This is a genomic window from Acinetobacter sp. YH01025 (genome assembly GCF_013420185.1).
Lineage (GTDB): Bacteria > Pseudomonadota > Gammaproteobacteria > Pseudomonadales > Moraxellaceae > Acinetobacter > Acinetobacter indicus.
In genome coordinates this window covers 1-96,387 of record NZ_VOYR01000013.1, presented here as the reverse complement: position 1 = coordinate 96,387, position 96,387 = coordinate 1, and the positions used below count along the sequence as shown (strand labels likewise).

At 46.8% G+C, this 96,387-nt stretch carries 98 protein-coding genes and 1 rRNA gene; 39 read left to right on the top strand and 60 right to left on the bottom strand.

The genetic code is table 11. The features are described 5' to 3' along the window. The 7 genes from FTT89_RS12805 to FTT89_RS12775 all read right to left on the bottom strand — a co-directional run. The coding region (locus tag FTT89_RS12805) for a BapA prefix-like domain-containing protein (protein WP_180061713.1) at positions 1-1,546 on the bottom strand (1,546 nt) is incomplete at its 3' end. A gap of 437 nt (positions 1,547-1,983) precedes the next feature. Next, positions 1,984-2,460 carry a peptidoglycan-binding protein LysM gene (gene lysM / locus FTT89_RS12800; protein ID WP_005175989.1) on the bottom strand — a complete coding sequence of 159 codons (477 nt, stop codon included), beginning with the start codon at positions 2,458-2,460 and terminating at the stop codon, positions 1,984-1,986. A gap of 197 nt (positions 2,461-2,657) precedes the next feature. Further along, a complete protein-coding gene (acpP, locus tag FTT89_RS12795) occupies positions 2,658-2,894 on the bottom strand; it encodes an acyl carrier protein (RefSeq protein ID WP_001279871.1) in 237 nt (78 codons plus the stop codon). 83 nt (positions 2,895-2,977) lie between these two features. Next, positions 2,978-3,712 carry a 3-oxoacyl-ACP reductase FabG gene (gene fabG / locus FTT89_RS12790; protein ID WP_045796367.1) on the bottom strand — a complete coding sequence of 245 codons (735 nt, stop codon included), beginning with the start codon at positions 3,710-3,712 and terminating at the stop codon, positions 2,978-2,980. Further along, positions 3,709-4,686, bottom strand: a complete 978-nt coding sequence (fabD, locus tag FTT89_RS12785) for an ACP S-malonyltransferase (RefSeq protein WP_180057494.1) — start codon at positions 4,684-4,686, stop codon at positions 3,709-3,711. The genes fabG and fabD overlap by 4 nt, the downstream gene beginning before the upstream one ends. Positions 4,687-4,878: 192 nt before the next feature. Beyond that, positions 4,879-5,064, bottom strand: coding sequence for a 50S ribosomal protein L32 (rpmF, locus tag FTT89_RS12780; protein ID WP_005175977.1), 186 nt, complete (start codon positions 5,062-5,064; stop codon positions 4,879-4,881). A 76-nt stretch (positions 5,065-5,140) separates the two neighbouring features. Further along, positions 5,141-5,698: a DUF177 domain-containing protein gene (locus FTT89_RS12775; RefSeq protein WP_005175975.1), complete on the bottom strand. Its 558-nt coding sequence runs from the start codon at positions 5,696-5,698 to the stop codon at positions 5,141-5,143. Positions 5,699-5,795: 97 nt separating this feature from the next. Here FTT89_RS12775 and FTT89_RS12770 point away from each other — a divergent pair, with 97 nt between their 5' ends. From FTT89_RS12770 to rluB, 6 genes are all read left to right on the top strand, one after another. Beyond that, the gene (locus FTT89_RS12770; protein ID WP_180057496.1) at positions 5,796-6,458 is read left to right on the top strand and encodes an elongation factor P hydroxylase; all 663 of its coding nucleotides are present in this window, start codon (positions 5,796-5,798) and stop codon (positions 6,456-6,458) included. A gap of 84 nt (positions 6,459-6,542) precedes the next feature. Beyond that, positions 6,543-7,160, top strand: coding sequence for an L-threonylcarbamoyladenylate synthase (locus FTT89_RS12765; protein WP_180057499.1), 618 nt, complete (start codon positions 6,543-6,545; stop codon positions 7,158-7,160). Positions 7,161-7,192: 32 nt separating this feature from the next. Beyond that, positions 7,193-7,474 (top strand): hypothetical protein, encoded by a 282-nt coding sequence (locus FTT89_RS12760; RefSeq protein ID WP_160241554.1) that lies wholly within the window; start codon positions 7,193-7,195, stop codon positions 7,472-7,474. A 268-nt stretch (positions 7,475-7,742) separates the two neighbouring features. After that, positions 7,743-8,537, top strand: a complete 795-nt coding sequence (locus FTT89_RS12755) for a ScpA family protein (RefSeq protein ID WP_016659867.1) — start codon at positions 7,743-7,745, stop codon at positions 8,535-8,537. 20 nt (positions 8,538-8,557) lie between these two features. Then, a complete protein-coding gene (scpB, locus tag FTT89_RS12750; protein WP_370459243.1) occupies positions 8,558-9,124 on the top strand; it encodes an SMC-Scp complex subunit ScpB in 567 nt (188 codons plus the stop codon). Between the two features lie 41 nt (positions 9,125-9,165). After that, on the top strand, positions 9,166-10,206 hold the full coding sequence (gene rluB / locus FTT89_RS12745) for a 23S rRNA pseudouridine(2605) synthase RluB (protein WP_005175954.1): 1,041 nt from the start codon (positions 9,166-9,168) through the stop codon (positions 10,204-10,206). A 49-nt stretch (positions 10,207-10,255) separates the two neighbouring features. Here rluB and bioD read toward each other — a convergent pair whose 3' ends face one another. The 11 genes from bioD to FTT89_RS12690 form a co-directional block, all read right to left on the bottom strand. Beyond that, entirely contained in the window at positions 10,256-10,897 is a 642-nt protein-coding gene (bioD, locus tag FTT89_RS12740) for a dethiobiotin synthase (RefSeq protein WP_168381615.1), read from the bottom strand. Then, positions 10,897-11,700 carry a malonyl-ACP O-methyltransferase BioC gene (gene bioC, locus FTT89_RS12735; RefSeq protein ID WP_225876406.1) on the bottom strand — a complete coding sequence of 268 codons (804 nt, stop codon included), beginning with the start codon at positions 11,698-11,700 and terminating at the stop codon, positions 10,897-10,899. The genes bioD and bioC overlap by 1 nt, the downstream gene beginning before the upstream one ends. Beyond that, positions 11,682-12,836: an 8-amino-7-oxononanoate synthase gene (locus tag FTT89_RS12730; RefSeq protein WP_180172871.1), complete on the bottom strand. Its 1,155-nt coding sequence runs from the start codon at positions 12,834-12,836 to the stop codon at positions 11,682-11,684. The genes bioC and FTT89_RS12730 overlap by 19 nt, the downstream gene beginning before the upstream one ends. Then, positions 12,833-14,116 (bottom strand): adenosylmethionine--8-amino-7-oxononanoate transaminase, encoded by a 1,284-nt coding sequence (bioA, locus tag FTT89_RS12725; RefSeq protein WP_180172870.1) that lies wholly within the window; start codon positions 14,114-14,116, stop codon positions 12,833-12,835. The genes FTT89_RS12730 and bioA overlap by 4 nt, the downstream gene beginning before the upstream one ends. Positions 14,117-14,222: 106 nt before the next feature. Then, complete coding sequence (locus tag FTT89_RS12720) at positions 14,223-14,933, bottom strand: alpha/beta fold hydrolase (RefSeq protein WP_180172869.1); 711 nt, start codon at positions 14,931-14,933, stop codon at positions 14,223-14,225. Between the two features lie 123 nt (positions 14,934-15,056). Continuing rightward, positions 15,057-15,521, bottom strand: a complete 465-nt coding sequence (bfr, locus tag FTT89_RS12715) for a bacterioferritin (protein ID WP_005175934.1) — start codon at positions 15,519-15,521, stop codon at positions 15,057-15,059. Between the two features lie 346 nt (positions 15,522-15,867). After that, positions 15,868-17,907: an NAD-dependent DNA ligase LigA gene (gene ligA, locus FTT89_RS12710; RefSeq protein ID WP_180172868.1), complete on the bottom strand. Its 2,040-nt coding sequence runs from the start codon at positions 17,905-17,907 to the stop codon at positions 15,868-15,870. A gap of 93 nt (positions 17,908-18,000) precedes the next feature. Continuing rightward, positions 18,001-19,089 carry a cell division protein ZipA C-terminal FtsZ-binding domain-containing protein gene (locus FTT89_RS12705; protein ID WP_180172867.1) on the bottom strand — a complete coding sequence of 363 codons (1,089 nt, stop codon included), beginning with the start codon at positions 19,087-19,089 and terminating at the stop codon, positions 18,001-18,003. Between the two features lies 1 nt (position 19,090). Then, on the bottom strand, positions 19,091-22,543 hold the full coding sequence (gene smc / locus FTT89_RS12700; protein ID WP_180172866.1) for a chromosome segregation protein SMC: 3,453 nt from the start codon (positions 22,541-22,543) through the stop codon (positions 19,091-19,093). A 10-nt stretch (positions 22,544-22,553) separates the two neighbouring features. After that, positions 22,554-23,249 (bottom strand): GntR family transcriptional regulator, encoded by a 696-nt coding sequence (locus FTT89_RS12695; RefSeq protein ID WP_005175922.1) that lies wholly within the window; start codon positions 23,247-23,249, stop codon positions 22,554-22,556. Positions 23,250-23,397: 148 nt separating this feature from the next. Next, positions 23,398-24,207 carry a sulfite exporter TauE/SafE family protein gene (locus FTT89_RS12690; protein WP_075167580.1) on the bottom strand — a complete coding sequence of 270 codons (810 nt, stop codon included), beginning with the start codon at positions 24,205-24,207 and terminating at the stop codon, positions 23,398-23,400. 29 nt (positions 24,208-24,236) lie between these two features. Here FTT89_RS12690 and FTT89_RS12685 point away from each other — a divergent pair, with 29 nt between their 5' ends. Both FTT89_RS12685 and FTT89_RS12680 read left to right on the top strand, forming a co-directional pair. Next, entirely contained in the window at positions 24,237-24,995 is a 759-nt protein-coding gene (locus tag FTT89_RS12685) for a biotin--[acetyl-CoA-carboxylase] ligase (protein ID WP_180006850.1), read from the top strand. A gap of 9 nt (positions 24,996-25,004) precedes the next feature. Then, positions 25,005-25,763 carry a type III pantothenate kinase gene (locus FTT89_RS12680; RefSeq protein ID WP_016659855.1) on the top strand — a complete coding sequence of 253 codons (759 nt, stop codon included), beginning with the start codon at positions 25,005-25,007 and terminating at the stop codon, positions 25,761-25,763. On the opposite strand, the gene FTT89_RS12675 is transcribed toward FTT89_RS12680, so the two are convergent. Next, positions 25,750-26,316, bottom strand: coding sequence for an alpha/beta hydrolase (locus tag FTT89_RS12675; protein ID WP_005175903.1), 567 nt, complete (start codon positions 26,314-26,316; stop codon positions 25,750-25,752). The two genes, FTT89_RS12680 and FTT89_RS12675, sit on opposite strands and share 14 nt — an antisense overlap. A gap of 171 nt (positions 26,317-26,487) precedes the next feature. Next, positions 26,488-27,897 carry a signal recognition particle protein gene (gene ffh / locus FTT89_RS12670; protein WP_005175901.1) on the bottom strand — a complete coding sequence of 470 codons (1,410 nt, stop codon included), beginning with the start codon at positions 27,895-27,897 and terminating at the stop codon, positions 26,488-26,490. A 138-nt stretch (positions 27,898-28,035) separates the two neighbouring features. On the opposite strand from ffh, the gene FTT89_RS12665 reads away from it, so the two are divergent. The 3 genes from FTT89_RS12665 (at position 28,036) to FTT89_RS12655 (ending at position 30,936) form a co-directional block, all read left to right on the top strand. Next, on the top strand, positions 28,036-28,845 hold the full coding sequence (locus FTT89_RS12665; RefSeq protein WP_016659852.1) for an inner membrane protein YpjD: 810 nt from the start codon (positions 28,036-28,038) through the stop codon (positions 28,843-28,845). Between the two features lie 213 nt (positions 28,846-29,058). Continuing rightward, on the top strand, positions 29,059-29,850 hold the full coding sequence (locus FTT89_RS12660) for a hypothetical protein (RefSeq protein ID WP_180006851.1): 792 nt from the start codon (positions 29,059-29,061) through the stop codon (positions 29,848-29,850). Between the two features lie 141 nt (positions 29,851-29,991). Continuing rightward, positions 29,992-30,936 carry a tRNA-dihydrouridine synthase gene (locus FTT89_RS12655; protein WP_180006852.1) on the top strand — a complete coding sequence of 315 codons (945 nt, stop codon included), beginning with the start codon at positions 29,992-29,994 and terminating at the stop codon, positions 30,934-30,936. 82 nt (positions 30,937-31,018) lie between these two features. Here FTT89_RS12655 and FTT89_RS12650 read toward each other — a convergent pair whose 3' ends face one another. From FTT89_RS12650 to acnD, 15 genes are all read right to left on the bottom strand, one after another. Next, positions 31,019-31,423 carry an NUDIX hydrolase gene (locus tag FTT89_RS12650; RefSeq protein WP_180006853.1) on the bottom strand — a complete coding sequence of 135 codons (405 nt, stop codon included), beginning with the start codon at positions 31,421-31,423 and terminating at the stop codon, positions 31,019-31,021. Positions 31,424-31,501: 78 nt separating this feature from the next. Next, entirely contained in the window at positions 31,502-33,967 is a 2,466-nt protein-coding gene (locus FTT89_RS12645; protein ID WP_180057510.1) for an AI-2E family transporter, read from the bottom strand. 180 nt (positions 33,968-34,147) lie between these two features. After that, a complete protein-coding gene (locus FTT89_RS12640; protein WP_016659848.1) occupies positions 34,148-34,513 on the bottom strand; it encodes a 5-carboxymethyl-2-hydroxymuconate Delta-isomerase in 366 nt (121 codons plus the stop codon). A gap of 93 nt (positions 34,514-34,606) precedes the next feature. Continuing rightward, positions 34,607-34,951: a zinc ribbon domain-containing protein YjdM gene (locus tag FTT89_RS12635; RefSeq protein WP_016659847.1), complete on the bottom strand. Its 345-nt coding sequence runs from the start codon at positions 34,949-34,951 to the stop codon at positions 34,607-34,609. Positions 34,952-35,061: 110 nt separating this feature from the next. Further along, positions 35,062-35,418 (bottom strand): DUF488 domain-containing protein, encoded by a 357-nt coding sequence (locus FTT89_RS12630; protein ID WP_005175875.1) that lies wholly within the window; start codon positions 35,416-35,418, stop codon positions 35,062-35,064. A gap of 4 nt (positions 35,419-35,422) precedes the next feature. Beyond that, positions 35,423-35,869, bottom strand: a complete 447-nt coding sequence (locus tag FTT89_RS12625) for an SRPBCC family protein (RefSeq protein WP_045796392.1) — start codon at positions 35,867-35,869, stop codon at positions 35,423-35,425. 133 nt (positions 35,870-36,002) lie between these two features. Further along, the gene (locus FTT89_RS12620) at positions 36,003-36,383 is read right to left on the bottom strand and encodes a ribonuclease E inhibitor RraB (protein ID WP_016659844.1); all 381 of its coding nucleotides are present in this window, start codon (positions 36,381-36,383) and stop codon (positions 36,003-36,005) included. A gap of 164 nt (positions 36,384-36,547) precedes the next feature. Then, entirely contained in the window at positions 36,548-37,213 is a 666-nt protein-coding gene (locus FTT89_RS12615; protein WP_168391100.1) for a pseudouridine synthase, read from the bottom strand. A gap of 533 nt (positions 37,214-37,746) precedes the next feature. After that, positions 37,747-38,052 carry a VOC family protein gene (locus tag FTT89_RS12610; protein WP_278251963.1) on the bottom strand — a complete coding sequence of 102 codons (306 nt, stop codon included), beginning with the start codon at positions 38,050-38,052 and terminating at the stop codon, positions 37,747-37,749. Further along, entirely contained in the window at positions 38,039-38,119 is an 81-nt protein-coding gene (locus tag FTT89_RS14625; protein WP_278252568.1) for a VOC family protein, read from the bottom strand. Before FTT89_RS14625 ends, FTT89_RS12610 begins: the two co-directional genes overlap by 14 nt. A 600-nt stretch (positions 38,120-38,719) precedes the next feature. Beyond that, complete coding sequence (locus FTT89_RS12605) at positions 38,720-38,980, bottom strand: hypothetical protein (RefSeq protein WP_160243497.1); 261 nt, start codon at positions 38,978-38,980, stop codon at positions 38,720-38,722. Positions 38,981-39,075: 95 nt separating this feature from the next. Continuing rightward, a complete protein-coding gene (locus tag FTT89_RS12600; protein WP_005175863.1) occupies positions 39,076-39,297 on the bottom strand; it encodes a hypothetical protein in 222 nt (73 codons plus the stop codon). A 286-nt stretch (positions 39,298-39,583) separates the two neighbouring features. Further along, the gene (locus tag FTT89_RS12595; protein WP_075167893.1) at positions 39,584-39,727 is read right to left on the bottom strand and encodes a zinc ribbon-containing protein; all 144 of its coding nucleotides are present in this window, start codon (positions 39,725-39,727) and stop codon (positions 39,584-39,586) included. A gap of 125 nt (positions 39,728-39,852) precedes the next feature. Further along, entirely contained in the window at positions 39,853-41,007 is a 1,155-nt protein-coding gene (locus tag FTT89_RS12590) for a DUF3800 domain-containing protein (RefSeq protein ID WP_104490811.1), read from the bottom strand. 168 nt (positions 41,008-41,175) lie between these two features. After that, a complete protein-coding gene (gene acnD, locus FTT89_RS12585) occupies positions 41,176-43,782 on the bottom strand; it encodes a Fe/S-dependent 2-methylisocitrate dehydratase AcnD (RefSeq protein WP_127800825.1) in 2,607 nt (868 codons plus the stop codon). A gap of 254 nt (positions 43,783-44,036) precedes the next feature. On the opposite strand from acnD, the gene FTT89_RS12580 reads away from it, so the two are divergent. After that, on the top strand, positions 44,037-44,762 hold the full coding sequence (locus tag FTT89_RS12580; protein WP_160241570.1) for a folate-binding protein YgfZ: 726 nt from the start codon (positions 44,037-44,039) through the stop codon (positions 44,760-44,762). Between the two features lie 316 nt (positions 44,763-45,078). Then, positions 45,079-45,891: a tetratricopeptide repeat protein gene (locus tag FTT89_RS12575; protein WP_005175859.1), complete on the top strand. Its 813-nt coding sequence runs from the start codon at positions 45,079-45,081 to the stop codon at positions 45,889-45,891. Positions 45,892-45,949: 58 nt separating this feature from the next. On the opposite strand, the gene FTT89_RS12570 is transcribed toward FTT89_RS12575, so the two are convergent. The 8 genes from FTT89_RS12570 to otsB form a co-directional block, all read right to left on the bottom strand. Then, positions 45,950-46,885: an AEC family transporter gene (locus tag FTT89_RS12570; RefSeq protein WP_016659830.1), complete on the bottom strand. Its 936-nt coding sequence runs from the start codon at positions 46,883-46,885 to the stop codon at positions 45,950-45,952. A gap of 59 nt (positions 46,886-46,944) precedes the next feature. Continuing rightward, positions 46,945-48,069, bottom strand: coding sequence for an NADH:flavin oxidoreductase/NADH oxidase (locus FTT89_RS12565; RefSeq protein WP_016659829.1), 1,125 nt, complete (start codon positions 48,067-48,069; stop codon positions 46,945-46,947). Positions 48,070-48,242: 173 nt separating this feature from the next. Then, positions 48,243-48,923, bottom strand: coding sequence for a glycosyltransferase family 2 protein (locus FTT89_RS12560; RefSeq protein WP_180172865.1), 681 nt, complete (start codon positions 48,921-48,923; stop codon positions 48,243-48,245). After that, positions 48,920-49,534 (bottom strand): SAM-dependent methyltransferase, encoded by a 615-nt coding sequence (locus FTT89_RS12555; protein WP_087662250.1) that lies wholly within the window; start codon positions 49,532-49,534, stop codon positions 48,920-48,922. Before FTT89_RS12555 ends, FTT89_RS12560 begins: the two co-directional genes overlap by 4 nt. Further along, positions 49,515-50,309, bottom strand: coding sequence for a PIG-L deacetylase family protein (locus tag FTT89_RS12550; protein ID WP_005175842.1), 795 nt, complete (start codon positions 50,307-50,309; stop codon positions 49,515-49,517). The genes FTT89_RS12555 and FTT89_RS12550 overlap by 20 nt, the downstream gene beginning before the upstream one ends. Beyond that, on the bottom strand, positions 50,297-51,274 hold the full coding sequence (locus FTT89_RS12545) for a hypothetical protein (RefSeq protein ID WP_016659825.1): 978 nt from the start codon (positions 51,272-51,274) through the stop codon (positions 50,297-50,299). Before FTT89_RS12545 ends, FTT89_RS12550 begins: the two co-directional genes overlap by 13 nt. A gap of 193 nt (positions 51,275-51,467) precedes the next feature. Then, positions 51,468-52,898 carry a trehalose-6-phosphate synthase gene (locus FTT89_RS12540; protein WP_180006859.1) on the bottom strand — a complete coding sequence of 477 codons (1,431 nt, stop codon included), beginning with the start codon at positions 52,896-52,898 and terminating at the stop codon, positions 51,468-51,470. After that, a complete protein-coding gene (otsB, locus tag FTT89_RS12535) occupies positions 52,849-53,688 on the bottom strand; it encodes a trehalose-phosphatase (protein WP_168398938.1) in 840 nt (279 codons plus the stop codon). The genes FTT89_RS12540 and otsB overlap by 50 nt, the downstream gene beginning before the upstream one ends. 274 nt (positions 53,689-53,962) lie before the next feature. Here otsB and mutM point away from each other — a divergent pair, with 274 nt between their 5' ends. After that, entirely contained in the window at positions 53,963-54,823 is an 861-nt protein-coding gene (gene mutM / locus FTT89_RS12530) for a bifunctional DNA-formamidopyrimidine glycosylase/DNA-(apurinic or apyrimidinic site) lyase (RefSeq protein ID WP_160241577.1), read from the top strand. A 5-nt stretch (positions 54,824-54,828) separates the two neighbouring features. Continuing rightward, on the top strand, positions 54,829-55,113 hold the full coding sequence (locus tag FTT89_RS12525; RefSeq protein ID WP_005175832.1) for a peptidylprolyl isomerase: 285 nt from the start codon (positions 54,829-54,831) through the stop codon (positions 55,111-55,113). 113 nt (positions 55,114-55,226) lie between these two features. Here the strand turns inward: FTT89_RS12525 and mscL are convergent, their stop codons facing one another. Together mscL and typA are read right to left on the bottom strand one after the other, a co-directional pair. Beyond that, positions 55,227-55,664 carry a large conductance mechanosensitive channel protein MscL gene (gene mscL / locus FTT89_RS12520; RefSeq protein ID WP_005175830.1) on the bottom strand — a complete coding sequence of 146 codons (438 nt, stop codon included), beginning with the start codon at positions 55,662-55,664 and terminating at the stop codon, positions 55,227-55,229. A 174-nt stretch (positions 55,665-55,838) separates the two neighbouring features. Further along, positions 55,839-57,671: a translational GTPase TypA gene (typA, locus tag FTT89_RS12515; protein WP_180006860.1), complete on the bottom strand. Its 1,833-nt coding sequence runs from the start codon at positions 57,669-57,671 to the stop codon at positions 55,839-55,841. Between the two features lie 173 nt (positions 57,672-57,844). Here typA and FTT89_RS12510 point away from each other — a divergent pair, with 173 nt between their 5' ends. The 3 genes from FTT89_RS12510 to FTT89_RS12500 all read left to right on the top strand — a co-directional run bounded on the left by FTT89_RS12510 (position 57,845) and on the right by FTT89_RS12500 (position 61,778). Then, the gene (locus FTT89_RS12510) at positions 57,845-59,215 is read left to right on the top strand and encodes a uracil-xanthine permease family protein (RefSeq protein WP_016659820.1); all 1,371 of its coding nucleotides are present in this window, start codon (positions 57,845-57,847) and stop codon (positions 59,213-59,215) included. Between the two features lie 65 nt (positions 59,216-59,280). Continuing rightward, entirely contained in the window at positions 59,281-60,315 is a 1,035-nt protein-coding gene (locus FTT89_RS12505; RefSeq protein WP_016659819.1) for a class I SAM-dependent methyltransferase, read from the top strand. Next, positions 60,315-61,778 carry an amino acid permease gene (locus FTT89_RS12500; RefSeq protein ID WP_005175817.1) on the top strand — a complete coding sequence of 488 codons (1,464 nt, stop codon included), beginning with the start codon at positions 60,315-60,317 and terminating at the stop codon, positions 61,776-61,778. The genes FTT89_RS12505 and FTT89_RS12500 overlap by 1 nt, the downstream gene beginning before the upstream one ends. An 80-nt stretch (positions 61,779-61,858) precedes the next feature. Here FTT89_RS12500 and FTT89_RS12495 read toward each other — a convergent pair whose 3' ends face one another. Next, entirely contained in the window at positions 61,859-62,389 is a 531-nt protein-coding gene (locus FTT89_RS12495) for a peptidase C39 (protein WP_180006861.1), read from the bottom strand. Positions 62,390-62,487: 98 nt separating this feature from the next. Next, positions 62,488-63,534 (bottom strand): outer membrane protein Omp38, encoded by a 1,047-nt coding sequence (omp38, locus tag FTT89_RS12490; RefSeq protein ID WP_005175810.1) that lies wholly within the window; start codon positions 63,532-63,534, stop codon positions 62,488-62,490. 377 nt (positions 63,535-63,911) lie between these two features. Between omp38 and FTT89_RS12485 the strand changes: the two genes are divergently transcribed. Together FTT89_RS12485 and FTT89_RS12480 are read left to right on the top strand one after the other, a co-directional pair. Beyond that, positions 63,912-64,436 (top strand): GspH/FimT family protein, encoded by a 525-nt coding sequence (locus tag FTT89_RS12485; protein ID WP_016659816.1) that lies wholly within the window; start codon positions 63,912-63,914, stop codon positions 64,434-64,436. Between the two features lie 122 nt (positions 64,437-64,558). Beyond that, complete coding sequence (locus FTT89_RS12480) at positions 64,559-65,734, top strand: acetyl-CoA C-acyltransferase (RefSeq protein ID WP_104470652.1); 1,176 nt, start codon at positions 64,559-64,561, stop codon at positions 65,732-65,734. Positions 65,735-65,943: 209 nt separating this feature from the next. Here the strand turns inward: FTT89_RS12480 and FTT89_RS12475 are convergent, their stop codons facing one another. The 4 genes from FTT89_RS12475 to FTT89_RS12460 all read right to left on the bottom strand — a co-directional run bounded on the left by FTT89_RS12475 (position 65,944) and on the right by FTT89_RS12460 (position 70,689). Next, complete coding sequence (locus tag FTT89_RS12475; RefSeq protein ID WP_005175800.1) at positions 65,944-66,930, bottom strand: diaminopimelate dehydrogenase; 987 nt, start codon at positions 66,928-66,930, stop codon at positions 65,944-65,946. Positions 66,931-67,171: 241 nt separating this feature from the next. After that, positions 67,172-67,657: a DUF934 domain-containing protein gene (locus tag FTT89_RS12470; protein ID WP_075167910.1), complete on the bottom strand. Its 486-nt coding sequence runs from the start codon at positions 67,655-67,657 to the stop codon at positions 67,172-67,174. Then, a complete protein-coding gene (locus FTT89_RS12465; protein ID WP_016659814.1) occupies positions 67,650-69,293 on the bottom strand; it encodes a nitrite/sulfite reductase in 1,644 nt (547 codons plus the stop codon). The genes FTT89_RS12470 and FTT89_RS12465 overlap by 8 nt, the downstream gene beginning before the upstream one ends. Positions 69,294-69,570: 277 nt before the next feature. Next, positions 69,571-70,689: a CaiB/BaiF CoA-transferase family protein gene (locus FTT89_RS12460; protein WP_180006862.1), complete on the bottom strand. Its 1,119-nt coding sequence runs from the start codon at positions 70,687-70,689 to the stop codon at positions 69,571-69,573. A gap of 217 nt (positions 70,690-70,906) precedes the next feature. On the opposite strand from FTT89_RS12460, the gene FTT89_RS12455 reads away from it, so the two are divergent. The 4 genes from FTT89_RS12455 to FTT89_RS12440 all read left to right on the top strand — a co-directional run bounded on the left by FTT89_RS12455 (position 70,907) and on the right by FTT89_RS12440 (position 75,957). Next, the gene (locus FTT89_RS12455) at positions 70,907-71,917 is read left to right on the top strand and encodes an AraC family transcriptional regulator (protein WP_034597576.1); all 1,011 of its coding nucleotides are present in this window, start codon (positions 70,907-70,909) and stop codon (positions 71,915-71,917) included. A 181-nt stretch (positions 71,918-72,098) separates the two neighbouring features. Next, positions 72,099-73,304, top strand: a complete 1,206-nt coding sequence (locus tag FTT89_RS12450) for an acetyl-CoA C-acetyltransferase (RefSeq protein WP_180006863.1) — start codon at positions 72,099-72,101, stop codon at positions 73,302-73,304. A gap of 11 nt (positions 73,305-73,315) precedes the next feature. After that, on the top strand, positions 73,316-75,448 hold the full coding sequence (locus tag FTT89_RS12445; protein ID WP_180006864.1) for a 3-hydroxyacyl-CoA dehydrogenase NAD-binding domain-containing protein: 2,133 nt from the start codon (positions 73,316-73,318) through the stop codon (positions 75,446-75,448). 176 nt (positions 75,449-75,624) lie between these two features. After that, entirely contained in the window at positions 75,625-75,957 is a 333-nt protein-coding gene (locus tag FTT89_RS12440) for a hypothetical protein (RefSeq protein ID WP_016659810.1), read from the top strand. A gap of 37 nt (positions 75,958-75,994) precedes the next feature. Here FTT89_RS12440 and FTT89_RS12435 read toward each other — a convergent pair whose 3' ends face one another. The 3 genes from FTT89_RS12435 to FTT89_RS12425 are packed head-to-tail and all read right to left on the bottom strand — an operon-like array spanning position 75,995 to position 78,389. Continuing rightward, entirely contained in the window at positions 75,995-76,711 is a 717-nt protein-coding gene (locus tag FTT89_RS12435; protein ID WP_180057406.1) for an endonuclease/exonuclease/phosphatase family protein, read from the bottom strand. A gap of 5 nt (positions 76,712-76,716) precedes the next feature. Next, positions 76,717-77,145, bottom strand: a complete 429-nt coding sequence (locus FTT89_RS12430) for a GNAT family N-acetyltransferase (RefSeq protein WP_180057403.1) — start codon at positions 77,143-77,145, stop codon at positions 76,717-76,719. A 23-nt stretch (positions 77,146-77,168) separates the two neighbouring features. Further along, on the bottom strand, positions 77,169-78,389 hold the full coding sequence (locus FTT89_RS12425; RefSeq protein ID WP_180057400.1) for an SAM-dependent methyltransferase: 1,221 nt from the start codon (positions 78,387-78,389) through the stop codon (positions 77,169-77,171). A gap of 107 nt (positions 78,390-78,496) precedes the next feature. Between FTT89_RS12425 and FTT89_RS12420 the strand changes: the two genes are divergently transcribed. The 3 genes from FTT89_RS12420 to FTT89_RS12410 all read left to right on the top strand — a co-directional run bounded on the left by FTT89_RS12420 (position 78,497) and on the right by FTT89_RS12410 (position 81,144). Then, positions 78,497-79,138 carry a hemolysin III family protein gene (locus FTT89_RS12420; RefSeq protein ID WP_160241586.1) on the top strand — a complete coding sequence of 214 codons (642 nt, stop codon included), beginning with the start codon at positions 78,497-78,499 and terminating at the stop codon, positions 79,136-79,138. A 141-nt stretch (positions 79,139-79,279) separates the two neighbouring features. Next, complete coding sequence (locus FTT89_RS12415) at positions 79,280-80,599, top strand: MFS transporter (RefSeq protein ID WP_075167916.1); 1,320 nt, start codon at positions 79,280-79,282, stop codon at positions 80,597-80,599. Between the two features lie 140 nt (positions 80,600-80,739). Beyond that, positions 80,740-81,144 carry a hypothetical protein gene (locus tag FTT89_RS12410; RefSeq protein WP_005175774.1) on the top strand — a complete coding sequence of 135 codons (405 nt, stop codon included), beginning with the start codon at positions 80,740-80,742 and terminating at the stop codon, positions 81,142-81,144. Positions 81,145-81,161: 17 nt separating this feature from the next. Here FTT89_RS12410 and FTT89_RS12405 read toward each other — a convergent pair whose 3' ends face one another. Beyond that, positions 81,162-82,172, bottom strand: coding sequence for a metallophosphoesterase (locus tag FTT89_RS12405; RefSeq protein WP_104470660.1), 1,011 nt, complete (start codon positions 82,170-82,172; stop codon positions 81,162-81,164). Between the two features lie 161 nt (positions 82,173-82,333). Here FTT89_RS12405 and FTT89_RS12400 point away from each other — a divergent pair, with 161 nt between their 5' ends. Next, positions 82,334-83,914 carry a phospholipase D family protein gene (locus FTT89_RS12400; protein ID WP_168382188.1) on the top strand — a complete coding sequence of 527 codons (1,581 nt, stop codon included), beginning with the start codon at positions 82,334-82,336 and terminating at the stop codon, positions 83,912-83,914. A gap of 21 nt (positions 83,915-83,935) precedes the next feature. Here FTT89_RS12400 and FTT89_RS12395 read toward each other — a convergent pair whose 3' ends face one another. After that, positions 83,936-84,751, bottom strand: a complete 816-nt coding sequence (locus FTT89_RS12395) for a 1-acyl-sn-glycerol-3-phosphate acyltransferase (RefSeq protein WP_034597361.1) — start codon at positions 84,749-84,751, stop codon at positions 83,936-83,938. Between the two features lie 367 nt (positions 84,752-85,118). Here FTT89_RS12395 and hflX point away from each other — a divergent pair, with 367 nt between their 5' ends. The 6 genes from hflX (at position 85,119) to FTT89_RS12365 (ending at position 89,305) form a co-directional block, all read left to right on the top strand. Beyond that, positions 85,119-86,477, top strand: coding sequence for a ribosome rescue GTPase HflX (hflX, locus tag FTT89_RS12390; protein ID WP_034597358.1), 1,359 nt, complete (start codon positions 85,119-85,121; stop codon positions 86,475-86,477). Between the two features lie 35 nt (positions 86,478-86,512). Beyond that, a complete protein-coding gene (locus FTT89_RS12385; protein ID WP_045794996.1) occupies positions 86,513-86,884 on the top strand; it encodes a hypothetical protein in 372 nt (123 codons plus the stop codon). 11 nt (positions 86,885-86,895) lie between these two features. Then, complete coding sequence (locus FTT89_RS12380; RefSeq protein WP_016659801.1) at positions 86,896-87,570, top strand: LrgB family protein; 675 nt, start codon at positions 86,896-86,898, stop codon at positions 87,568-87,570. A gap of 91 nt (positions 87,571-87,661) precedes the next feature. Continuing rightward, positions 87,662-88,108 (top strand): DUF2147 domain-containing protein, encoded by a 447-nt coding sequence (locus FTT89_RS12375; RefSeq protein ID WP_075167922.1) that lies wholly within the window; start codon positions 87,662-87,664, stop codon positions 88,106-88,108. A 153-nt stretch (positions 88,109-88,261) separates the two neighbouring features. Further along, positions 88,262-88,711 (top strand): DUF2147 domain-containing protein, encoded by a 450-nt coding sequence (locus FTT89_RS12370; protein ID WP_016659799.1) that lies wholly within the window; start codon positions 88,262-88,264, stop codon positions 88,709-88,711. Between the two features lie 144 nt (positions 88,712-88,855). Further along, positions 88,856-89,305, top strand: a complete 450-nt coding sequence (locus tag FTT89_RS12365) for a DUF2147 domain-containing protein (RefSeq protein ID WP_160243507.1) — start codon at positions 88,856-88,858, stop codon at positions 89,303-89,305. A 97-nt stretch (positions 89,306-89,402) separates the two neighbouring features. Here FTT89_RS12365 and FTT89_RS12360 read toward each other — a convergent pair whose 3' ends face one another. Genes FTT89_RS12360 through pdxA form a run of 3 tightly spaced genes read right to left on the bottom strand, consistent with a single transcriptional unit; the run spans position 89,403 to position 92,064 of the window. Then, entirely contained in the window at positions 89,403-90,245 is an 843-nt protein-coding gene (locus tag FTT89_RS12360) for a symmetrical bis(5'-nucleosyl)-tetraphosphatase (RefSeq protein WP_160243508.1), read from the bottom strand. A gap of 7 nt (positions 90,246-90,252) precedes the next feature. Continuing rightward, positions 90,253-91,065, bottom strand: coding sequence for a 16S rRNA (adenine(1518)-N(6)/adenine(1519)-N(6))-dimethyltransferase RsmA (gene rsmA / locus FTT89_RS12355; protein ID WP_180006868.1), 813 nt, complete (start codon positions 91,063-91,065; stop codon positions 90,253-90,255). Positions 91,066-91,095: 30 nt separating this feature from the next. After that, on the bottom strand, positions 91,096-92,064 hold the full coding sequence (gene pdxA, locus FTT89_RS12350) for a 4-hydroxythreonine-4-phosphate dehydrogenase PdxA (RefSeq protein ID WP_180006869.1): 969 nt from the start codon (positions 92,062-92,064) through the stop codon (positions 91,096-91,098). A gap of 330 nt (positions 92,065-92,394) precedes the next feature. Between pdxA and rplM the strand changes: the two genes are divergently transcribed. The 5 genes from rplM (at position 92,395) to FTT89_RS12325 (ending at position 95,312) form a co-directional block, all read left to right on the top strand. Then, on the top strand, positions 92,395-92,823 hold the full coding sequence (gene rplM / locus FTT89_RS12345) for a 50S ribosomal protein L13 (RefSeq protein ID WP_004857442.1): 429 nt from the start codon (positions 92,395-92,397) through the stop codon (positions 92,821-92,823). A 12-nt stretch (positions 92,824-92,835) separates the two neighbouring features. Then, complete coding sequence (gene rpsI, locus FTT89_RS12340) at positions 92,836-93,222, top strand: 30S ribosomal protein S9 (RefSeq protein ID WP_004785251.1); 387 nt, start codon at positions 92,836-92,838, stop codon at positions 93,220-93,222. Positions 93,223-93,545: 323 nt separating this feature from the next. Further along, positions 93,546-94,199 carry a glutathione S-transferase N-terminal domain-containing protein gene (locus FTT89_RS12335; RefSeq protein WP_168384832.1) on the top strand — a complete coding sequence of 218 codons (654 nt, stop codon included), beginning with the start codon at positions 93,546-93,548 and terminating at the stop codon, positions 94,197-94,199. A 9-nt stretch (positions 94,200-94,208) separates the two neighbouring features. Beyond that, positions 94,209-94,637: a ClpXP protease specificity-enhancing factor gene (locus FTT89_RS12330; protein WP_005175725.1), complete on the top strand. Its 429-nt coding sequence runs from the start codon at positions 94,209-94,211 to the stop codon at positions 94,635-94,637. 21 nt (positions 94,638-94,658) lie between these two features. Further along, the gene (locus tag FTT89_RS12325; protein WP_005175723.1) at positions 94,659-95,312 is read left to right on the top strand and encodes a hypothetical protein; all 654 of its coding nucleotides are present in this window, start codon (positions 94,659-94,661) and stop codon (positions 95,310-95,312) included. A gap of 976 nt (positions 95,313-96,288) precedes the next feature. On the opposite strand, the gene rrf is transcribed toward FTT89_RS12325, so the two are convergent. Beyond that, positions 96,289-96,387 (bottom strand): 5S ribosomal RNA (gene rrf, locus FTT89_RS12320); the annotation flags it as partial.

Sequence of the window (96,387 nt, the reverse complement as noted above, 5' to 3'; positions counted from 1 at the left end):
CTTGTACTTCTGCCGGTAAGGCATTTACTGCATTTTGTGCGATGGCTTTTAGTTCGGCAGCTTCATCAATCGCAGCCTGGGCAACTGCCTGCTCTGCTGGTGTGATGAGACCATTGCCATCTGTATCTGCATCAGCAATCGCTTGCTCGGCCTCGGCATAAGCCGTTTCCGCTGCTGCTACTGCAGCTTCTGCACTGGCAATTAATCCGTTTAAGTCATCAATTACACCATCACCATCTGCATCCGTGACCACAGGGGCAAGCAATTCAGTCAAGGCATCTACGCGTTCTTGTAGCCCGTCTTTCTCAGCTTGTACTTCTGCCGGTAAGGCATTTACTGCATTTTGGGCGATGGCTTTTAGTTCGGCAGCTTCATCAATCGCAGCCTGGGCAACTGCCTGCTCTGCTGGTGTGATGAGACCATTGCCATCTGTATCTGCATCGGCAATCGCTTGCTCGGCCTCGGCATAAGCCGCTTCCGCTGCTGCTACCGCCGCTTCTGCATCTGCAACTGCCTGCTCAACCGCATCATCAATCCCATTGCCGTCTTGGTCATTCACCGCTGGAACTTCAAGATCCGTCAAGGCATCCAGACGATCTTGCAGACCATCTTTGTCTGTACTTTCTGGTAACGCAGTCACCGCGTCTTGTGCCGTTTGTTCAGCTTCAGTTGCTGCATCCACCGCATCTTGAATCGCTTGCTGTTCTGCTGGGCTGATCAGGCCATCTTCTTGAGCACCTGCAATTACATCTTCTGCTGCCTGGTGTGCATTTTCAGCATCAGTCACCAGGGCTTCCGCTGCTTCGAATGCGTCATCGATACCGTTACCATCTGCATCATTCACTGGCGGTACTGTGATTGGATCATTGATGGCATCGAGACGATCTTGCAACTCTTCTTTATCTGCACTTTCAGGCAAGGCTGTGACTGCATCTTGCGCAGTATCTTTGGCTTCTGCTGCTGCATCTGCCGCATCTTGAAGCTGCGCTTGCTCTTCTGAGGTAATCAAGCCATCTTCTTGCGCCTGATTTAATAGATCTTCTGCAGCCTGTTGAGCCTCTTCTGCTGCAATCACTAATTGTTCTGCAGCTGTAGAATCTACTGGTGTATTTGATGATGCACTATCAGAATCTGAACCTACCGCAGCAATAGTCGCTCCTGCAGCTACAGCTCCAGTGACCCAAGGCATCAGGGCAGCAAGTGTATCAGCGTATAACAGTGGACTAATCGTTTCGATAAAATGATATTTAATTGTAGGAAGGATCTCGCCAGCAGCATTTGCGAACTCTGCCCAATACAGCTGCTCTCCATTATCAAAAACAATATGATGGCTATCTAATGGGTCATCAAAATAGCTTTCGATCACTACCTTTTCGCCATTTTTCAGGTTCACTATTGCTGCATTTCCCTCTCGAGTAATACTCGCCACATCCTCAATTGCTGTATCAATCTTGACAACAGAGTTTTCAGATAAAGTAACCGTATTCGTATCAGCAGACAGCAATAACTGCTGTGTCTCTTTCGAAGTAACCGCTATATTTGGCATACCCTCTTCCTTTTTATGATCGTATCTTTATGTAAAGTTAGGTTTTGAAATTATTCTTCTTAGCAAGAGTTGGCATTTTTATCGAGTTTATACTCAGAACATACTGATTAATATTTCTTATCAAAATACTCGGATTTAAAAACTAAAATTTAGAATGTGATAAGCATTTGTTTTAATTATTTTTTTAAAATGAGATATAATTATCAATTAAATCAAACAAATGCAAAATTATCATTACTTTTATTTATTTATTTTAATCACATCACATAAATTAACTTATTGTATTGAAAATGTTGAAAATTACACAGCAAATACACACAATTACAAACAAGATAAATATAAATAAAAAAAGTTACATTAATTCTTTTTAAGTATTTGAAGATTATTAAAAAACAAAAAAGACGCGATACGCGTCTTTTTATAAAAATTCTGAATCTTTAAGCCGGAATACGTAACACCTGTCCAGGGAAAATATCATCCGCATCTTTTAACAAAGGACGGTTGGCTTCAAAGATTTTATTGTACTGATTGGCATCACCATAAAATTCTTTTGAGATTTTAGACAGGGTATCGCCTGATTTAACTGTATAGAATTTACTTTCTGGTTCAGGTGTTGCCACAGTCATCTGATCATCCACTTGCGCGACATGATCAATATTTCCCACCGCCAGTACAATTTTTTCACGATCAGCCTGGCTTTGTACCTGCCCTTTAATCGTGGCTAAATCGGTCTTGCCATTGTAGTTCACAGAAAGGCCCGTAATTGGTAAGCCTAAAGATTTAATATGTCCTAATAATTTATTGGCCATTTCCTGTGCAGACGGTTCTGCTGGGGCCGCTGGTGCAGCCGGTTGTTGCTCTGCCGGGGCAGTGTTTTTCTTACCAATACCTTTTACAAAATCAAAAAGTCCCATTGTTATTCTCCAGCTTTTATTTGATGCAATTGATTTTTATCAATCATTTGGAATTGCGTGCTTTCTTTTTATAACGAAAAAATACACAGGAGAGCGTTGCGCTTGGTTAGATAAAAGTAAGCTTATGTAATTTCGGCCGGCCATAAAAAAACCACCCAAAAGGGTGGCTTTTCTTAGCATCTGCTAAAAATCTTTAATTAACCAAGTTTTTTAGTCACATAGTCAATTGCAGATTGAACAGTTGTAATTTCGTTTGAATCTTCATCAGGAATTGTGATGTCGAAATCATTTTCGAAAGACATTACAAGTTCAACCAGGTCCAGAGAGTCTGCACCTAAGTCATCCATGAAAGATGCTTCGTTTTTAATCTCTTCAGCTTTAAGACCAAGTTGTTCAGCAACCGCTTGTTTAACGCGTTGTTCGATATCGCTCACAGGAATTCTCCTCATTGCTTGTGGCGTTTTTAATGCCGTTAGTTTAATTGAATCTATAAGTTTTTGAAAGTTTATACATGAGCTTAATTCATGTATAAACCACCATTTACATGTAACACTGTACCAGTGATGTAACTTGCTTTGTCAGAAGCCAAGAAACTCACTGCATTGGCGATATCTTGTGGATCACCTAAACGGTTTAATGCCACTTGCTCACTCATTTTTTTGCGAATTTCTTCACTTAACTGTTCGGTCATTTCTGTTGCAATAAAACCGGGTGCAACAGAGTTGACTGTAATTTGACGGCTGCCCATTTCCTTGGCCAGGCTGCGGCTAAATGCCTCAATCCCTGCTTTGGCCGCAGAGTAGTTGGCCTGTCCCGGATTGGCAAAGTGTGCCACCACTGAACTAATATTAATAATGCGACCGAAACGCGCTTTGGTCATGCCTTTCAGTACACGTTTAGACAAACGGTAAACGGCTTTCAGATGGATGTTGAGGATATCATCCCAGTCATCTTCAGACATACGCAGTAACAAATTATCTTTGGTAATACCAGCGTTGTTCACCAAGACCAGTACCGGACCATAGTTTTGTTCGATGTCCGAAATGAGCGCATCAATTGCCTCGCCATTACGAACATCCAGGACTTTACCCGCACCCTGTTCACCAAAGCCTGTGCTCAGTTTTTCTGCACCTGCTTCAGAAGTTGCTGTCCCAACCACAAAATAACCGTCTTGAATAAGCTGCTGAGCGATGGCTGCACCAATCCCTCGGCTTGCACCTGTCACCAATGCGACTTTGCGTTCTTGTGTCATGCAATTTTCCCTTCAGCCACTAAAATGGCATTTAAGGCATCCTCCAGACGACTATTGTTGTCAATCGGGAATGCTTTTTCTATGTGAGGTAAGCGTTTTGCAAGGTTCGCCAATACATTCCCTGGACCACATTCAACAATGTACTGAATGCCCTGGTCTTGCAGGTACTGCATGGTGTTTGTCCATTGCACAGACTGATACAATTGAGCAGTCAAAGCCTGACGCAATTGAGCAACATCAGTTGCTACAGCTGCGCCCACATTTTGTATTACAGGAATGCTTGGTAGCTCAATGGCAGTTTGTTCCAAAGCTTGTGCGAACTGTTCTGCAGCCGGTTTCATCAGTGAACAGTGCGATGGCACTGACACCGGAAGCGCAATAGCTTTGGCTGAATTTTCTTTGGCTAGTGCGATGACTGCATCTACCGCTGCTTTATCACCAGCAACTACCACCTGACCTTGGGCATTGTAGTTGGCTGCTTCAACTGAACCGGTGCCTTGTGCGGTAGCTTGCGCACACAGTTCAATCACTTTGGCATCTCCCAGACCCAAAATGGCCGCCATAGCGCCCTGGCCTTGTGGCACAGCCGACTGCATGAGTTTGCCACGCAGATTGACCAGCTTCACGGCATCACCCAGTGATAACGCACCAGCCGCTACCAGCGCGCTGTATTCGCCCAGAGAGTGGCCAGCCAGATATTTGGGTGCTACACCACCCAGCTCCAGCCAGACACGCCACAATGCAATACTGGCGGTCAATAAAACCGGCTGGGTAAATTCTGTTTGATCTAAACCTTCACCACTTTGCGCAATGTGCCATAAATCAAAACCGATTGCGGCCGATGCTTCCGCAAAAGTTTCACGCACACCAGCAAACTGTTCTGCAAGTTCTGCCAGCATGCCGACTTTTTGTGAACCTTGTCCAGGAAACACAAATGCAGTTTTTGTCGCTTGCTCGAATCGTGTAGCAGACATATAAAAATCCTTTCGTGTAGAGCTGTTTTAAACAGGGTACGCCCCTTCAACAGTTCTTTTTTATGTAAGCTGATCGTTGGTGCGAAAATTTAACACTATTTTTCGGGTGAAGTAATTGCGAAAAACAACAAAAAAAGGGAGCTTACGCTCCCATTTTTTCCACTAAGCTTGACGCTTAATGCTTGTCAACAATTATTCAGCATCAGCTGCTTTAGCGAATAATTGACGACCACGGTAGATACCATCTTTAGATACGTGGTGACGACGATGAGTTTCACCAGTAGCTTGGTCTACAGTTAATGCATTCTCGGTTAAAGCGTCATGTGAACGGCGCATGTCACGGCGAGAGCGACTTTTACGGTTTTGCTGAACGGCCATGATGGCTCCTTACAAAGATCGAAAAAATGGATCAGAACAAATTCAGTTGTCTTAACGCAAAATTATAACATAATTTTTAGTTAAGTTTACCCTTCAAACTTGCCAAAACATCAAACGGATTATCCCGTTTTTCTTCGACATCGTTCTGAACGGCAGGTTGATGCTTGTGTTCGCAAGCGTCATGCTTAGGCGACAAAGGCAGCAACAATAACAGTTCATCTTCTATAAGTGCGAGTAAATCAGCCGTCGCCGGTGAATCATAATCACCTTTGCTGGTTGCTTCACTTTCACCCAGAACAATGAAATCAGCATCCTCATCCAAGCGCTCTATCAGTGACTCATCATCTACAAGCGCTAAATGGAAGTCTAAAACAAGGTCAATTTCCACAGTATCCAGACAGCGCTGGCATTCCATTGGAACTTGTGTTTCAACGTGACCATCTAGCCATGCAATGCGATGATAGGCATCCATTGATAGCTTACAGTCTATGTTAATCAATTGATCATCAATTGATCCAACAGCTTCACGAGCAATACGAGCAAAGCGAGACAATGGCAGGGTACCTGACCATGTAAAGCCCTGTTCAGCCCATTTAAACGGCTCAATCTGTGCCGGAAAGGTATTTGCTGACATAATTAAGGCGGCAATTCTACAAATTCATCAGTACTCTGTCAAAGATTAAGATACAATTTTGTACTTATTTAGACAGACCAATTGGGTAAATTAAGTCATGCATCTGTTGCAGCCGCAAACAGAAGTGAATGTTTCATCACTCGTTAGCACACTTTCAACGCTCGATTCTGACATTTCACCTGACCAAGTGCAACTCTCGGACTGGTTGAAATTATCAACAGAATCAGAATACGTCGATTGGCTCATCTTACACTTTAATCACTGGTTTTCCCACCACAATGTCAACCTGGTGCGTGGTGATTTTGAACCGGAGTATTTTCCCGCCACCGCAGACACCCCTGCCCGCATCCAGTTTGCGCATGGTTTCTTTAACAGTGCCCTGCATGAAATCAGTCACTGGACCATTGCCGGTGAGGAACGCCGTAAACAGCCCGATTTAGGCTACTGGTATGCTCCGGATGGCCGCACGGCTGAGCAGCAGGCCCTGTTTGAGCAGGTCGAAATCAGGCCGCAAGCGATTGAATGGATGTTTGCCACTGCATTTGGACGCAAATTCCGGGTTTCTTTAGATAACCTGACCGGTGAAGGCGGCGATGGTGCCTGCTTTAAAGACAATGTTTATGCCCAGGTACAGCGTTATTTTCGTGGTGAAGCCAAACTGCCACGCGATGCCAAACGCTTTATTGACTGTATCTGTTTATGTACCCGGCATGGCAAAAGCTTACATAGCGATGAATTTGCAAGAGAAATGCTTGATTAAATTACATAAATCAACGCTCTGGATACACAGAGCTTTGTACAATGGTCTGAAAAGCGAATCATCATCAGATCAGGAGAAAAGAATATGCTGCATTTAAGAGTTCATCCTGAAAATCCTCAGCCCCGTTTAATTAGTCAGGCAGTAGAACGGATTCGTGCCGGCGATGTGGTGGTCTATCCTACCGATGCAGCCTATGCCATTGGCTGCCAGATCGGGAATAAAGCGGCTATGGAACGGATTGCCCAGATTCGTGGTCTTGGCCCTAAACATCAATATGCAATTTTATGTTGTGACCTGTCCGATATTGCCACTTATGCCAAGGTCGATAATGCCATGTATCGCCTGCTAAAAAACAATACCCCGGCAGTAACCACTTTTATTTTACCGGCCACCAGTGAAGTGCCGCGCCGTCTGATGCACCCGAAAAAGAAAACCATTGGCCTGCGTATTCCGAGCAATCCGGTTTGCCAAATGTTACTGAAAGAGCTGGATGAACCGCTCTTGACCTCCACCCTGATTTTACCGGGGCAGGATGATCCACTGGATGATCCTTATGATATTGAAATGCAGCTTGGTAAACGAATTGATGTGTTTATTAATAGTGGCCTGGGGACTTTAGCCACCACCAGTATTGTCGATTTATCTGGTGACCAGCCGGAAATTATCCGTCGTGGTATTGGTGATGTGAGTGCGTTTGAATAACGGCGCTCAGCGCCACCTCAGGAGGAAACGGTATGGATTTATTTTATCTGTTGCTGAATCTGCGCGAGTTTCCAAAAAGCCAGCTAATCTATGCGACCCAACCCTGGTCTCTGGAAGCTGAGGTTCTACTGCTGGATGCAATACCCAACCCGGCTGCCGTGCTCTCTATCGGACAGCAGGTGTATCATCTGCTGTCGAGTGTTGAAGAGGCCTATATCCTGTCCTTAAGATTAGGCCACCAAAACCTGTGCAGCCGTGAAATGTGTCAGCAACTGCTGGAACAGCTTGAGCAGTCCGCTTTATCACGTGTTTGATCTGAGGTGAGTTTTTCTTGCTAAAACCCTTATCTGTATGCGCTTTTAGGCCATATCTTCTACTGTATTGAACGTGATTTTTCCTGCTTTTTCGCTGCAGAATTGCCATCTACTTTTGCTTTTTTTCGCTTTTAGTCATTTGGGTAATTTATTTCATGGTCAATTTCCATTAAACTACGCGCAATTAACCCCATGCTTTCTTTTCGATGTGAGATCGAATGTAAAGCTCTTTTCATGCCTTTGAAAATTCGCGTGGCCTAAAACTGTAATGAATCAATCTGTGCATCCTGCTATGGACCAAGTCCCGCACATCCGCGTTTTGGATGAGTGGCAAGAGACGATTCCTGAGGATTTATATATTCCTCCTGCAGCATTTGAAATTCTGTTAGAGCATTTCGAAGGCCCGCTCGACTTTCTGATTTACCTGATTCAAAAAAACGGCTTTGACCTGCTACAGGTTGATATCGCACCGATTGCCTCTCAGTATTTGGCTTATATGGATGCGATGAAATCCCTGAATATTGAGCTGACCGCAGATTATATGGTGATGGCTGCCCTGCTGGCCGATTTAAAATCGCGTTTGCTGCTGCCGAAACCCAAAGCCATCAGCGAGCTGGAAAAAGATCCGAAGCAGGAACTGATTGACCGGCTGGAAAATTATTTACGTATTAAACAGGCGGCTGAACGTCTGGGGCAAATGCCGGTGTTAGAGCGTGATACCTTTAATACCCATGTCAGCCTGGGCCAAGTGGCGTATAGTAATGAGGGTCATGAGGCCAGCCTGTTACGTGATGCGCTATTTTGTGTATTTAATCGCCCTGAACCGGTGATTCACCAAATTCAGCAGGAACCGGTGTTACTGGAAGAACGGATTGCCTATATTGAAGCAAAGCTGCAAAGCGGTGAAGTGCTAGCGTTTGCCGAGCTGCTCAAGCCGAGTCAGGGCCGTATGGGCATGGTGGTAACGTTTATGGCGATTCTGGAACTGACCCGCCAGCAAAAAGTGGCAATTGTTGCCAGTGGTGTCGAAGCACCGCTGGCCATTCAGGGAGCACAGGCCTAATGTCAGAGCAAACCCTTAACATGTCCAGTGATGAACAGCATCATGAAGTGCTGATGCAGCTAGAAGCCATTATTTTTGCCAGTGATGCACCGGTATCGCTGGCACGTCTGAAAGAAGCATTTCAGGCACGCTATAGTAAGGCAGAATTAAAAGTCTTTTTACAACAACTGGCCATGCTGCAACATGGCCGGTCTATTGAACTGGTTGAAACTGCGCAAGGTTTCCGTTTTCAGGTACGGGCCAAATATCGTACCCTGATTGCACAGGCCTGGCCGGAACGACCAACCCGTTTATCCCCGTCTTTACTCGAAACACTGGCTGTGATTGCTTACCATCAACCGGTGACCCGAGCAGATATTGAACAGATTCGCGGAGTATCAAACAACAGTCAGATTCTCAGAACGTTGTTTGACTGGAACTGGATTAAGGAATCCGGTTTCCGGGAACTCCCTGGAAGACCCGCGTTGTTAGTCACAACGCCACAATTTTTAAATGCATTTGGCCTGACCTCTGTCGGTCAATTGCCTCCCCTGCAGGATGCCAAGGAAGCTTTCATGCACCTCGATGCCCAGGCACCGAGATCGTGAATAGGTGAACTGTTGATGATAATTTCTAAGGTTATGCTGTCATGAGTGAAAAATTGCAAAAGGTACTGGCACGCGTTGGTTTGGGTTCTCGCCGTTATATGGAAGAAGTCATTGCCGCTGGTCGTGTAAGTGTCAATGGCCAAGTGGCCCAGGTGGGTGAGCGTATTGAACCAGGCGATGAGCTTCGTATCGATGGTCGTAAAGTCAGCTTCCAGATTGAAGATGAAATCCGTCGCCGTGTGCTGATTTACTACAAACCGGAAGGTGAAATCTGTTCACGTAACGATCCGGAACAACGCCCGACCGTATTTGATCATTTACCATCAATCGCCAATGATCGCTGGGTCATGGTCGGCCGTCTGGATATCAACTCGACCGGTCTGTTACTGTTCACCAATGATGGCGAACTGGCAAACCGCCTGATGCATCCATCCAATGAAATTGAGCGTGAATATGCGGTCCGTGTAATGGGTGAAGTCACGCCACAAATCCGTAACAACATGCTGCGTGGTGTGGTACTGGATGATGGCCCGGCCAAGTTTGAATCCTTCTCTGAAATTGGTGGTGATGGTATCAACCGCTGGTATCAGGTGGTGGTAAAAGAAGGTCGTAACCGCGAAGTACGTCGTATTTTCGAATCTCAGGGCTTAAAAGTTAGCCGCCTGCTACGTACCCGTTATGGTACCGTGATTCTGCCACGTGAACTGCGTACTGGCCGCTGGATGGAACTGGACAAGAATGACATCGACAACCTGACCAAAGCGGTTGAGCTGAAACCACGTCAGGGAACCGGTCTGTACGGTATGGCTAAACGCCGTAATGAACGTATGCAGGAAAAACCGATGGCAGCGCGTCGCGGTGGTTTCTTGCGTCAGCAGCGCCGTGACAATGAAGCAGCGCCAACGTCTTCAACCCGCGGCCCGCGTGATGATAACTTTGGCAATCGTGAACGTCGTGAAAACCAGAATGGCACACACTTTGCCCGCCGTGATAACCCAAATGGCAACAGCTTTGGCCGTCAAGAGCGTGATGAACATGCGCCACGCAAACCATTTGGCAACAAAAGCTTTAGAAAGTTTTAAGCTGCCTAGCAAAAAGCCACTCAATTGAGTGGCTTTTTTTATCACAGTTTTAATCCAAAACTGGAATCTCAATCCATTTTGCCTCTGGAAAATGCCGAGCCAAATAGGTTTTTAAATACTCAGCGGTATCTTTAGAAATCAGCGGATCTTGTGATTCATCTTTCAGGTTATAGGCCAGCGCATACAGCGACAGCCCTCGCGCCATCAACGCTTCCAGACTTAATAAGGTATGGTTAATGCTACCCAGACGTCCTGAACTGACCAGAATCACCGGATACTGCTGCTCGGCAATATAATCAATCGTTAACATTTCCGTGGTGAGCGGCACCATCAGGCCACCAGCGCCTTCCAGTAGTACCACATCAAAACGCGCTGCCAGTTGCTCTGTCGCCTGGCGGATGTTATTGAAATCAATCTCACGGCCATCAATTTTGGTGGCCAGATGCGGCGATGCCGGATAAGTGAAAATTTCGGGCATGGTCAGTTTGCTGTCATCTTCAGGCAACCAGCCACAGCCCATAATCTCCCGATGCTGCTGGATATCTTCCGAAATATCAGTATTGCCAGTCTGAATCAGCTTTTGGGTAATGGTTCGCTGCCCTTCAGCATTCCATGCCTTGGCCAGATAACCGGTGGTATAGGTTTTGCCAATTCCAGTATCAATTCCACTGACAAAATAGATCTGTGCCATTAGCCTGTGCTCCGTGCAATACAATAAATCGGATGATAACTGAGCAGATATTCCTGCTGGCCGGCCACATTCAGCCGGGAAAACTGCCGATAGGCCTGATAAAACTGCTGCAAACTGTGTTTGGTCCAGCGGTGCCCCGAAGCGGTACCCGTGACCCCGGTGGCTTTTAAATGCTGCAACACCTGGCGAGGATGTTCAAAAGCCAGGGTTTTGACAGTTTCAGACAAATACACAATTTCGAAGCCTTGTGACTCCAGACAGCGGCGCAGTTCCGGCAGGCTGAAATAATCCAGCCCCTGCCCGGTCAGGGCTTTAATTTCCTTGAGATTGTCCGGACCAAAACTAGAAAAACATAAATAACCCGAAGGCTTTAAAGCATGGGCGATTTTGGCAAACAGCTGCTGCAGATTCTGCATCCATTGCAAGGCTGAACTCGAAATCAGCACATCCAGCTGTTCTGGAAAAGCGATCTGCTCGGCATCGCCAATCCACCATTCGGTTCGGGAAGTAGAAAACGGTTGCTGCTGGACTTCCGGATACAGGTCATTGAGCAGCAACTGCTGCACCTGAAAGTGCTGCTCCAGCGCACGGGTTAAAGCCCCCGTACCACAGCCAATTTCAAACACCCGTCCCAGTTTTCGACTGGTTAGATGTGACTGCATCAGCCGAACCAGTTGCTGGCAAATCTGCTGCTGAATCACCGCATGCTGCAAATAGCTGTGATGCGCCTGGGCAAAACGCCGTGCCACTTGCGATTTATTTACAGACATCGCTGACTTGTCCATCATAACAGCGCCACGCATTGCGCCAGCTCACTGGACTGAATCTGCGCGGTCAGGCAAATCCTCAGCCGTGAACTGTTTTGCGGTACGGTCGGCGGACGTACCGGCATGATATAAAACCCAGCCTGCTGTAGCTGCTGTGCCTTTTGTACGGCTTTTTCCGATTCGCCCAGAATTACCGGCACAATCTGCGAGGTCGATGGACAGGCATAGCCTTTGGCTTCAACCTGCACTTTTAATTCCTGGCTGATCTGCTGTAAATGCTGGCGCTGGGCTTGCATCTGCAACATCTTCTGGAACATAAACCGGGTCCAGGCCATATTCAGCGGCGGCTGCGCGGTACTGAAAATCAACGGGCGCATGCGGTTAATTAAATAGTCACGGATCAACGGATGGCTAATCAGATATCCACCGACTGATGCCAAGGTCTTGCCAAAAGTCCCCACCAGAAAATCAATCTGCTCCAGCACCGCATACTGCTCTGCACAGCCCAGCCCCCGCTCTCCACGTACGCCAATGGCATGTGCTTCATCAACATACAGCATCACTTTCGGATAACGCTGCTTTAACTGCACCAGTGCCGCCAGATCGGTTTCATCACCATCCATACTAAAAATGGATTCGGTCACGACTATAATCCGTTCAATTTTCGCATCGTCATGATACTGTTCCAGCAGCCGGGCCAGATGCGCCAGATCATTATGCCGGTAGCGCACCGCCTTGGCAGAAGATAAACGGATACCATCAATCATGCTAGCATGGACCAGCTTGTCGGCCAGAATCAGGGTTTTACTGTCGGCCAGTGCCGGTAAAATCCCGATATTCATATGGTAGCCACTGTTAAACAGCAAGGCGGCACGGCCAAAGGCCTGACTCAGACTCGTTTCCAGCTGCTCATATTCCGGGAAGTTCCCGGTCAGCAAACGCGACGATGAGGCGCTCATACGGCGCTCGGTGACAGGAGTTAAATCAAAAAATTCTTCACGCAAGCTGACATCGCTGGCCAGCCCCAGATAATCATTACTGGACAGATTCAGCATGCGCTGCCCGTGAATCTGAATCGTGCGGCCATGTTGCAGATTGGACTGAAACTGACGCAAATTGGCAGTGCTTTTTAACTGCTCCAGCTGCTGGGCATAATGGTCGAGCAAACTCATGCGGCATTCTCCTGCATCTGGCGGACCACCTCGGTCAACTGGGTCAGCAAGTAGTGCAGTTCATCTGCTGAAATCACATACGGCGGCATCACATAAACCAGTTTGCCAAATGGCCGCACCCAAATGCCCCGCTGTACAAACTGCTGCTGCAGGCTTTGCATATCGACTGGCGTAGTCAGTTCAACCACCCCAATTGCGCCCAGCACCCGCACATCCTGTACATGGCTCAGCTGAGCCAGTGGCGTTAAAGCCTGTTTCAATTGCTGTTCAATCTGCTGAATCTTGGCCTGCCAGTCCTGTGCCAGCAAGACTTGAGTACTTTTCAGTGCCACCGCACAAGCCAGCGGATTGGCCATAAAAGTCGGGCCATGCATAAACACGCCAGCTTCCCCCTGACTGATGGTGTCTGCCACCTGCTTGCTGGTTAAAGTTGCCGACAGGGTCATATAACCACCCGTCAGTCCTTTGCCAATACACATGATATCCGGCTCGACTCCGGCATGTTCCCAAGCAAATAACTTGCCGGTACGACCAAAGCCGGTGGCAATTTCATCAAAAATCAGCAGCAGACCATACTGCTCGCATAAACGCTTGGCCTGACGCAAATATTCAGGATGATAAAAGCGCATACCGCCCGCGCCCTGTACAATCGGCTCTAGAATCAGTGCGGCCAGTGTATGCTGATGCTGGGCCAAAGCCTGTTCCAGATCGGCAATATCATCTGGGTTCCAGTCTTCATCAAAGCGGGTTTGTGGTGCCTGTACAAATAAGCGATTCGGCAGACTTGAACCAAAAATCTGATGCATGCCAGTGACCGGATCGCAGACCGACATCGCATTCCAGGTATCGCCATGGTAGCCGGAACGCGGAGTAATAAAATTGGTTTTTTGTGGCTGGCCTTGCGCAGTCCAGCACTGCACCGCCATTTTTAACGCGACTTCAACCGCCACTGAACCGGAATCGGCATAGAAAATCTTATCCAGACTCGGTGGAGTAATTTGCAGCAGTAATTTGCCCAGCTCAATGGCCGGATCATGGGTCAGACCGCCAAACATGATATGTGACATCTGCTGTAACTGGTCGGTCACAGCCTGATTCAGTTCAGGATGGTTATAGCCATGAATAGCACACCACCACGATGACATGCCATCAATCAGACAGCGGCCATCTGCGAGTTCAATGGTCGCACCATAAGCCCGCTTTACCTTGAAGGTCGGCAGCGGCTGGGTCATGGAAGTATAAGGATGCCAAAGATGTTGCTGGTCAAATAAATCGGTCATCCCGGACTCCCTGTCTGGTTTAAAATCTGCATGAGCTCGATCTTACTCCCGCCACACAGAAAAAGAAATTGCGGGAATTATCATTTCCGCTGAAGGGTCAGGAGAGTTACTCTAAATAATCAATAATTTTCTGTGTAACCACATCTGTTTCAAACAACGGGATGCCATGCGAGCCAGAAATCACTTCCACCTGAAGATTTGTTGCAGCTAAATTCTGTAAATCTTCTGCAACTTGGCAAGGAACCAGCTGATCTTCATGTGCCAGCAAATGATATTGTGGAGCCGGATAATTTTTTAAGATGGTCACCAGATTAAGCTGTTCCAGCAAAGCTAATCCCTGTTTTAACAAGGTTAGAGATTGCGGCTGGATTAAACTTTGTAATTTCTGTAAATCCTGCCGGCTCTGGGCACTACCCTGACAGACCAGATAACCAAAACGTTTTAAGGTCGCGGCCGCATCTTTGGCAAAGCCCTGTTTAAACTGCTGAAAAGTCTCGGGAACCATCCCGTGGGGCCACGCGTCTTGCGCAACAAAACACGGATTCGAAGCCAAAGTAATGAGCGCTTGCGGCGCCTGTCCGGATTGCGCCAGTGCATCGGCCAGTAAGGTTGCCAGCTGCCCACCCAGAGACCAGCCCATCAGCACGCTATAGCCTTTGGCCCGTTCCAGCTGCTGCTGGAACTGTACCGGATCCGCCGCATTAAAAATGTTCAGGACATCGACCTGAATGCCGTGTTGCATTAGGCTATGTTGTACAGGCTGTAACAGGCCGGTTCCTCCGCCCCATCCGGTGATCAAAAGTATACGCTGCTGCATTGTGCTGTCCTTGTTTCCATCTAGTCGCAGTATAGTAAAAATAGCGACGCCTGCACTGCATCAAAATCGCCAAATCTCGACCATAAAAAACCCGGCCAGTGCCGGGTCAATGTTGGGTTGGGCTTACATTTGCGATTGAATGTAGTTCTGCAAACCAATGAGTTCAATTAAACGCAACTGTTTTTCCAGCCAGTAAGTATGGTCTTCTTCGGTATCTGACATTTGCTGACGCAGCATGTCACGGGTGATGTAATCGCCCTTGTCTTCTGCCAGCTTAACACCTTGGGCCAGTTTTTCACGTACCTCATACTCTAGCTTTAAATCGGCTTTTAAGCAGGATAGTACGTCGGTACCGACGTCAATATCATCACGTTGCATATTCGGAGTGCCTTCAAGGAACAGAACCCGGCGAATCAAGGCATCGGCATGTTGTGATTCTTCCTGCATCTCATGGTCGATGCGTTCATAAATCTTGCTCAGGCCCCAATCTTCATACATACGCGAGTGAATCAGGTATTGATCACGAGCAGCCAGTTCGCCACCGATCAACATATTTAAATAGTCTACGACTTCTGGATTGCCACGCATTTTCATTACTCCCTTACGAATACGCTCATTATGGCGAAAGCCAAGCCAAGTTGCAAAAGATAATTTGTGTAAATATATGATTTTTATATAATTAAAATGAGAAGCATGTGCATTTACAGTTCTGGATTCAAACTTTTCCACATAAAAAAGAATTGCTTGCGCACATTTGTCTGATTTTTCTGCAACCCAAACACACAAAGCGGCAAATTTAGAATTTTGTAACTATCAAAAACGGTTCTTATTTCTGCGGTTTTTACGATTTTACTGCTGTGCTTTCTCTGTTTTGACCTATCACCAGATTCAGGCAGCAACCACTCAATCTAGAGAGCGGTTGCCTGCTGTTCTGTTAGCCCTGGGTCTGGCCATATTCAGCCATCAGGCTCAGAAACTGATCTTCATTCATGACCGGAATACCAAGTTTCTCCGCCTTCTCCAGTTTGGAACCGGCTTTTTCACCCGCCACCAGACACTTGGTTTTACTGGAGACACTGCCACTTACCCGGGCGCCGAGCGCCTGTAGCATTTGAGTGGCTTCATCACGGCCCATTTTGCTTAAAGTACCGGTAATGACCCAGCTTTCACCATTTAACGGCTGACGGGTCGGCGCCAGCGGTGCATCCCAGTGAATACCGGCCGCCAGTAAACGGTCCAGCACTTCCAGGTTATGCGGTGCCTGGAAAAAGTCCAGAATCCATTCTGCGGTAATATCGCCGACATCCGGGGTTTTCTTGAGCGCCTCCAGATTGGCAACACGTAAGGCATCCAGCGTCTGGAAGGTATTGGCCAGCATCCGCGCGGTGGTTTCGCCGACACCTCGAATCCCCAAGGCATAAATAAAAGCGCCCAGCGTGGTTTTTTTACTGCGTTCAATTGCATCGAGCAGGTTTTGTACCGACTTTTCGCCCATTTTTTCAATCTTGAGCAAGGCCTCACGATGTTCATGCAGATGGTAAATGTCCGAAACATCCTTGAGCAGATTCAGATGCAGTAATGATTCTACCCAGCGATCACCCAGACCTTCAATATCCATGGCCTTACGCGAAACAAAGTGACGGATGGCCTCAATCCGCTGCGCTGCACAGTACAGACCACCGGAACAGCGTGCCAACGCTTCGCCTTCCGGCATCACCACCGGCGAATCACACACCGGACAGCAGGCAGGTAGCTGTACGGTTTCAGCCTCCGCCGGACGAAATTCCGGCCAGACTTTTTCAACTTTCGGAATCACATCACCGCTGCGATAGACACTGACCGTATCGCCAATCCGCACATCTAGACGATGGATTTCACCAATATTGTGCAAGGTGACATTAGATACCGTCACACCACCCACTGCCACCGGATTCAGGCGTGCCACCGGGGTCAAAGTACCGGTACGGCCCACCTGCCAATGAATATTTTCAACTGTTGTCAGCGCGGCGACTGCCGGGAATTTATAAGCAGTGGCCCAGCGCGGTTCGCGGCTTAAAAAGCCAAGCTGCTGCTGCTGTTTCAGGTCATTGACTTTAATTACCATGCCGTCAATTTCGACACTCAGCTGCGAGCGTTCCTGATTGATCTGCTCATAGACTTCTTGCACGGCCTGAATGCTGTCACAAACAAAATGACGCTCACCCACAGCAAAACCAAGCTGATGTAACCAGTCCAGGCTTTCGGACATGGTGTTCAGGCCATGATGCGGCACGCACTGGGCAATGCCATAGGCATAAAACGCCAGTGGACGTGAGGCCACAATTTTCGGATCCAGCTGGCGCAAGCTGCCGGCCGCAGCATTACGCGGATTGGCAAAGGTCTTTTCGCCTTTGGCCAGATTAGCGGCATTGAGTTTTTCAAAACCCGATTTGGGCATCAGCACTTCACCGCGCACTTCCAGAAACTCCGGAATGCTGTACTCCGCTGAAGATAAGATTTTCGGCAGGTTGCGAATGGTTTTAACATTGTGAGTAATATCTTCACCGGTTTCGCCATCGCCGCGGGTCACGCCGCGCACCAGCACGCCATTGGCATACCACAAGGAAATCGCCAGCCCATCAAATTTCAGCTCGACATCATATTGAATGGTCTGGTTGGGTAAACGCTCTTCGGCGCGGCGGGCAAAGGCAAACAGTTCATCCTGGTTAAATACGTTGCCCAGAGACAGCATTGGTACCGCATGGGTGACGCTTTCAAATTTGCTTAAAGGCTGTCCACCGACTTTATTGGTGGGGGTATCGGCCTGAATCAGATCGGGATATTGTTGTTCTAAGGCTTTAAGTTGATGAAACAGCTGATCATACTCACTGTCTGCAATAACAGGCTGATCCAAGACATAATAGGCATGATTATGCTGGGCTAAAATCTGGATCAATTGGCGCATTTGCGCCACCACATCTGCATGTTGAGTCATACGTTCACCATAAAAAAGGGCGGTGATCCCGCCCTTAAAAAATTTTGTCGCTTGGCCGTATTATAGAAACCGGAGGCTGTGGTTTCAATTCAGTTATGCCAGCGAAGCCTGACCTGCGCGATAATCAATCGCCTGATGACGCCAGTGTTCGCGTAATTGCGGGGTTAATTCCAGATGGTTCTGGTCATACACGGTGCCATCAATTTCACGGGCAATCAGACCGGAAATGCTGATCATGGTATCAAAGGCATTTTGCACATCGCTATGTGGCAGGGCCAAGAAAAAGGCCAGACCTTTGACCTGTTCATTCGACAGGGTTTCCAGATCAAAACCGTCGGCGCCGTTGTCGGTAATTTGCAGCACTGAGAACAGCAGTTTGGAACCATCTTCGTTATAACGGTGGAAGCAGGACATTTCACCAAAGCGCAGACCATATTTAAGCAGCACTTTCAGGGTTTTCTCCCCCGATAAAATCCGGCGTTCCGGGAAAATATTCAGGGCAATAAATGATTCTGCAGTGGCCAAAGCGCTTTCATCATCTACCAGTTGCTGTTCATGCAGATGCGCATCCAGAATACTGCTTTCTTCTTCAAATTCACGAATATCGGCTTTTTCAATCTGGCTGTTGAGGCTAAATTCAGCTGGCACAGTTTCCGTTTTTTCGGTATCTACCCCAGCTTGAGTCTGTTCAGTCAATGCTGATTCAGGTGCAGATTCAGCAGCATGGGCTACAGCAGTCGCGGCAGCGGTAGTAGATGCATCAGTCTGGGTGGTTTCGGTAGAAGCCTGTTCTGCCAGATTTTCTGCCTTTGCTTCTACCTCATTTTTGGCTGCAGGTTCAGCATCTACAGATGCTACGGCCTGCGCTTCAGTTTTCGCCTGCGCTGTTTCGTTCGGCTCAGTCAGCTGCGTTTCAGTCATGGCCTGTGGCTCAATTTTGCTGTTTGGCTCGACGGCAGCAAGATCGGCATCGCCTAACGTCGGTTCTACGCGCTGGGCCGGTTCAGTCTGCAACTGATGACGGACATGACGCGGAATGATCGGCTGCTGGCTATCGGCATTGACCTGCAACTCGGAATCCAGCGAAGGTGCTGCATCGGCCGGTTTTTTCAGGATCATTCTTAAACCGAAACCCATAATAATGAGCGCGATAATAATCCCAATGATTGTGGTGATTTCCATGTTATGCCTCCGCGACTAGACCGTATTCTGTAGCATCTTCTAGATTTACGCTGACTAATTTTGATGTTCCCGGTTCAGGCATAGTAACACCTAATAAATCGGTTGCCATCGTCATTGCCAGCTTGTTATGTGTGATATATATAAATTGCACCTGTTCGGACAGTTCCTGGACCAGGTTACAGAAACGTCCGACATTGGCATCATCCAGCGGTGCATCGACTTCATCCAGCACACAAAACGGCGCCGGATTTAAACGGAAAATGGCAAAGACCAGTGCCAGTGCGGTCAGTGCTTTTTCTCCACCCGACAACAGCGCCAGTGAGCTGTTGCGTTTACCCGGTGGTCTTGCCATTAGTTTTACACCCGATTGCCAGTCATCTTCAAGACTTAAACTGGCTTCACCACCATTAAACACTTTGGGAAACAGCGCCTGCAGTTCGGTATTAATCTGGTCAAAGGTGGTCATAAACAGCTTGCGCGTTTCCTGATCAATACTTTTCATGGCCGCCTGTAACTGGGCCACGGTTTTTTCGAGATCTTCAATCTGATGGCTCAGTTCGGCATAACGGGCTGAAACTTCTTCATATTCTTCTGAAGCCGCCAGATTCACCGCACCCAATTTATCAAACTGCGCCTGGGCTTTTTCCAGCTGCTGCTGATGGGCCGTTACATCAATGTTCAGCCCCGGAATCAGCTCGCTGTTTAAGGCTTTCAGCTGTTCGGAATAATGCTGCAAGTCAGATTTGGCCGCTTGCCAAGCCAGACGTTTTTCTTCCAGCTGGCTACGCAGTTTTTCATCCTGCTGCTGCTGTTGATGGCGCTGCTCGGTCAGCTGCTGCTGTTTGCTCTGAATCTGGTTCAGTTCCAGCTGCCATTCATTCCAGGTCTGTTGCAGTTTTTCAGTCTGCTGCTGCTGTTCGGCAAACTGGCTGGCCAGCGCCGGCAATTCCAGCTGCACCGGATCGACAAACTTTTTCGCCTGCTCCATTTGTGCTGCAATCTGCTGATGCTGGGTCTTTAAAAAACCACCATCTTTTTCCAGCAATTCCAGCTGCTGTGTGGCCTGCACCGACTGGCGTCTTAACAGTTCCAGTTCCTGTTGCTGTTGCTGATATAGCTGCTGCGCCTGCTCCAGTTGTGCCGTTAATTCTTCCAGCTGGAATTGCAGGGTTTTATAGTTTGGCAGCGCCTGTTCCAACTTGAGACTCAGCGCATGCAGATCAATTTCCAGATCATCTTTTTGCATGGCATCTTCTTCCAGCTGCTCCTCCAGTTGCTGCAGCTGATGCTGTAATTGCTGCTTCTGCACGGCAAAGGCCTGCGCGGCGCTCTGGATTTTGGCAATCTGCAGATCCAGTGCCTGCAATGCCTGCTGCTGCTGTTTCAGCTGCGCCTGTTGTTCATGAAGCTGTTGCTGCAGCTGCTGGCACTGCTGTTGGCTGATGTTAAAGTCCTGTTCGGCCTGTTGCAACTCGGCCTGTTTCTGACTCAGTAGCCCATCAATTTCTTCCAGACGGATGCGATGGCTTAAAGCCCCCTGCGCCGATAGTGAGGCTTCATCAAACAGTAAACCAATGACCCAGTCCGGCCCGACCTGATAGCCATCTAGGGTTAGAATGCTCTGCCCAGCCTGTAACTTGGGCTGTAATTGCAATGCCTGCGCCAAATCCTCAGCCAGTGCCACCTGTTGCCATAAAGAAGAAGATGGCGACTCAATCCAGTCCGCCAGACAGCTTAAATTCGCCAGCTGAATCGGTGCGTGCTGGGCAGCAGGTTTTAACTGACGTGCCAGACTGTCCTGAAAGTTATCTTCTGTGTCAAGCATCTGCGCATTCAACCATTTGGCCAGAAACTTCTCAATTAATGCCGCATGCGGTTTGGCAGCATCGTTCAGGGTTAGCACCTGCATTAAGGCGGTGTGCTGTAACTGCTGTTTGGGGCTGTTTTTAATCAGTAGCTGATTCAGGTTTTTCTGCTCGGCCTGGAGCACCTGAATTTCCGATTTCAGTTCAGTACTGCTATTTTTATGCTGATTCAGCAGGCTGTGTGCCTGTTGCAGCTGCTGCTGTTGCGCCTGAATCTGCTGCTCCAGTTCGGCCAGCTGCTGGCTTAACTGAGCTTTGTCCTGGTTCAGCTGTTCGATTTCATCTTGCTGGGCCTGACTTTGCAGCGAGCTGCTCTGCTGCTGCAAGGTGTCTTTTTGCTGTTCAATCCGGCTGATATTTTTTAGCAACTGTTCGCTCTGGGCCAGCATTTGCAGTTTTTGCTGCTGCTGTTTTTCCACCTGCGCCTTAATCTGCTCAAACTGCTGCTGCACCTGTTGCTGCTGGGCTTTGAGCTGCTGCACAGCCTGTGCCTGCTCTTGCGTGCTTTGCTCGGCCTGTTGCAGCTGCTCGGTATACTGTTCCTGCTGGCTGAGTACTGTTTCTAGCTGCAGATCAATCAGCTGCAGACGTTCTTTGGTCTGGGCTTTCTGTTCCTGCAACTGAGCCAGCGTACTGCTGTTTTGCTGGACCAGCGACTGTTTCTGCTCCAGGGTCATTTTCAGCTCAGCCAGTTTCTTTTCAGCCTGCTGCCATTCATTCTGTAATGGTGTCGACTGCTGAATCAGACGCTGGAACAGCTCACTGGTATTGCCCAAATCATGTTCCAGCGTGCTTAGCTCGGAACGGGTCAGCTTGAACTGTTCGCCCAGTTCGGTCATCTGCACAGTATATTCCTGCTGCAAACGGCTGCTCTGCTCGCACTGGAACGATAAAATTTCAATTTTGATGCTGCGAATCTGGCTTTCTAAAGTCTTGTACTGCAGCGCAGTTTCCGACTGGCGTTTTAGGGTTTTGAGCTGGCCTTTCAGTTCACTGGCAATATCTTCCAGCCGCGATAAATTCTGGCTGGTATGGTCCAGATGCAGCATGGTTTCACGGCGACGGGCCTGATAACGCGATACCCCGGCCGCTTCTTCAATAAATACCCGCATCTCTTCCGGTTTGGCATCGACCAGACGGTTAATCATGCCCTGTTCGATAATGGCATAGGAGCGCGGCCCCAGACCGGTGCCAAGGAAAATATCGGTAATATCACGGCGCCGGCATTTGGTGCCATTTAAAAAATATTCCGACTTGCCATCGCGGTTAACCTGACGGCGCACCGCCAGTTCGGTATAGGCGTTATAAGCGCCACCCAGCTTGCCATAGGTATTGTCAAAGCGCAGTTCGACACTGGCCATGCCCACCGGTTTACGCTTGGCGGTCCCGGTAAAAATCACATCCTGCATGCTGCCGCCACGCAGCTGACGCGCGCTGGATTCACCCATGACCCAGCGAATGGCATCAATCACATTAGACTTGCCACAGCCATTGGGGCCGACCACGGCCGTCCGGTTGGCTTTAAAATGTAAGGTGGTACTATCGGCAAAAGATTTAAAGCCGGAAAGTTTTAAGCTGCTTAAACGCATAATGTCCCGATCAACGGCGTGAGCGGCGTGCCCAGGCCAGTTCAATTTGTTTCATACGGGTCAGAGATTCCAACACCAGATTGCGCAAGTGTCGACAAAAATCATCCATAAATAAAGAGGCTTGTTGTGATTTTCGGATTAAAATTGCATCAATTACCAGTTTAAATAGATCAAACGATTCCTGTAACTCCCGACGTGACGTATTCAGGGTTAAAAAATAGCTGCGCCGTAACGACGGCAGCAACTCTTGATAGAATTTCATCAGGTACAGATTGGCCACCATATCCTGCTGCTGGGCCAGGGTTTGGAAAATTAGGTCATAAAATTTTTCGGTATGACCCTGCCGGTATTCGGCCTCAATCTGCTCCATCAGCTTTTGCAGCTGTTCAATTTCATGATGACGCCAGGTTTCCGCAATGCGCTGTACAATCTGCCCCAGCAGCAGACTGCAGGTATCAAACAGGGCGCGCACCTGCTGGGCCGACATTTCCGATACAATCGCGCCGCGCCGCGGAAAAATTTCAATCAGATGGGTACGTTCCAACAGCAGCAGTGCCTCACGCACCGAACCGCGACTGACATCCAGCTCTTTGGCAATACGCAGTTCCTGAATGCGCTCGCCCTCTACCAGCTCGCCACTAATAATCTGCTCGCCGATATGTTTTGCAATCTGTTCAGATAGACTGTCTGTTTCTTGTTGTTGCATACTGTTCCTGTGTTATTTTTATACCATGCGCGCAGTTGCAGCGGGTCTTTCTTATTGTCTTTTTTACTGGCTTAGCGACCAAATTTCCATGACATTGTCCGACAATTTTCTGTCGCTATAGCCAATTTTCAACCACACCATCAAGCGCTTAAAAATAAGCGCTAAAGCCCTGGTAAATAAAATACAGACCGACGGTGGTCAACAAACCTGAAAAACATTTTTTTAGCATGGCCGGTGACAAAATATGTGCAACTTTTGCGCCAAGCTTGGCGGTAATAAAGCTCATCACGCTAATGCCAATAAAGGCATATAAATGTACATAGCCCCAGGTATTCGGCACGCTCACCTCAGACTGCTGGCCAAACCAGACAAAACCCAGAGCGCCGGCAATAGCAATCGGCAAGCCACAGGCTGCAGAAGTGGCAACTGCTTTTTGCATCACCACACCACAACGGTTCAGGAACGGTACGGTTAAGCTGCCGCCGCCAATCCCGAAAATGGCCGAGGCAATCCCAATTCCGCCACCGGCCAGCATTTGCGCACCGGTTGAAGGCAACTGACGTGAAGGATCAACCGGGGTATTTGAACCGCGGAACATGCGATAGGCCACCCACACCGCAAAGAACCCGATTACCAGCTGCAAGCCCTGCCCCGACATTAAATCGGCAATCCCGGCGCCAAAAAATGCACCCAGAATTAGGCCGGGTGCCAAATTGCGAAACACATTCCACATCACCGCACCTTTTTTATGGTGCGCCGTGACCGAACTGATGGAAGTTACGATAATGGTCGCCAGTGAAGTCCCGACCGCCATATGCATAATCACGCTAGGATCATAATTCAGCTGGGTAAATACAATGTACAAAATTGGCACAATAATTAAGCCACCGCCCACCCCGAACAGACCTGCAGCAAATCCGGCAATTGCGCCAATCAGTAAATATATGATTAACTCCATAAATTATATTCCACTATTCTCAGATTCATATGGATGTAGAGACTCGACAGTTACAACAACAGCTCAGCGAAGCCGGACAGCTTCCTGAAGTCCTTATTTTAAAACCTGTGACTACATCAACCAATGATGATGTACGCGAGATTGCTCAAAAAGGAATACAGAGCGTTCTGGTCTGTAGCGCCCGACAAACACAAGGCAGAGGACAACGCCAACGGCAATGGGTGTCCCCAGAAGGAAACGTCTATTTAAGCACATTGCTAAATTTACGAACACCCGTAGATGGCCGTTTAGCCCTGGAAATTGCCTTAAATATTTTGCAGATGCCAAGCCTGCGCCAGCTGAACCTGCAGGTGAAGTGGCCGAATGATTTATATAGCCCGCAAGGCAAATGGGGCGGTATTCTGATTGAGCCCCTGTCGACCCAGCAGGTCATTGTCGGGGTGGGGATTAATCTGGCGCCAATTCCGGCCGAGCAGATTGATCAGCACGCCACTTCCCTGGCCGAATTGGGCCTAAATGATATTTCCCGGATTCAGCTGATTGCCGAGCTGTATCTGGCCATTCAGCAGGCACAAGAATGGTTTAACCATAACAGCTATCAACTGGCTTCACGTTTTAATCATCATGCCGCTTTTCAGCAACAGCTGGTAGAATTTGAACATCATGGCGGAGTGGCCCAGGGGCTGTTTTTAGGCATTCAGGATGATGGTGCGATTCAGATTGAAACCGCCTCTGGCGTTGAAGTGTTTTATCAGGGCCGTTTACGCCCGCAGATGCCGGGACAGTGAGCGCAGCACATGAAAAATTTATGGTTAGATATTGGCAATACCCGGCTCAAATACTGGATTACCGAACATCAGCAGATTGTAGAACATGCCGCTGAACTGCATCTGCAATCTCCGGCCGATTTACTGCTGGGCCTGATCCAGCATTTTAAAAGCCTGAACCTGACCCATGTCGGGGTATCTTCGGTACAGGACCAGAAAAACAATGAACGGATTCAGCAGATTTTAAAATTCCTGAATATTCCCGTGATTTTTGCGCGGGTACAGGCCGAATATGCCGGTCTGAGCTGCGGCTATGATATTCAGCAGCTGGGGATTGACCGCTGGCTGCAGGTACTGGCCGTAGCTGAAGCCGATAAAGATTTATGCGTGATTAGCTGCGGCACCGCGCTGACCATTGACCTGACCCAAGGCCATCAGCATCTGGGGGGTTATATTCTGCCCAACCTATATTTGCAGCGTGATTCGTTAATTCAGCACACCAAAGGCATTCGGATTCCAGAAGCAGCCTTTGATGACCTAAGCCCCGGCACCAATACCCTGGATGCCGTGCATCATGGCATTTTACTGGGGCTGCTCAGCAGTATTGAATATGTCATGCAGCAATCCCCGCGGCAACTGGTGCTGACTGGGGGGGATGCGCCGCTGTTTGCCAAATTCCTGCAGCATTACCAGCCCTTAGTCGAACAGGACTTATTGCTGAAAGGTTTGCAGCGCTATATCCAGCATTACTCCACAGCAAACGAGTCTACACCGCTTATTCCACAATAATATGAGGCAGTATCGCCTGCCAGACTTCCACCAGTTCGGTACAGCCTTGAGAGTCAATAAAATGGCCTTGATGCTGTGCCTCAATGGCTTTGGCATCCAGACTGCGCGCCTGCTCCAGACTAAATTTTGGCAGCACCCGGTCATCGCCAGCTGAGTAAATCACCACCCGATGCGCAATCTGGCGTTTTAGCAAGTCAAAATCAATTTTACAGGCATCAATAAAAGGATTGACCTCGTCCAGCCGGCCCAAACGGCCATTAAAGCCGGCCACCAGCACCACCTGTTTAATTTTCTGGGTTTTCAGTTTCTTGGTCAGAAAGTGCAAAGTGGCAATACAGCCCAGACTATGGGCAATGAAAATGGTATTTTCGTCAATCTCATCGATCTGCTCATCCATTTGCCGCTTCCACACTTCCAGAGTTGGCGTTGGCGATGGATCGAGTCTTAACACTTTCAGACTGGCTTTTTGCTGGTCGGCATATTCCTGAATCCAGGGAAACCAGTTTTCATCCGGACTGGCGGTATAACCATGTACCACATAAATTTGTGCCATTGTTGTGCTCGCTGTTCGTTCCTGATGCACATCAGTGTGCCCGAAACAGCGCGGCTTTCGGGTAAGCGTCTGTTGGGTTTTCTTAAAGATCACCGCAGCACGTTCGCTTGAATCGCTTAAAAATGGAGAGCAACAAAAAGGCGCACCCGGCGCCTTGTTGTTTTGAATCCCTTATTTTTTCGGTTCTTTACCACCGAACAGCGGGCCCATACCGCCGCCACCACCAAACTGCTTTTGCAGATTGCCCAATGATTTCATCATTTTTGCCATACCTGATGGATTGGCAAATTTCTTCATCATTTTGGCCATTTGCGCATGCTGTTTAATCAGTTTATTGACTTCAGACACATCCATACCACAACCGGCCGCAATACGTTTTTTACGGCTTGGGTTCATCAGGTCCGGATTACGGCGTTCTTTGACGGTCATCGACTGGATGATGGCCTCCATCTTTTTCACCTGCTTCTCTGGGTTTGCCTGTGCAATCGCATCCTGAATACCAGAGTTGCTCATGCCCGGCAGCTTGTCCAGGAAGCCCATCATACCGCCCATTTTGTTCATCTGTTCAAACTGCATCAGCATGTCTTCAAAGTTGAAGCTGCCGCCTTTTTGCAGTTTTTTCGCCATTTTTTCGGCTTTTTCTTTGTCGATTTTGCGTTCAACTTCTTCGACCAGAGAAAGCACGTCACCCATGCCCAGAATACGCTGTGCCACACGTTCCGGATGGAATGGCTCCAGGGCATCGAGTTTTTCACCCATCCCCAGGAATTTGATTGGCTTGCCGGTAATGGCACGCACCGACAGCGCCGCACCACCACGGGCATCACCATCGGTTTTGGTGAGGATGACGCCGGTTAATGGCAAGGCATCATTAAAGGCTTTGGCAGTATTGGCCGCATCCTGACCGGTCATGGCATCAACCACGAACAGGGTTTCAGTCGGGTTAATTGCCGCATGCAGCGCTTTAATTTCGTCCATCATGTCGTCATCGACATGCAGACGACCGGCGGTATCGACAATTAACACATCGGCAAACTGGATTTTTGCCTGCTCAATGGCACGATTGGCAATATCAATCGGGCGTTCATTGGCATTCGATTCCAGGAAAATCGCACCGACATCGCCTGCTACTGTTTGTAGCTGTTTGATCGCTGCTGGACGATAAACGTCGGCAGACACCATCGCCACTTTTTTCTTTTGACGTTCCTGTAAGAAACGTGCCAGCTTGGCTGCCGTGGTGGTTTTACCCGCACCCTGCAAACCGGCCAGAAGCACCACCACTGGTGGTTTTGCTGCAAGGTCAAGGCTCTCGTTGGCCTCGCCCATCATTTTGGTTAATTCGTCATAAACGATTTTAACGAATGCCTGACCCGGTGATAACTGTGTCATCACTTCCTGACCTAATGCCTCTTCCTTAACTTTCGCGATGAATTCACGAGTTACAGGTAACGCCACATCGGCTTCAAGAAGTGCCATACGTACTTCACGTAACGTATCTTTAATATTGTCTTCGGTTAGCTGCCCTGAGCCAGTAACATTTCTTAAACTCTGCGTGAGTCGTTCTGTTAAGGTATCAAACATTGCAAAATCCGCTTAAAATAGCCATCAGCAAAAAAATGTTTCTTAAAATAGAAAATTTATGCATAAGATGCTATAGGATACTGTAGTTCGCATCGAATTTATATAAATGAATATTCATCATCCTGAAAAAGGTTTGACATGAGCAGTCTCCCCTTGGTTTACACGATTCTGGCATTAATCGCTTATACCACTTCGTTCTGGTATTTATTTATGCATTTAATGTCCAAGCGTGCTCCAAACCATTGGTTTATTGGTATTGTGCTGGGCTTGGGTTTATGTTTGCACGCCGCTGTGCTGTATAACGACATGCTGCTGCCGATGGGCATTAACTATAACGTGTTTAACCTGATGTCCTTTACCTCAGGCTTAATGCTGTTATTAAGTGTGCTGTTTAGTACTTACCGGCCGGTGATTGCGCTAAACCTGATTGGGATTCCAGTGGCCGCAACCGGCCTGATTCTGGGGCATTCCTTTAGCGGTTTAAACCTGTTTGTCGAAAACAATTCTTTAGGTCTGGATATTCATATCCTACTGTCGTTATCGGCCTATGCGGTCTTGCTGATGGCCACCATTCATGCGGTCTTGCTCTGGTTTCAGAACCGGGAGCTGAAAAACAAACAGAAACGCCGGATTTGGGTGAATTTGCTGCCACCGTTTCAAGCCATGGAAGAGCTGCTGTTTGATATGCTGATTGCCGGCTTTATCCTGCTGACGCTGGCATTGGGTTTTGGTTTCCTAACCATTGATAACTTCTTTGCCCAGCACTTAGCGCATAAGACTGCCTTTAGTATTATTTCCTGGTTTATCTATGGCGCGCTGCTGTTGGGCCGTTATAAATTTGGCTGGCGTGGCCAGAAAGCCATTCGCTTTACCATTATTGGCTTCTTCTTGCTGGCGCTTGGCTTTATTGGTTCCAAGTTTGTGTTACAGATGATTTTGGGCAAGTAAGATTCTTTTGTTCAGTTTGCCACATTAAAAGCGTGGAACATGATAAATTATTAAAAAAGCCCAAGTAGCCGTACCTGAGCTTTTCACCATACAATAAGACTATGATTTATATGGAATAAAAAATAGTATTTCGTATAATCCGTATTATGTTAATTTTAGAGAAACTAAACTGATTCAGATTTAAAAAATAAACTCTATTAAAGAGAAAAAATAATGCAGCACAAAGTAATGGTCTCTATATGTTTGGTTTTTCTTATAGGATGTACACCTAAAGAAAAATCATATATTCCTCAGGAAGGAGATCTAGTGACATGGAAACAAAATCCACAACTCATTGTTAAAGCAAAACTTGGTCCGCGACGTGAACATATTCCAGATCGATTTGATTATGAATTCTATCGACCTGCACGTGAACATTACCTGGGACAATTTCCAATCGACTATGTTCCAGAAAAATTTGCACCGATTACACAAGAACAAGCTGACAGCTTGCCGATGCCTGATTCGAATCGACAATTACAGTTTGATTTAAAATTAAGCAATTTAGATTTTCAAGCAACAGATGGCTATTTACCTGATCATGATGACCAAGTGAGAGTCAGGATCGAAGGTCTTACCATAGATATGCGAGCTGAGAAATTAGACACATATAAGACATTTTTACAAAGGAAAGAATTTTTTAAGAAAAATTCAAAATTTGAAAAATATGGTCTGACTTGTTACCCAAAAAAAGTGGCTGATAATTTCTATGGTTGTTATGGGAAATCCAAAGAACAGGATGTAGCTGGTGTTTTATTGGATGTAGTTGCTTTAGAAAATACGGTAGATAATCGATTTGTTCAAATTAGAGGAGATAGTTATGAACCCAATAAATATGGAGGGATATGGGTAAAATGGGAAACAAATTTAAATAATTGGGACAAATGGCAAGAGATTGATAGCGCAATTTGGCGCTTATTAGGTACATGGAACTCTGCTCCATCACCTCAAAAACTAACTAAATAGTTCCCCATTTAACATAATGGCGATTATGCGAAATATAAAGGCTAAGCCTTAGCTCACTCCACAATACTTCAAAGACCTTTTCCTAGACATCTCGGTAAAAAAAACGTATAACACCGTTTTTCAAATTAACAGGTGAACGCGTTGAAACTTGTGCTTGCACCCATGGAAGGCTTAACCGATCCGATCATGCGTGATGTCCTCACGTCTGTCGGCAGCTTCGACTGGTGTGTGACTGAGTTTATTCGGGTCACCGACTCAATCCTGCCCGATCATATCTATCACAGCTATTGCCCGGAATTATTGCACGGCGGTAAAACTGTGGCTGGCACTCCGGTACATGTGCAGTTTCTGGGCAACAATCCGGACATGCTGGCCGCCAATGCGGTCAAAGTTGCAGCCATGGGCGCACCAGCCATTGACCTGAACTTTGGTTGTCCGGCCAAAACCGTAAACCGTCATCGTGGCGGTTCGGTTCTGCTAGATGAACCGGAAGTGGTACATGAACTGGTCAAAGCCGTGCGCGATGCCGTGCCGGCACATATTCCGGTTTCTGCCAAAATGCGCTTAGGCTATATGGATCGCAACTTCATGCTGGACAATGCCCATGCCCTTGAAGATGCAGGCGCCTCCTGGGTCACGGTCCATGCGCGCACCAAAGCCGATGGTTATACCCCACCAGCCTTTTGGGATCAGCTGGCCCCGATTCGTGAAGCCTTGAAGATTAATGTGATTGCCAATGGGGAAATCTGGACCAATGCCGATGCCAAACAATGCCAGTTAGAATCGGGCTGTGAAGATTTAATGATTGGTCGTGGTGCCGTCACCACCCCTGACCTCACCCAATGTATCCGCCAGAACTCTGATGCACCCTTACTGAGCTGGCAAGATCTGCTTGATTTGCAAATCCGCTTTATTCACGGTCCGGCCAAAACCGAAATTGGTATGCTGGGGCGTTATAAACAATGGCTGGGCATGATGTCAAAACATTATCCAGAAGCCAAAGCGCTGTGGGATGAGGTTAAACGCATCAAAAAGCTGGATGAAATTATTGCCACCCTGCAAGCCTCGCAACACACAGCACTCTAAACCAAACATTGTCGCGGCTGTTTACAGGGCTTGTCTAACAACTGTTTGATCACTTTTGTGTAATCATCTTGCAAGCCGCAGTTTAAAAACTCCGGCTGATGACATTGCCCTGAAAATTCAGACAATCTTCTACCCGAGTCCGCTGAACCGGCGCCAGTTGCGCCAGATCAAACCAGCGATATTCGGCATGTTCATCGCTTAGCTGAATCTGTGCATCCTCGGGCAAATGACAGCGAAAAATAAAAGCATGGGATTGCACCGCTGCATGAAAATACACACCCGACAAATACCCCACCTGCACCTGACAGCCAATTTCTTCCTGACATTCCCGAATTAAGGCCTCGTGGATGGTTTCCCCCATATCCAGCGCGCCGCCCGGTAAGCCCCAGTCCTGATCGGCATAGGTAGCTTTAAGTAACAGCACCTGCTGCTGGGCATTACAAATTACCGCATGCGAACTTAAGCGATAAAAATCATGAAAGGCCAACGAACTGCTCTCCCCTAGTTTTAAACGATAACCTAACGGCCAGATGCAAACGGCCGTATGTGGACAAGGATGCAATCATTAGGAATCTGTCACCACGGCCTGACTTAAATCGGCCTGGCCCAAACGCTGGATTTCCTCCAGCTTCTGTTTGCGTAATCGCTCACTGCTTAAGGTCTCCTGTAAATCCAGCGCCAGTGCTTTCAGCAAATCCAGATCTTCTTCAGACATCTGCCGCACCTGCTTGTCCAGAATACATAAGCTGCCTATGGCCAAGCCCTGTTTACTTTGAATTGGCACCCCGGCATAAAAACGGATTTTCTGTCTGGCCAGATGAGGATACTGCCGGAAGCGTGGATCACGCTGAATATCTTCAATAACCAGCGCTTCATTCTGATAAACCAGATGGGTACAAATCGACTCCTCACGGCGCTGCGCTGCGTGGATCGGCGACTCCACCGCTTCTGCCAGCGGACTGGCCGGAGTATGCACCTGCCCGGCATCGACCAGCGAAATCTGAGCATATTTCACATCAAAGGCCTGCCGTGCTTCTTCAATATACTGGCTGTAAATTGGCAGTAGTTCCGGCTGCAATAAATCCAGTTCATGCAAGGCCTGCAAGCGTTCAGGCTCATTCTCATGCAGCAGTGCCGCCGCCGGATTTTCCCCTTGTGCCATCAGCAGCATATCCATACTCAGCATCAGTTCATTCACACTATTTACCACCGCTTCCGGCTGAAACAGACGCTCAATCTCATCACGCAAATGCGTCGAGTGATTGCCCAGCAAGGCAAACACCAGTTTGATCTGCGGTTTTAGCGTGCGTATCCGGTGGTTCAACAGGCGGATTTGCGCCATCGGTTGCTGGTGGAAAATAGCGATACAGATGATGTCGGTCGATTCCGGCACGGCACTCAACACATCCGAGCGCGATTGAATCAAGGCATCGGCATGGCTACAGGCGGCAATCTTTTTCAGGTTCAGACCATGGGCCAGCATGGCAGAGGCCAGCACATCCACCTCCCAACGTGCCCCCAGACACATGACTTTGGGGTTGTTCAGTTCGGTCTGTAGCGGATATTGCTGCTGAAATTCATGATTAAACCGTTTTAAACCCTGATGCATGCGCAAACTGTGTTCGGCGCTGGCCTCGGTATTATGGACCTGCGAAAACAGGCAAATCGCAGGAATCGCCACTTCATCATAGAAATTATTGATTTTCCGGACCAGCGCTTCTTCATTCGTTTTTTTCGGCAGCTCCTGCTGGATATATGCATTAGCCACATCCAGCGCATCATGTACTTCATCGGCCACCAAACGCTGATAAAAACGTTCGGGCGGTGACAGCACCGGGGCACTGCCAATTAACACTTTGACAAAGCCCAACGCCGGAATATAGTGCGACAGCACCAGCAAACAGGCCGTTAACGGTGTTGATAAAATCAGACCAATTGGTCCCCAGATTAAGGTCCAGAAGGTGGCAGCCAGAATAATCGACAAGGTAGTCAGGCCGGTACTTTCGCCATATAACCACGGCTCAATGATGTTATTACTGATCAGCTCCAGCAGCAGAATCAGGCCCAGCGTCCAGAGGAACATATTCCAGCCTGGATCCACCGCAAAAGCCAGCGTTAACGGGAACGCCGCAGAAATGATCGGGCCGACATAAGGCACAAAGCGCAGCACCACCGCCAGCATGCCCCACATGATGGCCGCAGGCACGCCAATAAACCACAGTCCGGCTGCCATCGGAATGCCATAGGTGACATTGACCAGCAATTGCATGCGCAAATAGGTACCAATGCGCTGGCCGGCTTCATCTAGCACATCGGTACCAATATTCAAATTACCGCCAAGCAGACGCAACAAGCGGTCATGCAGATCTTTACGGCTAATTAAAATCAGCACCACAAATAAAAATACGATACCAATGGTGGCAATCGGGCTTAAAATCTTGCTGCCCCACTCCATGGCGGCATCGGAAGGACTTTGCTCCAGTCCGACCACCTTGACATTCTGCACACCCTTTTCCTGCTCGACCTGATTGATGCCTTCAAACGAGCTTTCCACCGTATCGAAAGTGGTTTTGGCCCCATCCCAGGCACTAGGGCCAGAGGTTAGCGATTTCACCGTATTCAGTTTTTGCTGAATGGTGTCCTGATATTGCGGTAATTCTTGACTTAAATCTTTGAGCTGAAAACCCAGATAACTGCCCAGTCCAGCCAGCACACTAATGGTGAAAATCATAACAATGGCAATCGACGGCAGCTGTGGCAGTCCCCATTTTTTTAACCGTGACACCAGCGGTTCCAGCAAAAATGCCAGCAAAATAGCCAGTGCCAGCGGAATCAGCACATCCTGACCAAAATACAGCGCCGCAATAATCACCGCGCTAATCACAAAACCGGCCATCACCCGGACAATATTCTGGGTTTCAATATCCCGCTTGACCCAACTGGCGGCAGATTTTTCCGGCTTCCAGTGATGGGGACGCGGCGGCTTCGCTTCGGGCTGGAGCAGACCCGGTTTATTGTTCTGTTTTCGCATGGCTGGGCACATCCTGTTGCTCTTTATTTATTATTTACGAGCTTCGGCTCTTTATTTCAAATAGATTCCTGTAAAAAAACGCCTAATTTCAGCAAGAAACAGCACAGAAGATGAAGATGGGAAAGTATTGAAAGCAGCAAAATGCCACATACACAACTGTGCCATTGCAAGGGAAAAATATTAAGGATGAATGATGGCTTTGCTGTAAATATCCGGGTCCATTTCCAGAATTTCGACACACAGTTGCAACGTCAATTCATTCTGTGGCGGTAGATAATCCTGCAACACCTCCAGCACGGTCCGGGAAATTTCCTGCTTTAGGGCGGTACTACGGCCTTTTAAAATCGAGATTTTGGCATGCACATAGGCCTGTGCGCTTTCATCCAGTCCAATCACATAGTCCTGCTGGCAGATGGCGCGGCTTTTAATATCAGAGGCATTACCAAACAGGCCATTCTCGACCAGCGTCCGGTTGATGCGACTGAGCAAGGGCTTCATTTCAAGCGCCTGCAGCTGATCTGAATATTCAAGATGGATATGTGGCATCAGCCTTCTCCCGACATGGTGCAGATGTGATCTTAAAAATTCAGGGTTTTACCCTGCTTCAAAGCAAGATAAAACCCAAGAGAAACAGTGCGATTATGCTTTTTTCACATATTCCGATTTCAGTTTAATTGCGCCAATACCATCCACTTTACAGTCAATATCATGACCATCTGATGCTTCTGGCAATAGGCGGATATTTTTCACTTTGGTACCCACTTTCACCACAGAAGATGAACCTTTAATTTTCAGGTCTTTAATCACCGTCACGGTATCGCCATCGGCCAGTACATTACCATTGGCATCTTTAATGATGGCGCCGGCCTCGGCTTCTGCCTGCTCCCCTTCTTTCCATTCATGTGCGCATTCAGGACAAATCAGCAAGTCACCATCTTGATAGGTATATTCGGACTGGCATTTTGGGCAATTCGGTAAAGACATAAAAACCTCGAAACGAGCAAAATAAAAAATATAAAGGTCTACTATAACATTTATATTTTTCATCACGTTAAAATCCCTAACCGGTTTAGGGATTAATAACAATATTTGTGTTATTTGCCCGGGTGTTCCAGCAGCTGTTTAAACACCTGCAGATGATTATGCTGTTCGTTTTCTGCTGCGGTTAACAGGGTAATTGGTCCCTTCTGCGCCAGTTGCCGGATTTCCTCCACCGCGTCCAAATGCTGCTGCAACTCTTGCCGATAACGCTGCTGAAACTCGGGCCAGTGCCGCTCAGTATCTTCATGGAACCATTTACGCAGTTCGGTCGAGGGGGTTAAATCCTTCGGCCACAGGTCAATCTGGGCATCGGCTTTTTTGATCCCGCGCGGCCAGATCCGGTCCAGCAGAATCCGGGTACCGTCCTGCTTGCTTACAGCCTGATAAATACGTTTGGTAGCAATGGGCATGGTTTTACTCATCCGGAATGTCAGGGGTCACCAGCAGGCTGAGTAAATCCAGACATTCCTGCCAGCCCAAATAACAGCCATCGACGGGAATGGCATCGGGCAGATTGTCCTGCTGAATCCAGACTTCGGTTCCGACCGATACCGCCTTAAACTCAATCGTGACCTGAATCAGTCCGGGTAAATCTGGGCTATCAAACTCATCCTGATAACGCAGTCGCTGCTCGGGAATCACTTCCAGATACTGCCCGTGAAAACCGTGGCATTTGCCCGTGCTCAAATTACAAAAGGCAATTTTATATTGACCGTTGACCACGGGTTCAAACTGTTCAATCTGCACGGTAAAGCCATGTGGTGCCATCCATTTGACCAGGGCATGCGGATCGACAAAGGCCCGATATACCCGCGATAACGGCGCCTGAAATATACGGTGTAACTGTACGCTGTGTTGCATGACATCACCTGTTTACAGCGAATAATTTTCAGTCTACGCCTTCTGCCTTGGGCCTGTGTATGACTTTGGTTGAAGCGAGCGTAAAGCAAAAAAGCATGCGCTCCGGCATGCTTTTTTGTACTAGAAAATGGGGTTAAACTGGATAGTTTTCTTCTTCGTCTTCATCATCATAGACATAGGCCATGCAGCCCCAGCCATCATATTCACCCTGGAACTGGTTGGCGATTTTGGTGAACCATTCTTCTAAATCAACAATATCGGCATAGGCCGGTTCCATATAAACATAAATGGTAATAATCCATTCGGTCACACCAGAATCATCATCCTGAAATAAAGAGATTTTTTGTTCTTCATTTAACAGAAATAAGGCACAACGTTCAGCCTGTTCCTGGTCGGTAAAGGCAATTGAATATTCAATTTCATGTGCCTCGTCCAGATCATCACCATCTTCATGCATTTGCCAAAGTACGTTGCCGTTGTCGTCATCTGGAAATTGTTCATAATCGCGTGACATCGTTTTGTCCTTGTTCTGTGTTGTTGTTCTAATGGTCAGCTTACCCTAATTTTGTTGCAGTTCCGAGATAGAGCGCTTAATTTTTTTCTGTTCTATCATCCTGATCTCTATCCGGATCGGCAATCCCCTGTTTTGGGGAGAGCACTCCAAATCGGATCAACTGCTTAAAACGGTACCTGTCCACGAATTTCAACCGCGGTACCGCTTAAAGGCTGAGTAAAAGCCAGATAACTGGCATGCAAGGCCATGCGTTTTAGGGGACTGCGTGCAGGTTCTGGATGATACAGCTTATCGCCGGTAATTGGATGGCCGATATACTGCATATGCACGCGCAGCTGGTGTGAACGTCCGGTAATTGGGGTCAGCAATACCCGGCTGATGTCCATCTCGGCATTATAGTCCAGTCCCTGATATAAAGTTTGTGCCGGCTTGCCCAGTTCAAAATGCACCATCTGACGCGGCCGGTTTTCCCAGTCGGTAATTAATGGCACCTCAACTTTGCCATCTCCGTCGAGTTTGCCCTGTACCAGGGCAATATAGTGCTTGGTCACGGTGCGCGCCTGAAACATTTTACTCACCGCTACTTCTGCATCACGATGTTTGGCAAACATCAGAATACCCGAGGTGGCCATATCTAAACGATGGGTAATTTTGGCCTGTGGATAGCGCGCCAATACGCGTAAATAGGCACTGTCCTGATGCTCCGGCAACCGCCCCGGCACCGACAGCAAACCTGCTGGCTTTTCAATCACCACCAGATCATCATCTTCATAGAGCAGGACTAGTGGCTCTTGCGGCGGGCAATATACAAAGTTGTCGTTTAAAGGCATGGCGGTACGGCTTGGGAGTCAAAAGGGGGCAAAATATCAAGCGGCCAATCTGCTGTCAATCTATTGAGAAGATAGATATTTAATCTGGAAGCTACTGGAGAGAAATAGTTTTTATTCTCTGGTTTTTCGAGTTTGATTTTTATAGTTTGTTGTTCTGGTCATGCACGGAATTTTTAGGGTGTCAGGGAAAACTTGCTGTTTACTTCAACTATCATCACGTTGTACGTCATGATCTTATAGCCTATAAACTTCTGATCTATAGCGTCCTAAGCCGAATCGAGACCTTTTGGGTGAGTACTGCACTCGCGTTTTGCGCCGCTGACAGCATGCTACTCTTTTCGATCCCGTCACACCCTTGAGAGATATAGTAGTCAAAGCCTGCCGAAATTGTTTTCCGAAGATCAGTCAATTTAAAATATTTTCAGGAAATTTTCCCAAATAAAGCACACTCACAAGAAATTTTTATACACTAGGTTAAATTCTTCATTTTATTTTGCAGAAAATGGCGATTTTAAGAGAATTTATCTAAGTGATTATGATGACTCAGGCAGCGGCTGCATCAGTTGAATTAAATTACCGCAGCCATCTTCCAGCACGGCAATTTTCACATTGCCAGCCAGCATCGGTGCTTGAGTAAAAACCACACCTAGCGCGAGTAAACGCTGATATTCTGCCTCAAGATCGTTGACCTGAAATGAGGTATAAGCAATACCATCTGCCTTAATCGCGGCTTTAAAGGCTTTCGCTGCGGGATGTACATCTGGTTCTAGCGACAGTTCTACACCATCTGGCTGCTCGGGAGAAACCAGCGTCAGCCAGCGATACTCACACCGGCACATCCTGTTTTAGCCGAAAACCAAGTATCTGAGTATAAAACTGCAAGGCTTTTTCCTGATCATCGAGCATAAGACTGGTGACATAAATTTTCATTGTTCTGCTCGGTAGTTTTTATTTTTTATAGCATAGCTGCTTTCAGTACCCTGTAGGATTCTGGCAAATAAGTTTGCGATAACTGAAAGGAAAATGAAGGTGATTTAAACGAATATAGTGAAATAGGAATAACAAAAAGATAAAGAAGAATAGAGATGTTGAAATTTTTATTTTTAAGGGAGCGGGAAATACTTCAACCATTAAAACTTGGTAAGTTCTAACTTTTTGCCTATAAACTTCTGATCTATAGCGTCCTAAGCCGAATCGAGACCTTGTGGGTAAGTACTACACGCACGTGATACGTTACTGGTAGCAATCTACTCTTTTCGATCCCCTTTCACCCTTGAGCAATAGAATAGTCAAAAGCGGATGGGATTGTTTTCCTAAGCTTCGGCGTTTTTTCATCTTTTTGATAATTTTTCTCACATCAAACGGTTTAGATAGAATTTTTTATTTTCAAGCTGCCATAATCATGATTCTTTTTCATGATTCCGTATTTTTCTGGAATATTCAGGCATAGATTATTCTGCCCGGTTCAGGACATTGCAGATCTTTAATCGTGAGGTATCGAGCTGTTTAAAATAACTGTCCTTGAATGAGCTGGGCGCTAAACCACCAGCCACTTAAGGCCGACATGCTACAGAGCAAATTGGCCAAGACTTTATTCAGTTTAGATAAGGTCGATTGATAAATTTTGATATTCAGCATGTAAGCCAGCACGGCATAAACCACCCCAATGGCACCACCAAACAGCACCAGCAGTAACGGCCAACCCGCCAGCAGATGCGCCTTGACCGGCAGTTGAGTATAAGAATCGGCAGCTTGAGAGTTTGACATAACTTTGCTCCTGATGATTTTTCTTTAAAACCAGCATCCACCCGAAAGTGGATGTGGCGCTCCTAGGAAGCATCATGAAGCAAAAAACAGGCCAGTTATTTTAAATACAGCCAGCGGGTATAACGGTTGATATAGGCATTCAGCCCATCGCCATATTGGGCCAGCTGTTTCATATTCTCGACATGCTGCACACCGGCGCTGGCATAGCTATAAGTATAGACCCTGCTATTTTTACGGAACTGAACCCGAATAAACTCTTGACCAATTTCATAATTGGCCACACCAGAGTCATGGTTAAGATCAAGATAATGTTGCAAAGACTGCACCTGAAATATGCTATATGTCTTATTCAACATGGGGATTAATGGCTAATTTTTAAACAGATTCAAGTAATAAACACCTTAATTTTTATTATTCATTTTCAATAAGATAGAGCCTTAAATCCAACCAATTTGTATCTCGATTTTGTGCTTTCTTTTTGTAGGGCTTCAACTGTTCTAACACCCTGAAAATTCAGCATATTTTTATTGATCCCATTAAAAAGCCCTATCGTGTGATAGGGCTTTCATTCAAAACAGAGGGTAACTGTTTGAGTGCTGTTGCTTAGGCATTCTTATTGTTAAATTGATTGCCTTGGCATTTGGTACACGGGGGTAAACGGTCTGTACCAATTTCTAAGTAAACGCGATGTCCGCATTGGACACAAAAATAGAAGCCTGTTCCTGGCTTGTCGCCTGCAGTTACCATCTTTGTTCTCCGTATGATTTAGAAATGGTCTATTCAGTATAACCAATCTGTGATGATTGTCTATTGTCCATTTCGACGAGTGATGATGGCGTTTGGGCGAAGAGTACTAATTTATAACCAATACTTTAATTTAAATCATTAATAGGTAATGATTTATAATATTCTTCAACATGTTTTTTCCTCATCAACTCTTCTTTTTGTTTCATTTGCTTTGCCATCAACTCTTGCTCGTATGTAATATTAGGCAACTCTTGCATCCAAGTAGCAAAACGCTCTGTAGTAGCCTCAATAGATACTTCATCACAATAAACTTTATTTGCCTGAGATTTTACAAAATCAATTAGCAAAGAGTTAGATAAGTTACCTTCCAAATATCTTTTAAATAGCCATAAATAAATATCAACTATTTCTAAACCAACCGATTTTTTTGAGCTTTGAAATTTTGGGATAATCGTAGGTATATCTCTAAAATCCATACCACCTAAACCGAAATCATGTTTATAGTAAAAACCTTCAGCATTTCTATAAATCTGCAATAAATAATCTTGTGTGGTATTAAACTGATCTTGTTGATCTACGATTATTCCCAATACTTTTTTATTTTTCTTCTTTGCCCTCTTAGTTATTCCCCAATAAACGGATTGAAATCCAATAAGATTAGGAGAAATAAATTTTTTATCCCTTTTTGATTTAGCATTAAAAATTAACTGTCTCACATTATTTTTAGCCCAAACCAAAACATCTAAAAATAACTCTCGTGATCTAGAGTCATCTAACCGTCCCAAACGAGTTATTAACTGCTCACAAATATATATAACTTTTGTATCAGCCTCCTTATCCCTTGAACACAACCTAGCTTCCCACGCTAATTTTTTTAGTTCCCTACTAAAAAGGAAATTCAATTTTGCCAATAGTACATATCTTAATGGCGTCCAATATCCAGACCATGTCATCGCTGGATTTATTCCTTGATCAAATACTTGATCAAAAAAACATATAACAGGATAGTCGTCTTTTTTTACTCGATAAAAGTCAAAAGTTAAAGAAAATTTCTTTGATAATTTTTTAAAATCTGCAACTAAATCAATTAACTTGTATTCTCCCAATTCTGCTGCATGCAAGCGATCAACATCAAAAATTTTTCTTATTTTTGAAATCTCTTCTTTAGCTAAAATATCCAAATTAACTGTAGAACCAATAACACCATAATACAAATATGGCTGGGTTATATCGAATAAGTTATTACCCGTATGACCACTTTCATCAACATAAAAGAACATTAAATATCCAAAACAAAAACACCCTACTTCACAGTAGGGTGTTTTTTAAACAATATCAATAACTTTAATCCCCCTTACGAAGCAATGCTTCTCACCTTTAAAAAAGGAGGGAGTTCCCCTCTTTTCTAAAGAGGGGCTAGGGGATATTTATACGAGCAACTAGAAAAGTTAAGCCACATTCCCTTCCAAGAAGTCCTGCGCAAAGCGTTGTAATACCCCACCCGCTTCATACACAGAAACTTCTTCTTCAGTATCCAGTCGGCAGGTTACTGGCACTTCCAGAATCTGGTTTTTACCATCAGCCGTGGAACGCTCAATCACAAGTGTTAAAGTCGAACGAGGTGCAATATTACCAATCACGCTATAAAGTTCAGTACCATCCAAACCTAGAGTTTTACGGTCTGTGCCCGGCTTAAACTCAAGCGGCAATACACCCATCCCAACCAGGTTAGTCCGGTGAATACGCTCAAAACCTTCTGCCACAATCGCTTCAACACCAGCAAGGCGTACACCTTTAGCCGCCCAGTCACGGCTTGAGCCTTGGCCGTAGTCTTTACCGGCAACAATAATCAGCGGCTGTTTACGATTCATGTAGGTTTCAATCGCTTCCCACATCCGCATTACTTCGCCTTCAGGCTCGACACGCGCTTTGGAACCTTGCTTAATGGTACCGTCAGAACGTACCACCATTTCATTAAACAATTTCGGGTTGGCCAGCGTTGCACGTTGTGCCGTCAAGTGATCACCCCGGTGGGTGGCATAGGAGTTGAAATCTTCCTCAGGCAAGCCCATTTTCGCCAGATATTCACCTGCCGCCGAATCCAGAATAATTGCATTCGATGGTGATAAATGGTCAGTGGTAATGTTATCGCCCAAAATTGCCAGCGGACGCATATTGGCTAATGTACGCGGTGCAGCCAGCGCGCCTTCCCAATATGGTGGACGGCGAATATAAGTACTTTGCGGACGCCAGTCATATAGCGGACTTGCCGCCTGCTCCACTTCGCCCAAGTCAAACATTGGAATATAGACTTTCTGGAACTGCTCAGGCTTCACCGAGGTTTTCACTAATGCATCAATTTCTTCATCCGACGGCCAAATGTCTTTCAGATAAATTGGATTACCGTTCTGGTCGGTGCCCAACGCATCTTTTTCGATGTCAAAACGGATGGTACCGGCAATTGCATAGGCAACCACGAGTGGCGGAGATGCCAGGAAAGCCTGTTTTGCATACGGATGGATACGACCATCGAAGTTACGGTTGCCCGACAGCACCGCAGTCGCATACAGGTCACGGTCAATAATTTCCTGCTGAATCTTTGGATCAAGCGCGCCTGACATCCCGTTACAAGTCGTACATGCATAAGCGACGATGCCAAAACCGAGTTTTTCTAAGTCTTTCAGTACACCCGCTTCTTCCAAATACAGCGCAGCTGCTTTAGACCCCGGTGCAAATGACGATTTCACCCAAGGTTTACGCACAAGACCGAGCTCATTGGCTTTACGTGCCAGCAAACCTGCCGCAACGGTATTACGTGGGTTTGAGGTATTGGTACATGAGGTAATCGCGGCAATGATGATGGCACCATCTGGCATCAAACCATCGGTACGCTGTTCAACAATACCGGCAATGCCTTTTTCTTTTAAGTCACTTGTGGATACACGTGCATGTGGGTTCGACGGCCCTGCAATATTACGGGTTACCGTTGATAAGTCGAAACGCAGCACACGTGGATATTCCGCCTGTGTCATGTCAGATGCCCAAAGCCCAATTTCTTTGGCATAGGTTTCAACCAGTTTGACTTGTTCAGGCTCACGACCGGTCAGGGTTAAATAGTCGATGGTGTTCTGATCAATATAGAACATCGCAGCGGTTGCACCATATTCAGGGGTCATATTGGAGATGGTGGCACGATCACCCACTGACATGCTGTCCGCACCTTCACCAAAGAACTCTAAATAGGCACCGACCACACGCTCTTTACGCAGGAATTCAGTTAACGCCAAGACGATGTCCGTCGCAGTAATGCCCGGCTGACGCTGACCAACCAATTCTACCCCAATAATGTCCGGCAGACGCATCCAAGATGCACGACCCAGCATCACATTTTCAGCTTCAAGACCACCCACACCGACTGAAATCACGCCTAGCGCATCGGTATGCGGGGTATGCGAGTCTGTACCCACGCAGGTATCTGGGAATGCTACGCCATCACGGTTTTGAATTACCGGTGACATTTTTTCCAGGTTAATTTGATGCATGATGCCGTTGCCTGCCGGAATTACATCGACATTTTTAAAGGCTGTTTTGGTCCATTCAATAAAATGGAAACGGTCTTCATTACGACGGTCTTCGACTGCACGGTTTTTCTCAAATGCATCCGGATCAAATCCACCGTATTCCACCGCCAGTGAGTGATCGACAATCAGCTGGGTTGGCACCACCGGATTGACTTTGGATGGATCACCGCCCTGATCGGCAATGGCATCACGCAGACCGGCAAGATCGACCAGTGCCGTTTGCCCCAAAATATCATGACAGACTACACGTGCTGGATACCATGGAAAATCATGCTCCTGCTTGCGTTCAATCAGCTGGCGTAAGGACTGCTCTAAAATGGCTGGATCACAACGACGCACCAACTGCTCGGCCAGCACTTTGGAGGTATAAGGAAGTTTGGCATATGCGCCTGGCTGAATATCTTCAACGGCTTGTCGCACATCATAATATTCTAGCGGGGTGCCTTGCAGCGGTTTACGGTAGTTGTTATTCATAGCGTACCTGCCTTGTTCTGACTTCTTCTTTCAAAGTTTTGTTGTTTAACATTCATGCTGCTTGGCATTGTACGCTGCCCGAAGCCTATTTCCCAAATTTCATATATTTCATAAACTTAAGTTTAAAATAATACATTTTTGAAAAATTTGGTTACATCTAATAGAAAATTCTGGCCAGAAATATGATTTTTTATGAAAAATAGCGCAAAATTAACCTCATTCTTTAGTATTAGATACGGTTTCGAGATTAGAACATGAGTAATCTGACTTTCTCTGCATTCACTTTAAACGGTGTAGATGCGCAAAAATTCTTACAAGGTCAAGTCACGGTAGATGTCGAAAAACTGCCGCAAACCGAAACCCGTTATACTGCAATTTGTAGCCTGAAAGGCCGTATTCTGTTTGGTTTATGGCTGACCAAACAGAATGCTGAACAGTTTGAAATTGTAGTAACGGCCGATCAAGCTGAAGACTTTGCCAAACACATTAAAAAGTTTGGTGCTTTCTCGAAAATGAAACTGGAAGAAGCCGGTCAGGTTTATCCGGTCGTAAACGGTCTAAACACCCAGTTCACAAGTACTGAACAGGATATTCAAGCATGGCAATTAAAGGCGCTTGAAAGTGGTCAGGCCTGGATTCAGGCCAGCACCGCGGAACTGTTCCAGCCACAGGAACTGCGCCTGCATCAGCGTGAAGGCATTCATTATGACAAAGGCTGTTATTTGGGTCAGGAAGTGATTGCCCGTTTATGGTTTAAAGCCAAGCCAAAACACTGGCTGCATCTGATTCAGGGTACAGGCGATGCTCCGGCTATCGCCAGCAAACTGAACAATGATGTAGAAGTAGTGAATAGCCTGGCTATTGATAGCGGTTATCAAGCTTTGGTGGTAGCAAAACCGGATGCCTTAGCCGAGATGGATGTAACGGTTCTGGATTTACCTGAAGCTTTAAGCGGTGATGTGGCGCGGCCGCAAAATTAAGCGTGTCACTAGCAGATCTATGAAAAACAGCCCAAGTGACACGTGTAACTTGGGTTGTTTTTTTATCCGTCAAAAAAACCACCTTAGAGTGAAGATTTTCATCTAAATACGCAAAAAACGAGACTGATTTACAAATTGAAGCAATCCTTAAATTCAGGATTTTTTTATTATTGTTCCTACGTGGTTTGAAAAAATTACCGGATTCCGATACATCTATATTTACATTCTTTGATTTCATCTTATGATGATGAGTGACAATTTATTCCCCACACATAAATGGAATTATGTGGTTATTGATACAAGGTTTTATACAACGATGAAAAAACTGATTTTGGCAAGTCTGGTTGCCCTTTCGACACAATTTACCCTCGCCAACAGCAATAACAGTATTCCGACCGATCCGGCTTTCGCCAAAATTGAAGCCATGGTCAAAGCCAACAACCTGAGCGGTGCCTATCAGGAATTAGACAAACTGGCCAAAACCGGTAATCCGCAAGCGATTTATAATCTGGGTTATTTGACCCAAACCGGCCAAGGTACGGCCAAAAATGAAAAGAAAGCCATCGAGCTATATGAGCAGGCCGCGAAAAAAGGCTATCCGGTGGCGAATTATGTACTCGGTAAAAACCATCTGACCGGCACTTTGGGTCTAAAACAGGATACCAATAAAGCCAAACAGTATTTGCAAAAAGCTTCATCACAAGGCTTTCATGATGCCACCATTGATTTAGCGGTGGTGTATTTCTCTGAAAACAAAGCCGATTCAGATAAAAAAGGCCTGCAATTACTGGAACCCCTCATTAAAAAAGGCAACAATCAGGCCATTCATGCCAAAGCCTTATATGACATTAGCCTGGGCTTTAAAAACAAAAATGAAGCACCCATTCAGCAAGGCTTAAAGAGCATTCAGGATTTAGCACAAAAAGGCTATATTCCAGCGCTGATGGCGGTCGGCAATATGTTTACCAATGGCAACATCGTGCCACAAAACCTGCCGGAAGCGAAAAAGATTTTCTCTGCCCTAGCCAAGGAAAATGTCCCGCAAGCCAAAGAATCGCTGGCTGTGGTGGACAAGATGATTGCCGATCAAGCCAAGAATCCACCAAAAGCAGCAGCCAAGAAAAGCTAATGCGGCTGACCGAAAAAAGCCCGATGACCGGGCTTTTTTATTTGGGATACATAAAGATTTAAAGAAAATGCGATGACTGACTTAACCAGAAAGCCACCCCGATTAAACCCAGGACCGTACTCATAATTAAAGGCTGGAGTGCCTGTTCATTCAGGCCATAATTCTGGCCAAAAATCCCAAAGGCCACAGGCATCGGCAATGCCGCCAGCAACGTACCAACAAACAGCATTTCTGAGCTGACATTGGGCAAACTCCACAACAAGGTGAAAATAACCAGCGGCATCAGCAGGACTTTCATCCCGACCAGCAGCACACTTTGCAGATTGACCGAATGCAGGCGCATTCCGACCAGACTGCCGCCAATCACAAATAAAGCCAACGGCGAGGCAGTTTTGCCGAGCATCTCCAGAATCTGATTGATGCTGTCCGGTAGTTTTAAATTGAGCAAGACACAGGCCATCCCGGCAATAATCGACAGAATCACCGGATTTTTTAGCAAACTTTTTAAGGTTTTCAGATATAACGCCGAAAGATGATGGTTTTGCTTTTGCAAACCGGCTTCGGCCAGAAACAGCACCATCGCCACAATAATCAGGTTTTCAATAATTAGAGTTAATGACAGATAAATGGCGGAATGACTGCCAATCAGCAGGGTTAAAATAGCCGTGCCAATAAAGCCGGTATTGGACATCGACGCGCCCATCGACAGCACACTGGCGTGGGTCAGGCTATGCCGGAAATAGGTTTTATAAATGACTAACGCCAGAAAAAACAGGATCAGCGAGCCCAGTCCATAACCAATAAAATAACCGGGATGCCAGATTTCGGCCAGGTCTTTACTGGCCAGGGCATACAGTAAAAAGGCTGGCAGTGAAACCTTCATCACAAACTGGCTCAGGGCCTGAATATGCGTGGCCGCCAGAAAATTGGTACGTACGCTGCTATAGCCCAGCGCCAGTACTGCCACCAAGGGCAGTAAAATATTCAGCAACAAAAGTGCCTTCCTTCTCTAGAACGAGATCTAAAATGCATCATCCCTGATGCTGCTGTTGCTTATTCCTGAACAGGAAATGGATGGAACAAATCTTTCAAGCCATGCGGCTGACAGCGCAAGTATTGCGGCGCGATGGCAATCTGCCCGCCCAGTTCAGCGGCGGCATGCCACGGCCAACGTGGATCATAAAGCATCGCTCGTGCCAGACCAATGGCATCTGCATACTGATTTTGCAGAATTTCTTCAGCCTGCACCGCTTCGGTAATCAGGCCCACAGAAATCACCGGAATACGATGCACCGCCTGTTTAATGGCATGAGCAAAAGGCACCTGATAGCTTGGCCCGATCTCGATACTCTGCTGGGCATGCAGACCGGCACTGGACACATGAATATAAGCCGCACCCAACTGTTCCAGCGCTTTAGCCACCCCAACCGTAGACTGGATATTCCAGCCGCCCTGCGCATCCATCCAGTCGGTAGCAGACAGACGCACCCCAATCGGATAACCTTCTGGCACCACCTGTTTCATGGCCTGGAATACCTCCAGGGTTAAACGAATCCGGTTTTCAAAACTGCCGCCATATTCATCATCGCGGACATTGGATAACGGCGACATAAACTGATGCAACAGATAGCCATGGGCAGCATGGATTTCAATTAAATCAAAGCCGGCATCCACTGCACGTACCGCAGCACTGGCAAAGTCGGCAATCACCTGTTCAATTTCATTCAGACTTAGTGCATGAGGGGCATGATCGGTCGGGTTAAACGGCAAATTACTGGCCGATACGGTTTGCCAGCCCTGGGCATGATCCGGCGCAAACTGGTCCTTGCCCAGCCACGGTTTATCGGTAGATGCCTTACGTCCGGCATGTGCCAGCTGCACCGCAAATGGCATTGGTGACAAGGTTTTGACTTTGGCCAGCAAGGCTTTCATCTGCGCACGCTGCAAATCATTCCAGAGGCCTAAATCGGCATAGCTGATCCGCCCTTCTGGCTGCACCGCCGTGGCTTCAATAATACATAAACCGGCACCCGACAAGGCATAGTTGGCCCACTGCTGCTCATGCCAATAGCTGAGCTCGCCTTTGTCATTAGCCGAATATTGGCACATGGGGGCAATAATAATTCTGTTGTCTAATTCAAGCGTGCCAAAATGGATAGGTTCAAATAATAATGCCATGGGGCGATCCTGCCTTATGATTTTCATGAAAATTATTCTAACCGAGATAGACGGCCGAATTGGCTAAAAGCTGTTTATTTTTACCGCTTTATGTAACTGAATTAAACTGTGGCGTTGATCAAAATACGCTGCGTTTTTGTCAGGCCGATGACAGCCATTTTTTGCACGATCGCTCACACTTCAGACGCAGCGCGACAAGCCTGTTCCAGCCGGTTCAAATAGGCGGCAAAACCATCACTGACCCGGCTGTCCAGACGACTGCTGGTGGTGACCCGTACCTGGTTGCTCCAGACAATCGGCAGGTTTAAGCACTGCATCTGCTCGACCAGCTGCAAATCTTCATGACAGCTGCTGGCCTGAAAACCACCGGCTTTTAAATAGGCCGCAGCAGAAAAACTGAGATTGGCCCCATGCACATGCCGATGGTCCATTTTATCCTGATAATGGCGCAGATATTTCTGCCGGGCGGCCGCAGATAAAGGCGACCAGTCTTTAATTTCAACCACGCCACAAATCAGTGCTGCCGGCTGATGGGCATATTGTGCAGATAACCACTGCGCATCAACCTGGGTATCGGCATCGGTACAGGCAATCCAGTCAGCACCTTTGGCAATCATGGCGCGCACGCCCAAATCCCGTGCCTTACCAACACAGCGTACTTCACAACACAAGTAGTCGATTCCGGCCTGTTGTACAATTTCAACAGACTGATCATCACAACTGTCCAGCACCACCAGCACCTTGACTTCAGACACAACGGGCGGTAATTGTGCAATGGCGTGCTGAATAGCCGCCAGACAGGCGCCCAGCGTTTCGGCTTCGTTATAGGCAGGCACCACCACCGCCATCCTCATATCAGTCCCTCCCGCGCAGCCACAGATTGTGCATCTTGAGTCCAGAGATCGAGCAGAAAATCCGGATCATTCATCTGCAAATAATGATGCAGCACCAAGTGTTGCCTTAAACAGGCATGTACCTGATCGCCATTCAGCTCAAAGCCTGCAATCGGGTAACGCCAGTGACAGGCCAGCAGCGTACCGTCTGCACTTAAACACTGCTGCAGCTGCTGCATTAGCTGCACTAATTCGGCCGGACGCAGGTAATAGGCCACTTCACTGAGAATAATCAGATCAAATAGACTATCATTTTCCAGCGCCAGATGGGTTTCAGGGACACGTTGTTGCCTCACCTGCACATGCGCAAACCTCGCCAGACGGGCCTGTGCCAGTTCAACCGCACGACGGTTGGCATCTACACAGATGAGCTGCTGACAACGCGGAGCCAGCAATTCACTGAAGATGCCATTGCTACAGCCAATTTCCAGTACCCGCTGAAACCGCGCCTGCGGCAAGGCCGCCAGACACAGCTGCCGTTTACGCTGCTCATACCAGCGCTGCTGATAGTGCCAGGGATCATCATTGTCCTGATACAGCTGGTCAAAATAGTCATCCGTGTTCAGTCGCATCAATATAGACCTCGTACGGGATTAAGAGTCGTGAAATGGTTTTTGCCGATAAAATTGGCGGCTGGTGAATAGTGTCATCAGCCTCGATCTGAGTTTTAAAACACTGAATCGCCTGCTGTTTTAAAGCCAGCTGCTGTGCAGTTAAACGGAGTTTTCGTGCCTGCGCCCAGGGAATCCGTGCATCTGCCGGTATGGCCCAATGCCAGGCCCAAATCAGCACCTGATAACAGCGCTGCCGGTGCTGTCTAGCCCAATGCTGCACCACCCGTCCGGTGGCTTCATGATCGGGATGGCCATCTTGAGCGAAGGTGGTCACCAGAATATCCTCAGGCTGCACCCAGTTTTGTAGCTGCTGCAACAGTTCGGATTCAGCCTGCATCACCTGGCCATCTGCAATGTTCAGGGCAATGCGCTGGACCTTATGTTCCAGTCCCAGCACCGCCAAGGCATTCAGACTTTCTTGTGGCCGCAGCACATTCAGCTGCTCAACGCTATAACGTTTTGACCGAGGATGGCTGCCGGTACCATTGGTTACTGCAACCAGCAGCAGTTCACGCCCTGCCGCGGCCAGTTGCTGCATCAGACCCGCACAACCGAGAATTTCATCATCGGGATGTGGCGCGAAAATTAGTACCCGGCCACGCTCAGGAAAGTGCTGCGTCAGATTCAAATCCGGCAGCCCGGTCAGTCCGGACCAATTGAGCCACTGCGCCTGATCGGTACCGCTACCATAGATTTTCCGGTCACCGACTACCGGATCGATCAGAGTTGCCATGTTTGCCCCTCCTGTAGCGATAAGCGGCCAATTGCAGCCAGATCAAAAGCAGCATGACTCTGGCGCAAAAATACCGGCAAGTCGGCAGCCAACCGGGCAAAATGTGCCTGCTCGCAAAAAGGTCGTGCGCCTAGCGCTTTTCCGACCTTTTCCAGTACCAATAGCGCAGTATCCTCAACTTGGGCGCGTAACATCCGGATGATCAGTTCATGGCTGTGTGCCGGCGCTGCATCTATCTGGGCAGCCACATGGGTAAAAAACTGTCGTGTCACGGCCAGTCGGGTACTGACTTCGCCCAAGTACAATTCATGATAGGCATGGGTTTTCTGCTGCACATGCTGCTGTAAATATTCAGCCAGACGTACTGTAGCACCATACCAGCAGGCCGCAACACCGGCTGCACCATGCCAGAAGCCCGACCGATTCAGATAATCTCCGGGTTGTGCAATGCGTGTGGCTGGAGTGTGCTGAAAATGAACAGTTGCTGTGGCCGTCTGCTGCATACCGATGGCTTGCCAACTGCTATCATCTACTTGGATTGAAGGCTGCTGCATCTCGACCATCAATAATTGTGACTGGCCATCTGCACCGCGATAAGTCATTAAACCAAAATCCACCGCATATGCCGCCGAGCACCAAGCCTTATAACCGGAACAATAGCCCTGCTCATACTGTACAGGTTGTGGATGGCCTTCCGCGGCCCAGACTGCCCACCAGCCCGCCGGAACGGACTGAATCTGTAGTTCGTTTAAAATACTCAGCGCATCGAAATGTGATTCCAGCCATTTCACCAAAGTTAAATCGGTGGCCGCAACTTTGGCCAGCAGTTGCCAGCGCAGCAGGGTTTGCCCCCTGCCCGGATGAGGAAATTCAGGTGATACTGCCAGCAAACGGCGTAGTGTGGTGACGTAATCTTCGGCGGTAGGCGCTGTCTGCTGTTCAAATTCAGCCAGAATCTGGTCCATAGTGGTTCTATATTCCAAATATATAATTGTTCTCAATCTATCCGGTTGTCATCATTGCCAGCACAGTGACCACAAGCGGGCATGAGTAGCCAAACTTGCAGTCACAGTACGGCGATGTTGATGTTTTTAACTGATGACCCTGTTTAGATTTAGCACGTGGCTGGGCAGATAAATATTGAAAATTGTTAACGTATTAGTGAATCACCGGCGAGACCTGGGCGCGAAGCGGCATCTTGTAGTGATACAGGAAGCTGTTATGGCGCAGATCATTTAAGAAAGTAGTATGCCAGTCGGCAATATCAAATTTTTTCAGACCATCCATTAAGCGACTGTAACGCTGTATCCGCTCTGCTCGCGGCATCTCCAGTGCCTGTTTCAGGGCTCGCGTCATGGCCTCGCGGTCATGTGGATTCACAATCAGCGCATCCGGCATCTGGTCTGCAGCACCAGCTTTATCGGACAAAATCAGCACGCCCGGATCATTGGCATCCTGAGCGGCAATATATTCTTTGGCCACCAAATTCATACCGTCTTTTAAAGAAGTGACCCAGCAAATATCCGACTGGCGGTAAATTTTCATCAGCACTTCATGTGCCAAGGTCTGATGACTGCAATTCACCGGCAACCAGTCTGCTGTAGCATATTGGCTGTTAATGGCGGCAATCTGGTCTTCTAAACGCTGGTACAGGCGCTGATAGGCGGGAATATCCATGCGGCATGGACAGGCAATTTGCAGGTCCACCACCTGCTGGTGATATTCAGGATAAGAAGCCAGGAAATGGGCAAAAGCATCAAAACGTTCTAGCAGCCCTTTGGAATAATCAATCCGGTCAACGCCGATAATAGTTTTTTGTTGGGCCAGGGAGTCAAAATCAAAGATATCTTGGGTGCTCGTTAAGGGCTGAGCGGCCGCGTGCTGGATGAGGTCTGGATTCACCCCAATGGGGTAACTCTTCATCATGGTCAGCTTATTCTGATAACGTAGGATATAAGGATGAATTTCCTCACCACTGAGCATGGTCTGGCAAATGCGCATACATTGCTGCTGATCGCGCTGGGTTTGCAGTCCAACTACATCATATTCACAGAGGTCTTGCAGTAAACGTGATGCCACCGGAATTTCCCGCCACACCGCTTCATGGGCAAAAGGAATATGCAGGAAAAAACCAATCTTGTTATGCATGCCTAACTGGCGGCAATGCCGGGCGATACTGAAAAAATGATAATCATGCACCCAGATCACATCATCCGGCTCAGCAATCGCCTGTAGCTGTTCGGCAAACATGCGATTGACTTCCTGATAAGTCAGATATTCGTCTGTGGAGTATTCAATTAAATCGCTGCGATCATGCATGGCCGGCCACAAGGCATTGTTGGCAAAGCCACAGTAATATTGCTGGTACTGCTGTTCAGTTAAGGGGCTGGTCAGATATTCCACCCCCTGATGCTGCACCGAGTCGAATTTCAGCTGGGAAAATTGCTCGACTCTTTCACCATTCCAGCCCACCCAGACCCCGCCAATATCATGCAGTGCATCTTGCATGGCCACCGCCAGACCACCTGCGGCTTTTTTTTCAGGATTCGGTAAACTGACCCGATTGGATAACACGATTAGCTTTGACATTTTTACCCTCACATCCTCTTTTGATGGTCATTGCTCCTGTTTCGCAATGTATTTTTATTAAATGCAGCAACTCCGCCACCGCTTGGGTATTGGCCAGCCGATAGCGGGCCAGTGTCTCGCCTTCACCAACTTTAATACTCAAACCCTGATGCTGATTGACCACGGCAAATCCATCTTCATCCGTCACATCATCACCAATAAAAATGGGAAAAGTGCTGTTTTCTGGCATTGCTTCCAGTAAGCGACTAATTGCAAAACCTTTACTCGCTTGCTGAGGCAAAAGCTCGACCACACACTTGCCCTGCTTGAGCTTAAGTTGAGGATAACGCACTTGCAGCACCGCCATAATCTGCTGTGCAACCGGCGCAAGCTCTGGATATTCCCGGTAGTGCAGGGCTACCGAAAACTGCTTATCCTCAATACGTAAATTCGGGTAGGCGCGACAGGCCTGACTCAGGTCTGCCCGGAGCTGCTTATAATTAATATGACTTAAATCAAGTTGTAATTTCTTTGTACTATTCCACCAAATTTGTAATCCATGTAACTCAGCAATCGGCAGCGGTAACTGCTGTAACAGCTGTCTGGCCATCTCAATGGAACGGCCAGTAACCACACTCACCGGAATCCCCAACTGCAATAATTCGGCCAGGGTGTTTAAAGTCGAGGTAGGAATAAAACTGTGCTGCGGGTCAAGCTGAAAATCGGCCAGAGTGCCGTCTAAATCGAGAAACAGACTTAATTGACGTTGCTGCTGCTGACAGATCTCGATGATGTGTTGCGGCGTATGCATGTTGCTCCTCATCTGGATAACTCATTTTTGTTTTGCCCTATCTTGGCGTTTTTTTGTGGGCGGCATGTGATTTTCAACATTAATGATGTGCAGGCTTACATTTTTTTACCTGGACGCTGAATCGCTTTTATTTTTCTGTGAATGTTCAGTTTGAGCCGCAAGACTGATCCGGCTGCGCGGTACGGCAATTCACTTTATAATGCAGCCTTGCTCTGTCTTGTATTTTTCAAGATTCAACCCGATATTAGCTGCATCCTCATGCCGAAGCCTGTCCATGCCTGAATTACCTGAAGTTGAAACCACCAAAACCAGTTTATTGCCGCTGCTAGAACAGCGCGTGCATTCCGTGCAGGTACGCCAGTCCAGCTTACGCTGGCCAATTCCAGACGATCTACAAAAACTGGTCGGGCAAAAACTGCTGAACCTGACCCGTCGCTCCAAATATATTCTGGCCCAGTTTGAACAGGACAGCATGCTGTGGCATCTGGGCATGTCCGGCAGCTTCCGCCTATGTGAACCCGAGGCCGAACTGCGCAAACATGACCATCTGATTATCCAGTTTGATGATATTCAGTTGCGCTACCACGACCCGCGCCGTTTTGGCTGCATTCTCTGGCTAGATGAAAACTCGCAAAGCAAACTGATTGATACGCTCGGGCCTGAACCTTTAAGTGATGCTTTCAATGCTCACTATCTGGCCGATAAACTGAAAAACAAAAATGTCGGCATTAAAATTGCAATCATGGATAACCATGTGGTGGTGGGCGTGGGCAATATTTACGCCACAGAAAGTCTGTTTAATCTGGGCATTCACCCGGCACAACCGGCGTCGAGCTTAAGTCTGGAACAGATTGAGCAGCTGACCCTGGAGATCAAACGGATTTTAAAACAGGCCATTGATTTGGGTGGATCGACCTTACGCGACTATAGCAATGCCATGGGTGAAAATGGCTATTTTCAGCAAACCCTGCTGGCCTATGGTCGTGCCGGTGAAATGTGTGTCAACTGTGAAACCACACTGGAAAACCTCAAGCTTGGTCAGCGCGCCTCAGTGTTTTGCCCGGAGTGCCAACCGCTGAAGAAAGTCAAACTGGCTCGTCCTAAAACCAGCAAGCCAAAACATACAGCGAGGTAATACCCATGAAAACGGCCATCGTCCGTCATATTCTGGTGAAAGATAAAGATACTGCCGAGCAGCTAAAAAAGAAGCTGCAAGCGGGAGCAGACTTTGCCAAAATTGCCAAACAGTATTCCACTTGCAACTCAGCCAAACGTGGCGGTGAACTCGGTGAAGTGAAAAAAGGCCAACTGGTCCCAGTGATTGATAAACTGGTCTTTACGGCTGCTGAACGGGTGTTGCATGGCCCGGTCAAAAGCCAGTTTGGTTTTCATTTGGTGGAAATTAAATTCCGGATGGATTTTTAATCCCTCTAAATCCCCCTTTAGCAAAGAGGGACTTCTCCTCTCTTTATTAAAGGGAGGTTGGGAGGGATTCTATAAAAAAACGGCGCCTTTGCGCCGTTTTCTTTTGCTTTCAATTACGCCTGCGGACGTTTTTTCAATTCGTCACGAATTTCACGCAGTAATTCAATATCTTCTGGAGTTGCTGCCGGTTCTGGCTCTGCTTCCTGCTTACGGCGCATTTTGTTCATCAGTTTCACCAACCAGAACACCACCCAGGCCAATAACAGGAAGTTAATGAAGATGGTCAGGAAATTACCATAATGGAAAATGTTCAGACCGGCTTCCTGGGCAGCAGCCAAGGTTTGGACATTGTTCGGGTTATCACCCAGAATCAGGAATTTATTGGTGAAATCGACATCACCACCTAAAATCCATGAAATCAGCGGCATGATCACATCTTTTACCAGTGAATCAATAATCTTACCGAATGCACCACCAATGATGACACCGACTGCCAGGTCCATCATGTTGCCTTTAATGGCAAACTCTCTAAATTCTTTTAAAATGCTCATATGCGCTCCAGAATATATCTTTATTTATGTGATGAAGTATACATAATTACTAGGATTTGATTTCTGCTTAATGTACGCTTTTTTCAATTATTTCCAAGTAGTTTTAGAACATTTAATACAAAAAAAACCGCCAAGTGGACCTGGCGGTTTCTTTTTTCTTCTTAATTTTAAAAATTAAGATTTGTTACGCTTACGTTCGTTTTCAGTCAGGTAACGCTTACGGATACGGATTGACTTCGGCGTTACTTCAACCAGCTCATCATCTTCAATGAATTCAAGTGCTTGTTCAAGTGTGAATTCAATTGCAGGAACCAGAGTTAACGCATCATCCGTACCAGATGCACGTACGTTGGTTAACTGTTTCGCTTTGGTTGGGTTCACCACCATATCGTCTGAACGAGAGTTAATACCCACGATCATACCTTCGTAAACTTCTAACTGAGGTTTAGCGAATAGACGGCCACGGTCTTGCAAGCTGAACAGTGCATAGCCCAAGCAAGTCCCTTGAACCATAGAAATCAGTACACCGTTTTGACGTTTTGCTACAGAACCCTGTTTCATTGGACCGTAGTGCGAGAAGCTAGAGGTCATGATACCGGTACCAGACGTCATGGTCATGAATTCAGAACGGAAACCAATCAGGCCACGTGAAGGAACAGTTGCTTCAATACGGATACGGCCTTTACCGTCCACTTCCATATTGGTCATCTCACCTTTACGGTTACCCATTTGTTCCATCACAGCGCCTTGGTGCTGTTCTTCAACGTCAAACGTTACGTTTTCGTACGGTTCTTGCATTTCGCCGTCAATCTCTTTCAAGATCACTTGCGGACGAGATACACCCATCTCGAAACCTTCACGACGCATGTTTTCAATCAGAACTGAAAGATGAAGTTCACCACGGCCAGACACTTTGAAACGGTCAGGACTGTCAGTATCTTCAACGCGCAGTGCAACGTTGTGAATCAATTCGCGGTCTAGACGTTCACGGATGTTACGTGAGGTCACGAACTTACCTTCTTTACCCGCGAACGGCGAGTTGTTGACCTGGAATGTCATAGACACGGTTGGTTCGTCTACAGAAAGCGGTGGTAATGCTTCAACATTTTTCGGATCACAGATAGTGTCAGAAATATGCAGCTCGTCCATACCGGTTACACATACGATGTCACCCGCAGATGCAGAATCTACATCAATACGCTCTAAACCGTGGTAACCCATGATTTTTAAGATACGGCCGTTACGTGTTTTACCGTCTTTGTCGATGACAGTTACAGGTGTGTTCAGTTTTACAGAACCACGCTGGATACGACCAACACCGATTACACCCACGAAGCTGTTATAGTCCAGTGAAGACACTTGCATCTGGAATGGACCATCAACGTCAACTGCTGGTGGTTCAACGATGTCTACGATGGTTTCAAACAACGGTGTCATATCTTCAGCCAGTTCTTCTGGAGATGGACCAGCCACACCACGTAAACCAGACGCATATACCACCGGGAAGTCTAGCTGCTCGTCAGTACCACCCAGGTTGTCGAACAAATCGAATACCTGGTCAATCACCCAGTCAGGACGCGCGTTTGGCTTGTCGACCTTGTTGATGATCACGATTGGCTTCAAACCACGTGCGAACGCTTTTTGTGTTACGAAACGGGTTTGTGGCATTGGACCTTCTTGTGAGTCAACCAGAAGAAGTACGCAATCCACCATCGACATGACACGTTCAACTTCACCACCGAAGTCGGCGTGTCCCGGGGTATCCACGATGTTGATACGGTATTCAGTATAGGTACGTTTATCTAACCATTTGATTGCAGTGTTTTTTGCAAGAATGGTAATACCACGTTCACTTTCAATAGCGCCTGAATCCATGACACGCTCAATCTCGCCCGCTCGTTCACCGAGAGCACCTGATTGTTGTAAAAGTTTATCTACAAGAGTGGTTTTACCGTGGTCAACGTGCGCGATAATCGCGATGTTGCGGAGAGTTTTAATATCTGACATGTAAATTCGATACGCTTTAAATTTGAGGGCAAATTATACAGAAAAATACTCTCATTTAGTAGTGACACTTTATTGACAATCGAACTTTTTTCGACAGAAGCGACGATTTAAAGTTTGTAAAGACGTGTAACTCGATTAGAATACCGCCACCTAGCCTAATTTGCTTTTGACTTATGTCTGAATTTAATTCATCTCCTGATCAAAAACCGCAACTGGATTTGGTCTATGGTCTGAATGACCGTCCTAAACCGTTTATTGCTTTTCTTGCTGCCTTCCAACACTTATTGGCCATTATTGTCCCGATTGTGACACCAGGTCTGTTGATCTGTCTGGCCTTGGGTGTTTCCAAAGAAGACACCAACATGATTTTATCGATGTCTTTGGTGATTTCGGGGATTGCAACCTTCCTGCAAGCTAAAAAAGTAGGTCCTTTTGGTGCCGGACTGTTAATTGTTCAGGGCACCAGCTTTAACTTTATTGGCCCAATCATCGGGATTGGTTCTGCAATGGTCGCAGCAGGTACACCAGTTGAGTCGGTTATGGCTGCTATTTTTGGTGTGGTGATTGCCGGTTCATTTATCGAGATGGGTGTTTCACAAATTCTGCCATGGGTTAAAAAACTGATTACCCCGCTGGTGACCGGGATTGTGGTCCTGCTGATTGGTTTAACCTTAATTAAAGAAGGTTTAATCAGTATGGGCGGTGGCTATCAGGCCATGTCGGACAAGACTTTCGCCAATGCCGATAACCTGATCATGTCTTGTACCGTTTTAGCGTTAATCATTATCCTGAACCGGATTAATGTGACCTGGATTAAAAGCTCCGCCATCCTGATTGCCCTGATCGTGGGTTATATTGTGGCTGGTTTTATGGGTCATCTGGACTTCTCTGGTCTGCAGGAAGCGCCACTGGTACAAGTGCCAACTCCAATGCACTTTGGTCTGGAATTCTCCTGGAGCCTGTTCATTCCAATGGCCTTTATTTACCTGGTCACGTCTTTAGAAGCGATTGGTGACATCACTGCAACCTCAAAACTGTCGAACCAGCCCGTGGATGGTCCAAAATGGATGGAGCGTATTAAAGGTGGTGTGCTGGTCAATGGTGCCAACTCATTCCTGGCCGGTATCTTCAACACCTTCCCAAGTTCGGTATTTGCACAAAACAACGGTGTGATTCAGTTAACCGGTGTGGCTAGCCGTTATGTCGGAATCTGGATTGCCGCGATGCTGGTGATTTTAGGTTTATTACCGGCTGTTGCGGGCGTGATTCAGGCTGTGCCTCAAGCCGTTCTGGGTGGTGCAGTGATGGTTATGTTTGGTGCGGTAGCCGCATCGGGAATTAACATTTTATCGGGTATTCATCTGGACCGTCGTGCCCTGCTGATCATTGCCATTTCTCTGGCACTGGGTTTAGGGGTTGCACAAGTGCCACAAATTCTGGAACATCTGCCAGAATTATTCCGTAATATCTTTAGCTCAGGTGTTGCGACCGGCGGTATTGCAGCGCTGATTCTGAATATTGTATTACCTGAAACCAAGAAGTAATTTCATGTCCAGAAAACACTGTCTGAGCCGGACTTGGACAGTGTTTTTCTATTGGAGAGCGACTCATGGATGCTAAAAGCGAAGTGCTATTACGACAATATGATTATTTATCAGGTCGTGTGTTACTGATCAATGCGCCTACAGACCAGCTGTTCGCTGAATTCGGTGAATCGGTCCAGCCTTTTTTCTGGACATGGAATTTTAACGATTACCACTATTTTCAGAACCAGACTGCCCCCGTTCATTTTGGTGCCGACTTTCCAGAAGGCGAATTTGATCAGGCGGTTATTTTTGTGCCGAAATCCAAAGAACTGCTGAATTATGTGCTGCACAATGTTGCCGCCCATCTGCAAACCGGCAGCAGTGTTTTTCTGGTCGGTGAGAAAAAAGGCGGCGTCGAACGTGCGGCCAAACAGCTACAGCCTTATGGTAAAGCCTTAAAACTCGACAGTGCCCGTCATTGCCAACTCTGGCAATTAACACTAGACTGCAGCGTCGAGAAAAAAGCACTGGCCGACTGGGCGCAGCGTTATACTGTAGCGACGCCGAAAGGCGATCTACAGATTTGTGCCCTGCCAGGTGTGTTCAGCCAGAACCGGCTTGATATCGGTACAGCGGTCTTCCTACCTTATTTAAGCCAAGTGCCATCGGGTAAAATTGCCGATTTTGGTTGTGGCGCCGGCATTATCAGTGCCTATCTGGCCAAGCTGAATCCAGATAACCGTATCTTCGCGCTGGATGTAGATGCTTTTGCACTTGCTTCAACCCAAATGACTTTTGAGCACAACCAGCTCAATCCGCAGCAGCTTGAGATTAAAGCCGTCAGTGGCATTGAAGATGCACCGCTGTTTTTGCATGCCATTGTCAGCAATCCGCCTTTTCATCAGGGGATTCAGACCGACTATGATGCCAGCGAAAAACTGTGTAAAACTGCGCGCCGCCACCTGAAATCGGGTGGTGAACTGTGGATTGTGGCCAACCGCTTTTTAAATTATCCCCTGTTGATTGAACAGAGTTTTGGCCAGTGTACGGTCAAGGCAGATCAACAAGGTTTTAAAGTGCTGTTCGCGAGCACTCAAAAAAATGTTAAGGAAGTATGATGAGCGAAACTCAACACAGCCGACAGCTGCAGCGTAAGCTCGGTGCTCGCCACTTAAATATGATCGCCATTGGCGGATCGATCGGGACCGGTTTATTCCTGGCCTCCGGTGCGACCATTGCCAATGCCGGTCCGGGTGGTGCATTACTGGCCTATGCCCTGATTGGCGTCATGATCTATTTCTTGATGACCAGCTTGGGCGAATTGGCGACCCACAATCCGACCTCAGGTGCATTCTTTACCTATGGCAGCAAATATGTTGAAGGTGGTTTTGGTTTCGCGCTAGGCTGGAACTACTGGTATAACTGGGCCATTACCGTGGCATTTGAACTGGTTGCGGTACAGTTCATCATGAAGTTCTGGTTCCCGGATATTCCCGGTTTCTACTGGAGTGCCCTGTTCCTGACCGTGGTGTTTGCGATTAATGCCCTGACAGTCAAAGGCTTTGGTGAGTCCGAGTTCTTCTTCTCTTTAGTCAAAGTGCTTGCGATTATCATCTTTATTATTATTGGTCTGGTCATGATCGCCAAGATCATGATGACCCCGGATGTTGCAACTTTTGGTAACTGGAGCCAAGGTGAAGCACCTTTTGTCGGTGGTTTATCAGCCCTGATTGGTGTGGCGATGATTGCCGGTTTCTCCTTCCAGGGCACAGAAATGGTCGGCGTGGCTGCAGGTGAATCCAAAGATCCACAGAAAACTATTCCGATTGCAATCAAACAGATTTTCTGGCGTATCCTGTTGTTCTATATCGTGTGTATTTTCATTATCGGCACCCTGATTGCTTATGATGATCCACGATTACTCCAGGCCGCTGCAACAGATGATGTGGCACTGTCACCGTTTACCTTACTGTATGAACAGGCCGGTTTTGCCTTTGCAGCCAGCGTCATGAATGCAGTCATTCTAACGGCGATCCTGTCTGCGGGTAACTCAGGCATGTATTCATCTACGCGTATGCTGTTTGATATGGCACGTAAAGGCAGTGCACCAAAAGCCTTTGCCCGCCTTGATCCACGTGGCGTACCGATGAATGCGCTGTATGCCACTACAGCCATTGCTGCATTATGTTTCTTGACCACCTTTATTGGTGAAGAACAGGTCTTTAACTGGCTACTAAATATGTCAGGCATGTGTGGCTTTATTGTCTGGCTGGGTATTGCGGTTTCTCATTATCGTTTCCGCAAAGGCTATCTTGCTCAGGGCTATAAACTTGAAGATCTGGCGTATCGTGCCAAGTTCTTCCCGTTCGCACCATGGTTTGCCTTCACTTTATGTGCGATTGTGGTCTTGGGCCAGAACTATCAGGCGGTACTTGATGGTGAGTGGCTGGCTGTGCTTTCCACCTATATCGGGATTTTATTGTTCCTGGCCATCTGGTTAGGCTATAAATGGAAATACAAAACCAAGCTGATTCCTTATCAGCAGATGGATGTCCAGCCGATGAAGATCGACCGTGAATAATTGATTCAGCTTTCTTTAAAAGCACTCAACAAAAAAGCAGTCCAAGTGACTGCTTTTTTTATGATCTCGATAAATGTGGCTTAGCTATAACGCATCACAAAATTTCGGTCATCAATCACAATGGCCTGACGGCAAATGCCCTCTACCTGACGCTGCTGCTCGAAAACCTGTGCTGGCATTGCATCAAAGCTGTCAAAGAAACAGACCTCTTCTGCATCCATCGAATAGATTAAGGAATGATTCCCCACGCCTTCTAGTGTGTCATAGAACACTATCACAAAGCGGCCCTGCTCAACACATGTCTGCAAAGCGCTATAGCTGAGTGCCGGCTGTAGCGGAATCTGTAATTGCTGCGCTTCCTGATAACACAGCACTTCCGTCGGGTGCTGGTGCGGATCAGGATCGGTATGAAAGCTCACCTCAAGCCCCAGCTTTTTCAACCCCACTGCTAGCGCAATTCCGAAAGTGCCATCTTCATTATTATGCCGGCACAGCTGGACCAGATCGGCAATTTCCAGATCAATCCCATAGTGCTGAAAAATCTTCCAAATAGCAAAAATACCACCATTGGCTTCAAGTTGAAGGAGTTGATCCGGAATTTCTGTGCTCATAATCCATCTTACCCAGACTGCGGGATTTTTAAGGCAATAAAATTCCATTATAAAAAAAAACGACTCCGAAGAGTCGTTTTTTCTAAGGTCTACTCAAATTATTGAGCAGCTGCTTCTGGTTGTACAGTAACTGTACGGCTACCAGTGATTGTCGCGAATACACGACGGTTCATAGCACGACCTTCTTTGGTGTTGTTGTCAGCAATCGGTTGATCCCAAGCGAAACCTTGAGTTGACAGACGAGCTGGGTCAACGTTGTATTCGTTTACAAGTGAAGATTTCACAGAGTTCGCACGAGCTAAAGATAAACGTTCGTTCAGTGCACGTGGACCTGTGTTGTCTGTGTGACCTTCGATACGCGCTGTTGCGTTTGGATACTCAACCAGTTTTTCAGCAACTTTAGCGATTTCTGGCTTGTATTGATCTTTGATGTTTGATTTGTTGGTATCAAAGAATACGCGAAGTTCCATGTTCAGGTCTTCAGTCAACTCTTGTGGAGCTGGTTGAACTGGAGCAACTGGCTCAACTGGAGCAACTTCTACCACTGGAGCAGCTGGTTTTAAACGGCCGCCAAGAACAACGTTCAGACCCGCTAAAGCAGTGTAGTTCCAGAAGTCTTCATCGATGTTATAAGTAGCACGTGCTTCAGTACGCAGCGCTAATGCATCGTTTAAGTGCCAGAATGCACCTAGACCCGCATTACCTAAAGTACCTTCTTCTTTAAGACCACGACCTTCACGACCTAAATCGTTGTCAAACTCGTATTTGTAGTGACCAGCACCTAACAATACATATGGCTTAACTTTGCTGTCATAGTTTTTAGTGATCAAATCAGAAGTCGCATAGAAGTTACCATTGATTTGAGTTTGCTTATATTCAGCGCCAGCTTGTTCAGCCATATCACCTTTCACTTGGTTATATTCAGCTTCAAAACCTAACCAAGGAGTCAGTTCAACACCCAATGCAGCACCAACAAATAAATCATCTTCCATTTCAGCAGATGAAGTTAGGTGTTCAGAACCATTGTTGTGTTTAGTGTCTTGGAAAGTGTAACCAAGCATTAATGGAGTAACAGTTACGCCTGCGTTTGCAGCTGCTAAAGGCGCAGCTACGAGCATTGCCAATGCAATACGACTCATTTTCATGGATTTATCCTCCAGAGATAACAAATTGTTGTTCAAGCTCAAGCCTAAAGTTTTGGCTATCCTGAGATAGGCTTTTTTTACCCCAGTTTTCTTTTTAAGCTAGTCACTTTGAATCATACAAACACTTTATTCTTTTTCCAAGTGCTTGATAATTTTAATCAAGTAAATTATTGACAAAATTACTTACAATTTCCGTTGTAATTCGGTAAATTTTTACTCAATTTTTTGTTGTGGATAGCTTATTGTCACTTCCACTTTATTTTAGCAGCTTTATAGAAAGATGCGTAAAAATAATGACAACCTAGAAAAATATTACAAAACAATATTTTGTATTACAGAAACATAATAAAAATATAAAAATTATAGGTCTACTTAGTATGTACCCGATCAAATCTCACACTTCAGGCTTTAGTCTGTTTGAACTCATTGTAGTGATGGCAATTATTGGCATCATCAGTGCGATTGCTTTGCCCCATTTTCAGCAATATCTGGCCCAGCAAGAAGCCAAGCGTATCCGTTATTTACTGCAATATAGTATTAACCTGGCCAAATCCCAAGCGCTCACCTATCGCGCCAATATTGTAATTTGCCCCAGTGCCGATCTGCAGCAATGTCAGAATAATCAATGGAACAGCGGTTTTATTATTTTTATCGATCATAACCGCAACCGAAGCCTCGATTCAGGTGAATCTATTGTCTTAACTGAAAAGACCCGCCTGAAATACGGTAACCTGGAATGGAAAGGCGCCCTGTCTCTGCCCAGTCTCAGATTTAACGCCCAGCAGGGTTTACCTTTAGGCTCTAATGGCAGTTTTTATTATTGTTCAGGTTTTACCCCCAATCAGCGTATTTTCCTCAGTAATCGTGGTTTTCTACGCATAGAATTTCCCAATAGCTGCTAAAACTTATGCGTCTAAAGATGTATGAAAATTACGCTTTATTCTGTGGATTTTTCCCCTATACTGCTAGGGCTTAAGCTCAAAATAAATATTGAATTGATTAGAAACAGATTGGAGATACAACGATGACGGATATCGTAATTGTTAATGGTGCACGGACAGCAATGGGTGGTTTTCAGGGTAGTCTTGCCAGTTTAACCGCACCCGACTTAGGTGCAGCCACCATTCAAGCCGCTATTTCTCGTGCTGGCTTACAACCGACCGATATCGAAGAAGTCATTATGGGCTGTGTTTTACCGGCCGGCTTAAAACAGGGTCCTGCACGTCAAGCCATGCGTAAGGCAGGCTTACCGGATTCAACCGGTGCTGTAACCATTAACAAACTGTGTGGTTCAGGCATGAAAGCGGTCATGCAAGCCGCAGATATGATTAAAGCCGGTTCAGCAACTTACGTGGTTGCAGGTGGTATGGAATCAATGACCAATGCGCCGTATATCCTGCCAAAAGCACGCGGCGGTTTCCGTATGGGCCATGGTGAAGTCAAAGACCATATGTTCCTAGATGGCCTTGAAGATGCAGAAACCGGCCGTTTAATGGGTTCTTTTGCACAGGACATGGCCAATACCAAAGGTTATACCCGCGAACAAATGGATGACTTTGCTATTCGTTCATTAAAACGTGCACAAACTGCAGTGAATGAAGGTTATTTTACCGATGAAATCGTGCCTGTAACGGTGTCTACCCGTAAAGGCGATGTCGTGGTCGATAAAGATGAACAACCATTCAACGCCAATATTGAAAAAATTCCAACACTACGCCCAGCGTTTGCTAAAGATGGCACCATTACTGCGGCCAATGCCAGCTCTATTTCGGATGGTGCATCTGCACTTGTATTAACCTCAGCAGACAACGCTGCAGCAAAAGGTTTACAACCGCTAGCCAAGCTGATTGCCTATGCTTCGAATTCACAGCATCCATCTGAATTTACCATTGCGCCAGTCGGTGCAATTCAAAAAGTTCTGGATAAAACCGGCTGGACGGTTGCAGATGTGGATCTGTGGGAAATCAATGAAGCTTTTGCCATGGTGACCATGTGTCCAATGGACGAGTTCAAACTGGACCCAGAAAAAGTCAACATCAATGGCGGTGCCTGTGCACTTGGTCACCCAGTTGGTTCGACCGGTTCACGTATTATTTTAACCCTGATTCATGCCCTGAAACGTACCGGTGGCAAGCGTGGTATCGCCGCCCTATGTATCGGTGGCGGTGAAGCAACTGCTGTGGCGATTGAGTTGCTTTAATTGAAAGTCTCCCTTTCTTAAAGGGGAGACTTAGAGGGATTCAATCAATCATTCCCAATCCTCTCCTACAAGGAGAGGGCCAGGGAGAGATCTACCCTCTCTCTAACTCTCTCCCAAAGGGAGAGAGAACTACTAGGAAGGAAAATAAAAAGCCTCCACTTGGAGGCTTTTTATCATCACAATTAAAGTAACCGTTTAAATTTTAATACTTAAAGAATTTCTTTACGCAGTTGTTCCGGTGACTTCATCGACAATAAACCTGGTGCAACATCAAATGCGGTTTTCGCACCGTACTGACCCATCTGGTTCATGCGGTAACACGCACGTGCATAAGCCACCAATACGCTTGCCGTAAACTCAGGATTACTCTCCAGTTTCAAAGAGAATTCCATGACTTGATTATGGGCATCGCTGGTATTGCCACTACGAATCACGAATCCACCATGTGGCATACGATTGTGTTCATTACGAAGAGTTTCTTCATCAATGAAGTTTACCGTTGTATTGTAGTCCGCAAAATAATCCGGCATGGTCACAATGGCCTGTTCAACCTTGGCTGCGTCTGCACCCCCTTCAAGTACCACATAGCACTCACGCGTATGCTTATCTCGGGTGCTTAACTCTGGACGTGAACCACTACGCACCTTGTCCATCGCATCGGTGGAGGGAATGGTATATTGCACACCCGCTTTCACACCCTCAACACGACGAATCGCATCTGAGTGACCTTGACTCAAACCTTTACCCCAGAAGGTATAGGTTTCACCGTCTGGAAGTAATGCTTCACCGAACAAACGATTGATAGAGAACATACCCGGGTCCCAGCCAATCGAAATCATGGCTGTTTTCTTGTTCGCAAGTGCTGGCGCATTTACAGCATCAAAGAACTCTGGAATACGTGCGTGTGTATCAAAGCTGTCGACAGTATTAAATTTACTTGCTAATTCAGGGGTCTGTTTAGGCAAATCATCTTTCGATCCACCACATAAAATCAGTACATCAATCTGATTCTGGAAGTCAACCAATGCATCCATATGAAAAACTTTGGTTTCAGTAAAGCAGGGTGAAACAGTTTCAGGCGCACGGCGAGTAAAAATACCCACAAGCTGTAAATCCGGATTCTTTTGAATGGCAGTTTCCACACCACGTCCTAAATTGCCATAACCAGCAATACCAATACGAATAGAATGTTGCATACAGACAAGTCACTTCAAGCTAATAGTTAAACTTTTCCAAATCAGATTCAAAAAACGAAGATGATTGGGTGCTTCTTCTGTAGATTCAAGCCATGATTCAGCCTGCTCACAGAATGCACCATATTGTGCCACAATGTTGTATTTGCACCAAATTAAAGCAAAGTCAGTGACGATGCTGATCTAAAGCTATCGCACAAAAACAAAAAAACCTCCGTCAGGAGGTTTTTCGCAACGGGTGAAATTAAGCACCCGTTTGATAACGTGCCTGAGCCACGGCCGTCGAAGCCTGATAAGGATGGGTAAAATCACCCAGACCGGCTGCTGCTTCAGTAATATCTTTACCTTCTTTAATCACGAAGGTATCGAAACCGGAACGCTTCATATAGTTCAGTACATCTTTAAATACATCACCTGTGGCACGGAGTTCGCCTTCAAAACCCTGACGGCGAAGCAGTGCAGCAAATGAATAACCACGACCATCATTAAAGCCAGCAAACTCAATAAAGATGGCATCGAGCTGATCTAACGGAAACTCATTGGTTTCAGGCGAAGCATCTACGGTTAAGTACAATGCTTTTTTACCTGAAACATTAGCAAGTTGATCGAGCTGCTCAACCGTTAAAACCACATCACCTTGTGGTAACACGCCATCTTCACCAATAATTTGGTAAGTATTGTCTGCAATCGTGCCATCTTTAGAGAGCACTTGTAGTGCGGTATTAAGCATATGCACGCTCCTTAAATGGTTGAATGCCAACACGGCGATAGGTATCAATAAACTCTTCACCTTCCTGGCGCAGGTCAAGATAAGTATTTAAAATTTCTTCCACCACATCTGGCACTTTTTCCGCAGCAAATGATGGCCCTAAGATGTCACCGATTGAGGCATCATGATCAGCATTACCACCCAGGGTAATCTGGTAGAATTCCGCGCCTTTTTTATCAACACCTAAAATCCCGATGTTGCCGACATGGTGATGACCACAGGCATTCATACAACCGGAGATGTTCAGATCCAGTTTACCCAGGTTGTAAATGGTATCAAGGTCATCAAAACGGCGTGAAATCGCTTCAGAAATTGGAATTGATTTGGCATTGGCCAGCGAGCAGAAATCACCGCCTGGGCAGCAGATAATATCAGTCAAGAAACCAATGTGCGCACGCGCCAGATTGTGTTGATCCAGGGTTTGCCATAAGGCAAACAGGTCTTTTTGTGGTACATCTACCAGCGCAATATTCTGCTCGTGTGTAGTACGTAATTCACCGAAAGTGTACTGATCAGCCAGGTCAGCGATCAGGTTCATTTCTTCCGTGGTGACATCACCCGGGGCAATACCGGCACGTTTCAGTGAAATGGTGACAATACGGTAGCCTTTCACTTTGTGTGCATTGGTATTGATGTTAAACCATTGCTTGAACTTCGGATATTGTGCAAACAGCGCGGTGAAGTCCTCATCTGCATAGTCCTGATAATCGAATGGCGTAAAGTTCTCATCCATTTTTTTCAGGGTGTCTGCATCGACTTTTAAGGTTTTCACCGTATGTGCAAATTCAGCTTCAACTTTCTCGGCAAATACTTCTGGCGTGAGTGCTTTTACCAGAATCTTGATACGTGCTTTATATTTGTTATCACGACGGCCGTGCAGGTTATAGACACGCAGCACTGCTTCCAAGTAAGCAATTAAGTCTTCACGTGGCAGCCATTCTTTAATCACTGCACCGATGATTGGGGTACGACCCAAACCACCGCCAACCATGATTTTATAGCCCATTTCGCCGGCTGCATTGCGTACAATATACACACCAATATCATGGAAAGCAGTTGCCGCACGGTCAATTTCTTCAAGTGCAGATACCGCAATCTTGAATTTACGTGGCAAGAAGGCAAATTCTGGATGGAAAGTCGACCATTGACGGATCAGCTCACAGGTCGGACGCGGATCGGCAATTTCACCAGCGACCACACCGGCATACTGGTCCGTGGTGGTATTCCGGATACAGTTACCTGAGGTTTGAATCGCGTGCATCTGAACTGTGGCCAGTTCAGCCAGCATATCTGGCACGTTTTCTAGTGCAGGCCAGTTAAACTGAATATTTTGACGTGTTGAAACGTGGGCATAACCACGGTCATAGGCCTTGGCCAAGGCAGCGACTTTACGCAGCTGGGTCGAGCTCATTAAACCATAAGGCACGGCAATACGTAACATTGGCGCATAGCGCTGTACATATAAACCATTTTGGAGACGAAGTGGACGATATTCATCTTCTGTCAATTTGCCCGCTAAATAACGTTCCGTCTGGTCACGGAACTGCGCAACACGTTCATTAATCAGTTGCTGATCGAAATCAGTATATAAATACATGGCGTACAGCTAGTAGTTTCATTATAACGACCGACAGGATAGCGACATTTTATCTATCAACAAAATGCGTTTTTTACATATTTCATAGCGATTTTATTGATAAGTCAGCTGGACTTGCGCTGTAAGCAAGCCTTTGCAGCCATTCATTATTATTTTCTGGATCTTTCATTATTTTTTGCGTTATTTAGCATTTTTTTTCATAAGATGTTTATCCTCACTTTTGGGTCTGGATAAACATCTTATATTGGCTGATAAACCTCTTTTATAGACCGGCGCGTTACCAGTTCCCCTGCCCCAAACCTTGGCCACGGAAATCATAACGAGCTTTGGAGCGCGAGAATTTAATCGGGCAGGCCAACTGCGCTTCAGTGTCTGGGCTGTCCTGTTCCAGTGGCACTTGAACCACCCATTCGCGTTGCTGGGCCAGTGGTGAATGCAGTGCTTCTTCTAAATACAGCACCGGTTCGACACAAACATCCTGCTCGGCAAATATTTGCTGCCATTCTACCCAGCTTTTGGATTGAATTTTATTGCCAATGGCCTGTTTCACCGCCTGCCGGTCGTCTGAATCAAAAGAACTTCCTTTTTCCACAATTAGTGGCAACTCCAGGACCGCGGCCAGACCTTGCATAAATTGTGGCTCCAAACCACCGATCGAAAGATAGCGGCCATCTGAGGTACGATAGTAATCATAGAAAATCGCGCCATTTAAATGGCCGGCTTCCGGACGCTGCGGCTCCTGTCCGGCCAGGCTGGCTGCCGCAGCCATATTGTTTAAGGTCGCCACACAGTCAGTCATGGAAATATCAATATATTGTCCCTGTCCGCTGCTTTGCCGTTCAATGACGGCGGCCAATATACCGACCAGCGCATGTAGTGAGCCACCTGCAACATCAGCAATCTGAATGCCCATTGGCGGTGGCCCGGACTGTGCCCGGCCACTATGCCCGGCAATACCGGAAAGCGCTAAATAATTGATATCATGTCCAGCCTTGGCCTGATAAGGACCGCTTTGTCCATAGCCGGTAATGGAACAATAAATCAGTCCGGGATGAATTTCTGCCAATGTGGCATAATCCAGCCCCAAACGCTGCATTACCCCAGGGCGAAACTGCTCAACCACAATATCGTAATCTTTAATTTTGGCTTTAATTTGTGCAATGCTGTCCGGGTCTTTTAAATCCAGCGTCACCGACTGTTTATTGCGGTTCAGGTAACTGTGCGAAGTCGCCTGGCCATTGGCATAGGGCGGAAATAGCCGGACCAGATCTGGACGGTTCGGTGATTCAATATGCACCACTTCTGCGCCTAAATCGGCCAGATAAAGCGTGGCAAATGGTCCGGGTAACAAGGTGGAAAAATCTAAAACTTTGAGTCCGTTTAAAGCGTATGACATTGGAGTTTTTACTCTATTTGTGTTGATTTTTTCATCATCTTAGAAATATAAAAGCATAAACACAATGTCATGTTCAGCCATTTACCTTGATCATTTCGGCAATTTAATATGTAAAAATGGCAAAACAACTCAAGTAAATTGCCAAAAACTTTATTTTTAATGTCATTTAGGTCAAACATACGTGATTACCAAAGACAAAGAGTCAGAAGGCTTTAATATGAGCCGCGATACCATCAGTATCCACTTCGTAAATGCGGCTCTAACCGGTGTCAAACGCCTTGGCATGGACGTCGAGACCTTATTATCACACGTGGGTATTGAGGCCGAGCTGTTACGCCAGCCCAAAGCGCGAATCTCGCCAGAACAATATACCCGTTTTATTAAAATGCTGTGGATGGTGACTCAGGACGAGCACATCGGCTTTGATGTTCAAGGCCGCCGCTTAGGTACTTTTGCCATCATGTGCCAGCTGATCATCCATGCCAAAACCTTGGGTGATGCCTTAGAACTGTCCTCCCAGTTCTATAAACTGTTTGGCGATGAATGGTCGGTGACGCTGGAACGTGACAAACACGAAGCCCGTCTGGTGCCGTTAATTCCTAAGAGCATGGACCCGGACCACTTTATTACTGAAAGTATGCTGATGATCTGGCATGGTCTGGCATCGTGGTTAATTGAACGCCGTCTGCCGCTGGAACGTGTCCACTTTGGTTATGAGCGCCCTGCCCATGCCGATGAATATGATGCGCTGTTCTTCGCCCCAGTGATGCAGTTTGATATGCCGCGTACCGAAATTACCTTTGCGGCCGACTATCTGGACTTGCCAATTCGCCAGAATGAAGAAACCCTGGAAGAATTCCTGAAAGCGGCACCGGCACAGTTATTAGTGAAATTCAAAAATACCAACTCTTTAACTTCACGAATTCGTGATGTCCTGAAGAGCCAGATTGGCGAAGAAATGCCAACCTTGAATGATGTTGCCTCAATGCTGTATCTGTCGCCGCAAACCCTGCGCCGCCGTCTGGCAGCCGAAGGTAAAAGCTATCAGGGCGTCAAAGATGCCTTACGTCGTGATGCCGCGATTCACCTGTTGCTGAATCCGGAACTGACGCTAGAAGATGTAGCGCAACAGGTCGGCTTTAGTGAAACCAGTACCTTCCACCGTGCCTTTAAAAAATGGACTGGAGTGACACCAGGGCTATATCGCCAGCTACACGGTTATCACTAAACATTTTTTAGACAACGTCTTTTCAGGTTTGATCTTCCTCTCCGCCCTCACCGCCAAGTGAGGGCTTTTTTTATTGGCGAAAAGCATCATCTGACCTCGCCCGTTCTCGTCATTGCACTTCATCAATTAATCATTACACTCAAAAAGCATAACAATTTAAAACTCATCAAAGGGATAGCACATGAGCGAGGCTTATATTATTGATGCCATTCGCACACCACGCGGAAAAGGAAAAAAAGATGGTTCACTCTATGAAGTGAAACCAATCAGTCTGGTCACCACCCTGTTGCGTGAATTAGAACAGCGCCATCAGCTGGATACTTCACAGGTCGATGATATTGTGCTGGGCTGCGTCACACCGGTCGGTGATCAGGGTGCCGATATTGCCAAAACAGCAGCGATTGCTGCCGGCTGGAACAATGATGTGGCAGGTGTGCAGATCAACCGTTTCTGTGCCTCAGGTCTAGAAGCCGTGAACTTGGCCGCGCAAAAAGTCCGCTCTGGCTGGGAAGATCTGGTCGTCGCCGGTGGAGTGGAGTCAATGTCCCGCGTACCAATGGGTTCAGATGGCGGCCCGTGGGCGCTGGACCCGGAAACCAACATGGCCTCGAAATTTGTCCCGCAAGGCATTGGTGCCGATTTAATTGCCAGCATTGATGGCTATAGCCGTGCCGATGTCGATGCCTTTGCCGAGCAGTCACAAAAGAAAGCCGCGGCTGCGCAGGCCAATGGTCATTTTGAGCGTTCAATTGTGCCGGTCAAGGACAAAGCCGGTGTTGTAATTCTAGCCAAAGATGAATTTATTAAGCCGAATACCACCGCGGAAGGCCTGGCCAAACTCAATCCAAGTTTTGAAATGATGGGACAGATGGGTTTTGATGCCATCGCCCTGCAAAAATATCCTGAAGTCGAGAAAATTCAGCATGTGCATCATGCCGGTAACTCCTCCGGTATTGTCGATGGTGCCGCGCTGGTGTTATTGGCCTCGAAAAAAGCCGTACAGGAACAGGGTTTAAAACCGCGCGCCAAAGTGCTGGCCACGGCACTGGTTGGTGCTGACCCGACCATCATGCTCACCGGTCCTGCACCGGCAGCCCGTAAAGCTCTGGCCAAAGCTGGCTTAAGCATTGAGGACATTGACCTGTTTGAAGTCAATGAAGCTTTTGCGGCGGTGGTGATGCGGTTTATTAACGAGATGCAGGTCGATCCGGCCAAAGTCAATGTCAACGGCGGTGCAATTGCCATGGGTCATCCACTCGGGGCCACCGGTGCCATGATTTTAGGCACCCTGCTGGATGAGCTGGAACGTCAGGGCAAAAAACGTGGTCTGGCCACCTTATGTGTCGGTGGCGGTATGGGTATTGCCACCATTATTGAACTGGTTTAAGGAGGAGCCGCATGAGCGCTATTCAATTCGAAAAAAACGCCGACAATATTGTAATCTTAACGCTAGACTCGCCAAACCAGTCCACCAACACCATGAATGCAGATTTCCGTGCCGCTTTGGCGGAAACCGTGGAAAAACTCAAAGCCGATGAACAGATTGCCGGAATTATCTTCCGTTCGGCCAAAAAAACCTTCTTTGCCGGCGGTGATCTCGATGAACTGATTCAGGCTCAACCGGAACAGGCCAGCGATTTTTTCCAGATGGTGGAAGGCATGAAAGCCCAGCTGCGTTATATCGAAACGCGTGGTATTCCGGTGGTGGCTGCCTTAAATGGCACAGCTCTTGGCGGTGGCTGGGAACTGGCGCTGGGCTGCCATCACCGCATTGCCTTGAATGACCCCAAAACCAGATTCGGTTTACCGGAAGTGACTTTGGGCCTGCTACCAGGTGGCGGCGGCATCGTGCGAATGGTACGTCTGCTCGGCCTGCAAACCGCTTTTCCATTTTTAATCGAAGGCAAACAGTTTGGGGTAGAAAAAGCTCTGTCTTTGGGCTTGATCCATGACACGGCCGACTCAGCAGATGAAATGCTGCAAAAAGCCATCGACTGGATTCAAACACATACGAAATCACAACAACCGTTTGATGTAAAAGGCTATAAAATTCCGGGTGGTGATCCGAAACATCCAGCCGTGGCGCAGATGCTGGCGATTGCTCCGGCGATTTTACGTGACAAGACCAAAGGCTGTTATCCAGCACCGGAAGCAATTATGTCGGCTGCGGTCGAAGGTGCACAGGTTGATGTCGATACCGCACTGACCATTGAATCACGTTATTTTACCTATCTGGCGACCGGTCAGGTCTCTAAAAATATGATTGGCACCTTCTGGCATGGCCTGAATGCCATTAAATCCGGTGCCAGCCGCCCACAGGATATTCCGCAGTGGCAGGCGAAAAAAGTCGGTATTTTAGGTGCCGGAATGATGGGTGCCGGAATTGCCTATGCTGCAGCCATTAAAGGTATTGCGGTTATCCTGAAAGATGTTGCTATAGAAAATGCAGAAAAAGGCAAAGCCTACAGCCAGAAACTGCTGGATAAAAAAGTTGCTCAAGGGCGGATGACTGCGGAAAAACACGACCAGATTCTGGCACGCATTACCCCAACGGCCTCAGCGGCAGATCTGGCTAGCTGCGACCTGATCATTGAAGCGGTGTTTGAAAATCAGCAATTAAAAGCACAGGTGACCCAGGAAGCCGAAAGCTATCTGGCTGCCGATGGCGTGATGGCCTCTAATACTTCGACCCTGCCCATTAGCGGTCTGGCACAAGCTGCGAAAGATCAAAGCCGTTTTATTGGCCTGCATTTCTTTAGTCCGGTCGATAAGATGCAACTGGTTGAAATTATTAAAGGCCAGAACACCAATCGTGAAACCGTGGCCAAGGCCTATGACTTTGTCCAGCAGATTGGCAAGACGCCTATTGTGGTCAATGACAGTCGTGGTTTCTTTACCAGCCGTGTGTTTGGTACCTTTGTGCAGGAAGGTCTGCGTATGCTGGCAGAGGGCATCCATCCGGCCAAAATTGAAATGGCCGCGCTCAAAGCCGGGATGCCTGTTGGACCGCTGGCGATTCAGGATGAAGTCTCGCTGACCTTATCCGAGCATGTCGCGGCAGAAACCCGCAAAGCCTTGCAGGCGGAAGGCAAAGAACGCCCACGCTCAGGTGCAGATGAAGTCATTGAAACCATGATCCATCAGTTTAACCGTAAAGGTAAAGCAGCCGGCGCCGGGTTCTATGACTATCCTGAAGGTGGCAAAAAATCGCTCTGGGAAGGCCTCAGTTACTGGAAAAAAGAGCAGACTGTCGATGAGCAGGAACTGATTGACCGCTTCCTGTTTGTCCAATCGCTGGATACTTTGCGCTGTCTGGAAGAAGGCGTGCTGGAATCGGTGGTAGATGGTAACGTCGGCTCGATTTTCGGGATTGGTTTTGCCCCGTGGACAGGTGGTGCCCTGCAGTTCCTGAATCAATATGGACTAAAAGATGCGTTAAACCGAGCACAAGCTCTGGAACAACGCTATGGTGAGCGTTTTGCCCCACCGCAGTTATTGAAAGATAAAGTCGCGCAAGGCGAACAAATTTAAACCCATCCATCTGGGTAGCATTCAAGAGGCCTTTAGGGCCTCTTGTCTGTTCTGGCGACAGTATTGAGCCGCGCCTCGGCGCAAGGAAAGCATTTTCTTGGCTTGGACTTTGAAATAATTATGTTATAAAGTTTCAACAGATTCAGTTTTCTTTTTATCCAATTGGGCAGTTTGTTATGACCGACCACTCATCTCCAGAAAAATCTCCTTGGGGTTGGAAAGCACTTATTATTTTCTCGGTTTTAGGTGCGTTATTTCTTGGCCTGTTCTATCTTGCCGTGAGCAATGAACCGGACTATATGCCAAGCCAGCAGAATAAACACAACACCCAGCAACATGCATTTAAAAATGCGCCTGCCATGTCTGAAGAGGCTTTGGCCAAAGCTCAGGCTGACCGCGAAGCGCGTGAAGCTCGTGCGGCTGCCAGCGCAGAACAGCATCAGATGACCGAAGCGGAACACGCTGCCATGGATGAAAGCCATGAGCAAGCACCTGCACATGGGCACTAATTAAATACCATTTGAAAATAGACTCTACTCTTAGGGTCTATTTTTCAAACTTGGGTGCTAGATCAAAATATAGTGGTAAATGATCACTCAAACTTAGCCAAGGTGTTTGATCTCCCACCTGCATGCTAGCTTGATCTATTTTCCAAAATTGCTCAGAAGCAAACATATAATCAATATGATATGCCTTCGCTAAATTTCGCTGTAAAAAGAATGTTGCTTGACTTTCCTGCCCTTGTTTCTCATTAGAAATGTGATGGTAAAGACTCTTTATTTTTAGATCATTAAATATACGTATGACATCGGAGTGATTCCACCACCGATCCCAAACATCCCACTGTGAGTTGCTGTTAAAATCTCCACCAATAATGAGCGGAATATTTTGCATTTTTAGTTGATGTAACTGTAAATATTTCCAAATTTGACCAATATATGCAAAAGTTGGAAAGTTTGCATGTTTTGCCCATACAGCAAGGAGCGTAAAGGATTGATTAACTTGAATAGGTAAAAATAGTTCTAGTTTGTTGTCTTGCCAATCTAATACTTCTAGTGATAAAGCATCTTTTGTAAAAACACCTATGCCTTTATTCTTATTATTTCCTTTCCAAACAAAATTAGAAAAATATTGTCGATAAATTTTCTTTGCCTGTTCCGTATGCTCACATTCCTGAATAATATAAATATCGGCATCAAATTGAAGAATAGGCTCAATTTTATTTCTAAAAGCACCATTACAATTCCATGTCACAATCTTCATTGTATTCAACTTTCAAACACTAAATGCATGTCTACATGCGCAATACCACAATCTAAATACGATTCACCCTCCACCTGAAAACCCAAGCTTTGATAAAACGGAATCGCGTGTTCCTGCGCAGACAACTTGACCCACGGACGTTGCTGCTGCTTTGCCATCTGAATAATATGCTGCATTAGAACACGTCCCACACCTAAACCACGCTGTGACTTCAGTACCGCGACCCGCCCAATACTGTGATTTTCCAATAAGCGTGCTGTTGCAATCGCCTGCTTTGCTATATAAACCACAAAATGCAAGGCAACTGCATCCTGTGCATCCCATTCATCTTCAGGGGCAATCTGCTGTTCCTGAATAAAGACTTGCTCACGAATAGATTTGGCCTCTGTCGCAAACTGTCCCCAAGTGCCCGATTGAATTTCATAATTTTGCATCTTTTTATCCTGATCCATCTTGCTTAGCACTTCGAACCAATGCCCTGTTGATCCCATTGATCGTTCAACAACAACTCCAAAGAATGTCTTTGAATACCGTACATGGTTTTTAAATCACGAATTTGTGCCAAAATTGCTTGATCAGGTTCACTCCAATTTTGGCGTTTGGTTGCCAAAATCATTTTGTTCTTACTGGTATGTTCCAAAGAGACAAACTCAAAAACTTTGGTGTCATAACCATAAGCTTTGAGCAATAACGCACGAATGGTATCGGTCAACATTTCTGCTTGTTGTCCTGCATGAATGCCAAATTGTAGCATCGGTTGCAGCACTTTGGGTGCCTGTAACTGCGGACGTAACTCTTTATGACAACACGGCGCACACATAATCATTTGTGCATTCAGGCGAATGCCGGTGTGAATGGCAAAGTCGGTGGCGACATCACAGGCATGCAAGGCAATCATCACATCGAGCTGTTCCGGTGCATAGGTACGGACATCGCCCTGGAAAAAGTCCAGTTGCTGAAAGCCGGAATCTTGCGCCACCTGCTGGCAGAACGCGACCATTTTCGGATTCAGTTCCACACCGGTCACATACGGCGTCTGCTGATGCTTGGCCAGATAGTCATACAGGGCAAAAGTTAAATAGCCTTTGCCAGAACCAAAATCGACAATATGCAAGGGCTGATCTTGAGTGTTGAGTTGCTCCACCGCCCCGGAGAAAATTTCCACAAATTTATTAATCTGTTTCCATTTTCGCGCCATGCTCGGAATGATCTGGCCATGCTGATCGGTAATGCTTAAATGCTGCAAAAATGGGCTGTCCTGTTCGACATAACGCTGTTTGCTGCGGTCATGACCTTGCGCGACACTTGCCGGTGCAGTCTCAGCTTTTTTCTTGTTCACCATCAGCATGGCTTTTTTCTTGTTCTTTTTCAGCTGCAGGTCTTCATCTAAGGTCAATAAATTGGCCTGTTTGCAGCAGCCTAGCAGTGCGCTGACCTGAGCCACTGCCTCAGTGAGCGGATAGTTTTTGGTGACATCCTGGGTTTTATATCGGTACACACAGTTCAGTACAGCTTCATTTTGCAAAGAAATGACCCGGAAGGTCATTTTTTCCAGCTGTTCAAGTTCACCTTTGTACTGACTCAGAATTAAACGCTCAAAACGCTGTGTTTCAATGGCTTGCTGAAACGCATCTAGAAATTGTTGTTCCGGATTGGGAGAAGTCGCCAATTGAGACATGAGTAAAACCTGAAATGAATTGCAGCTAAAGTGTAAAGCGTCTTACGCGAAATGCAAAATTGAATTACTATACATTCGTATATTTTAATTATAACGATCCCACGCTTATGAATGCACCCTTGGCACCCGACTACGATCCGGTTGAAGAACGAATGAACTTCATCAGCCATGCCATAGGCGCAGCTTTGGCGCTGGTGGCCGGTATTTTTTTAGTGATTAAAGGCAGTTATTTAACTATCGGACCCTGGATCGGGCTGTGGGTCTATGCGCTGAGTATGTTCCTATTGTTTTCGGCGTCCAGTCTGTACCATTATGCCGACAGTCCGCAGCGCCGCGGCTGGTATAAAAAGCTCGATCACACCGCCATCTATTATTTAATTGCTGGCACCTATACCCCTTTTCTGTCTATCGCCATTCCTACTGCCAAAGCGCAATATCTGTTAATTGCACTGTGGATTATTGCCCTGATTGGCACTGTATTTAAGCTGGTTTTCATCAACCGGTTTCAGAAAATTTCACTGATTGCCTATCTGGTGATGGGCTGGTTAGCACTTCTGGTGATTGATGATATGCAACGCTTTTTAAGTCCACCTGCGCTAACTTTTTTATTGATTGGTGGAATTTCTTATACGATTGGTGCATTGTTTTATGCGTTAAAACGGGTAAGATACACACACGCTATCTGGCATATTTTTGTATTGATCGGGGCAGGATCACATTTTCTGTCTATCTATCTGTACGTGATTTAATTGTTTTGATTCTCCATTTCAGTGACCCTGAGCGCGTTGAATCGAAACGATTGCCGTTGTTTTTTTAAGAAATTACGCCTTTTTTAAAAAGATTACGCTTGTAAAACTAATTTTTTATTTTTAATAAGTGTAAGGTCATTCATGGCGTCATCAACTTCTGCTGCAATCAATGAAGAAGCAGCACCAACGAACTCAAAATTTCGTGTCCTCACCGCGAGTCTGGTAGGCACTACCATCGAATTCTTCGATTTTTATATTTATGCGACTGCTGCGGTCATTATTTTCCCGTACCTGTTCTTCCCGACCAGTACCGATCCAATGACCGCCACCATTCAGTCTCTGGCCACCTTTGCCATTGCCTTTATTGCCCGCCCGATTGGCGCGGCACTGTTTGGTCACCTCGGTGACCGTATTGGGCGTAAAGCCACCCTGGTCGCTGCGCTGCTGACCATGGGGATTTCCACTGTAGCCATTGGCCTGTTACCCACCTATGCACAAATCGGCATTGCCGCACCGTTACTGCTGGCCCTGTGCCGTTTAGGTCAGGGGCTGGGCTTGGGCGGTGAATGGTCAGGTGCGGTTTTACTGGCCACCGAAAATGCACCGGAAGGCAAACGTGCTTGGTACGGCATGTTCCCGCAACTGGGGGCTCCAATTGGTTTTATTCTGGCCACCGGTTCCTTCCTGTTGTTAGGCGCGTTCATGAGCGAAGAAGCATTCATGAGCTGGGGCTGGCGTATTCCCTTTATTTCCAGTGCTTTACTGGTGATTGTTGGTCTGTGGATTCGTTTAAAACTGCATGAGACACCGGCTTTCCAGAATGTTTTAAACAAACAGAAAGAAGTGAATGTACCGTTTAAAGAAGTCATGACCAAACATTGGGGCATGCTGATTTTAGGCACCATTGCCGCGATCTGTACGTTCGTGGTGTTCTATCTGACCACGGTATTCGCGCTCAACTGGGGCACCACCCAGCTCGGTTATAGCCGCGCCGACTTCCTGGAATTACAGCTGATTGCTACCCTGTGCTTTGCAGCGTTTATTCCACTCTCAGCGATTTTGGCAGAAAAATTTGGCCGTAAAGCCACGTCTATTGGTGTGTGTGTTGTATCGGCGCTCTTTGGTCTGGTTTTTGCCAGTATGCTGGAATCCGGTAATACCTTGGTGGTGTTCCTGTTCCTGTGTATTGGTCTGGCGATTATGGGACTGACCTATGGTCCAATTGGGACCGTTCTGTCAGAGATTTTCCCGACTTCGGTACGTTATACCGGGTCTGCGCTGACCTTTAACCTGGCCGGTATTTTCGGTGCCTCTTTTGCACCGCTGATTGCCACCAAACTGGCGACCGAATATGGTCTGGCTGCCGTGGGTTATTACCTGACAGCTGCATCTATCTTGTCACTTCTGGCCTTCTTGGCGATTCGTGAAACCAAGCATGATGATGTCAACAGCCAGATTTAAAATGTTCATCTGACTGAAAAAAACCAGTGTAGATAACGCTGGTTTTTTTATCTGTGATGCAAAATCATACACAAACACACTATTGCATCTGGCCAAGTTTAGAAACAATAAAAGCTTATCCCCCACCAGCAGGTCATTGTATGGATCGTCTGATTGAAACCCTTCGGGAAGAACAACTGGTGAAAGTTATTTTGTTGCTGGATGATGGCAAACGCCATGAAGCGGTGCAGTACCTCAGAACAGACAGTCATTTGACTGAAGCAGAAGCCCAGCAGCTGATTGATGAACTGATTCGCCAGCACGGTCTGGCCATGGATGCCTCCAAGGGTGAATGTGCCCCCAAACCGATAGACGACATCAGCACACCTTATTTTGATACTGAAGATCCACCGCGCCCGCAGCTACATACCGAAGCACAAGCCCCGGTCGAAACAGCGGCAAATGGCATTGAAGATTTAAACCGGAACAATCACCGCCTGAATATCGGGGTATTGGTCTTGATTGGCGTCGTGATTCTGATCGCCTTGCTGTGGTGGGTCTTTTAAAATGCCCCCCTTTGGCATTAGCAGAGTTCAATAATATCAATGGTCGGTGGTACCCGGAAACGAAATGGCACACCCACCATTCCGGTACCAACAGTGACAAACACATCGGCATGTTCATGCCGGTACAGGCCTTTTTTATGACCAACAATAGATACGCGTTTCATCACATAATCGGTCAGCCACGGCAATTCCACCTGACCGCCATGGGTATGTCCCGACAGCATTAAGGGATGAGTTGGCAATTTCGGCACCATATCGACCGTATCAGGGTTATGCGACAAAATCAGCCACGGCTTGTCTTGCGGTAAATCTGGCATATAGCGCATATCGGTACGGCCGGACCATAAATCGCCAATCCCAATCAGGCGGAACTCGTCAAACTCGACAATCTGCCCTTCAATATCAATCACATGATTAACCTCAAGCGCATGTTTGAGCAGTTCCTGAATCGGCGGACCAGGATACTGTTCATCATGATTGCCGGTCACAGAATAAATTGGCGCTTTAATCTCTTTTAGTATTGCCAGCTCATCGGCCAGTTTATTTTCCGGCTCATAGGTCCAGTCACCTGCCACCAGCACCATTTCCGGTTCTTCCTGGTTAATCTTGGCGACAATCTGCTTGAGCTGGCGTTCATGCCCGGAAAATAGACCTATATGCAGGTCGGCAATCAGGGCAATTCGGACTGGGCGTTGTAGCGGCTGATCGGGCAGCATCTGATAGCGGGTGGTTTTCACCAAAATCAGATGCGGTTCAATAAAACGCGCATAGACCAGCACACCACTGACCAGCCCGATAAAAATGGCTTCATGCAAGGAGTAATAGCCAATCCAGCCGGCATAAATACTAAAGAAGAACAGCGGAATTAATAAATAGGATAGATAAAAGGCCAGCAGATGCACAAAGGCTTTAAAGGGATGAATCGTTTCTGTATTGGCCTGACTGCGCCACGCCTGTGACACGGCCCAAACTGCCAGTATGGCCAAGCCGATATAGAAATACAGTATAATTGATTGGCTATCCCACATAGTTATGCCCGACTCTCCCCCGGCGACTAAATTCGTCCGTTCTTATATTTATCTTTTCACAGCTGGCAATTATACTCAAACCAAATTTTGGACTTGTTTTAGACAATATGATACATCCTGACAAATTTAATTTGCAATCAAATACATACGCGAGAAGTTCTATGTCTTCTTCTACCGCGGCCATGCTGTTGAGTTGCAGTTTAGTGTTGGGAGTCAGTGGCTGTTCAACCCTGCCCAAACAGATTGAACATCCGGTTCAAATGGCTTTTGAAACGCCAACCGAGCATACCCATCTGGCCCAGATTGTATTGCCGCTGCGTGAAAAAAATCCGCAGCTGACCGGTTATCGGGTGCTGTACGATCCGCTGGAAGCCCTGTCAGCACGCTTGTATTTAATTGATAAGGCAGAAGAAACCCTAGACCTGCAATATTATATCTGGGACAACGACAAAATCGGGGCGCTGGCACTACATTCAATTATTCGCGCAGCTGATCGCGGCGTGAAAGTGCGCTTGCTGGTCGATGATAACAATGCCAAGAAAATGGAAGGTATTTATCTGGCGCTGGACCAGCACAGCAATATCGACGTCAAGCTATACAATCCGTACCGCTTCCGTAAATACCGCGCCATGGACATGGTGCTAGATTTAAAACGTATCAACCGGCGCATGCACAATAAAAGCTTTATTGCCGATAACCAGATTGCCCTGATTGGCGGGCGCAATATGAGTAACCAGTATTATAACGTCAGCGACAGCTATCAGTTTTCCGATGTCGATGTGATGCTGGTCGGTTCTGCCTCCGATGAAATCATTCACTCCTTTGATGAATACTGGAATGATGATTATGCCTATTCGGTCAAGCAGCTGGTCAATCCACAGCAGCATCATCTGCGTTATGAAAGCCTGAAACAGCAGCTCGAAGACCATTCTGCAGAAGTGGCGGTACAAAATTATCTTGATTTAGCCACACGCTCCCAAGCCATTGAACAGTGGTTTAACCACAAAATCCAGTTTGACTGGGTCAAAGCAGAAGTGGTGAAAGACTCGCCAAGCAAGATTAAAGACCGCGCACCCAAAGAAGAATTACTGAATTTCCAGCTGCTCAGTCATCTGGAAAAACCGACTGAAAGTGTGGATATTATTTCGGCCTATTTTGTGCCGGAAGAATCCGGGGCTGACCGCTTAAAACAGCTGGCCAATGACGGCGTACAGGTGCGGGTACTGACCAATTCCTATAAGGCCAATGACGTTCCGCTGGTACACGCGTTTTATGCCAAATACCGTCAGGACTTACTGGAAAATGATGTCGAGCTGTATGAGTTTTTATATGCACCCGAGGCCGAGCATCTGAACAGCAATACCGAAGAACTGTCGAAAAAAGCCAAAGTCAGCTTAAAAGGCCTGAGCCGTTCCAGCCTGCATGCCAAACTGATGGCACTGGATGAAAAACAGGTCTTTATTGGCTCTTTTAATTTTGATCCGCGCTCAGCCTATTTAAACAGTGAAATTGGGGTATTGCTCAACAGTCCGACGCTGGCGAAATCGGTGCATCAGACCATGGATGCCAATTTATCCAAATATGCCTACCGTCTGGTGCTGGATGCACAAAACAACATTAACTGGCGCGTCGTGAACAGCAAAGGCGAAGAACGCGTATTTGTTAAAGAACCGAAAATGAAATGGTATGAAAAAGCAGCCATGAAAATCATTTCCTGGCTGCCAATTGAAGGCTTTATGTAAGCCTGCTACACAGGTTAAAGCTTAAGCACTGGCCTGCTGAATCAGGACTTTTTGATGCAGCTGCTCCAAGCCCTCAATCATCTTGTTTTGAACCAGCGAGGTCAGGCTTTCCACCGTATGCCCTTCTACCGAAATCGGATTTAAAGCCATTAAATGTGCGGTGACTTTCGGCATCTCCAGCACATTTTTAACATGCTCAATAAAGGTCATTTCATTGATAAACGGCGCTACGGTATCCAGCTCGCCCTGCTGGTTGATATAACAGATCAGGCAGATTTGCACCGGACGCTGCGCTTCAATTGCCGCGCCCAATAAACGGCCATGTACTTTTTTAATTTTAGTCCCATCCGAAGTCGTGGCCTCCGGGAAAAACAGTACCGGCACATCCTGTTTTAAAAACTGGGTAATCTGGTCGCGGATTTTAATTGAATCGCCCGAACCGCGTTTAATAAATAAGGTCCCGCCACCTTTGGCCAACTTTCCAAACACCGGCCATTGCTCAATTTCAGCTTTGGCCAGAAAAAATACCCGCGCACCTGAACCGAGCACCGGCACATCCAGCCACGACACATGGTTGCTGACCCATAAGGCCGGCTGGGTGGGAATTTCTCCATGCACTTCGACTTCAATATTGAACACCTTGCACAACTGACGGCAAAAATGCTGCACATAACGGGTATTCTGCGGATTATTCGGCTGCTTATACAAGCTGTGACGATACACCAGATAAAAGCCTTCGCTCACCGCTGCCAGACCGGCAGTGATTTTTTTAGAATAGAGAAAAAATTTGGACAAACTATTCATTGAAGCGGATGAAGATAAAGAAACTTGAGACATAGCATAATCGTGAATTGCGAAAATCACAGCAAGAATTGTTCAGAGAACTGTATTCTATCTTGAAGCAATTGACCAGACATTGATCATAAGCATCGAAAAACTGTCCAGATCGCTCAATTGAAATGCGCTATGCCAATTCTTCTACAGTCTTGCTGCAATGGATAAATCCACAGCAAATCCCTTGATGTAATGATCATCCTGATGGATCAGAGGCAACGATCAAACTGCCCATTCCTCTATCTCACGAAATGATGATACAGCCTCCAAACTGGGGATTGTGAGGATTCGCCTGCTTTTTGTCATGCTGCTGTAATCATCTTCATCTAGTTCACGCAGCTGGCGCTTTTTGCTCTAGAATAGAATTTTCATGAGGAGAAATGCCCAGGTGCCAGATTACCAGCAACATCAAGGCGGTGAACGCGTTGTGCTCGTGAGCGTCAGCGTGCAGATTTTGGAAGACCTTGATGCAGAAGAATTTCATCTGCTTGCAAAGTCTGCAGGCGCTGAAGTTTTGCAGCATGTGTTTGCCCAGCGGATTAAACCCGATGCCAAGTTATTTATCGGTTCTGGTAAAGCGGACGAAATTGCTGCGCTGGTTGCAGAACTCGAGGCTGAACTGGTGATTTTCGATCATGCGTTGACGCCGGCACAGGCACGTAATCTTGAAAAAATCATGAAATGCCGTGTGGTCGACCGGACCGAGCTGATTCTGGATATTTTCGCCCAGCGCGCCCGGACCTATGAAGGGAAATTGCAGGTCGAGCTGGCACAATTGCATCACCTCTCCTCACGCCTGATTCGTAGCCGCGGCAATCTGGACAGTCAAAAAGGCGGGATTGGTTTACGTGGTCCGGGTGAAACCTTGCTGGAAACCGACCGCCGCCTGTTAAGAATTCGTATGGGCCAGCTGAAAGCCAAACTGGATAAAGTCCGCCAGACCCGTATGCAGGGTCGTGTGGCCCGTCAAAAAGCCGCCGTTCCTACCGTATCACTGGTTGGCTATACCAATGCCGGCAAATCGACGCTGTTTAATATTCTGGCCAATAGCGATGTCTACGCCGCCGATCAGCTCTTTGCTACGCTCGACCCGACCTTACGCCGGCTGGAATGGGATGGGATTGGTACGCTGGTGCTGGCCGATACCGTGGGTTTTGTCCGTAATCTCTCGCACTCGCTGGTGGAATCATTTAAGGCCACGCTGGAAGAAACTCTGGAAGCGACCTTGTTGCTGCATGTGATTGATTCCAGCAGTCCGGACATGCTGGAACAGATTGAAGCAGTTGAGCGCGTCCTGAAAGAAATTGGCGCAGATGTTCCGGTGCTCAGGGTTTATAACAAAATCGACTGCACCGGCGAGCAAGCCAAAATTGTCTATGCCAAGCCACATCAGCCGGAGCGGGTTTATATTTCTGCGCATTCCGGTCAGGGACTGGAGCTGTTACGTCAGGCCGTGCATGAATGTCTGATGGGCCAGATTCAAAGTTTTGATGTGGTGTTAAAACCGGCCTATGGCAAATTACGCAACCAGTTTTATGAACTGAATGTAATCCAGTCCGAGCACTATGATGAGCAGGGACAACTGAATCTGCGCGTAAATATGGCCCCGGCCAAACTGGAACAGATGATCCGTCAGGCGCACTTGCCGCTGGACGAAATTCTGGGTGCCAAGGCTCAGCAATTTAAACGGCCTTTAGAAGAATTTGAAATTGATGATGAGATCAGTTAAAACTTGAACAGTAAAATATGACCGACTGATAAAAAATGAACAGGCTTAAACGTATCGACTGGCCAGCTTGGATTGGCACACTGCTCTTAATTATTGTATTTCGTGAAACAGCCGTCTGGATTGCGACCTATTTCAACCATCCTGAACTGGGCAACCTGATGGGTTTACTCAGCCTGCTGGTGGTGCTTTTCCTGTGGCGCCGACTGCATAAAATTCCAGCCCGGATTGTCGATACCAACAATAAAATTATGAAAGAAAGTGCGTTTGCCTTTTTACCGATTAGTGCCGGCTCACTGCTGATGCTGACCCATATGGGCAATAAAATTCCGGCTTTTCTAGTGGTGCTGTTTCTCAGCACCCTACTGCCGTTATGGCTGTATGCCAAAATGGCCAAACGCTGGCTCTAGGAGATTAAAACATGCTCGCAATTGTTTATGGCTTTTTAATCACCCTGGTGGCCTATCTGCTTGCCAAACCCTGTAACCAGAAACTGCCGCAAATTCCGGTCATTGTCTTTGGCATGATTTTTATTGTGCTACTGCTGTATGTATTTGGCATTCCCTATGAAGATTATATGGCACAGGTCAATCCGCTATTTAACCATCTGCTGGGTTATGTGACCGTGGCACTGGCGATTCCGCTGGCGGCCATGCGCTATGATGATCTGCCGCTCAAAGCCATTCTGGGCATTTTGCTGTTTGCCAGCATCAGTGCCGTAGCCTTGCCAATGGGACTGGCCTATCTCTTACATATGGCCGGCGATGACATCATGGCATTTGCCACCCGTGCCGTGACCACACCAATTGCCATTAATATTGCCACCCTACTGGAAGCACCGGTCAGTCTGGCCATTCTGATTGTGATTTTATCTGGGGTGATTGGTGCCGCTTTCTCGCCGCTGCTGCTGCGTCATATTAATGATGAGCGCGCCTCAGGACTGGCCTTAGGCCTTGCTGCGCATGCAATTGGCACAGCGCAAGCCTGGCAACGCGGTAGTGTGGCCGGACGTTATGCTGCATTTGGAATGGCGGTGAATGCCGTGTTTACCGCAGTCTGGCTGCCAACATTTATACTCTTTATTCAAAAAATGTGACTCAAGAATCAATATTTACATCTTGTGTTGATGAAAAAATATTCTTAAGATGAAAATTGAATTTTTTGAAGTGTATTAAAGGGATAGAAACATGGGGAAATTTAAATATACAGTGGCACTTCTGGCAGCCACATTCAGTGCCGGCATTTTCGCGGAAGATCTCTCCGGTACCTGGCGCAATATTGATGATAAAACCGGTTCATCCAAAGCCATTTTAGAGATTCGTCAAGAAGCCAATGGCACCTATACCGCTAAAATTGTCAAAATTACACCACGTCCGGGGTATACCCCGAAAACCACCTGTGTGGACTGCCCTGCACCCTATACCAATCAGCCAATTTTAGGCATGGATGTACTAAAAGGACTGGCGTATAAAGGCAAACTCAACTATAGCGGCGGCAAGATTATTGATCCGCTGTCTGGCAATATTTACAGCACCAAAGCCAAACTGAGCAGCAACGGTAAACGTCTAACCCTCAGAGGTTATGTCGGCGTATCTGCGCTTGGCCGTAGCCAAACCTGGATTAAAGCAGACTAAGCTACATTCGAACATGCCACAGGAGGTGGCATGTTCTACTAATACGTTGAAAAATAGAAATTTATAAAAATAAGGGTTGACTCTCTGCGCCGCAGGTCTTATACCTGAAAACAGGGATAAAAAATAAAAGTTGTACCCGGTAAAGGAATTGAAATGAAAAAGAATATTTTACTCACCGCATTCACTAGCCTGTTATTCTCAACTGCAGCATTCGCCAATGACCTAAGTGGTGTTTGGCAACAAATTGATGATAAAACCGGCTCTGCCAAAGCAATTATTGAAATACGCAAAGAAGCCAACAATACCTATACCGGTAAAATCATTAAAGTGACTCCGCGTCCGGGCTATACGCCACGTGAAACCTGTAATAACTGCCCTGCGCCGTATACCAACCAGCCAATTCTGGGCATGGAAATCTTAAAAGGCCTGAAGCATGTTGAAGGCACCAACAATTATGAAAAAGGCCGGGTTATCGATCCGCTGGCAGGAAAAATCTATAACGCCAGAATCCGGATGAATTCAACTGGCAAGCGTCTGACCCTGCGCGGCTATATCGGCGTATCGGCACTTGGCCGTAGCCAGACCTGGATTCGTATGGAATAAGTCCGTTTTTAATCTGTTAACGAAGCCACATTTGTGGCTTTGTTTTTGCGCTAATCCCAGTTCTGGTAAGGCTTTTATTGACTCCTGGAGTAATTAACCTAATATAGCAGCCTCTAAAAACAAGGGGATGCAACAGGGTTAATTATGTTGAAGAAATTATTGCTGACAATGGCGACCGGAACGCTCTTGAGCAGCAATGTCTGGGCCGATGATCTGTCTGGTACCTGGCAGCAGATTGATGATAAAACCGGTGCGGCCAAAGCCATTATCCAGATTCGCCAGGAAGCCGATAAAAGTTATAGCGGCACTATTGTGAAAGTCACACCTCGTCCCGGCTATCAGGCACGCGAACTCTGCCAGAACTGCCCTGCACCGTTTACCAACCAGCCCATTTTAGGGATGAAAATCCTGCAAGGCCTTAAGCATGTTGCAGGCACCGGCACCTATAACCACGGACGTGTTATCGATCCGCTGGCTGGCAAAATCTATAATGCCAAAATCCGTTTAAACAGCAGTAAAAGACGCCTGACTTTAAGAGCCAATCTTGGGGTGTCTGCGCTGGGACGCAATCAGACCTGGATTCGTATCGACTAAGCTGCACATCGACAAAGACCAATCAGTACAGACAAAGACCAATCAGTACAGACAAAAAAAGCCACATCATAATGTGGCTTTTTTATGGCGATTGTAGTTAGAAATCAGCCAGCGGGTTATCAACCTGAAAAATCGTGTCATCTTCCAGACGGTAAGCCACCAGTTGATGCCCCCAGACACAGCCTCCATCAACATTCTGAATCTGGGCGGAAATGGTTTTGCCTTGCAGCGCGGCCCAGTGCCCAAAAATAATCTTATGCGTTTCAGCCGCAGCCGAAGCATATTCAAACCACGGTTTAAACCCGGCCGGCATCGGATCATCCAGACTGTCTTTAAAACTGAACTCCAGGCGTCCTTCTGCATCGGTCAGGCGCATGCGGGTTAAATAGTTGACGATACAGCGTAAGCGTTCATTGCCTTGCAAATCATCTGACCAGAGGGCTGGCTCTTTGCCAAACATCTCGGCCAGAAAATGATCCATCACCGCAAAATCGTCATGCTGAATCACCGCTTCAACTTCTTTGGCCAGCGCCTGAGTTTTTTCCGCACTCCACAAATGCGGAATACCGGCATGGGTAATGATGGTCGATTCATTCGGACAGACACATAACGGCTGCTTGCGTAACCAGTCAATCAATTCATCGCTGTCAATGGCATCAATCACATCGCGGGTCTGGTCTTTGTCTTTAATCTCTTTCAGGCCACGTGCACCAGCCAGCAAAGTCAGGTCATGATTGCCCAGCACTGTGGTCGCAACACCACGATCAGCCAGCTTTTTCACAAAGCGCAATACGCCAAGCGAGTTTTCACCACGTGCCACCAGATCACCGGCAAACCAGATAAAGTCCTGATCCGGATCAAAGCGGATTTCCTTGAGCAAGGCTTTCAGGGCTTCAAAACAGCCCTGTACATCGCCAATCACATAGTTATAACGTGCCATCGTTGTTTTACACCACCATTTGATCTGCCAAAGCCACAAATTCGGCCAGGGTCAGGGTTTCCGGACGTGCCATCGGATCGACACCGGCTTTTTCAAAACCATCTTCTGCCAGCATGCCTTTTAAGCTATTGCGCAAGGTTTTACGACGCTGGGTAAACACATGCGAAACCAGACGCGATAAAGCCTTTTCATTTTTTGCCACAATCGGTTTCACCTCATACGGCTCTAAACGAAACACCGCAGAAGTCACTTTTGGTGGTGGGTTAAAAGAGCCCGGTGGCACTTCAAACAGGAAAGTTGGTTTGCAGTAATACTGAATCATCACCGACAAACGGCCGTATTCTTTGGTATTTGGCTCAGCAGTAATCCGGTCGACCACTTCTTTTTGCAGCATGAAGTGCATGTCTTTGACTTTGTCACCAAATTCCAGGAGATGGAACAACAGTGGGGTCGAAATGTTATACGGCAGGTTACCCACCACACGGAGTGGACGGTCATCTTCAAACAGATTGCTAAAATCATATTTCAGCGCATCGGTTTCAATAATGGTTAAACGTTCCGGATGTGGCACACGCCCCGGCAAACCGGCAGCCAGATCACGGTCCAGTTCCACCACGGTCAAGGCATCACATTCACCAATTAATGGTGAAGTTAAGGCCGCCAGACCCGGGCCAATTTCAACAATATTATCGCCCGGACGCGGATTGACCGAGCGTACAATTTTCGCAATCACACGTTGGTCATGTAAAAAGTTTTGACCAAAACGCTTGCGCGTGTGGTGCCCTTCATCTTTCGGGTTTAAGGCATTAATCTGATACATAAAGATTTCCAACGTGTAATAAAGACAAGATCAGTGACGCGCTAAATCCAGCGCCAAATCAACAGCCACATTCAGGCTTGAGCTTTTCGCAAGACCGCTGCCTGCGAGGGAGAGTGCTGTGCCATGATCAACTGAAGTGCGAATAAACGGCAAGCCCAAAGTAATATTGATGGCTTCACCAAAGCCTTGCGATTTTAGCACAGGTAAGCCCTGATCGTGATACATCGCCAGAACCGCATCGGCATCTTTTAGGTTTTCCGGAGTAAATAAGGTATCAGCCGGCAGGCTTAAACTTATCTGGATGCCCTGCGCGCGATAGCTTTCCAGCACCGGATTAATCACCTCAATTTCTTCCATGCCCAAATAACCGCCCTCACCGGCATGCGGATTTAAACCACAGACCAGAATATTCGGCTGCTCAATTTTAAATTTGGATTTTAAATCGTGGATGAGAATATCAATCACCTGATGCAGACGTTCAGCGGTAATCGCATCAGCCACTGCACGCAGCGGTAAATGCGTAGTGGCCAGGGCCACTCTTAGGGTTTTGGTGGCCAGCATCATCACCACGCGCGGCACGCCCGCAAACTCCTGGTAATATTCGGTATGGCCACTAAAGGCTATACCAGCGTCATTGATGACTGACTTCTGTACCGGCGCAGTCGCTACCCCGACACTTTTGCCTGACATGGCATAATCGGCCGAACGACGTAGCTGTTCCAACACATAAGCGGCATTTTGCGGATTCAGCTCGCCCATCACCACAGCTTGCTGTAAAGGCACATGCTCGACATAGAGCTGCCCTTTTTCTGAAGAAGCAGTTTGCCCGCTGTATTCAATCAGTTCTACCGGCATCTTCAACACTTGCGCACGCTGGGCCAGCATGGCCAGATCGGCCAGAACCACAACGGGACGCTCATCTACACGGTCAGCAAGATGCAGACAAATATCCGGGCCAATGCCGGCAGGTTCACCACTGGTCACATATAAAGGCAGCATGATTGATCCTAAACAATAAGGCATCTCCCATTATAAGCAGACTTTGACCGCAGCGGCCGTGAATTCTGCTGAAGATTCGGGCAGATTGGCCGGTTTTGGGGCAATCTAAACTGCTTTTGAAGGCGGATATTTAGCTGAAAGTTGATCAGTACTAGGCACGGCAGATGGATGTTCTTGGCAAGTCTTTTCTTTTCTCAGGATTTTGATTAAAATACAGCGCTTGAAATTTTATATTTTCATTGTGGTTCTCGACAATTTCGTTTAGAATCTCGTCTCCTTTTTGTTTGGACTGATTCACCGTCCAAACCAACTATAATAGGTAGTGGTTTAATGAAAACTCTCAGCGCTAAGCCAGCTGAAGTTCAACACGACTGGTACGTTGTTGATGCTTCTGGCAAAACTTTAGGTCGTCTTGCGACTGAAATCGCTCGTCGTTTACGCGGTAAGCATAAGACTTCTTATACTCCTCACGTTGACACTGGTGACTACATCGTTGTTATCAACGCTGAACAAGTTCAAGTAACTGGTAACAAGTCACTTGACAAAAAATACTATCGCCACACTGAATTCCCAGGCGGTTTAAAAGAAACTAACTTTGAAAAGTTAGTTGCTCACAAACCTGAAGAAATCTTCCAACGCGCTGTGAAAGGCATGTTGCCAAAAGGTCCTCTTGGTTATGCAATGATCAAGAAAATGAAAGTGTACGCTGGTAGCGAGCATCCTCATACTGCTCAACAGCCACAAGTTTTGGATATCTAAGGGATACAGCACATGGCTACTAACTATGGTACAGGTCGCCGTAAGACCGCAACTGCACGTGTTTTCTTATCTGCTGGTACTGGTAAACTCGTGATCAACAACCGTTCATTAGAGCAATATTTCGGTCGTGAAACTGCTCGTATGGTTGTTCGTCAACCTTTAGAGCTTCTTGAAGCAACTGAAAAATATGACCTTTACATCACTGTTGCTGGTGGTGGTATCGGTGGTCAAGCAGGCGCGATCCGTCACGGTATTACTCGTGCATTAATCGCTTCTGACGAGACTTTAAAACCTGCTCTTCGTCAAGCTGGTTTCGTTACTCGTGACGCTCGTGAAGTTGAACGTAAGAAACTTGGTTTACGTAAAGCACGTAAACGTCCTCAATTCTCTAAACGTTAATTCGTTTACCGAGTTGGACAAAAAGCCTTGGTTTATCCAAGGCTTTTTTATTGGCTGTTATTTTAAAGATAAAGGAATTTATTGTTCAGGTACATCTTTACCCCAACTGCCCTCATGCAGCCAGAAGGCCTTGCTGAAATAATAGTTCACTACCCCAATTCCTAAGCAGAACATCAGAAACACAAGTTTTATCATCATACTGCGCCGCTCCTGTTATTTTTTTATAATCTAACCCATTTTCACCCGATTCATCCTTTTTCGCTTCGTGCTTTTTAGGTTGAATTTTAGTATCCTAACTGATTCATTTTGCTGCTTACTGATTTATGTCCTTGGAAAATACACCGCTACAGGGAATTACACTATACAGTCATGCAGACGATTTCCGCTCGCACTGGATTCGCCTGGTACTGGCTGAGAAGAATATTAAATATCATCTGGTCCTGGTCGACCATGAAGATGAAGATTTAGCCAGCCTGAATCCTTATAATCGCCTACCCATGCTGGTAGAGCAAGATTTAAAACTGTTCCATGCCCCAATTATTTCCGAATATATCGATGACCGCTACCGGCAAAACAGGCTCTATGCCGATGCACCAGCACCCCGTGCAGAGCAGCGCCAATACATCTGGCGTTTTGAGCAGGACTGGCTAAAGCTGGCCGATATCCTGCTTTGCCATGAAGATACCCTGAATAGCGCAGCACAGGCCAAGGCACAAAAGCAGCTTCGTGATACACTGGTCTCACTCACACCATTATTTCAGCATTTCCCTTATTTTATGGCGGAAAACTTTGGCATCCTGGATTGTATGTTGGCCCCAATTTTCCTGCGCTTGAAAGCCATGGGCATTGAACTGCCAAAACAGCATTGCCGCCCGATTCATTTATATTGCCAGCGAATTTTTAGTCGCCCTGCATTTGTAAAATCCTTAACCGTGCAGGAAAAAAACCGCTATAGCGAATTTTTAATAAATAAGTAGAGAGTAGATATGTCTGAACAGGAACTCAACTTAAGCCCAACCCGTCCCTATCTGGTGCGTGCCATTTATGAATGGATTTGCGACAACCAGCTTACACCACATATTCTGGTCGATGCTACCCAACCGAACACCATGGTGCCAGAGCAGTTTATTCAGGATGGCCAGATTGTGTTAAATATCGTGCCACATGCAGTCCATGGCTTGCACATCTCCAATGATGCGATCAGCTTCTCAGCGCGCTTTGGTGGCGTAGCACGCGATATTTATGTACCCATTGCTGCAGTTTTGGGAATTTATGCCCGTGAAAATGGCCAGGGTTTATTCTTTGATCCAAGTGAATATGAACATATCCAAAATGATCCAAATGCTTTAAAATCAAGCACAGAGGAACAAACTGAAACACCAAAGAAAAAACCAAGCCTAAGATTATTAGATTAAAAAAGAAATAGGAGTAAATGCATGGCTTTTGATTTAGTACAATACTTTAGCGATCAGGTTAAAATTCAAAAGCCTCAGCTTTTGCAGCAGTACGATGCTGATAGCCGCAATGCATATATCCAGGAACTCAATGCGCTAACTCTAGGCAAACTGATTCGTCTGTGGCGCGAAGATGACAATAAGCTCTATCAGGAAATCAAGACCCTCGATCCGCTGTATATTCAGGAAGTGTCCCGTCATCTGACCACTTCGGTACACAACCAGTCTGAACTGCCTAAACCTGAACTCGAACACGGTATTAGTGAAATTTTAAGCCTGCAACTGACCGAATTAAAACAGTTAGATGAAACCGGTAACTTCGGCAGCAATGGCTTAAAAGAGCTACTACAGGGTCAAATTGAACATCTGTCAGGTCAGGCAGATGATTGGGTTTGGTCAACAAACGAGCTAACAGAGTTAAAGGGCTCTAAACCCCTTCCCCAAGAAGAGCTATCATTAGATGATACGATGAAGGAGTTTAATCAAATGTTACATCAACAAGCCGATCATGCGCCGGTAGAAAGCACAGTAGCAGCAGAACCGACTGTTCCAGGCTGGGCCAAAGTTTTGGAACCTGTCGTAGCAATTGCGATTCTATGGATTCTATATTGCGCAGCAAGCCAAATGTTTGCTTAAGCAGTCTGATTCCAAACCGCCTGACATAGGCGGTTTTTTATGGCTGAAATTTTCCAATAAATAGTTCAGTCTCCTTGTACGTTTTGGCTTACATTGAATGAAGATAATTGAGGCTAGGCGTACACACAGAATTTTCGTATTCTAAATTCATCAGGAAACAGGATGTTTCCCAAACGGAAAACAACAATAATAAGTTTGTACACCAGGATCGTGAGGTACGACAGGAGTTATACCTAAAGCACGAAATACGAAGAAACCCCGTCAGGATGATGGGTTTTCTTTTTATCTATTCTTTATTTTCTACAGCAACTCTACCATTACACCCACTACGAAAATAAATACCGTTCAACTTGCTAGATGGTGAAGGTATGATCTTGAGATGAGATTCTTACTTACCCCCTATCTCCCCTTTGAAGAAGACTTAAAGGACGTATTAAAGCATGCTGCTACGGCAGTTCAATGAGCCTTAGAGATGGTTTAGGGAGCATACTAAAAACTCATACTCCCTGCAGATAAACCTGCAATAAACGCATACTCAACATAAAACTCTGTCATGTTGAATACATATAACACGGTACACACCAAGCCAAAGACCACTAATCCAGACATTACGGGTGCTGCCTTATACTCTGCATGCTTATATATTGGGGTTTGTACAATAGAATAATATAATTTTTTTCGATTAATATAAAAGCGATTAAAAACCGGTAAACGGATAATCAATATATGCATCAGCACAATTCCGAGAATCCAATGTATTACCACCATCCAGTAGTTCAATAACACATGATCAGGATACATACCAATAGCCAAAAAAATAACTGAAATACAGAGATTTAACAGCAAATAGCTGGGATAAAATTTTCTATACATGGATTATTTTTTAATAATTTTATTTATATTGAAGTACTATAACTTTATTAAAAGCATAAAAAAATCCCCCTGCTGTTTAAGCTCGGGGGATTTTGAATTAATGAGCTGGCGATGACTTACTCTCACATGGGTAACCCCACACTACCATCAGCGCTAAGAGGTTTCACTTCTGAGTTCGGGAAGGGATCAGGTGGTTCACTCT

Excerpts from the sequence above, each read along its gene's own strand:
- FTT89_RS12440 (WP_016659810.1), top strand. The coding sequence starts at position 75,625 with ATGACCGACCACTCATCTCCAGAAAAATCTCCTTGGGGTTGGAAAGCA.
- mutM (WP_160241577.1), top strand. The coding sequence starts at position 53,963 with ATGCCTGAATTACCTGAAGTTGAAACCACCAAAACCAGTTTATTGCCG.
- FTT89_RS12430 (WP_180057403.1), bottom strand. The coding sequence starts at position 77,145 with ATGCAAAATTATGAAATTCAATCGGGCACTTGGGGACAGTTTGCGACA.
- FTT89_RS12660 (WP_180006851.1), top strand. The coding sequence starts at position 29,059 with ATGCAGCACAAAGTAATGGTCTCTATATGTTTGGTTTTTCTTATAGGA.
- scpB (WP_370459243.1), top strand. The coding sequence starts at position 8,558 with ATGTCCAGTGATGAACAGCATCATGAAGTGCTGATGCAGCTAGAAGCC.
- FTT89_RS12495 (WP_180006861.1), bottom strand. The coding sequence starts at position 62,389 with ATGAGCACAGAAATTCCGGATCAACTCCTTCAACTTGAAGCCAATGGT.
- omp38 (WP_005175810.1), bottom strand. The coding sequence starts at position 63,534 with ATGAAAATGAGTCGTATTGCATTGGCAATGCTCGTAGCTGCGCCTTTA.
- fabG (WP_045796367.1), bottom strand. The coding sequence starts at position 3,712 with ATGACACAAGAACGCAAAGTCGCATTGGTGACAGGTGCAAGCCGAGGG.
- FTT89_RS12425 (WP_180057400.1), bottom strand. The coding sequence starts at position 78,389 with ATGTCTCAATTGGCGACTTCTCCCAATCCGGAACAACAATTTCTAGAT.
- FTT89_RS12540 (WP_180006859.1), bottom strand. The coding sequence starts at position 52,898 with ATGTCAAAGCTAATCGTGTTATCCAATCGGGTCAGTTTACCGAATCCT.
- FTT89_RS12705 (WP_180172867.1), bottom strand. The coding sequence starts at position 19,089 with ATGGAAATCACCACAATCATTGGGATTATTATCGCGCTCATTATTATG.
- FTT89_RS12385 (WP_045794996.1), top strand. The coding sequence starts at position 86,513 with ATGAACAGGCTTAAACGTATCGACTGGCCAGCTTGGATTGGCACACTG.
- FTT89_RS12410 (WP_005175774.1), top strand. The coding sequence starts at position 80,740 with ATGGATCGTCTGATTGAAACCCTTCGGGAAGAACAACTGGTGAAAGTT.
- FTT89_RS12765 (WP_180057499.1), top strand. The coding sequence starts at position 6,543 with ATGCTGCATTTAAGAGTTCATCCTGAAAATCCTCAGCCCCGTTTAATT.
- FTT89_RS12395 (WP_034597361.1), bottom strand. The coding sequence starts at position 84,751 with ATGTCTCAAGTTTCTTTATCTTCATCCGCTTCAATGAATAGTTTGTCC.
- rluB (WP_005175954.1), top strand. The coding sequence starts at position 9,166 with ATGAGTGAAAAATTGCAAAAGGTACTGGCACGCGTTGGTTTGGGTTCT.
- FTT89_RS12525 (WP_005175832.1), top strand. The coding sequence starts at position 54,829 with ATGAAAACGGCCATCGTCCGTCATATTCTGGTGAAAGATAAAGATACT.
- FTT89_RS12510 (WP_016659820.1), top strand. The coding sequence starts at position 57,845 with ATGTCTGAATTTAATTCATCTCCTGATCAAAAACCGCAACTGGATTTG.
- FTT89_RS12485 (WP_016659816.1), top strand. The coding sequence starts at position 63,912 with ATGTACCCGATCAAATCTCACACTTCAGGCTTTAGTCTGTTTGAACTC.
- FTT89_RS12400 (WP_168382188.1), top strand. The coding sequence starts at position 82,334 with ATGTCTTCTTCTACCGCGGCCATGCTGTTGAGTTGCAGTTTAGTGTTG.
- FTT89_RS12565 (WP_016659829.1), bottom strand. The coding sequence starts at position 48,069 with ATGGCATTATTATTTGAACCTATCCATTTTGGCACGCTTGAATTAGAC.
- FTT89_RS12460 (WP_180006862.1), bottom strand. The coding sequence starts at position 70,689 with ATGTCATACGCTTTAAACGGACTCAAAGTTTTAGATTTTTCCACCTTG.
- rsmA (WP_180006868.1), bottom strand. The coding sequence starts at position 91,065 with ATGTATCAGATTAATGCCTTAAACCCGAAAGATGAAGGGCACCACACG.
- FTT89_RS12635 (WP_016659847.1), bottom strand. The coding sequence starts at position 34,951 with ATGTCTTTACCGAATTGCCCAAAATGCCAGTCCGAATATACCTATCAA.
- FTT89_RS12455 (WP_034597576.1), top strand. The coding sequence starts at position 70,907 with ATGAGCCGCGATACCATCAGTATCCACTTCGTAAATGCGGCTCTAACC.
- FTT89_RS12675 (WP_005175903.1), bottom strand. The coding sequence starts at position 26,316 with ATGGCACAAATTTATGTGGTACATGGTTATACCGCCAGTCCGGATGAA.
- FTT89_RS12365 (WP_160243507.1), top strand. The coding sequence starts at position 88,856 with ATGTTGAAGAAATTATTGCTGACAATGGCGACCGGAACGCTCTTGAGC.
- FTT89_RS12620 (WP_016659844.1), bottom strand. The coding sequence starts at position 36,383 with ATGTCACGCGATTATGAACAATTTCCAGATGACGACAACGGCAACGTA.
- bioA (WP_180172870.1), bottom strand. The coding sequence starts at position 14,116 with ATGACCGATTTATTTGACCAGCAACATCTTTGGCATCCTTATACTTCC.
- otsB (WP_168398938.1), bottom strand. The coding sequence starts at position 53,688 with ATGCATACGCCGCAACACATCATCGAGATCTGTCAGCAGCAGCAACGT.
- FTT89_RS12475 (WP_005175800.1), bottom strand. The coding sequence starts at position 66,930 with ATGCAACATTCTATTCGTATTGGTATTGCTGGTTATGGCAATTTAGGA.
- hflX (WP_034597358.1), top strand. The coding sequence starts at position 85,119 with ATGAGGAGAAATGCCCAGGTGCCAGATTACCAGCAACATCAAGGCGGT.
- lysM (WP_005175989.1), bottom strand. The coding sequence starts at position 2,460 with ATGGGACTTTTTGATTTTGTAAAAGGTATTGGTAAGAAAAACACTGCC.
- FTT89_RS12630 (WP_005175875.1), bottom strand. The coding sequence starts at position 35,418 with ATGCCCATTGCTACCAAACGTATTTATCAGGCTGTAAGCAAGCAGGAC.
- ligA (WP_180172868.1), bottom strand. The coding sequence starts at position 17,907 with ATGACTCAACATGCAGATGTGGTGGCGCAAATGCGCCAATTGATCCAG.
- FTT89_RS12595 (WP_075167893.1), bottom strand. The coding sequence starts at position 39,727 with ATGGTAACTGCAGGCGACAAGCCAGGAACAGGCTTCTATTTTTGTGTC.
- FTT89_RS12420 (WP_160241586.1), top strand. The coding sequence starts at position 78,497 with ATGAATGCACCCTTGGCACCCGACTACGATCCGGTTGAAGAACGAATG.
- FTT89_RS12685 (WP_180006850.1), top strand. The coding sequence starts at position 24,237 with ATGGATGTAGAGACTCGACAGTTACAACAACAGCTCAGCGAAGCCGGA.
- FTT89_RS12680 (WP_016659855.1), top strand. The coding sequence starts at position 25,005 with ATGAAAAATTTATGGTTAGATATTGGCAATACCCGGCTCAAATACTGG.
- FTT89_RS12730 (WP_180172871.1), bottom strand. The coding sequence starts at position 12,836 with ATGAGTTTGCTCGACCATTATGCCCAGCAGCTGGAGCAGTTAAAAAGC.
- FTT89_RS12760 (WP_160241554.1), top strand. The coding sequence starts at position 7,193 with ATGGATTTATTTTATCTGTTGCTGAATCTGCGCGAGTTTCCAAAAAGC.
- FTT89_RS12545 (WP_016659825.1), bottom strand. The coding sequence starts at position 51,274 with ATGGACCAGATTCTGGCTGAATTTGAACAGCAGACAGCGCCTACCGCC.
- FTT89_RS12640 (WP_016659848.1), bottom strand. The coding sequence starts at position 34,513 with ATGCCACATATCCATCTTGAATATTCAGATCAGCTGCAGGCGCTTGAA.
- FTT89_RS12560 (WP_180172865.1), bottom strand. The coding sequence starts at position 48,923 with ATGAGGATGGCGGTGGTGGTGCCTGCCTATAACGAAGCCGAAACGCTG.
- rpmF (WP_005175977.1), bottom strand. The coding sequence starts at position 5,064 with ATGGCCGTTCAGCAAAACCGTAAAAGTCGCTCTCGCCGTGACATGCGC.
- FTT89_RS12555 (WP_087662250.1), bottom strand. The coding sequence starts at position 49,534 with ATGCGACTGAACACGGATGACTATTTTGACCAGCTGTATCAGGACAAT.
- FTT89_RS12615 (WP_168391100.1), bottom strand. The coding sequence starts at position 37,213 with ATGCCTTTAAACGACAACTTTGTATATTGCCCGCCGCAAGAGCCACTA.
- pdxA (WP_180006869.1), bottom strand. The coding sequence starts at position 92,064 with ATGCTGCCTTTATATGTGACCAGTGGTGAACCTGCCGGCATTGGCCCG.
- FTT89_RS12625 (WP_045796392.1), bottom strand. The coding sequence starts at position 35,869 with ATGCAACACAGCGTACAGTTACACCGTATATTTCAGGCGCCGTTATCG.
- rpsI (WP_004785251.1), top strand. The coding sequence starts at position 92,836 with ATGGCTACTAACTATGGTACAGGTCGCCGTAAGACCGCAACTGCACGT.
- smc (WP_180172866.1), bottom strand. The coding sequence starts at position 22,543 with ATGCGTTTAAGCAGCTTAAAACTTTCCGGCTTTAAATCTTTTGCCGAT.
- FTT89_RS12770 (WP_180057496.1), top strand. The coding sequence starts at position 5,796 with ATGCATCTGTTGCAGCCGCAAACAGAAGTGAATGTTTCATCACTCGTT.
- FTT89_RS12480 (WP_104470652.1), top strand. The coding sequence starts at position 64,559 with ATGACGGATATCGTAATTGTTAATGGTGCACGGACAGCAATGGGTGGT.
- FTT89_RS12450 (WP_180006863.1), top strand. The coding sequence starts at position 72,099 with ATGAGCGAGGCTTATATTATTGATGCCATTCGCACACCACGCGGAAAA.
- FTT89_RS12610 (WP_278251963.1), bottom strand. The coding sequence starts at position 38,052 with ATGTGCCGGTGTGAGTATCGCTGGCTGACGCTGGTTTCTCCCGAGCAG.
- FTT89_RS12755 (WP_016659867.1), top strand. The coding sequence starts at position 7,743 with ATGAATCAATCTGTGCATCCTGCTATGGACCAAGTCCCGCACATCCGC.
- FTT89_RS14625 (WP_278252568.1), bottom strand. The coding sequence starts at position 38,119 with ATGCTCGATGATCAGGAAAAAGCCTTGCAGTTTTATACTCAGATACTT.
- FTT89_RS12380 (WP_016659801.1), top strand. The coding sequence starts at position 86,896 with ATGCTCGCAATTGTTTATGGCTTTTTAATCACCCTGGTGGCCTATCTG.
- FTT89_RS12505 (WP_016659819.1), top strand. The coding sequence starts at position 59,281 with ATGGATGCTAAAAGCGAAGTGCTATTACGACAATATGATTATTTATCA.
- FTT89_RS12405 (WP_104470660.1), bottom strand. The coding sequence starts at position 82,172 with ATGTGGGATAGCCAATCAATTATACTGTATTTCTATATCGGCTTGGCC.
- acnD (WP_127800825.1), bottom strand. The coding sequence starts at position 43,782 with ATGAATAACAACTACCGTAAACCGCTGCAAGGCACCCCGCTAGAATAT.
- rplM (WP_004857442.1), top strand. The coding sequence starts at position 92,395 with ATGAAAACTCTCAGCGCTAAGCCAGCTGAAGTTCAACACGACTGGTAC.
- FTT89_RS12775 (WP_005175975.1), bottom strand. The coding sequence starts at position 5,698 with ATGTCAGCAAATACCTTTCCGGCACAGATTGAGCCGTTTAAATGGGCT.
- fabD (WP_180057494.1), bottom strand. The coding sequence starts at position 4,686 with ATGTCTGCTACACGATTCGAGCAAGCGACAAAAACTGCATTTGTGTTT.
- FTT89_RS12590 (WP_104490811.1), bottom strand. The coding sequence starts at position 41,007 with ATGTTCTTTTATGTTGATGAAAGTGGTCATACGGGTAATAACTTATTC.
- FTT89_RS12445 (WP_180006864.1), top strand. The coding sequence starts at position 73,316 with ATGAGCGCTATTCAATTCGAAAAAAACGCCGACAATATTGTAATCTTA.
- FTT89_RS12325 (WP_005175723.1), top strand. The coding sequence starts at position 94,659 with ATGGCTTTTGATTTAGTACAATACTTTAGCGATCAGGTTAAAATTCAA.
- FTT89_RS12690 (WP_075167580.1), bottom strand. The coding sequence starts at position 24,207 with ATGGAGTTAATCATATATTTACTGATTGGCGCAATTGCCGGATTTGCT.
- FTT89_RS12550 (WP_005175842.1), bottom strand. The coding sequence starts at position 50,309 with ATGGCAACTCTGATCGATCCGGTAGTCGGTGACCGGAAAATCTATGGT.
- bfr (WP_005175934.1), bottom strand. The coding sequence starts at position 15,521 with ATGCGTGGCAATCCAGAAGTCGTAGACTATTTAAATATGTTGATCGGT.
- FTT89_RS12605 (WP_160243497.1), bottom strand. The coding sequence starts at position 38,980 with ATGTCAAACTCTCAAGCTGCCGATTCTTATACTCAACTGCCGGTCAAG.
- FTT89_RS12580 (WP_160241570.1), top strand. The coding sequence starts at position 44,037 with ATGAGTAATCTGACTTTCTCTGCATTCACTTTAAACGGTGTAGATGCG.
- bioD (WP_168381615.1), bottom strand. The coding sequence starts at position 10,897 with ATGGCACAGATCTATTTTGTCAGTGGAATTGATACTGGAATTGGCAAA.
- FTT89_RS12665 (WP_016659852.1), top strand. The coding sequence starts at position 28,036 with ATGAGCAGTCTCCCCTTGGTTTACACGATTCTGGCATTAATCGCTTAT.
- FTT89_RS12360 (WP_160243508.1), bottom strand. The coding sequence starts at position 90,245 with ATGGCACGTTATAACTATGTGATTGGCGATGTACAGGGCTGTTTTGAA.
- FTT89_RS12375 (WP_075167922.1), top strand. The coding sequence starts at position 87,662 with ATGGGGAAATTTAAATATACAGTGGCACTTCTGGCAGCCACATTCAGT.
- FTT89_RS12575 (WP_005175859.1), top strand. The coding sequence starts at position 45,079 with ATGAAAAAACTGATTTTGGCAAGTCTGGTTGCCCTTTCGACACAATTT.
- FTT89_RS12720 (WP_180172869.1), bottom strand. The coding sequence starts at position 14,933 with ATGCAGCAGCGTATACTTTTGATCACCGGATGGGGCGGAGGAACCGGC.
- FTT89_RS12645 (WP_180057510.1), bottom strand. The coding sequence starts at position 33,967 with ATGCGAAAACAGAACAATAAACCGGGTCTGCTCCAGCCCGAAGCGAAG.
- typA (WP_180006860.1), bottom strand. The coding sequence starts at position 57,671 with ATGTCAGATATTAAAACTCTCCGCAACATCGCGATTATCGCGCACGTT.
- FTT89_RS12415 (WP_075167916.1), top strand. The coding sequence starts at position 79,280 with ATGGCGTCATCAACTTCTGCTGCAATCAATGAAGAAGCAGCACCAACG.
- FTT89_RS12370 (WP_016659799.1), top strand. The coding sequence starts at position 88,262 with ATGAAAAAGAATATTTTACTCACCGCATTCACTAGCCTGTTATTCTCA.
- FTT89_RS12465 (WP_016659814.1), bottom strand. The coding sequence starts at position 69,293 with ATGTATTTATATACTGATTTCGATCAGCAACTGATTAATGAACGTGTT.
- FTT89_RS12335 (WP_168384832.1), top strand. The coding sequence starts at position 93,546 with ATGTCCTTGGAAAATACACCGCTACAGGGAATTACACTATACAGTCAT.
- FTT89_RS12500 (WP_005175817.1), top strand. The coding sequence starts at position 60,315 with ATGAGCGAAACTCAACACAGCCGACAGCTGCAGCGTAAGCTCGGTGCT.
- FTT89_RS12695 (WP_005175922.1), bottom strand. The coding sequence starts at position 23,249 with ATGCAACAACAAGAAACAGACAGTCTATCTGAACAGATTGCAAAACAT.
- FTT89_RS12470 (WP_075167910.1), bottom strand. The coding sequence starts at position 67,657 with ATGCTTAATACCGCACTACAAGTGCTCTCTAAAGATGGCACGATTGCA.
- bioC (WP_225876406.1), bottom strand. The coding sequence starts at position 11,700 with ATGCGTGGCGCTGTTATGATGGACAAGTCAGCGATGTCTGTAAATAAA.
- mscL (WP_005175830.1), bottom strand. The coding sequence starts at position 55,664 with ATGAGCATTTTAAAAGAATTTAGAGAGTTTGCCATTAAAGGCAACATG.
- FTT89_RS12330 (WP_005175725.1), top strand. The coding sequence starts at position 94,209 with ATGTCTGAACAGGAACTCAACTTAAGCCCAACCCGTCCCTATCTGGTG.
- FTT89_RS12435 (WP_180057406.1), bottom strand. The coding sequence starts at position 76,711 with ATGAAGATTGTGACATGGAATTGTAATGGTGCTTTTAGAAATAAAATT.
- ffh (WP_005175901.1), bottom strand. The coding sequence starts at position 27,897 with ATGTTTGATACCTTAACAGAACGACTCACGCAGAGTTTAAGAAATGTT.